Origin of the sequence: Kosakonia sacchari SP1, from assembly GCF_000300455.3 — a bacterium.
Taxonomy (GTDB): Bacteria; Pseudomonadota; Gammaproteobacteria; order Enterobacterales; family Enterobacteriaceae; genus Kosakonia; species Kosakonia sacchari.
The window spans coordinates 2,703,508-2,818,850 of record NZ_CP007215.2 but is presented as its reverse complement, the minus strand read 5'-3'; the positions used below and the strand labels follow the sequence as shown (position 1 = coordinate 2,818,850).

The following is a 115,343-nucleotide window of genomic DNA, read 5'->3' as shown; positions in this document are numbered from 1 at the left end:
AAAGTGAATGTTTAATCGCGTCCGGTGCCAGATTGGTGACGCAGAACGCCGCGATACGCAGCACGCCGCCGCCCGCTTTCATTAGCGGTAATACCACCGCTTCACGAATGCCGGACATCGCCAGCAGGCGGTTTTCAATCTCGTTAATTTCGATGCGGTAACCGTTGAGCTTAATCTGGCTGTCGTTGCGGCCCTGGCAGTAAATAAGCCCATCTTCGTAGCCCAGATCACCGGTTTTGTAGCCGCGCCAGGCTTCGCCTTCGCGGTGCAACAGTTTTGCCGCGTTCTCTTGCGGCAGGCCGAGGTATCCGCGCATTACGTTTTTGCCCCAAATAATCAGTTCACCGTCGGCGGCAATCTCCATTCTGCTCTCTGGCATCATGGTGCCAACCGGCAGCAGATCGTTTTCGCTGGCGAGGATTTCGTCGGTGATTTCGACAACGGTGGTGGCGATAGTCGCTTCGGTCGGGCCATAGGAGTTGAGGATTTTGGCCTGCGGGAAGCGGCGACGCAGCTGTTTGACCAGCGCTTTGTTGAGCACTTCGCCGATAAATACAAACACGCTAAGCGCGGGTAAATAATCACTGTTGAATTGCGGTGAGAGCAACTTCTGGTAAGCGAAAGAGGGGGTGGAAACCCACACTGAGACCGCGTTACTTTTCAGACGGTCAAGCCAGTTTTCCGCGGCGATATCCTCTTTGGCGTTCAGCACGATATGGCCGCCGGTCGCCAGGTTTGCCAGCAAGGGAATCAGGGAAAGGTCAAAGCTGAACACCGCGTGGTTCATCAGCACCGGGACTTCCGGCAAGGCAAAATCCTGACGCACCCACTGCATAAAGTGCCACACGCTTTCACGGCCGATCTGTACGCCTTTCGGTTTACCCGTGCTGCCAGAGGTAAACATGATATAGGCCAGATCCGGCTCTGCCAGCGGCTGGCCGATTTCACCGGTCGGCATAAACTGCCGTGTCGCGACGTCGTAGTAATACGGTGCGCTGGCGAGATGGCAAATCTCTTTCAGTCGTTCCTGCGGATAGATGCAATCTACCGGAATGTAGGGGATGTTATGCAGCAGGCAGCTGTAGATGGCGACGGCGAATTCCGCTTGCTGGTGGCCGTACAACACCACTGGCGTCGCCAGCGAAGGCTGACAGCGCTGATAGCGTTCGGCCCAGTCTGTCACCGCGCCAGAGAGCTGTTGCCAGTTAAGTGCTTCATCGCTGCCGCTTATCGCTAACTGATGCGGGCGGGCGGGATCGAGTAATGCCGCACGCAGGAAATCCTGCAGCGCCTGGAGGTCAGAGTGTAGGTTCATAGAGGTGACATTCCGCTAAAAATGTAAAGAGATGCCGCAGCGCTTGCCAGCGTTAACAGGCGTCCCAAAAAGAGGATCGTGGGATATTGCAGCCAGCGATTCAGCGCCGGGCTACGTTTGGCTGACCACAGCAGCATGTTGTGCGCCACAGAAATGGCGCCAAACAGCGCGCCGCTAATCACATAGTGACGTTCGAGCCCGTTCCATGCCCCCATACAAAACAGCGTGCAGAAAATACCGATATTCTGCGCCAGCGTTTTGTTCTGACGGAAAAAGTCGAGCTTCATTAAATTCATATAAATCGGCATGAACACCACATCGCGCAGCCACTCTGAAAGGCTGATGTGGAAACGACGCCAGAAATCCTGCGGGTTTTTCGCCAGAATCGGCATATTAAAGTTTGCCGGAACATTAAGGCCAAACAGGCGAGCGGCACCGATAGCCATATTGCTGTAACCGGCGAAATCAAAATAGAGATAGGCGCTGTAGGCGAGCGACATCACCACGCCAACACTGAATGTAAACGGACGGTGGCTCCACTCCTGGATCACCAGGTTATCGATCAGCATGGCGAATAAAAACTTCTGGACGATACCGGTGAAAATTTGCTCTGCGGCGATGAGAAATTGCTCACGCGTGAGCGTAAACAGCGGTTTATTTATATCCGTTATCCATGTCCGCCAGCGGTACATCGGGCCGGCCAGAATAATAAACGGCATAAACAGGTAACAGAAATAGTGCAAAACATTGTTGCCATCTTTTTTATTGCGATAGAGCAATACATCGATAGCGCGGAAGGTCATAAAAGATAAGCCGATCATGCCCCAATGGTTATTCAGATGTAATTTCACTGCAAACAGAGGCACTAACGTTAAACTTACCGCCTGCCAGGTTTTTAACCAGCCTTTCTCTTTTAAGGTGACGAGAATATAAAAGCTGATAAAAACCGCAACCGGGACGATATAGTCGCCCTGAAATATATATCCCCAGCCAAATGCCGCCAGCACGGAAAAAGCGGATAAGTAAGTTAACCGATAGCGCAGCACGCGGTTAACCAGCGCAAACAATAACGCCGAAGAAAAGAGAAAAAAGAAAAAGGTTCCGGAGCTGTACATCATTCATTCCTCAGAACTTTTGATATTCAAAGTGCACTTTTAAATTCATGCTTTCATCAACAGAGGACCACGCGATAACGGTGACCGCCAGTAAGAGATAAAGGAAAAACAGGCGAATTGCGTATTTCATCGTTTAAAACTCTCAAGAATAAAGCGGTCCATCGGTACCCATGCCAGATCGGTGGGATGCAGACGATCCCAGTTCCAGCCGTCCTGATAGGGCATGGAGTACATATCAAAATAGGGGATCTGGTTTTCTTTCAGAATGGCGGTGGTTTGCGTTACCGCAGGTTGCACCAGTTCAGGGTTCTGCACCGCACGGCGGTTTATCGCATCGATAATCACCACCACCTGAACGTGGCGCTCTTTGAGCAACGTGATCATGGCGCGAAACGCTTTCAACTGTTCCGGCTCAACGGGCGAATCGTCCCAGACTTCTGGCTTTTCGCCGGGTTGATAAACCGTTTTGTCCATCCACAAGGTGTCAGCGCTTTCCTGCCGTGCCTCGTTCAGCTCGCGGGCGTGGGCCAGTTCGTGTTCCCAGTTCGGCGTGATGTCGACGGCGGGTTGCACAGGCCAGGGGCGTGCTGGCGACGCTTCAACATCCAGCATCGCCAGCCAGTCGTTTTTAATCAGTGTGCAGAAATTAGCAAATTCGTAACTGACTTCTTGCCAGATATTGTCCAGGTCCCAGCCAGAAATTTTCATTTGTTCAAAGGTTAAATGGCTGGTCTCTTTTTTATTGATATGGCGTAAGTAGTTGACGAGGAATGGGCGTGTTTGTTCATCCTGCATTAACGGATTAAAAATAGGCGCCGGAAAATTATTCGCAAAAATAGCAGGAGGCACGCCGGTTGAATAAAAACTATCGGGTGCCAGCAGCAAAACGACTTTACTGTTTGCGTTAAGGTCATTCTTAAAGCGAGACAGCAGAAGAAAATGGGTGACGCTGTCATCAAAACTGTCGCCAAATGCGACTACATTACGATGTAAATCATTATTAAGGTAATTATATACAGCGTAAGGTTCATCTTCTGAGGTGGCGACTTCCGATGCGCCAATGAAAAAAATCGCATTACCCTGCAGGGCATGAGAAATAGTGGCTATTTTTTCCGCCTGCTCTTTCGCCGTGCCGTCGATTGCTTTAATCAGCGGCTGGAATTTAAGCGGCGGATCAAAGCGGGTCACCAGCGGATGAACGCAAAGGAACAGGACGGCGAGAATCGCCATCAAAAAATGTAGGCAGAAAGTATTTTTGATTTTCATTATAAAATTAAAACTACTTGATATTCATTTGTTTAAAATATGTTGTTTTTTGACGTAACAGACAAATTTGATCTCTGTTTCCGCGACACTATATACCAGCCTTATGACGGATGATGAGCACTGCCGTGTAACGGTATGTACAGCGTGTCATTTATTACCAGAAAGGGTTGAAGAGGCTTGATGAACGGGGCGCGAAAGCATTTTTCCGCACTCGTTGCGGCAGGGCAATCGGCATACATAATTTGCGATTTTTTGTAATGTTTAGGTAAAAAAATTTGGGTAGGCTGGCGCGGGCGGTTAAACTTCTTGCGCCAATTATTTGACTACAGGAAAGAAAGGACTGTGACCAAAATCAAACTCGTGGCACTGGGCGTGCTGACCGCGTCCTGCGCTTTTGCAGCAAATGCAGAAAATACCTTTTCACTGGGCGCTGGCGTGGGCGTCGTTGAATCCCCGTATAAACAGTATGATAAACGTGTCCTGCCGGTTCCTGTTATCACCTATGAGAGTGATAATTTCTGGTTTCGCGGCTTAGGCGGCGGTTATTACCTGTGGAATGACCAGGCGGATAAACTCTCCATCACCGCGTTTTACTTCCCATGGGAGTTCAAACCAAAAGACAGTGATAATAACCAGTTGCGTCAGTTGGATCGCCGTAAAGCGACGATGATGGCGGGGCTTTCCTACATCCACAATACCGAGTACGGTTTCCTGCGCACCACGCTGGCGGGCGATGTGCTGGATAACAGCAACGGCGTTCTGTGGGACATCGGCTGGTTGTACAACTACAACAACGGTGCGCTGAGCGTCACGCCGGGCATTGGTGTTGAGTGGGCCAGCGATAACCTGAACCAATACTACTACGGTGTGTCGCGCGATGAAGCGCGTCGCAGCGGGCTGAAAAGCTACGATCCGGATAATGGCTGGAGCCCGTACCTTGAGCTCACGGTCAGCTACCGTCTGACGGACAGCTGGACCGTGTACGGCTCGGGCCGTTACACCCATCTGTCGGATGAGATCAAAGACAGCCCGATGGTGGACAAATCCTGGGGCGGGCTGTTGTCCACCGGGGTGACGTACCGCTTCTGATTGTGCAGTTGAATAGCGCGATCTGTGCAATAAAGCAGGGCCATTGGCCCTGTTTTGCTTTACGGTGAAACGTTTAGCAGGAGGAGAAGATGGCAGACAAAAAAGTGGTTTTTGCAGGCCAGGTTTCGCAGCCCGCCATTGGCCAGGGCACCTGGTACATGGGGGAAAACGCGCGGCTGCGCCAGAAAGAAGTGGATGCTCTGCGTGCGGGTATCGAACTGGGATTAACGTTGATTGATACGGCGGAAATGTATGCCGACGGCGGAGCGGAAGAGGTGGTCGGCGAAGCCTTACAGGGCGGTTTACGTGACAAGGTGTTCCTGGTTTCCAAAGTTTATCCGTGGAATGCCGGCGGCAAGAAGGCAATCGCTGCTTGCGAAGCCAGCCTGCGTCGCCTGAAAACAGAGGTTCTCGATCTCTATCTGCTGCACTGGCGCGGGAACTACTCCCTCGCTGAAACCGTCGAGGTAATGGAGACGCTGATCGCACAGGGCAAAATACGCCGCTGGGGTGTTTCAAACCTGGATTACAGCGATATGCAGGAGCTGATGCGCGTGCGCGGCGGAGACGCCTGTGCGACAAATCAGGTGCTGTATCATCTTGGTTCTCGCGGCATTGAATATGATCTGCTGCCGTGGTGCCAGCAACAGGCAATGCCGGTGATGGCCTATTGTCCGCTGGCTCAGGCTGGCCGCCTGCGCGATGGTTTGCTGCAAAACAGCACGGTGCACGAGATTGCCGCAGCACATGGTGTCAGCGCTGCGCAAATTTTACTGGCTTGGGTGATTAGCCATCAGGGCGTGATCGCCATTCCCAAAGCGTCCAGCGTGGCGCATGTGCAGGAAAATGCGGCGGCATTGAATATCACGTTAAGCAGCGACGAATTAGCGCGGCTGGACAACGCTTTCCCGGCTCCGGGTCGTAAAACGCCACTCGACGTGGTGTAACAGAAATAATAACCCTCTCCTGTCAGGAGAGGGTCGGCAGGATCAGCGTTTAACGACGCGGATGGTCTGCGCCAGGCGGGACGGTTTCTCTTCAGTGGTTTTCTGCGGCACGGTCGCGTTAACCGATTCCACACAGACAAACGTTTTGTAACCGTCATCCGGCATGTCAGCCATGCTGACGGAGAGCGCCGGGCCGGGGTTCCACGCCACGACATTTGCGTTATGGCTGTGGATGACTTCAATGGTACGGTTAAGGGCGCTATCGTGGATCAGGCTGCAGGCTTCGGCATTCAGATAGACGCGGTCGGTGCGATCCGGGAACGTCTGCACACCATCAGTCAGCACATCTTCTTTCGCATCGTTCACTTTGTCGATAAAGCGATCGCCGAGACCACTCACTTTTACGGCTGCAATATCACCGACGTTGAAATAGGTGTGCAGCGCCGAGGTGGTTTCAAACTCACCGTGGGCTTCGAGCTCCATTTCGCAGGTCGCGCCCAGTTTGTAACGGGCATACACCGTAAAGTCGTGTGGCCAGAATTTGCGCGATGCATCGCTGCTCTGTAGTTCAAATGTCAGCACGACGCCGCTGGCGTCTTCGTTATGTGCTTTCAGCACCCACGGCAGATTGCGCGCAAAACCATGCGCTGGCAGGCCTTGTTGTTTTGCCGGGCCGAACCACGGCCAGCAAACCGGCACGCCGCCGCGCAGCGCGACGCCATCTTTAAACGGTGTGTTGCCGCTTAGCCACAGAACGTCTTCTTCACCCTGCGGTTTCCAGGAAAGCAGATGTGCGCCCTGTAAGGCGAATGAACCTTTAACCTGCGGATGGTCGACGACGATAACGTCCAGCTCGTCCATTTTGCGCAGGGAGAGAGTAGGGGTAATTTGTTCGACTACCGGAAGTGCAAAAATTTTATTAATCATTAACGCAATCCTCTGTCTTCAAAACAAAAAAAGAGCGACCGAAGTCGCTCTTTCAGATCATGTTCTCATCTCAAATTATTTGGAAATGTGAGCGATCAGGTCCAGAACTTTGTTGGAGTAACCCGTTTCGTTGTCGTACCAGGAAACCAGTTTCACGAAGTTGTCGTTCAGTGCGATACCCGCTTTAGCATCGAACACGGAAGTGCAAACTTCGCCGTTGAAATCGGTAGAAACCACGTCGTCTTCGGTGTAACCCAGAACGCCTTTCATCGGGCCTTCAGAAGCGGCTTTGATGGCTTTCTTGATTTCTTCGTAGGACGCTGCTTTTTCCAGACGAACGGTCAGGTCAACAACAGATACGTTCGGAGTCGGAACGCGGAACGCCATACCAGTCAGTTTGCCGTTCAGTTCCGGCAGTACTTTACCTACAGCTTTAGCAGCACCGGTAGAGGACGGGATGATGTTCTGGGATGCGCCGCGGCCGCCGCGCCAGTCTTTGTGAGACGGGCCATCAACGGTTTTCTGAGTTGCGGTGGTCGCGTGCACAGTGGTCATCAGACCTTCGATGATGCCGAAGTTGTCGTTGATAACTTTTGCCAGCGGAGCTAGGCAGTTAGTGGTGCAGGAAGCGTTGGAAACGATGTCCTGGCCAGCATATTTGTCGAAGTTAGCGCCACGTACGAACATCGGGGTGTTGTCTTTGGACGGGCCAGTCAGAACAACTTTTTTCGCGCCAGCGGTGATGTGTTTACGAGCGGTTTCGTCGGTCAGGAAGATACCGGTAGCTTCAGCAACGACGTCAACGCCGATTTCGTTCCATTTCAGGTTAGCCGGGTCTTTCTCAGCAGTAACACGGATGGTTTTGCCGTTAACAACCAGGTGGCCGTCTTTCACTTCTACGGTACCGTTGAAACGACCGTGAGTGGAGTCATACTTCAGCATGTACGCCATGTATTCAGCGTCCAACAGATCGTTGATACCAACGATTTCGATGTCAGAACGTTCCTGAGCAGCACGGAAAACAATGCGACCGATACGGCCAAAACCGTTGATACCTACTTTGATAGTCATATATTCCACCAGCTATTTGTTAGTGAATAAAAGGTTGGCTGTAAAATTACAAAAACCTTACGCAGCGTCAAGCGGAATCGTGTCAATCATTGCGACAAATCAATCCTCCGCATAACCTTTGTTCGACTGACTCGCCTCACTCTTCCTTTGAGCATGCTCCCCATATAGGGGCGCCGCCTGGAATTTTAAAGGTCAGATAGGATAAAAATGTGAGATTAATCACAATTCACCGGCTGCTTTACCGCAACAAATAAGTTTAGAACAAAAGTTAACGCCGCAGTGTTAATGTTTTGTTAGAATCAGGCTGAAAAGTTGTCGAGTTTTTACCGTGAGGCGTGAGCAAATGGCGCATAATTCTTCTGAAGACGACCTGAAAAAAACACTGACTGAAATGCAGTTTTACGTGACGCAGAACCACGGCACTGAGCCGCCGTTCACCGGGCGTTTTCTGCATAACAAACGCGACGGGATTTATCACTGTCTGGTGTGTGACGCCGCGCTATTCAATTCGCAAACCAAGTATGATTCTGGCTGCGGCTGGCCAAGTTTCTTTGAGCCGGTGAGCGAAGACGCTATTCGCTATATCAACGATTATTCGCATGGCATGCAGCGTGTGGAAATCCGCTGTGGAAAATGTGATGCGCACTTGGGGCACGTCTTCCCGGATGGCCCGCAACCGACTGGAGAAAGGTATTGCGTCAACTCTGCTTCCCTGAGCTTTACCGACGACGAAAATGGCGATCGTTCTCAGGGTTGAAAAAACGATTCAGCAATTATTCCACGGAGTTTTCAAGATGAATCTTGATCAAATCGTTAACAGCATGACGCCAGAGATCTACCAGCGGCTGGCTACTGCCGTTGAGTTAGGTAAATGGCCGGATGGCGTTGCGCTGACACCAGAGCAAAAAGAGAACAGCCTGCAACTAGTGATGCTGTGGCAGGCGCGTAATAACACGCAGGCGCAGCACATGACCATTGATACCAACGGCCAGATGGTGATGAAAAGTAAGCAGCAATTAAAAGAGGATTTTGGCATTTCGCCAAAGCCGATCGCGACGTTTAAATCGTAAGTCGCCATGCCGGAGGCGCAACGCCATCCGGCAGGGGCATCATCAGGCGTGCGTTTCCTGCCAGTCCGCGAGCGTATAGAGCGTCGCGCCAGCCGCTGACATCTCCATAAACGCCTGCGTGCTGTCCTGCGGATTCAGGTTCACGCCACGGCAACCGTCGGTAATGACATTCACCTCATATCCAAGTTGTAGCGCGTCCAGCACGGTAAATTTCACGCAATAATCGGTGGCTAAACCGAGTATTACCAGTTCGCGGATGCCGTGCTGCAGCAACCAGTTGTGCAGGGCGGTTTCCTGACGGTGGCCGTTATCGAAAAATGCGCTGTAACTATCAATCAGCGGGTTTTCGCCTTTGTAAAACACCGCGTCAATGGCTTTCTGGTTTAGCAACGGATGTAGCGCCGCGCCCTCGCTGTTTTGTACACAGTGATCGGGCCAAAACGTTTGGGCTAATCCCGCCAGTTCGCCAGTCGTGAACGGCGCGACGTGGTGCTGACTGGCGAAACTGCCATGTCCGGCCGGGTGCCAGTCTTGGCTTGCCACGATGGCATTGCTGCGTGTTTTACACCACGTAATCATGGCGTTAGCAACATCAACTGTGCTGTCACCTTCCGTCACAGCCAGCGCGCCGCCAGCGCAGAAATCATTCTGAATATCGACCAGCAGCAGTGCGCGTTGCGTCATTCGAGCCTCCTCATTCATCCGGCGTCAGTTCACCGCGCAGGTTTTGTGTCATGGCTGTGCGAATGGCATCAGCGTCCAGATCCTGGCTTAACAGATAGTGAAGTTTTGTCAGCGTCGCTTCCACTGTCATGTCTGCGCCGCCAATCACACCTGCATGGGCGAGGGCGTTGCCGGTGGCGTAGCCGCCCATGTTGACCTTGCCGGACATACATTGTGTCAGGTTGACCACGACAATGCCGCGGGCGCTGGCTTCCTGTAACTCTTTCAGAAACTCACCGTTTTGCGGCGCATTACCTACGCCGTAAGAACGCAGTATCAGCGCTTTTACCGGCTGGCGCAGGAAGTTGCGCACCACATCGGCGGAAATGCCGGGATAAATCGTCACTACGCCAATCGGCTGCGGAGTAATCGGGTGGACAACCAGCTCTCCCGTGGTATGCGGCGCGGGCGGCGTGCCCAGACGGCGAATATGGATACCCGCTTCGAGTAGTGGCGCAAGGTTAGGCGAAGCGAACGCGTCGAAACCATCAGCGTGCGCTTTGGTGGTGCGGTTGCCGCGATACAGACGGTTATTGAAGAACAGCGTCACTTCGTTAATCGGGAAATTGGCCGCCACATATAACGCATTAAGCAGGTTGATTTGGCCATCAGAACGCAGTTCGGCGAGCGGGATTTGTGACCCTGTCACAATGACCGGTTTGCCTAAGTTTTCCAGCATAAACGACAGTGCCGACGCGGTGTAGGCCATCGTGTCTGTACCATGCAGAATGACAAAACCATCGTAATCGTCATAGTGCGCTTTCACATCGTCTGCAATATGTTGCCAGTCTTCCGGTGTCATATCGGACGAATCCATCAGCGGCTCATATTCATGGATGGTGAAATCAGGCATCTCCGGGCGATGGAATTCAGGCATCAGCGCCAGTTGACGTTGCAGGTGACCGGAAACCGGCACATAGCCGTGTTCTGAGCGTTGCATACCGATAGTACCGCCCGTGTAGGCAACGTAAATGGATTTTTTTTGCATAGTTATATTCTGGCTTCATCAAAAAAATCCCCTCCGGTGGAGGGGACGTGGTCAGGTGATTTTAGCGGATATTGGCGCAATTCAGACAGAGCGCATAACGATTTTGTGGATCGTTAAACACCGCCAGTTTGTCAGTTTCAGCTTTCATTTCCAGCGCCGCGCTCGCCAGCGGCGCGGGCAGGTATGCCTGCAATGCTTTTGGCAGCATGGCGCTGACCGAACCGGACATGCTATCCATTACACGATCAAAGAATGTCGGCTCTTCCTCGTAGTAATCGATATGCCACTGTTTCAGTTTCGCAAGCTCAGCCGCTTTCGCCAGCGCGTCGTCGAAATCGCCCAACGCATCGACCAGCCCGTTATTTTTCGCATCCTGGCCGGTCCAGACGTGACCCTGGGCGATTTTATCAACCTGCTCAGGCGTGCTGTTGCGCGACTGCGCCACCAGCGTGATAAAGCGTTTGTAGCCATTCTCGATACTCAACTGCATCATTTGCGAAACTTCGTCCGGCAGCGCTTTGGTCATGCTGACATCTGCCAGCGGCGAGGTTGCTACGCCATCAGTATGTACGCCGATACTGTCGAGGCTGTTTTCCAGCGTGTTGATAACACCGAAGATACCAATCGAGCCGGTCAGCGTGCTGGCACTGGCAACAATGTAATTCGCCGGTGTTGAGATCCAGTAACCGCCTGAGGCCGCCATGCCGCCCATCGAAACCACTACCGGTTTACCTGCCGCGCGGGCTGCCGCCAGCTCGGAGCGGATAACTTCCGATGCGCTAACGCTGCCGCCAGGGCTGTTGACACGTAGTACAATGGCTTTCACTTTCGGATCCAGACGTGCATCGCGGATCTGCGCGGCAGTGGTATCGCCGCCTACATTCCCCGGCGTCTCCTCGCCATCCATGATCGCGCCGTTAGCGAAAATTACCGCCACGGTATCGCCAACATCGCTCGGTTTTTTCGCCTGGTAATCATACATGCTGACCGCGCGGAAGTTCTTATCCTCCGTGCTCCAGCCAAACTGTTTAACCATGGCTTTTTCCGCATCGGTGGCGGAACCCAGTTCATCCACCAGTTTGTTGTCAAGCGCGTATTTCGCCGTGTCGCCATCCACTTTACGCAGGCCATCCAGCATCGCTTGTGCGCCAGGGAAAACTTGCTGCACGGTGATTTGGCGGTTAGCGGCAACGGTGTTGAGGTAGTTCTGCCACAGCTCATTAATCCAGCGGCTATCTGCATCGCGGGCTGCCGGGGACATATCATCGCGAATAAACGGCTCAACGGCGGATTTATAGGTGCCGACGCGGAATACGTGGGTGGTGACTTTTAGCTTATCAAGCAGCGATTTGTAGTAAAGGCCGTTGGTGGCAAAGCCGTGCAGATCAACCACGCCCTGCGGCGACAGCCAGATCTTGTTGGCGAAGCTGGCAAGGTAATACTGGCCCTGACTGTAGTTATCGCCCACGGCATAAACCGGCTTACCGCTGTCGCGGAACTCGCGCAGCGCTTTGCCGATATATTGCATCGACGGTTGATCGGCACCGGCAAAATTTTTCAGATCCATCACAATCCCGGTGATATTCCGGTCATGCTGCGCCTGGCGAATGGTGTCGACGATGTCAAACAATGAGTTTTCCTGCAGGCGATCGGAACTGGCACCAAACAACTGGCGACCCAGTGCGCCAAGTCGGCTACTGGCGGAGGTTTTGTCCACCACCACGCCGGAAATATCCAGCAGCAATGCGCCTCGACTGTTGCTGCTGGTTTTACTGTCGCTCATTTGCATCCACACGCCAGCGACAACCAGCACCAACAAAATAAAGAAAAGATTCAGCACCAGCTTGCGGATAAAGTTCAGCAATCGCCAGCTCCACTTGAAAAAACCGGCAATAATACGCCAAAGGGTTCGCATGTATTCTCCCTGGTAGTTAACGACCACCGCTGCCCGAGCGGCAAAGTGTGGTTATCCTAATTACCCCGCCGCCACTTGTCAGCAGGAATCGCCTTCGGCGCTGTAACAATTTCTATGCCCGTGTTAATTTTGTGAACAAATTTCAATACAGGAGTTTAACTAATGGACGCACTTGAGCTGCTCGTCAATCGTCGTAGCGCATCCCGGCTGGCAGAACCGGCCCCGGCAGGTGAACAACTGGATAATATTTTGCGTGCGGGCATGCGCGCGCCGGATCACGGTACGCTGCAGCCGTGGCATTTTTTTGTCATCGAAGGGGAAGGGCGCGAACGTTTCAGTCAGACGCTGGAGCAGGCAGCGGTTGCCGCAGGCCAGGATGAAAAAGGTATCGAAAAAGCACGTACATCGCCTTTTCGCGCGCCGTTGATCATTGCGGTGGTGGCGAAATGCGACGTTCACCATAAAGTCCCGCAGTGGGAGCAAGTGCTCTCTGCTGGCTGCGCGGTAATGGCAATGCAGATGGCGGCGCTGGCGCAGGGGTTTAACGGGATCTGGCGCACAGGCCCGCTGACCGACAGCCCGGTGGTTCGCCAGGCGTTTGACTGCCGCGAACAGGATAAAATTGTCGGCTTTTTGTATCTGGGTACACCGCAATTGAAAGCCTCAACCACTGTCACCGTACCGGATACCACGCCGTTCGTGACACGTTTCTAAGCTTCGCCTTATCTCTGACGGCTGCGACAATTCTGCCGCAGCCGTTTTCTTTTAACGTCTAGTCTGCTTTCGCCGATAACAACGCGAAAGGATCACAGCGAAAGCTTGCCCATCCGGGCGCGCTATTTATTTACGCTGGGCGGCAAACTCATCTTTGGCTTTCTGCAACTGTTGCTGGAACGCCGGGTTGGTATGCAAAGTGGCAACGACAGCAGAACCGACAATGCGCGCCGCGTCCACATCACTTTGCCAGTGGTAGCCACAGATCACCCGGCTTTGACCCAGATCGTAGCCGCGTTTGAGGATCTGATCCTGACGCTGTGGATTAATCTCTGCCAGTACCAGTGCAGTCGCCCAACCGATCGAGGTATGACCGGACGGATAAGAGCCGTTTTTCGCCAGTGAATCCTGCTCCTTGGTGTTGCAGGTCGGTACGCCGTAGAAGGCAAACGGGCGGATACGCATATATTTTTGCTTCGCGCCGCGCGTTGCCAGATCGCCTGCATCTTCGATCATATTGGTCAACAGTTTATGCAACTGCGGGGAGTCTTTCTCGGTGATGGGTGAGCCAAATGCGCCGGAGAAGGCGTTTGCCACGCCGCCGCTGCTCAGGTTAGCGTCTTCCGCTGCCTGTTTGCCGCGTTCGGTGTTACGCAGCAAGCGGCCCTGTTCGTACATTGCCTGATCGTTTAAAAACGCGATGCTACCGACTTCCGGCGGCGGTGGTAACAACGCCAGGCTATCAATCGCCTGCGCATTTTTCAGGTAGTAAAGATCAGGTTTGGTGGTGGCGTCATTCCCGGATGGAACCAGAGCAAAAGCGCTGGTAGAGAGCAAACTAGCAAGACAAAACGCGATGATATTTTTTTTCATGAGCGGTTCCTTTGTGTAAAAAATCGTCCGTAGCCCTCAGTGGCTGCTGTCATATTTCTGTCATGAAATGCCAAAAAGAACATTGCGGTAACTCGCAAAATGGCCGATGTAGTTATTGAGATGATGTTTGCGAGCAAAAAATCATCGCAGGTTATGTCTGTTTCGTTTGCTTAATGAGCAATAACGCGCGAATTCAGATTGCCAGACTTACCAGCTCAGCATTTGGGCGCTACCATAGCGCGATTGCAATGACAGGAGATGTCCATGAGCGAGCAAGCCATTCGTTTAACGCAATACAGCCACGGAGCCGGTTGCGGTTGTAAAATTTCCCCCAAAGTGCTGGATACCATTCTGCATAGCGAGCAGGCGAAGTTTCTCGACCCGAACCTGCTTGTCGGCAACGAAACGCGTGATGACGCCGCCGTTTACGATTTGGGTAACGGTACCTGCATTATCAGCACCACCGACTTCTTTATGCCGATTGTCGATAACCCCTTCGACTTTGGCCGCATTGCTGCGACCAACGCCATTAGCGATGTTTTCGCGATGGGCGGCAAACCGATTATGGCGATTGCTATTCTGGGCTGGCCACTCGACAAACTGGCGCCGGAAATTGCGCGTGAGGTGATCGATGGTGGGCGTTTTGCCTGCCAGCAGGCGGGGATTGCCCTGGCGGGTGGTCACTCAATTGACGCGCCGGAGCCGATTTTTGGCCTTGCCGTGACCGGTGTGGTGCCAACCGAACGCGTGAAGAAAAACAGCACCGCCCAGGCTGGCTGCAAACTGTTCCTCACCAAGCCGCTGGGCATTGGCGTATTAACCACGGCGGAAAAAAAATCGCTGCTTAAACCGGAACACGTTGGTCTGGCAACAGAAGTGATGTGCCGCATGAACCTTGCCGGTGCCGCTTTTGCCGGGATCGACGGCGTAAAAGCGATGACCGATGTCACCGGCTTTGGCCTGCTCGGCCACCTGAGTGAAATGTGTCAGGGCGCGGGCGTGCAGGCACAAGTCTGGTATCAGGATGTGCCGAAATTACCGGGCGTAGAAGAGTACATTGCGCAGGGCGCAGTGCCGGGCGGTACGCAGCGTAACTTCGCCAGCTATGGTCACCTGATGGGCGAAATGCCGATGGCGGTGCGCGATTTGCTGTGCGATCCGCAAACGTCCGGCGGCTTGCTGCTGGCGGTGGCACCGGGTTCGGAAGAGGAAGTCAAAGCCACGGCGGCGGAATACGGAATTCAACTGAGCGCGATTGGTGAGCTGGTTAGCGCGCGCGGCGGTCGCCCGATGATTGAGATCCGTTAATCCTATGCGGTTATTTATTGCCGAAAAGCCCAGTCTGGCGCGTGCCATTGCCGATGTGCTGCCGAAGCCGCATCGCAAAGGCGACGGCTATATTGAGTGCGGTAATGGTCAGGTGGTGACCTGGTGCATTGGTCACCTGCTTGAGCAGGCACAGCCGGATGCCTATGACAGCCGCTATGCGCGCTGGAATCTGGCCGATCTTCCGATAGTGCCGGAAAAATGGCAGTTGCAGCCGCGCCCGTCGGTGCTCAAGCAAATCAATGTTATCAAACGCCTGCTCGCCGATGCCGAACAGGTGGTGCATGCCGGTGACCCGGATCGTGAAGGGCAGTTGCTGGTTGATGAAGTAATTGATTATCTGCAACTGCCCGCCGAAAAACGCCAGCAGGTGCAACGCTGCCTGATTAACGATCTCAATCCGCAGGCGGTGGAGCGGGCAATTGAACGCCTGCGAGCGAATAGCGAATTTATTCCGTTGTGCGTGTCGGCGCTGGCGCGCGCCCGTGCCGACTGGCTCTACGGCATTAATATGACCCGCGCGTATACGCTGCTGGGGCGCAACGCCGGTTATCAGGGCGTACTCTCTGTGGGGCGCGTGCAGACGCCGGTGCTGGGGCTGGTGGTGCGTCGCGACGAAGAGATTGAGAACTTCGTGGCGAAAGATTTCTTTGAGGTGAAAGCGCATATCGTCACGCCTGCCGGGGAGCGCTTTACCGCCCTGTGGCAGCCGAGCGAGGCGTGTGAGCCTTATCAGGACGATGAAGGGCGCCTGTTGCATCGCCCGCTGGCGGAGCATGTGGTGAACCGCATTAGCGGCCAACCCGCGCTGGTGACGGCCTATAACGATAAACGGGAATCAGAACTCGCGCCGCTGCCGTTTTCGCTTTCCGCACTGCAAATTGAAGCGGCAAAACGTTATGGTCTTAGTGCGCAGAATGTGCTCGATATTTGCCAGAAACTCTACGAAACCCACAAGTTGATCACCTATCCGCGTTCTGATTGCCGCTATTTACCAGAAGAGCACTTCGCCGGGCGACATGCGGTGATGAATGCGATTGGCGCGCATGCCCCGGATCTGTTGCCGCAGCCGGTGGTGAACCCGGACACGCGCAACCGCTGCTGGGACGATAAAAAAGTTGATGCGCACCATGCGATTATCCCAACGGCCCGTGCCTCGAAGGTCAATCTCAGCGATAACGAAGCCAATGTTTATAACCTGATCGCTCGCCAGTATTTAATGCAATTTTGTCCGGATGCGGTGTTTCGCAAATGCCAGATCGATCTTGATATCGCCAACGGCAAGTTTATCGCCAAAGCGCGTTTTCTGGCGGAGGCCGGATGGCGCACGCTGCTTGGTTCGAAAGAGCGTGATGAAGAAAACGATGGCACACCATTGCCGGTGGTGGCAAAAGGCGACGAATTGCTGTGCGAAAAAGGCGAAGTGGTCGCGCGCCAGACTCAACCGCCACGCCACTTTACCGATGCCACCTTGCTGTCGGCGATGACCGGGATTGCGCGGTTCGTGCAGGACAAAGAACTGAAAAAAATTCTGCGTGCTACCGATGGTCTGGGCACCGAGGCAACGCGCGCCGGTATTATCGAACTGCTGTTTAAGCGCAGTTTTCTGGTGAAGAAAGGGCGCTACATCCACTCGACCGAACCGGGCCGGGCGTTGATTCACTCACTGCCGGAGATGGCGGCGCGCCCCGATATGACCGCGCACTGGGAGTCGGTGCTGACGCAAATCAGTGAGAAAGAGTGCCGTTATCAGGACTTTATGCAGCCGCTGGTCGGTACGCTGCACGAGCTGATTCACCAGGCGCGTAACACGCCGGTGCGTCAGTTCCGTGGGCTGGTGGCACCGGGCGGTGAGAAGAAAAAACCGTTTGCCAAAGGCCGGGGGAAAAAACGCCCGCCAGCAGCAGAGGCTGGCGGTGACGCGGCGTCTCCGGCCGGATAACGCCTTTTCGCTGTTACCCGGCCTGCTTATCAAATCACGCCTTGTGCCAGCATCGCGTCGGCGACTTTCACGAAGCCCGCGATGTTGGCACCGCGCACATAGTGCGTCTGTTTGCCTTCGCCGCCGTACTCAACGCAAGCCTGGTGAATATCCAGCATGATGTGGTGCAGGCGCGCATCCACTTTTTCCGCTTTCCAGCCCATACGCGCGGCATTCTGCGCCATCTCCAGACCGGAGGTAGCAACACCGCCTGCATTCGCGGCTTTCCCCGGTGCGAACAGCACCCCCGCCTCGAGGAACAGTTCAGTGGCATCAATGGTGGTGGGCATATTTGCGCCTTCTGCCACCGCTTTTACACCGTTGGCAATCAACGCGTGTGCGGCGTCTATATCCAGCTCGTTTTGCGTGGCACACGGCAGCGCGATGTCGACTGGCACTGACCACGGCTGCTTGCCTTCGAGGTAAGTCAGATCAAATTCACGCGCGTAATCCGCGATGCGGCCATCACGGCTGGCTTTGATCTCGCACAGGCGGGCGAGTTTTTCACGGTCAAACCCGGCTTCATCCACCACGGTACCGGCAGAATCCGACGCAGTGATCACCCGTGCACCGAAGGCCATCGCTTTTTCAATCGCGTATTGCGCCACGTTGCCAGAGCCGGAAACCGCCACGCGCATCCCTTCAAAGCTAAGACCGTGACGCTTGAGCATCGCTTCGGTGAAATAGACCAGGCCGTAACCGGTCGCTTCCGGGCGGATCAGACTGCCGCCAAACGACAGCCCCTTCCCGGTAAACACGCAGGCGGTATTGTTAGAGAGCTTTTTCATCATCCCGGCCATAAAACCGACTTCGCGCGCGCCGACGCCAATATCCCCGGCGGGCACATCAGTATCCGCGCCAAGATGGCGATACAGTTCGCTTATCAGCGCCTGGCAGAAGCGCATCACTTCGCCATCGCTTTTGCCTTTTGGATCGAAATCACTGCCGCCTTTGCCACCGCCCATCGGCAGGGTAGTGAGCGCATTTTTGAACGTTTGTTCGAAGCCGAGGAATTTGAGGATCGATAAATTCACCGACGGGTGAAAACGCATGCCACCTTTGTAGGGTCCAATGGCCGAACTGAACTGTACGCGCCAGGCGCGGTTAACCTGCACCTGATTGCGGTCATCAACCCAGGCGACGCGAAACTGAATCACGCGCTCCGGTTCAACGAGGCGTTCGAGTAACGACATCTGGCGGTAACGCGGGTGAGCTTCAAGGAAGGGCCAGAGGGTGGTCATCACTTCACGAACGGCCTGAGAGTACTCCGGCTGGTGCGGGTCGCGCTGTTCGACATACTGGAGAAATGATGCAAGAGAGTGCGTCTGATCCATAGATATAAGTATCTCTTATTGTTGTGGTGAATTTGTTGTGATGGTGGTGCGCAAAAAGCAGGCACTTTTGGACTATAACATTTGCAAGGTTGCATGCTGCAAGGGAAAAAGCCGCACACCAGGCAAATTAATAATTGGCAACATGTCATAACTAAAAACGATGATCGGCGAAATTAAAGTCCTGACGCAGAGATCCGTTATAGTAATGAGTGGCGTCAATCAAAAAGGACAAGTTATGGCCCGAATTAAGTGGATAGCAGCAGCGTTACTGGTTGCTGCGTCAACCAGCGTGCTGGCTGAACGTTTACCGTCGCCGGGAATCGAGGTGAATGTGCCGCCGGGAGTGTTCAGCTCCGGTGGGCAGACGCAGACCACGCAGCCCTGCATGCAATGCTGCGTATACGGTAATCAAAACTACAGCGAAGGGGCGGTTATCAAAACCGAGGGCGTGTTATTACAATGCCAGCGCGATGAGAAAACCATTTCCACTAACCCGCTGGTGTGGCGGCGCGTGAAGCCATAAACGCTTCCAGCAGCGGAATATCCGCCGGAGCCAGCGGCAGTGTCAGCGCTTCGGCGGGTAAGCACCACAACAACTCCCGGTGATAGTGGCGTACTGGTTCACCGCTAAAATTCTCCACATGCCAGGCGTGCAAATGAATCAGCCGCCCGGAAACCTCCCGCTGATGGCTGGCAACATAGCGCGCAGGTACAGCATCAATACCCAACTCTTCGCGCAACTCGCGCGTTAGCGCCTGTGGTTGTGTTTCCCCGGCTTCAACCTTGCCACCGGCAAATTCCCACAGACCGGCCTGATCGGCATGGTCGGGGCGCTGTGCCAGTAAAATTTTGCCGTCGCGCTCAATGATAGCGGCCACGACATCCAGGGTTTTTAGAAGAGTCATTACTGCGTTCCGTTTGTATGCTGGCTCCATTCGAACCAGCCGCCATCATACACGGCGATATCCGCCCAGCCGAGCGCACGGGCAATAAAAAAGGCAAACGAGGCGCGCCAGCCGGTACCGCAATAAAAAATTACCGGATTATCGCCAGTGATGCGCTGTTGTTGCCAGAGCGCGGCGATCTCTGATGGGTTGCGCACCGTGCCGTCTGCATTGTGAAAATTGGTAATCAACTGGCTGTCGCCTGCTGCCTGCCCCCAGCGGGCGCCGGGTATATCACCGGCTGCGGCGATATAGTCGTAGCCGCTTGTCTGACCGCTAAACTCAGGCCAACTGCGGATACTGACCAGCAACGTACCGGGCTGCGCTAAACGCTTTTGGGTTTGCGCCATAGTGAGCAGTAGCTGAGGTTGTGCCGGGACACTCACGCCGAAATCCGATGACGGGGTTATGCCCGCCGCTGCACCGGTTTGCCAGGCTAAACCGGCGCGCAGCCAGCTCTGCCAGCCGCCATCCAGTAAGCGAACATCCCTGATCCCGGCATATAACAAAATATGTGCCATCCGTTCCGCCGCATAATTGCCGCGGCCGTAAAGGATGACGGTACTATCAGCTCGCAGGCCATGATTTAGCAGAACCGGGCGTAATTGTGCTGGCTTGAGCACATTCCACAGCGGCAGGCTTTCTACTTCGCGGGTGTCGATATAATCCGCGCCGGGAATATGCCCGGCGCGATAGATATGTTCAGCGTCACATCCCACCTCCAGCAGCCGCCATTCGCCCTCCGGGGTAGCCTTGACCGGGCGGTGTTGCAGCATATCCGCCAGCCAGGTTGCACAACCCCACGGAGAAGGCGCGGGCGTCATCCGTCAGACCTTAAATTTGGCCCACACCGGTGCGTGGTCGGACGGTTTTTCCATGCCGCGAATGTCGTAATCAATACCGGTTTCAATGCAGCGCTCTGCCAGCGGTTGGCTTGCCAGCAGCAGGTCGATACGCAGTCCGCGGTTATCATCGAAACCTTTTGAGCGGTAATCAAACCACGAGAAGCGATCCTGCGTTTCCGGATTAGCTTCGCGGAAGGTATCCACCAGCCCCCAGCCTTTCAGGCGCTCCATCCATTCGCGCTCTTCCGGCAGGAAAGAGCATTTGCCGGTGCGCAGCCAGCGTTTGCGGTTCTCTTCACCAATACCGATATCAAGATCTGTCGGGCTGATGTTCATATCACCCATGATCAACACCGGTTTTGTTTTATCGAGTTCTGTATCGAGATAGGTTTGCAAATCCTGGTAGAACTTCTCTTTCGCCGGGAATTTCAGCGGGTGGTCGCGGCTCTCGCCCTGCGGGAAATAGCCGTTAATCACCGTGATATCGCCGATAGGCGAGGGGATCTCCGCCATGATAATGCGGCGCTGCGCTTCTTCGCCGTCGTTCGGCCAGCCGCGGCGCACGGAAATCGGCGTCTCTTTGGTCAGCAACGCCACGCCGTAGTGGCCTTTCTGTCCGTGATAAAAAACGTTGTAACCCAGCCGTGCGACATCTTCGAGCGGAAACATATCGTCGTGGACTTTGGTCTCCTGCAGGCCGATGACGTCCGGCTGATGTTGCTCAACCAGCGCTTCAAGCTGGTGAGGGCGGGCGCGCAGGCCATTGATATTAAAAGAGACGAATTTCATAGTCGCAGCCATTTAGCAGAGTGAAAGATGCAGAGATGTTAGCAGAATTTACATTTAACCACCGCCACTTATTGATATTGCCGCCGCCGATGCGCATTGGCGCAATACACGCCCTTATTTAGGGCGAAACGCACTAAAACAGGGCGCAGGATGTAAATTAATTTCGCTGATGATCACAGTTCTATAATTAAAATTTCTAATTGCATAAACAGGCGACTTTACTCGCTCTCCACCGCAATTGGATCTCTATTTATTCACTTTTTATGCAAATAAAGTGAATGGCGACAGGTTTTAAGTTGTTGAAATTTCGTTGTAGTAAGTCGTTTATGCATTTTTATCGCTGGCTGGCACGAACCGTGCAATCTACATTTACAGCGAAAACGTTCATATTCGTTAACATTTTATCAACTATTTATTTACCGGATGAGGTCGCTATGTCTCTGTCAATTACGCGTGAAAATTTTGATCAATGGATGTTGCCTGTCTACGCGCCTGCGCCTTTTATTCCGGTACGCGGTGAAGGTTCCCGCCTGTGGGATCAACAGGGTAACGAGTATGTCGACTTTGCCGGTGGGATTGCGGTGAATGCGCTGGGGCATGCGCATCCCGCGCTGTGTAAAGCGCTCAGCGAACAGGCGGCGAAGTTCTGGCATACCGGTAACGGTTACACCAACGAGCCGGTGCTGAAACTGGCGAAACACCTGCTGGACGCGACCTTTGCCGATCGCGCCTTCTTTTGTAACTCCGGTGCCGAGGCAAATGAAGCGGCGCTGAAGCTGGCGCGCAAATATGCCCACGATACATTCGGCCCGCAAAAAAGCGGCATTGTTGCCTTCAAGAATGCGTTCCATGGACGCACCTTATTTACCGTCAGCGCGGGCGGGCAACCGGCTTATTCGCAAGATTTTGCGCCGTTGCCGCCGCAAATCCAGCATGCGCAGTTCAACGATCTTGCCTCTGCCAGCGCATTAATTAATGACGACACCTGCGCTGTCATTGTCGAGCCGATGCAGGGTGAAGGCGGCGTGGTGCCTGCCAGCCAGGCGTTTTTGCAAGGGTTGCGTGAGCTGTGCACGCGCCATAACGCGCTGCTGATTTTTGATGAAGTGCAAACCGGCGTTGGCCGCACCGGCGAACTGTATGCCTATATGCATTACGGCGTGACGCCGGATGCGCTAACCACGGCAAAAGCGTTGGGCGGCGGTTTCCCGATTGGCGCGATGCTGACCACCGAACAGTTTGGCAAAGTGATGAATGTCGGCACCCACGGTACGACTTACGGCGGTAACCCGCTGGCCGGCGCGGTGGCCGGTGCGTTGCTCGATATCGTCAACACACGCGAAACTCTGACTGGCGTGAAACAGCGCCATCAAAGGTTTACGGAGCAGCTTTCGGCAATCAATGACCGTTATCACCTGTTCAGTGAAATCCGTGGCTTAGGGTTGCTGATCGGTTGTCAACTGGCTCCTGAGTATGCAGGAAAAGCAAAACAACTTTCACAACTGGCGGCGGCAGAAGGCGCAATGGTGCTGATTGCCGGTGGCAATGTGCTGCGTTTTGCTCCGGCGTTGAATATCAGCGAAGACGAGATCCGCGACGGACTTGCGCGCGTTGCCCGCGCTTGTGAAAAATTCATTGCGGAGAGCGCATCATGATGGTGATCCGTCCTGTCGCCGAAGGCGATTTACCGGCGCTGATGCGGCTGGCCGGGAAAACCGGTGGCGGCCTGACGTCGTTGCCTGTTGATGAAGCAACGCTTGCTGCGCGTATTGAGCGTTCACGCCTTACCTGGCAAGGCGAGTTGCCGAAGGGTGAGCAGGGGTATGTTTTTGTGCTGGAAGAGACGCAAAGCGGCGAGGTGGCGGGGATTTGCGCCATTGAGGTCGCGGTGGGTTTGAACGATCCCTGGTATAACTACCGGGTCGGGACACAGGTGCATGCCTCGAAAGAGTTGAATGTCTATAACGCGCTGCCAACGCTGTTTCTCAGTAACGATCACACCGGCAGCAGCGAACTCTGCACACTGTTTCTCGATCCCGCCTGGCGCAAAGAGGGCAACGGTTATCTGTTGTCGAAATCCCGCTTTCTGTTTATGGCGGCATTCCGCGAGCGCTTCAATGAGAAAGTAGTGGCCGAGATGCGCGGCGTGATTGACGAGCACGGTTATTCGCCGTTCTGGGAGAGTCTGGGCAAGCGTTTCTTTTCGATGGAGTTCAGCCGGGCGGATTACCTGTGCGGCACCGGGCAAAAAGCTTTTATCGCGGAGCTGATGCCCAAGCACCCTATTTATACCCACTTCCTTTCACAAGAGGCGCAAGAGGTGATCGGTGAGGTGCATCCACAAACGGCACCGGCCCGTGCGGTGCTGGAAAAAGAGGGCTTTCGCTACCGTAACTACGTTGACATTTTTGATGGCGGGCCGACGCTCGAATGCGATGTCGACAGGGTGCGGGCGATTCGCAAAAGTCGCCTGGTTACGGCGGGCGAAGGCCAGCGCGCCCCGGGTGAATGGCCCGCGTGTATGGTTTCCAATGAGCAGTACCAGCAATTTCGCGCCATGCTTATTTACGCGGATCCAAACACCGAGCGTTTGTTATTAACGGCAGCCGAACTGGATGCGCTGAAGTGCCAGCCGGGGGATACCGTGCGGCTGGTGCGCCTGTGTGCCGAAGAGAAAAGTGGCGAGGAGAAAGCAAAATGAGTTTATGGATTAAAGGTGACTGGGTAACAGGCCAGGGAGAACGCCGTGTCAAAACCAACCCGGTAAGCCACGAAGCGCTGTGGCACGGCTTTGATGCTGATAGCGAGCAAGTGGCGCTGGCGTATCAGGCCGCGCGCGACGCTTTCCCGCAGTGGGCGCAGCAGACTTTTACGGAGCGCCAGGCCATTGTTGAAAAATTCGCGGCGCTGCTGGAGAGCAACAAAGCGGCGCTGGCAGAAATTATCGCCCGTGAAACCGGTAAACCGCGCTGGGAAGCGGCGACCGAAGTGACGGCGATGATCAACAAAGCCGCTATATCGGTAAAGGCGTACCACACGCGCACCGGCGAACAACACACAGAGATGGCTGATGGTGCCGCGACATTGCGCCATCGCCCGCACGGGGTGCTGGCTGTTTTCGGACCGTACAACTTCCCCGGCCATCTGCCGAATGGGCATATTATCCCGGCGCTACTCGCGGGTAATACCGTGATATTTAAACCAAGCGAACTCACGCCGTGGACCGGCGAAGCGGTAGTCAAACTCTGGGAGCAGGCCGGTTTGCCCGCAGGCGTGCTCAATCTGGTGCAGGGCGGGCGAGAGACCGGCCAGGCGCTGAGCGCATTACCGGGGCTGGATGGGTTGCTCTTTACCGGCAGCGCCAATACGGGATATCAGCTACACCGCCAGCTTGCCGGGCAGCCCGAAAAGATCCTCGCACTAGAGATGGGCGGCAACAACCCATTAATTGTTGAAGATCCCGATGATACCGATGCCGCTGTCCATCTGGCGATCCAGTCAGCATTTATTACCGCCGGGCAGCGCTGCACCTGCGCGCGTCGCTTACTGGTTAAACGTTCTAAAGCGGGCGATGACTTTCTGACGCGGCTGGTGGAAGTGAGCGCGCGGCTGCAACCGCAGGCCTGGGATGCGGAACCTGCACCCTTTTTCGGTGGTTTGATTTCACCTCAGGCGGCGCAACAAGTTTACCAGGCCTGGCAGGCGCACGAAGCGCGCGGCGGTAAAACCTTGCTGGCACCACGGCTGTTGGCGGAAGGAACCTCGCTGCTGACGCCGGGGATTATCGAGATGACCGACGTTGCGGAAGTGCCAGATGAAGAAGTGTTTGGCCCGCTGCTGTGTGTCTGGCGCTATGACGATTTTGATCAGGCAATCCGTATGGCGAACGACACGCGCTACGGGCTGGCCTGCGGGTTGATTTCCCCGGATAGGCAAAAATTTGATCAACTTCTGCTGGAAGCGCGCGCCGGGATAGTCAACTGGAACAAACCGTTGACCGGCGCGGCCAGTACCGCGCCGTTTGGTGGTGTCGGTGCGTCGGGTAACCATCGCGCCAGCGCATGGTACGCCGCAGATTACTGCGCCTGGCCGATGGCGAGTCTTGAATCTCCCGCGTTAACGTTGCCACAGACGCTCAGCCCGGGGCTTGATTTCTCGCGCGAGGCGCAGCCATGAAAGCACGTGAGGTTAACTTCGATGGCCTGGTAGGGCTAACGCACCATTACGCCGGATTATCTTTTGGTAATGAAGCCTCGACCAAACACCGCTTTCAGGTTTCTAACCCGAAACTGGCGGCAAAGCAGGGGCTACTGAAAATGAAAGCGCTCGCCGACGCGGGTTTCCCGCAGGCGGTGATCCCACCGCAGGAGCGCCCCAATATCGCGGTCTTGCGCCAGCTTGGTTTCAGCGGTAGCGATGAGCAGGTGGTGGAAAAAGCTGCCGCGCAAGCGCCGCAGATCCTCTCCGCCGCCAGTTCGGCATCGGCGATGTGGGTCGCAAACGCGGCTACCGTCTGCCCGTCGGCGGATGCGCTGGATGGCAAAGTGCATTTCACGGTTGCCAATCTGAATAATAAATTCCACCGCGCGATGGAAGCCCCAACCACAGAAGCGCTGCTGCGCGCCATCTTCCGCGATGAAACGGTGTTTGCTGTCCACCCGGCGCTGCCGCAGGTTGCGATGTTTGGCGATGAAGGTGCGGCGAACCATAACCGCTTTGGCGGTGATTACGGCGAAGCGGGTGTGCAACTCTTCGTTTATGGCCGGGAGTACGCAAGCCACGATGCCCCGGCGCGCTATCCGGCGCGGCAGACGCGTGAAGCCAGCGAGGCGGTGGCGCGTATTAACCAGGTGCGCGCGGAGCAGGTGGTTTTCGCCCGACAAAACCCGGACGTTATCGATCTGGGCGTGTTTCATAACGATGTGATTGCCGTTTCGAACCGACAAGTCCTTTTTTGTCACGAACTGGCTTTTGCCGACCAGGCTAGTGTGCTGGCCGAGCTACACTCTAAAGTACCGGGGTTTATGGCGATTGAAGTTCCGCAGCAGGCCGTTTCTGTTACCGATGCGGTGGCAACGTATCTGTTTAATAGCCAACTGCTGAGTCGGGATGATGGCAGCATGATGCTGGTGCTGCCGCAGGAGTCGCAGGAACATGCTGGTGTGTGGCGCTATTTGAACACGCTGCTGGCGCAGGATAACCCAATCAGTGAGCTTAAAGTATTTGACCTGCGTGAAAGCATGGCGAACGGTGGTGGTCCGGCGTGCCTGCGCTTGCGTGTCGTGCTGACCGAGGCGGAGTTGCGGGCCGTTAACCCGGCGGTGATGATGAATGACAGTTTGTTTGCCACCCTCAATGACTGGGTGGATCGGTACTATCGCGATCGGCTGACGCAAGCGGATTTAGCCGATCCGCAGCTTTTGCGAGAGGGGCGGGAAGCGCTGGACCGATTAACGCAGTTGTTGAATCTGGGATCGGTGTATCCCTTCCAGCGTTAACCGGAGGCCGTATGGATAACTTTCTTGCTGCAACGCTTGCGGGCGATATCCCGCGAAAAATGTCAGGGGAGTCGGGCGGTATTCACTGGTTGTGGCACGAACAAGGGATTCTTGAACTGATCCCGAAACAATCCGTTGGGCGATCGTTGGTCATCTCGTGTGCTATCCACGGTAATGAAACCGCGCCAGTAGAGATGCTGGATTTGTTGCTTAAAAATGTCTTTTCGGGCGAACAACCGCTCACCTGGCGGCTGCTGGTGATCCTTGGAAACCCGCAGGCGCTGGCGCAAAACAAGCGATTTGTGCATAACGATCTCAACCGGATGTTTGGTGGGCGCTGGCAGCAACTGCCGCCCAACGATGAAACGGTGCGCGCCGCCCAGCTTGAACGGGCGGTAACGCATTTCTTCGCGGCGGGCGATGAAGTGCGCTGGCATCTGGACTTACACACTGCGATCCGCGGTTCGCACCATGTGCGCTTTGGTGTGTTGCCGCTGCGGGCAGAACCATGGGATGAACTGTTTCTGGAGTGGTTGGGTGCTGCCGGGCTGGAAGCGCTGGTATTTCATCAGGCGCCAGGCGGTACGTTTACGCATTACAGTTGCGAGCATTTTAACGCACTGGCTTGCACTCTGGAGCTTGGCAAAGCGCTGCCGTTTGGTGAAAACGATTTAAGCCAGTTCCAGCGTACGGCGTGGGCGCTGGCGGCGTTACTGGCGGGGGAGCCTGCGCCAGACACGGAAAATAGGCCGCTGCGCTATCGGGTGGTACAGCAACTGACCCGCCACAGTGAAGAATTTAAACTCTTCATGAGTGCGGATACGCTCAATTTTACGCCCTTCAGCGCGGGCACATTACTGGCAGAGGATCGCGGCGAGCGGTATGTGGTGCAACATGAGCAAGAGTATGTTTTGTTTCCCAATCCGAATGTGGCCATTGGTTTACGCGCCGGGCTAATACTTGAAAAAATTAATTAACCATCCAGCCCTGTTAACGCAGGGCTTATTTTTTATGGTTTTCTTAAATAAATTACAGAATTATCCTGTTGAAGCGCTTTATTAATAAATCACGTTGATTTAAGATTCTCCATAATCCCTTTCTAATCAGCCTATTGAATATTTAATTTTCCACTCTTCATGGTTTGTCCTTATTTCCTTCATATTTGGCGTAAAAATGATATTTACACTTTCATTGTTTTACCGTCGCTCTGATTAATTGACGATAAAGCCAGTAAAGTGAATAGCGTCAACACGGCAACCGCCGTAAGTAAAACCGAAGTAAGGAATAAAATTATGCTTAAATTGACTGCTCTGTTTGTTGCCTCTACCCTGGCTTTTGGCGCTGCAGGTCTGGCTCATGCTGCGGATACCGCCGCCGCACCAGCTGACGCGCAACCTATGATGCACCACAAAGGTAAAGGCCCGCACGACATGATGTTCAAAGGTCTGAATCTGACCGATGCGCAGAAACAGCAAGTCCGCGACATCATGAAAAGCCAGCGCGAAGAGATGAAACGCCCGCCGGTGGAAGAGATGCGCGCAATGCATGACATCATTACCAGCGACAGCTTTGACCGCGCGAAAGCCGAAGCGCAAATCACCAAAATGGAACAGCAGCATAAAGAAAGCATGCTGAAACGTATGGAGACGCAGAATAAGATTTACAACATTCTGACCCCGGAACAGAAAAAGCAGTTCAATGCGAATTTTGAGAAGCGTCTGACAGAACATCCGGCACCAGAAGGTAAAATGCCTCCTGCACCTGCTGAATAATTCAGCGACCCTCCTTAAGACCGCCGGTTTTGCTCATCGCTTGTTTTACGTGATGGGCAGAACCGGCGGTTTTTTCTTGTTTCCCTCTTGCCAGCCGCCACTGGCGCGGTATTCTCGTTAAGCCTCGTTTTTATGGTGATGTTACTTATCTTAAATTGATGATTTTTTACATGTCTGATTGCGTAGTAGCCTAAGGCAAATCGTGTCGGCTGCCGATAACTCACACATGGCAAAGTAAACAATAACAATGATGCAGGCTGCCCGAAGAGGCAGCGGCGCTGGTGAAGCCCGCGCCATTCAGGAGTGATGATGGAATTCTTTGATATCCGTAAAATGCCGGTCAATCTCTGGCGTAATGGGGCGGGTGAAACCCGAGAAATTTGCTGTTTTCCGCCCGCAACGCGTGATTTTAACTGGCGAGCCAGTATCGCTTCGCTTGCCAGCAACGGTGATTTTCCGCAATTTCCCGGCGTGGATCGGGTAATAACCCTGCTTGAAGGTGGCGAAGTGACGCTGAATGGGGGCGGTGCTTTTAGCCACACGCTTAAACATCACCAGCCTTTTACTTTTGCCGGCGAGCAGCCGGTCAGAGCCGAGCTTTCCGACGGACGCATGTCGCTGGATTTTAACGTGATGACGCGCCGCGATCGCTGCCAGGCGAAAGTCCGTATTGCCGATCGCACTTTTACCACTATTGGTACACGCGGCGGCGTTATTTTCGTCCTGAGCGGCGCGTGGCAATTGGGCGATAAATTGTTAACTGCCGATCAGGGCGCCTACTGGCAGGAAGGGCGGCAAACTCTGCGGTTGCTAAAGTCTGAAGGGCAATTACTGTTCAGTGAAATCACCTGGCTGCCTGGCCATTAATCCAGTTCGATGATTTCGTAACCCCCCGAAAGCAACGGCTTGCAGAGGATTTTGTAGCCGTCATGATCGAAACCCGCCGGCAAACGCAGCAGTTGCGCGGCAGCGGCGGGCTCATCAACTGAACCCAACCATAGCCAGTTATGAATGATGTGGTACTGCGTCATTCCTGCTGCGCTCTCTTTCAGACCAATTGGACCGCGCCAGGGCCAGCAAACCAGTTGCAAACGCGCCATCGCGGCAGCGAAGCGTGCATCATGTGCTTCACGCGTCTCTCTACCACAGCATGCTCCGGCACAGCGTTGTAACGCGGATCGAAAACAAGCCCGGCCGCGGCTTAGTGATTCCAGGCCCAGCAGCCCATAGCACAGCTTTTCGTCATCAGCGATAGACTGCAGCGCTTGCAATGCGGCGCGGCGATTGGCAAACAGACCATAGAGATCGGGGGAGGAGGAGAAATCCACCTCTTTGGCATACACCACCTGTGGCTTTTCACCGCTAAGGCGCAGCGAGCAGAGCTGGCGATTACGACGCAGGCGCTTATTAAATAGCGGCTGCTGTTCTTTAATTAGTCGCGCTTCGAGCAGCAGCGCGCCAATCTCACCGGCGGTACAAATCCAGGTAATGCGTCGCGCCTGACGTAGCATCGCCGCTTCATCGGGCGTGCGCAGGTGCGACAGCACACGGCTGCGAATATTGACGCTTTTACCGATATAGAGCGGCATCGCCTTGCTTTCACCGTGAAAAATATAGACGCCGGGCTGTTTGGGCATGGCTTCCAGCCACGGACGAAGATGTTCCGGATATTCATAGATTGCCGCCGCTTCAAATTCAAGACGCGGGGCCGATTGACGCCTGACCACAAAAGACTCCTGATACTGTTTACCCATCCAGTATAGCAGTCTATAAGTGGCTAAAAAAGAGGCGGCTTGCGCCGCCTGAGGGTTATTTCTTTTTCCAGAAATCGTCGAATACGGTAATCGGCGGGCGGCGCTTGTGCTCTGTTTTCACATACCAGCCTTCAATGATTTTCGCGATACTGGCATCCAGCGTTTTCCCTTCCAGATAATCATCGATATTTTCGTAAGTTACGCCCAGTGCGGCTTCATCTGGCAGCGAAGGACGATCGTCTTCCAGATCGGCCGTTGGCGCTTTTTTATAAAGATGTTCCGGGCAGCCCAGGTAAGCCAGCAACTGTTTACCCTGGCGTTTGTTCAGACGGAAAAGCGGATTGATGTCGGTGCCACCATCGCCATATTTGGTGAAGAAACCGGTCACTGCTTCGGCGGCATGGTCGGTGCCAACCACCACGCCTTTCGTCATGCCCGCAATGCTGTATTGCGCTTTCATACGTTCGCGCGCTTTTTCATTGCCGCGCACGAAATCGCTCAGTTCGATGCCTGTTTCACGCAGCGCTTGCTCGCTTGCCAGCACCGAGGCTTTGATATTGACGGTAAGAACACGATCCGGCTGAATAAACGCGATGGCATCCTGGCAATCCTGTTCATCCGCTTGCTTACCGTAAGGCAGACGGACGGCGATAAATTGATAGGCTTGATTGCCCGTTTCCTGGCGCAATTCGCTGATTGCCATCTGGCTGATTTTTCCGGCCAGCGTGGAATCCTGACCGCCGCTAATGCCCAGCACCAGCGTTTGCAAAAAAGGATAGGTTTTCAGATAGGTTTTCAGGAAATCCACGCTGCGGCGAACTTCTTCTTCGGCATTGACCGCGGGCTTCACGCCTAGCGCCTGAATAATCTCTTGTTGCAGAGTCATTTACCCCTCCGTTGTGTTGTCCTGCTTTGCAGGGTGCAAATAGATAATAGGGCCAAATTAACCCTTTGGCGGTAAAACGACAAGGATCACAGATTTGAGTGCCGCAATTTACGGCGTTTTAGCAGCTTATTTCACTTTTATTAGATTTCTCCGAAAGTTATGCCAATGCAGTCTGTTAGTTGAAAAATGCAATTTTATATTCCAGGCTTAGATAACACGCTGATACACAAGCGGATACAAAAGAGGATGGAATATGAATAAGAACATCGCAGGAATTCTGGGCGCAGCTGCAGTGCTGACTATGCTGGCGGGTTGTACGGCTTACGATCGTGCAAAAGATCAGGTTTCTCAGCCGGTGGTGAAAGATGTGAAAAAAGGTATGAGCCGCCAGCAGGTTATGCAGGTTGCTGGCCGTCCTTCTTCTGAAGTTACGATGATCCATGCGCGCGGCACTTGCCAGACCTATATTCTGGGTCAACGTGACGGCAAAACCGAAACCTATTTCGTTGCGCTGGATGAAACCGGCCATGTCATGAACTCCGGCTACCAGACTTGCGCCGAGTATGATACTGACCCGCAAGCTAAGCAGTAATTTTGGTTTGTAGCCTGAGCAAATAAAAAACCGGCCAGTTGGCCGGTTTTTTATGGCTGCAATAACGCTTACGCCGGAATGCTATCGATTTTGCTGATGCGCGACCAGACGCGGTGCGCCGCAAGATGCGTCAGAAAATCATCAATAAAATTCGCCGTGGCGCTATCCGCCTCGACAATACCGTCCTCTCCCTGCTTATCCACATCCAGTAAGCGCTTAAACTGCCGCGCATCACCCGCAAGCGCGATAGTTTTCAGGTGCTTATAGGCTTCCAGCAAATAATATTTCGCATCGCCATTTTGCAGGATATCGCTGATATCGCCGCCGGGAACAATCACACCATCTACCGTCAGCGACGGCGATCCGGCGAAGGTGGCGGCAATCGGTAATTCTGAACCGTCATCCGCTGTCACGTTGCCCATTCGCGCATAAAGCAGTTTGCTATGAACGCCTTTGGCTTTCAGCCCCTGCAATACGTTGAGTACATCCGTTGCGCTGACCTTATCATGCAGTAAAACTGCCACCACCCGGCCTTTCACGTTGCCATCCGGCACGGCATACAGACTCAGTGAAGGATCTTTTTTCAATCCATTCACTTCCGGCGGCGGGGCGATAGTCAACTGATCGTCGCTCAAGGTGATACCGAGATTTTCCGCCACACCTTGCGCCAGATGAATATCGATGTGCGCCAGGTGATCCACCACGCGTTCACGAATATACGTGCGCACTACTTTGCTCAACTCGAAGCTGAAAGCGTCAATAATATGGCGCTGTTCAAATGGTGTCTGGCTTAACCAGAACAGGCGGGGATGGGCGTAATATTCGCCAAATGAGGGGCTGCGTTCACGGATTTTTTCCCCTTCGACGCGCTCCTGGTAAGTCTCAAAACCACCGCGTTTCGGGCCGGGCGGTGTTTCCCGCGGCCAGTTATCATTGATGGAGTTCGGCTCATAGTTAGCGGGATTGGTGTCAATCTCCATGCGGTGCATGCCGTCACGCTGCAAGTTATGGTACGGGCAAGTTGGACGGTTGATGGGGATTTCATGGAAGTTCGGCCCGCCAAGCCGGCTGATTTGCGTATCGGTATAGGAGAACAGACGCCCCTGCAGCAGCGGATCATTGGTAAAATCCAGACCGGGCACAATATGCCCTGGATGGAACGCAGCCTGCTCGTTTTCGGCAAAAAAGTTATCCGGGTTACGGTTTAACACCATTTTACCGACGCGCTGCACCGGAACCAGCTCTTCGGGAATAAGCTTGGTCGGGTCCAGCAGGTCGAAATCAAATTTGAATTCGTCCTCTTCCGGGATCAGCTGTAAACCCAGTTCATATTCCGGGTAATCGCCAGCCTCAATGGCTTCCCACAACTCGCGACGGTGGAAGTCCGGATCGCGCCCGGTCAGTTTTTGGGATTCGTCCCACACCAGCGATGCTTTTCCTGCCAGTGGTTTCCAGTGGAAGCGAACAAACGTGGCTTTGCCTTCGGCGTTGATCAGGCGAAATGTGTGGATGCCAAAACCTTCCATAGTGCGATAGCTGCGCGGAATGCCGCGATCGGACATCGCCCACATTACGTTGTGTAAGGTTTCGGGTTGCAACGAAACATAGTCCCAGAAGGTGTCATGTGCGCTTTGACCTTGCGGGATCGCCCAGTGAGGCTCCGGTTTTACCGCATGGACAAAATCGGGGAATTTGTGCGCATCCTGGATGAAAAAGACCGGTGTATTGTTGCCAACCAGGTCAAAAATTCCTTCTTCGGTGTAGAACTTGGTGGCAAATCCACGGATGTCACGCACGGTGTCCGCTGAGCCCGCGCCGCCCTGTACTGTGGAAAAACGGACAAATACTGGGGTGATTTTCTCCGCATCGGAGAGAAAATCCGCTTTGGTAATATCACTTAGACTGCGATAGGGCTGAAAGTAACCATGCGCCGCCGACCCGCGCGCATGCACGATACGTTCTGGGATGCGTTCATGGTCGAAGTGGGTGATTTTCTCTCGCAGGATAAAGTCTTCCAGCAGCGTTGGGCCACGTTTTCCCGCGCGCAGGGAGTTTTGGTCATCGGCGATGCGCACGCCCTGGTTAGTGGTAAGGGGATAATTCTCGCCGCCCTTACGGTAAGGCTCCAGTGCGTTCAGTTTGTCATTCGACGTGTCCGGCGCTTTCATGCTTCCCGGTGCGGTCGGTTGCTCGCCAGGTGCTGTGGGGCGCGGGGAAGGGCGGTGAGAATTGTCTTCAGGTGCCAGTGAGTCCAGCCCAGGGCGGGATTCGTTAGCGTCATGAACCGGGGCGTGATGGTGAGGGTCTTTCTCATTGTGCGACATTGAACTCGTCTCCTGTTTTCATTGCTGAAAAATGGTCGATGTTTCCTTAAAACCCTTCTAACTATAGAACAACATGCTGCGTTAACCTGGTTAATCAGCAGGCATAAAGGGGGTGAAAAATCAGAGAAAGTGGTTCAAGGCGCGACGCATAAGCCCACAATCGGCTATGATAGGTCTTTAATGTTTGTAGAATTTGTCTGTAGAACGCATCGCTTATGAAATCTTATCGTCAACAAAACCGAGCCATTATCAGCTATGTCCCGCGCGTCGAACCGGCTCCCCCCGATCACGCCTCAAAAGTGGATGGCTATCGTGATGTCTGGTTGCTGCGTGGCAAGTATGTGGCGTTTGTGTTGATGGGGGAAAAGTTTCGCCGCTCGCCGATCTTTAGCGTTCCGGAAGCAGCGCAGCGCTGGGCGCTGCAAATGCGTCAGGAAGGCGAGATAGAGGAAGAGTAAAAGTAAGAAAACCGCCTGCAGTTACAGGCGGTTTTCTTGTCAAACGGTGCCCCTCAAAAGAGAGGCATCGGGTATTTCATGCCGGGTGATTAACGGTGCGCCAGCTCGGCATCCTCTTCACTGTCCAGCACAGCTTTATCGGTCTGTTTCAGCCACTGGCTGGTCAATGTACCGGCGGTCATGGAACCGCTGACGTTCAGGGCGGTACGGCCCATATCGATAAGTGGTTCAACAGAGATAAGCAGCGCCACAAGCGTGACCGGCAGACCCAGCGCAGGCAGCACGATAAGTGCGGCAAACGTCGCGCCGCCACCAACGCCCGCTACACCTGCGGAACTCACGGTGACAATCCCTACCAGGGTGGCAATCCACAGCGGATCCAGCGGGTTAATGCCCACTGTCGGGGCTACCATCACTGCCAGCATTGCCGGGTAAAGACCCGCACAGCCGTTCTGCCCAATGGTTGCCCCAAAAGAGGCGGAGAAACTGGCGATGGATTCTGGTACGCCCAGACGACGCGTTTGCGCTTCCACGTTCAGCGGAATGGATGCCGCGCTGGAGCGGCTGGTGAAGGCAAATGTCAGTACCGGCCATACTTTACGGAAGAATTTCAGCGGGCTCACGCCGTTCACGCCAAGCAGCAGACCGTGCACTACAAACATAATGCCCAGACCAAGGTAAGAGGCGATAACGAAGCTGCCCAGCTTAATGATGTCCTGAATGTTAGAACCGGCGACAACTTTGGTCATCAGCGCCAGCACGCCATACGGTGTCAATTGCATCACAAGGCGTACCAGTTTCATCACCCAGCTTTGCAGTGTATCGATAGCGGTCAGTACACGCTGGCCTTTCGGCGCATCATCCTTCAGCAATTTCAGTGCCGCAACGCCAAGGAAAGCAGCGAAGATAACGATGCTGATAATTGACGTTGGGTTTGCGCCGGTCAGGTCGGCAAACGGGTTTTTTGGTACGAAAGAGAGCAGCAATTGCGGCACGGTGAGATCGGCCACTTTGCCAACATAGTTACTCTGAATGGCGTTCAAACGCGCGGTTTCTGCCGTACCCTGCACCAGACCTTCTGCCGTCAAACCGAACAGATTAGTCACCAGCACGCCGACCAGCGCAGCGATGAGCGTGGTGAACAGCAATGTGCCGATGGTCAGAAAACTGATTTTGCCCAGTTGTGACGCATTATGCAGACGCGCAACGGCGCTCAAAATTGAGGCGAAAACCAGCGGCATGACAATCATTTGCAGCAACTGGACATAGCCATTGCCGACGACGTTGAACCACTGGATGGAATCTTTCAGTACCGGGTTATCAGCACCATAGATAGCCTGCAGCGCGAGGCCGAAGATCACGCCGAGGCCTAAACCGACCAGCACTTTTTTTGCCAGGCTCCACTGTTTGTGACGCGCCTGCGCCAGCAAAAACAGCAGTGCCACGAACACTACTACGTTCGCGATGAGTGGAAAATTCATCCCCGTTCTCCTGATATCATTATTCGGTCGGCCTTCTCGGCCGCTCCTGTTGCGCAAGGTTAGCAGAAGTGCTGAAACGGGCTTATATCCAAATGGAATGGGTTATATCGAAATAGGAAGAAGTGACGATTTAATGCTCAGATTGCTGATGAATAAAGCGATTAAATTGATTTTGCAGCGATGTAATCATTTGTGATGACCAGTGGACTGCACCGTTTTCGGGCAATGTTTGCGGCATCCATACTGCATAAGTAAATAGCGCCATGCATAATACGCGCTCCAGTTGGTTACCTTTTTGCGGCACCAGCAGCGGCAGGCGAAAGCGCCAGCGACAGGGCCAGAGCAGCGGTACGCCAGCCGGAGTAATCATATCTGCCAGAATATGGCTGAGGTAACCCACCACCATTCCCTGTAGCGCATCGGCGGGCACTATCCAGCTTTCTGGCACTTTTAAATAAAAGAGCGTCAGCGCCAGAAAAACCGCCAACAGGCTATGCGTAAATCCGCGATGCCCGAAAGCGCGGGCGACAGGTTTTGATATCCATTTCAGGCGTTGCCCGAGAAAAGATTTAGGATGGTCGATATCAGGCAGCAGGCAGGTAAGAATAGCGGACGGGACAATATGCCACCAGTCACCCTGGGCGAGGACAGGCGTTAACTCAGCGTTTTTGGAAAACACCGCGCAAGCAATGGAAAAAAGCAGGTGTCCTTCCGCCGTCATGGTCAAACTCACTCAACTGTCGATGTATACAGTATAGGATGTTTGTACAGTAGGCGGAAGAGGTGACGGTGTAACTCTTTGTCACAATCCTGAACGTTTAACGCGCCAGCCAGCCACCATCGACGGCAAGGGTGTAACCATTAATATAATCCGCCGCTTTTGAGGCCAGAAACACCGCCGCGCCTTTCAGATCTTCTGGTTCACCCCAGCGCCCTGCCGGGATACGGTCAAGGATCTCCTGGCTGCGCTCCGCATCTTCTCGCAGTTGCTGCGTGTTATTGGTCGCCATATAGCCGGGTGCGATCGCATTAACATTAATCTGATGTGGCGCCCATTCATTTGCCAGTAAACGCGTTAATCCCATGACGCCGCTCTTGGACGCCGTATATGAAGGCACGCGGATGCCGCCCTGGTACGAGAGCATCGAAGCGATGTTAATGATTTTCCCGCCATTGCCCTGAGCGATAAATTGCCGCGCTACCGCCTGAGAGAGAAAAAAGACCGTTTTCAGGTTCAGGTTCATCACGTCATCCCAGTCTTGCTCACTGAAATCAAGGGCATCGCAGCGGCGAATCGTCCCCGCGTTATTCACCAGAATGTTGATGTGCCCAAATGTCGCAACGGCTTGCTTAACCACCTCATCAAGGCCGTGCTGGTGGCGAAGGTCGGCCTGAATAGCATGGAAACGTCGTCCTAACGCCTGCACGCGGGAGGCGGTTTCCTGCGGCACTTTGCGGCCAACACCGACAATATCGCAGCCCGCTTCCGCAAGCCCCAATGCCATTCCCTGACCCAGCCCGGTGTCGCACCCGGTGACGATAGCCACTTTACCCGCAAGCTTAAAGGCTTCCAGTATCATATTTACTCCGGCGTTATAAATAGTTGTCATGGGCATCTGCGCCTGAAGATCAGGATAGAAGGCGGATAAAGAAAATACAAATAAAAATGAAATAGCGTTTCAAAAAATGAGAAGTAATGGGGTGATTTGTATCACCCCGCAGGAGAATTAACCGAGCAGATGTGCGAGCGTGAGCTGTTCGAGGCTTTCTAGTTTTACGTTAGCAAGCACATAGCGCGGGTCCGCGCGATGTTCGGCATCCGGCACAACGATGGAACGCATCCGCGCCGCTTTGCTGGCAATCATGCCGTTAACTGAATCTTCCAGCGCCACACACGTGAGCGGGTCGACACCCAGCTTTGCCGCGCAGTCCAGATAAACCTGCGGGTGCGGCTTGCTGTAGGGTAACTTTTCCGCTGAGGCGAGTGCATCGAAACTGTCGCGCAGATCGAACATGGTCAGCACTTTTTCCAGCATATGCAGCGGCGATGCGGATGCCAGCCCAACCGCCAGTCCACTGTTCTTACACAGCGCGATGGCTTCATGGACGCCCGGCAGCAACGGGCGCTTTTCTTCAACCAGTGAGATAGCGCGCTGAATGATTCTGTCGGTGACTTCCTGACGGCTCGGACCATTCCACGGCTGCTGGGCATACCACAGTTCAACCACCATATCGATGCGCAGGCCAAGCGTATCCGGCAACTCATTGCGCCTTGAAATGTCGACTCCAAGGCTTGCCACAACGTCGAGTTCGGCGCGATCCCAGAGCGGTTCAGAGTCGATCAGTAATCCATCCATATCAAAAATGGCAGCAAGAATTTGTCGCGGGGCAGACATAACACCTCTCTATTCACGGATTTTGCAGGGATAAAAGCGAAATTATGGTTAAGCATTCATCATACTGCCTTTAAAGATCAGGCGAAAATGGTTATCAGCAGGTAGACTAAGGCGCAAACAGTGCGTCACTTACAAGGGGAATCCATGACGTATCAACAAGCTGGACGCATCGCCGTGCTGAAACGCGTTCTGGGTTGGGTGATTTTTATTCCAGCCGTCATTTCGACAATTATTTCGGTACTGAAGTTTATGTACGATCACAGCGAAAAACAGCCGGGCATTAATGCCGTGATGCTGGATTTCGCCCATGTGATCATTGAGATGATGCGTTTTAACACGCCATTCCTGAATCTTTTTTGGTACAACTCGCCAACGCCTGATTTCCACCAAAGCTTGAACATCATGTTCTGGATTATTTATGTGCTGATTTTTGTCGGACTGGCGCTGCAGGCGTCCGGTGCGCGCATGAGTCGTCAGGCGCGTTTTCTGCGTGAAGGCGTGGAAAACCAGATGATCCTCGAGAAAGCCAAAGGGCCTGAAGGGTTAACGCGTGAGCAGATTGAAGCACGCATTGTGGTGCCGCATCACACTATCTTTCTGCAAATTTTCCCGCTCTATGTATTGCCGGTGATAATTATTGTTGCAGGCTATTTCTTTTTTACGCTGCTTGGTTTCCTGTAATACCCCAAACCCGAGGCGTCGCGCCCCGGGTCTGAGAACAACACTCACGCCGCCAGCACACGATCCAGCGCCTTTTGCGCATTCACCAGATGTTCGCCACCGAACAAGATTGCCCGATTAAACAAAGTGTAAAGCTGATAAAGAGGTTGGCGTTCGAGGAAATCAGAGGGAAGCGGGGAGATGGACTGGTAACCGTCATAGATTTGCGGCGGCTGGTCCGGATGGAGCGGCAGCATCGCCAGGTCACACTCACGGTCGCCCCAGTAGCAAGCAGGGTCGTAAATGTAAGGACCGTCAGGCCCAAGTGCACAGTTGGCCGACCAAAGATCGCCGTGCAATAGTGAGGCTTGCGGTTGGTGAGAACTCAGTCGTTGCTGAACGTGTTCGACAATCGCATCGATGTTGCCAAACTCCAGCCCTCTTTCCGCCGCCAGCTCTAACTGCCAGCCAATGCGTTGCTCCGCGAAAAACGTTGACCAGCGGCGCTGCCATGCGTTGGGCTGCGGCGTGGTGGAAAGATCGTTATCGAAATCGAGGCCAAACTGCGGCTGATCGCTCCACTGGTGAAGACGCGCTAGCTGCTGACCGAGCATAAACGCGTTATGCGCATCAAGCGGACGAGCTGGAAGATACTCCATGACCAGAAAGCTGTAGTCGCGGTCGCTTCCCACCGCCCAAACCGCAGGAACACGCACGGTATTGCTGCGTGCCAGCAGGGCGAGTTGGTCGGCTTCGGCCGTAAAAATGGGGAGCAGTTCACGATCATCGCATTTTACGAAGAGATCGCGCCCAGCGTAGCGTATGTGCCACGCGGCATGGATTTCGCCACCGGGCAGTTCATCGCGTTGTTCAATTTCGCCTTCACCCAGTTGTTCGCTTAACAGACCACTTATCGCTTGCCACATGATGTCTCTCCCATGTAATCAGCCAGATCATAAGGTTAGCGCACTACAGCTGTTGAAAAATCCGACTTAACGCACGCCCGGCATACGCAACGGTGGAAAGGCACTTAATGTTCCTGCTTCTGGAACGCTTCCCAGGTGGTGACAGTGATTTCCGTCTCTTCGTCCACTGCGCTTTCAGCAAGCCCGCTTGCCAGTGCATGAACATCCTTTTCACTTAGCGCACTGATGAAACCGAACGTATTGGTGCCAAGATCGTGTACGTTGCCATTATCATCCGCCATCGTGAGGAGAAAGCCGGCGCGTGTAAAGTGGTTATTAATCTCGTTGATGTCTGTCAGCGTTTGGTCATGAAATTTGACCTCGACTACGTAGCGGGTGATGCCATCGCTGCCCATCTTTCACCTCATTGTTATCTTGATGTTTTTTTAGCATAGACGGCGAGTGACATTTGTCGACCACCGCAGGGATATTTGATATTTCCCCTTCCTGCCGGAAGGGGAGGTATGTCAGGCATGGCGCAAATAGTCGTAAATTTTTTGCGTGTCTTGCTGCGCGCACAAGCGAGTCCCCTGGTTGATGGTGGCTGCACTCCCGGCGGCGACGCCGAAACGTACCATGTCATCAAAAGACGCATCTTGTGCAAGTTTGAGCGTCATTGCGCCAACCATGCTGTCGCCAGCCCCCACCGTACTTTGGCTTTTCATCGGCGGCGGTACGACCTGAACACAATTATTGGCATCCACGCCCAATGCGCCCTGCGGGCCAAGAGAGACGACCACGCGCAAGGCTTTGCCCGTTTGAACGATCTCCTGCGCGGCTTTGCGCACATCATCAGGCTGGGTAAGCTCTCTGCCGACCAGCGCGCTCAACTCCTTCTGGTTGGGTTTTACCAGCTCGATATTACCAATTGCGAGCGCTGCGTTTAGCGCCTCGCCCGAGCTATCGACAATGCAGCGAATTCCTTGTTTTTGCGCGGCTTTAATTAGCTGTGTCAGCTTTTCGATCTGAACGCCAGGGGGCAGGCTGCCGCTTATCACCAAAATCGCGCCACGTTCAATAGTCAGGACTTTCTCTTCTATCTGGCGAAACTCGTCTTCGTTCAATGTAGCGCCGGGCATGACAAACCGGTATTGCTCACCGCTGGACTCGACATGAACGTGCAGGTTCTGCCGCGTCCAGTCTTGTGTGGCTACGGTTACGGTTGGTACGTTCTCATCTGCAAGCAATGCGGTGAGATGCTCGCCCGTTGCGCCACCAGTGGGAAATATTGCCGTTGCTTTACCGCCCAGATGTGCAATTGCGCGGGCAACATTAATACCGCCACCGCCAGGCTCAAAAACGGGCGCCGTACAACGCAGTTTACCTTCGGGATAAATTTGTGGCGTCAGTGTCGCACTATCAAGCGAAGGCGCCAGCGTAAGGGTATATATAGCTGCCATGATGACCTCCTTTTTCTCAGACTGATGTAAGCCTGGCACTGTTCAAGCAGAAGGGAAAGGAATTAAAGGCATGATTTCAAAATGATATTGATTTAATGCGCAGCGGTGATTAATAACCGTTTGTGCTGTTTTAAGATCCCTCTTATTCAAAAAATCAAATAAGATTTCATTGATATGTTTAAGCGGCCTTTTTATAATTTGTTACCTTTCTTTGGACCGCTGGTCATTGATCCTAATGAAAGTTTCCGGGACCGTGTTGGTCTCTTTTTTTGCTGTTCGGACTCTAAATAAATGAAGCTTTTGAAGACAGTACCCGTGCTTGTGATGGCGGCGGGTGTGTTTGTATCAATGCACGCGTTTGCAGATGATACCGTTTTTACTGTCATGGATGATCCCTCTACCGCTAAAGCGCCGTTTGAAGGCGGTGTAAACGGTGGTTATCTGGCTCAGTCCGGCAATACAAAGAGCTCCTCTTTGACTGCTGATTCCACCTTGACCTGGTATGGCGAGACTACCGCCTGGTCTTTGTGGGGCAACGCCAGCAATACATCGTCAAATGATGTGCGTTCGTCTGAAAAATACGCAGTAGGTGGCCGTAGCCGTTATAACATGACGGATTACGATTACCTGTTTGGCCAGGCGAGCTGGTTAACTGACCGCTATAACGGCTATCGCGATCGCGATGTGCTGACCGCTGGTTATGGTCGTCAGTTCCTGAATGGTCCGGTTCACAGCCTGCGCTTTGAATTCGGTCCTGGTGTTCGTTATGACAAGTACACCGACGGCAACACGAAAACGACCGGGCTCGGTTATGCTTCCGGCACCTACGCCTGGCAGATGACCGATACCACGAAATTCACGCAGGGTGTTTCCGTATTTGGTGCGGACGATACTACCGTGAACTCAGAAACAGCGCTGAACGTAGCGATTAACGCGCACTTTGCTCTGAAAGTCGCGTATAACCTGACCTGGAACTCCCAGCCACCGTCAACGGCGCCGGATCATACCGATCGCAGAACGACGGTAACGTTAGGCTATAAAATGTAATTCGTTGGGCCGAAAATATCGGCCCATCTTTTATTTGTTAATTTTTTATTTGTTAATTTGTGCTCTTTTCATTCCACCATTCTATTTTCAATTTCGTTTAAGTATTCTTTTCTCTTCATAATTTCCTCACAATTAATATTTGGGTTACATATTCAGTTTATTTGACACGAATGGATAAATAAATTGACTGTGCAAAAGTGTGATCCAGATCTACACTAACAACACGGGCTAAAAAGCGCCCAGCCAGTAATGTAATTATTCAAGAATGAGAATTTAATTATGAAAAAAATCAAAACCGCTGCGGTCGCCGTCGTGCTTTCTGCACTCTCTTTTGGCGTTTTCGCGGCTCAGCCTGCAGCAACTGCCAGTCAGACTAACACTAACATCACCAATATTGAAGCGGGTTCCAATATGGTTCCGGTGTCTCAATCAACTCAGGGCTCAAATGACAATGCGTTTAATGCGCATACCCTGGTCGCGGGTGAGTGGAACTAAATACATTCTGAGTTAATTCATTAACTTTGAAAAAACCGGATTAAGTCGCACCGGTTTTTTTATTTTTGCCGTAACGCGGATTCTGTGAAATAAGGTTATTTCGTCGCGGGGGGCAAATGGTTTTGTTATTGATTGCTGTTATTAAATGTTGTGAAAATACGATGTTAGCTGCGAAGAAGCGCCAGAATATTCTCTACCGACTGGTTAGCGACTTTTAGCACCATATCCTGGCTCTGCTGTAATATCTGCGCTTTGGCCATCTTACTGACTTCCAGCGCGTAATCCGCATCTTCAATCCGGCTCTTTGCCGCTTGTGTTGCAACATTTTGTTGTGCCAGTACCGATTTATTCGATTCGAAACGATTGATATACGCGCCATATTGCGCGCGCCAGGCGCTTACTTTATCCAGTGCTTTGTCAAGCGCACCCATTGCAACACCTGCCGAGGCCGCCGTTTGTAAGGATGTCGCGTTTAAACCCAGTGATTTCACGTCAGCCGGCGTGGCTGGCATGGTTACGGATTGGATATCATCACCAACGTTCGCGCTGGTTACGACCTCCCACGGACGACTCTGCTTTGGCGGTTCCGCAGGTGTTATCGTTGGTTTTGGCAGGGTGCCCCAGGTTAAATTGCTGGTAAAAGAACCACTGCCCACGATCATCACCACCAAATCTTCCGTAACGTTATCGATTTTTACCCGCTCGAGTCGGTTTGAACCGTTGCTACCGTCATTGTAGGCATTGCCGGGTTCGTAACGGTCACCATCGCCGCTGTAAGCGATAGTCATACCGTTGTAGTTCAGCGTCTCGCTACCGTTTAGCGCCCACGATGCGCCTCCTTCAATTAGTAAAGAATCGTCGTAGGTTGCACCATGTGCAAAACCATTGGCTTCGGTGAGTACACGGCTGGTCGCTTTCGCTGAATCCGTTATACCGCGGCTTTTCCATGTATAGTCCGGCGCTGTGCCATTAATCGGTGTACCGGCCAGATGCTTGCCGTCGCGCGTGAATAACTGAATGTCATCATCCAGGCCCAGTGAATCAATAGTAATAGCAATATTGGTCGAACCGGCAGGTATATAGGCCAGCGAGATAATGCCTGAACTGAACGAATAATTGGTTCCCTGAACCGGAAACTTTACGTTTAGCGGCGGCACATCACCAATCAACTCTGGCGGCAGTTCTGGTGAATCAGTCGCCAGCGGGTAGCGTCCAAAAATCTCTGTACCCTCCGAGATTGACTGAATATTGTTAAGAATATTTTGATATTCGTTCTGAATGCTTTGCCGGTCATTCTCTGAGAGCGTGCTGTTTCCGGATTGTATGGCCAGGCTTTTCGCCCGGATCAAAAGCTCGCTAACCGTGCTCAGGCTGCCATCCGCAGTCTGCGCCATACTGATAGCATCATCAAGTCCGCGCGACACCACGCTGTCCGCACTGGCGTTAGATCGCATGCGGTTAGCGATAGACTGCCCGGCAGCATCGTCTTTCGCGCCATTAATGCGTAACCCCGAAGACAGACGTTCAATGCTTTCTTGTAGCGTGGAGGTCGTTTTTTTTCGGGCGGAGAGGTTCAGCCCGATAAACTCATTATGATTGATTGCCTGCATTACCGTCAGTGATTCATTCAGACCGCTAATGAATTAATCATCGGCAAGGGGCTGATTAACTTTAAGGTAAATTCGCAGGCAAATTTAACTTTGTGCAAGTGTCTGAAAATAGATGACGCACAGAAAAAAGCCGCTTGCGTAGCCTCTTCATGCTGTCAGGTGGACAGCCACAGTGTACAGATGTTGGTAACAATATGCTTTACTGACTCTTTTTACAGATGCAGGTCGCTTTCTTCGTAAGGCAGCCTGCTTATCAAAACCATCGCTACCGGAGGTGAAATGGGGACGTCAAAAGACGAAGCGTTATATGAAGAAATGTGCCGTGTAGTGGGGAAAATCGTGCTGGAAATGCGCGATCTCGGACAAGAACCTAAACATATTGTGATTGCCGGGGTGGTCAGAACCATGCTGGCCAATACGAAAATTAAGCGATCCGAGCTAACGCAAGAAGCGATGGAAACCGTGATCCGCGCTTTAGGTTACAACGCCTGAAAAAGCAGGGTGGATATGATAAAGAAAGGCACGAGCCATGCGTGCCTTTCTGAAACGTCCTGACTTGTCAAAGAAAACGGTGTTATCCACGCCGTTTCTTGTAACGGCCCGGAAGGGTGCGGGACGACTTCATGCTGTGGTGCTTATAAAACGAAAAAATAATGATCGCGAGAAGTGCGAAAATAACAATGGAGTAAAGGATTGCCATGCTTTATCAGTAGGTTAGGCGTTAACGGGTAGCCAAATAAACGGCTTGAGATACCACCATGTCAAGATTTTGCTAAAAAATCAGATAATCCTCAGGGGGTGTGGCTGTTTTTGAAACGTTTTTCCATGCGAAACCGTGAATCTGCAATAAAGCACCACTATTGAGCCGCGTCACACTAATCCTTTCAACCCCCTTCGCAAATGTGTACTATTGCCGGGTACTTAACAGCGGCAGGTAAGGGTATCAGGTAGTGGTTGATCTCTACGCTGTACAAATTCCGCAGAGTGAAGCGAGAAAACTTATCGTCGCGGCTGTTATATCTTTGATCTCTCATTTTGTATGTGCTCTTTCGTGCGGGGCACCACTGCAAATTAAGGAAATGAAATGCCTGTAATTACTCTTCCTGATGGCAGTCAACGCCATTATGACCACGCTGTAAGCCCAATGGATGTTGCGCTGGATATCGGTCCGGGGCTGGCGAAAGCCTGTATCGCTGGTCGCGTCAACGGTGAACTGGTAGATGCATGTGATGTGATTGACAGCGATGCCAAACTCGCCATCATCACCGCAAAAGATGAGGACGGTCTGGAAATCATCCGTCACTCCTGTGCGCATCTGTTAGGTCATGCGATTAAGCAACTTTGGCCCAACACCAAAATGGCTATTGGTCCGGTTATTGATAACGGTTTCTACTATGACGTTGATCTTGACCATACGCTGACCCAGGAAGATATCGACGCGCTCGAAAAGCGTATGCATGAGCTCGCCGAAACGAACTACGATGTCATCAAGCAGAAAGTAAGCTGGAAAGAGGCGCGCGAGACGTTTGTTAAACGCGGCGAAAGCTATAAAGTTTCGATCCTTGATGAAAATATTGCCCATGATGACAAGCCTGGCTTGTATCATCATCAGGAATATGTCGACATGTGCCGTGGTCCGCACGTGCCGAACATGCGTTTTTGCCATCACTTCAAATTGATGAAAACAGCGGGTGCCTACTGGCGCGGCGACAGCAATAATAAAATGCTGCAGCGTATTTATGGCACCGCGTGGGCAGATAAAAAAGCGCTGAACGCGTATCTGCAGCGTCTGGAAGAAGCGGCAAAACGCGATCACCGTAAAATCGGTAAGCAGCTCGATCTGTATCATATGCAGGAAGAAGCGCCGGGTATGGTGTTCTGGCATAACGATGGCTGGACTATCTTCCGTGAACTGGAAACTTTCGTACGTTCTAAACTGAAAGAGTACCAGTATCAGGAAGTGAAAGGCCCGTTCATGATGGACCGTGTGCTGTGGGAAAAAACCGGCCACTGGGACAATTACAAAGATGCCATGTTTACGACTTCTTCTGAGAACCGTGAATATTGCATCAAGCCGATGAACTGCCCGGGTCACGTACAGATCTTTAACCAGGGCTTAAAATCTTACCGCGACTTGCCGTTACGTATGGCAGAGTTCGGTAGTTGCCATCGTAACGAGCCGTCAGGTGCTCTGCATGGCTTAATGCGTGTACGCGGCTTCACTCAGGATGACGCCCACATCTTCTGTACAGAAGAGCAGGTGCGTGATGAAGTGAACGCTTGTATTCGTTTGGTCTACGATATGTACAGCACCTTTGGCTTCGAGAAGATCGTCGTCAAACTCTCCACTCGTCCGGAAAAACGTATCGGTAGCGACGAGATGTGGGATCGTGCTGAGGCGGACCTGGCTGTGGCGCTGGAAGAGAATAATATCCCGTTTGAGTATCAACTGGGTGAAGGCGCATTCTACGGTCCGAAAATTGAATTTACCCTGTATGACTGCCTCGATCGTGCATGGCAGTGCGGTACTGTCCAGCTGGACTTCTCCTTGCCGTCTCGTCTGAACGCCTCTTATGTTGGCGAAAGCAACGAGCGACAAGTTCCAGTGATGATTCACCGTGCAATTCTTGGTTCTCTGGAGCGCTTTATCGGCATCCTGACTGAAGAATTTGCAGGTTTCTTCCCAACCTGGCTTGCACCCGTGCAGGTAGTTGTGATGAACATCACTGATTCGCAGGCTGAATACGTTAACGAATTGACCCGTAAACTGCAAAATGCGGGCATTCGTGTAAAAGCAGACTTGAGAAACGAGAAGATTGGCTTTAAAATCCGCGAGCACACTTTACGTCGTGTCCCTTATATGCTGGTTTGTGGTGACAAAGAGGTCGAAGCCGGCAAAGTTGCTGTGCGTACCCGTCGCGGTAAAGACCTGGGTAGCCTGGACGTAAATGATGTTATCGAGAAGCTGCAACAAGAGATTCGCAGCCGCAGTCTTCAACAACTGGAGGAATAAGGTATTAAAGGCGGAAAACGAGTTCAAACGGCGCGTCCCAATCGTATTAATGGCGAGATTCGCGCCACGGAAGTTCGCTTAACAGGTCTGGAAGGCGAGCAGCTTGGTATTGTGAGTCTCAGAGAAGCTCTGGAAAAAGCTGAAGAAGCCGGGGTCGATTTAGTCGAAATTAGCCCTAACGCCGAGCCGCCCGTATGCCGTATAATGGACTACGGCAAGTTCCTCTATGAAAAGAGCAAATCTTCTAAGGAACAGAAGAAGAAGCAAAAAGTTATTCAGGTTAAGGAAATCAAATTCCGACCTGGTACAGATGAAGGCGACTATCAGGTAAAACTCCGCAGCCTGATTCGCTTTCTCGAAGAGGGCGATAAGGCCAAAATCACGTTGCGTTTCCGCGGTCGTGAGATGGCCCACCAACAGATCGGTATGGAAGTGCTTAATCGCGTGAAAGAAGATCTGGTTGAACTGGCAGTGGTCGAATCTTTCCCAACGAAGATCGAAGGCCGCCAGATGATTATGGTGCTTGCTCCGAAGAAGAAACAGTAAGGCCATCAAGTAATTAAACCTGTGGGCCATAAGTTCACGGGTTTAATTCGCCTTTGTTTCGTTTATTAACAATGCGAAGTGGAAGTTAAAAAATGCCAAAAATTAAGACCGTACGCGGTGCTGCTAAGCGCTTCAAAAAAACCGGTAAAGGTGGTTTTAAGCACAAGCACGCTAACCTGCGTCATATTCTGACCAAAAAAGCTACCAAGCGTAAACGTCACCTGCGTCCGAAAGCCATGGTTTCTAAAGGCGATCTGGGTCTGGTAATCGCGTGCCTGCCGTACGCATAAGTCGTTAACCTTTTAACTTTTTTAAGAATATAGATACAGGAGAGAGCATATGGCTCGCGTAAAACGTGGTGTGATTGCACGTGCACGTCATAAGAAAATTTTGAAACAAGCTAAAGGTTACTACGGCGCGCGTTCACGCGTTTACCGTGTTGCCTTCCAGGCTGTTATCAAAGCTGGTCAGTACGCTTATCGTGACCGTCGTCAGAAAAAGCGTCAGTTCCGTCAACTGTGGATTGCACGTATCAACGCAGCAGCACGTCAGAACGGTATTTCTTACAGCAAATTCATCAACGGCCTGAAAAAAGCCTCTGTTGAAATCGACCGTAAGATCCTGGCTGACATCGCAGTATTCGACAAAGTGGCATTTACTGCCCTGGTTGAAAAAGCGAAAGCAGCTCTGGCGTAAGCCAGTTTACGAGAGGGAGCTTAGCTCCCTCTTTTGCTTTAACATTATCAATGCATTGACATTTTGCCGTGATGCGTTTTCAATAAGCCATCGCCGCCACTTACCCTGTTAAGGTAACGCAAGCATGAATGCTGCTATTTTCCGCTTCTTTTTTTACTTTAGCACCTGAACCCGGGAGGCTAGCGCGTGAAAGAAGAAACGGAAAACAGCGCCAGAAAGCCTCCCTTGTGGAGGCTTTTTTTGTATCTGCCGCTTGTAAATATCGTCATATAACGAGGAAAACCATGTCACATCTCGCAGAGCTGGTTGCCAGTGCGAAGGCAGCCATTAACGATGCTTCAGATGTCGCCGCGCTGGACAACGTACGCGTCGAATACCTGGGCAAGAAAGGGCACCTGACCCTTCAGATGACCACCCTGCGTGAGCTGCCGCCAGAAGAGCGCCCGGCTGCGGGTGCGGTGATCAACGAAGCGAAAGAGCAAGTGCAGCAAGCACTGAATGCGCGTAAATCGGATCTTGAAAATGCTGCATTAAATGCACGCCTCGCCGCCGAAACTATTGATGTGTCGCTGCCGGGGCGTCGAATAGAGAATGGCGGTTTGCATCCGGTGACCCGTACAATCGACCGCATCGAAAGCTTCTTCGGTGAGCTTGGCTTTACTGTCGCCACCGGTCCGGAAATCGAAGATGATTATCATAACTTCGATGCGTTAAACATCCCGGGCCACCACCCGGCGCGCGCTGATCACGACACCTTCTGGTTTGACGCAACCCGTCTGCTGCGCACCCAGACTTCAGGCGTGCAGATCCGCACGATGGAAAATCAGCAACCACCTATCCGCATTATTGCGCCGGGCCGCGTGTATCGTAACGACTACGACCAGACGCACACCCCGATGTTCCATCAGATGGAAGGGTTGATTGTTGATAAAAATATCAGCTTCACCAATCTGAAAGGCACGCTGCACGACTTCCTGCGTAACTTCTTTGAAGAAGATTTGCAGATCCGTTTCCGCCCGTCCTATTTCCCGTTTACTGAGCCCTCTGCGGAAGTGGATGTCATGGGTAAAAACGGCAAATGGCTTGAGGTTCTCGGCTGCGGGATGGTGCATCCAAATGTACTGCGTAACGTCGGTATTGATCCGGAAGTTTACTCAGGTTTTGCATTCGGTATGGGGATGGAGCGCCTGACGATGCTCCGTTACGGTGTCACTGACTTGCGCGCGTTCTTCGAAAACGATTTGCGTTTCCTCAAACAGTTTAAATAAAGGCAGGCAAAACAATGAAATTCAGTGAACTGTGGTTACGCGAATGGGTTAATCCAGCCATTGATAGCGAAGCGCTGTCCGGGCAAATCACCATGGCAGGCCTTGAGGTCGACGGTGTTGAGCCGGTTGCCGGTGCGTTTCATGGCGTCGTCGTTGGCGAAGTGATGGAGTGCGCTCAGCACCCGAACGCCGACAAACTGCGCGTAACGAAAGTAAACGTGGGCGGTGAGCGTCTTCTGGACATCGTTTGTGGCGCGCCAAACTGCCGTCTCGGGCTCAAAGTCGCTGTCGCCACTGTCGGTGCAGTACTGCCGGGTGATTTCAAAATCAAAGCGGCAAAACTGCGTGGCGAGCCGTCGGAAGGCATGCTCTGCTCTTTCTCCGAACTGGGGATTTCTGACGATCATAACGGCATTATTGAACTGCCCGCGGATGCGCCGATCGGTACCGATATCCGTGAATATTTAAAACTTGATGACAACACCATCGAAATCAGCGTGACGCCGAACCGTGCAGATTGCCTCGGTATCATCGGTGTGGCGCGTGATGTTGCGGTGCTCAATAAATCTCCGCTGACCGCGCCGGAAATCGCACCTGTTGCCGCGACTATCGCCGATACGCTGCCGATTACAGTGGAAGCGGCAGAGGCCTGTCCGCGCTACCTTGGCCGTGTAGTAAAAGGTATCAACGTCAAAGCACCAACCCCGCTGTGGATGAAAGAGAAGCTGCGCCGTTGCGGCATTCGCTCGATTGACGCCGTTGTGGACGTGACCAACTACGTTCTGCTGGAGCTGGGGCAGCCAATGCATGCGTTTGACCGCGACCGTCTGGAAGGCGGCATTGTGGTGCGTATGGCAAAAGAGGGCGAAACCCTGGTGCTGCTGGACGGTAATGAAGCCAAACTGAACACAGACACGCTGGTGATAGCTGACCATAGCAAAGCATTGGCAATGGGCGGTATTTTCGGTGGTGAACACTCCGGCGTGAACAGTGAAACGCAGAACGTGCTGCTGGAATGTGCTTTCTTCAATCCGCTGTCAATTACTGGTCGCGCGCGTCGTCACGGTTTGCATACTGATGCTTCTCACCGTTATGAACGTGGTGTCGATCCGCAACTGCAATACAAAGCGATGGAACGCGCCACGCGTCTGCTGCTCGATATCTGCGGCGGTGAAGCTGGTCCGGTGATTGATGTCACGAATGAAGCCACTCTGCCGAAACGAGCGACTATCCGTCTGCGCCGTAGCAAACTGGATCGTCTGATTGGTCATCATATTGCCGACGAACAGGTCAGCGATATTCTGAAGCGTCTGGGCTGCGAAGTGACTGAAGGCCAGGACGAGTGGCTGGCGGTTGCCCCGAGCTGGCGTTTCGACATGGAAATCGAAGAAGATCTGGTCGAAGAAGTTGCCCGCGTTTACGGCTACAACAATATTCCTGATGAGCCGGTGCAGGCTGGCCTGATTATGGGCGAGCACCGCGAAGCGAACCTGTCGATGAAGCGTGTGAAAACCATGCTCAACGATAAAGGCTACCAGGAAGTCATCACTTACAGCTTTGTCGATCCGAAACTGCAGCAACTGATTCATCCGGGCGAGGAAGCTCTCATCCTGCCAAGCCCAATCTCCAGCGAGATGTCGGCAATGCGCCTCTCTCTCTGGACCGGTTTGCTCGGCACTATCGTCTATAACCAGAATCGTCAGCAGAGCCGTGTACGTATTTTCGAAACCGGCCTACGCTTTGTGCCTGATACACAAGCCAATCTTGGCATCCGTCAGGATGTGATGCTGGCAGGCGCGATTTGCGGTAACCGTTATGATGAGCACTGGGATCTGGTGAAAGGAAGCGTTGATTTCTTCGATTTAAAAGGTGATCTTGAGTCCGTGCTGGAACTTACAGGTAAACTTTCCGCCATTGAGTTCCGCGCGGAAACGAATCCTGCACTGCACCCAGGCCAATCTGCAGCGATTTATCTGAAAGATAAGCGCATTGGTTTTATTGGTGTTGTTCACCCGGAACTGGAACGTAAGCTTGATCTGAACGGCCGCACACTGGTATTTGAACTGGAGTGGAATGCGCTTGCAGACCGCGTGGTGCCTCAGGCTCAGGAGATTTCGCGCTTCCCGGCGAACCGCCGTGATATCGCTGTTGTGGTCGCAGAAAATGTGCCTGCAGCAGATGTTTTGGGCGAATGTAAGAAAGTTGGCGTAAATCAGGTAGTTGGCGTAAACTTATTTGACGTGTACCGCGGTAAGGGTGTAGCGGAAGGGTATAAGAGCCTTGCCATTAGCCTGATCCTTCAGGATACCAGCCGTACACTCGAAGAAGAGGAGATTGCCGCTACCGTTGCCAGATGTGTAGAGGCATTAAAAGAGCGATTCCAGGCATCATTGAGGGATTGAACCTATGGCGCTTACAAAAGCTGAAATGTCAGAATATCTGTTTGATAAGCTTGGGCTTAGCAAACGGGACGCAAAAGAGCTGGTAGAGCTGTTTTTCGAAGAGATCCGTCGTGCTCTGGAAAACGGTGAGCAGGTAAAACTCTCCGGCTTTGGCAATTTCGATTTGCGCGACAAAAATCAACGTCCGGGTCGTAATCCAAAAACGGGCGAAGATATTCCCATTACAGCCCGGCGCGTGGTGACCTTCAGACCCGGCCAGAAGTTAAAGAGCCGTGTCGAAAACGCTTCGCCCAAAGCTGAATGATATGAACTAATTAAAAAGGCCGCATCGCGGCCTTTTTTCTTTTCAGCATCCGGCATCATCTTTAAAATCAGTGGCCTTGCTGACCAATAAAACGGAAAACATGCTGGCATACGCTCATCTTCAACAGCAACGCAACCGCCGCTGGCTGGGTGGCTTGCTGCTACTTTTACTCTTCGCGCTGCTGTTCAGTCTCTGTGCGGGCGATCAATGGATTTCTCCCGGTGCCTGGTTTACACCGGATGGGCAACTGTTTGTCTGGCAGATTCGTCTGCCACGTACGCTGGCCGTGTTGTTGGTTGGCGCTGCACTGGCGTTGTGCGGTGCGGTGATGCAAGCGCTATTCGAAAACCCGCTTGCGGAACCTGGATTGCTGGGCGTCTCCAGCGGTGCGGGCGTTGGCCTAATTGCTGCTGTATTGCTGGGTGGCGGATTGCTCCCAGGCTGGGCGCTGGGCGTTTGTGCGATCGCCGGGGCGCTCATTGTGACGCTGATCCTGCTGCGTTTCGCGCGTCGCCATATCTCAACCAGCCGTTTGCTGCTGGCTGGCGTCGCGTTGGGTATTATCTGTACTGCATTAATGACCTGGGCCGTCTATTTCTCTTCTTCCTTCGACTTGCGCCAGCTAATGTACTGGATGATGGGAGGTTTTGGCGGGGTAGACTGGCAACAAAGCTGGCTGATGGCGGCACTGGTGCCTGTCATCATTTGGGTCTCTTTCCAGTCTCAGCCACTGAATATGCTGGCTCTGGGAGATATTTCCGCGCGCCAGTTAGGATTACCGATGTGGCTATGGCGAAACGTGTTGGTGGTAGCCACGGGCTGGTTGGTCGGCGTAAGCGTCGCGCTGGCGGGCTCAATTGGTTTTATCGGTCTGGTCATTCCCCATATCTTACGTCTGTGCGGTTTGACCGATCATCGGGCATTGCTGCCAGGCTGCGCGCTGGCAGGAGCGGTGGCACTGTTATTTGCCGATGTGATAGCACGTCTGGCGCTCAATGCGGCCGAGTTGCCAATAGGCGTTGTGACGTCGACGCTGGGCGCGCCGGTATTTATCTGGCTATTATTGAGAGCCGGGCGTTGAGCCCGCAAACCATAACATTCATTAAGGTGACGCTATGCAACAGGATATTCTCAATACTGAAGTTAAGACTATCGATGGTGAACAGACAACGCTTGCAGGTTACCTCGGCAAGGTGCTGCTGCTGGTCAACGTTGCCTCTAAATGTGGGCTGACGCCACAGTACGAACAACTGGAACAGATGCAAAAAGAATTTGAAAGTGAAGGGTTTACCGTACTCGGTTTTCCCTGCAATCAGTTTCTCGGCCAGGAACCGGGTTCAGAAGAGGAGATTAAAACCTTCTGTAGCACCACGTATGGCATAACATTTCCGCTGTTCAGCAAAATCGATGTGAATGGTGAAGCACGTCACCCGCTGTATAAAAAGCTCATTGCCGCAGCGCCGAAGGCCGTTGCACCTGAGGGAAGTGGTTTCTACGAACGTATGGAGAGCAAGGGGCGAGCGCCGAAAGAGCCGGGCGATATACTGTGGAATTTTGAAAAATTCCTGATTGGTCGTGATGGCAAGGTGATTCAACGCTTCTCACCGGATATGACACCGGAAGATCCGATTCTCGTTGATGCGGTGAAACAGGCGCTGGCGAAGTAATGTCAATGCTGTTGCAGCTTCAGTATGTGGCTGAACCCGGAAGGCTTGGGCCGATAACAGCATCGATCGGCCGGGGAGAAGTCCTGCATCTTGTCGGACCGAATGGTGCAGGGAAAAGCACCCTGCTGGCGCGCATTGCTGGGTTATCAGGCGGGCAGGGAAGCGTGCTGTTTAATGCCCGTTCTTTGACACAGTGGCCAGCATCGCAGCTGGCGCAACACCGCGCTTACCTGGCCCAGCAGCAGACACCGCCGTTCGCGATGCCAGTCTGGCAGTACTTGTCCTTGCATCAGCGCGATAACGCACATACCGCGCTGCTTGCACAGATCGCGGGCAAGCTTGGCCTCAGCGATAAGCTGGGGCGGGCGGTGAATCACCTGTCAGGCGGGGAGTGGCAGCGGGTACGCTTAGCGGCAGTGATTTTACAAATTCACCCCGCCGGTAACCCCACCGGGGAGCTTTTGTTGCTGGATGAGCCGATGAATAGCCTCGATGTTGCCCAGCAGGCAGCACTCGATAAGCTTTTAAACGAGCTGGTTGCCGCAGGAATTACCGTGGTGATGAGTAGCCACGATCTTAACCATACGTTGCGACATGCGCGTCAGGCCTGGCTACTCAGCGGCGGCAAACTGTTAATGAGCGGGCGGCAGGACGAGGTGCTGACACCATCTCATCTGGCGACGGCGTATGGTTTGGCTTTTCGCCAACTCGATGTGGAAGGTCACCGCGTGCTGATCCCCGCAACGTGACGAAAAGGTGACTTGCCACATATCTGATTCACACGGTAGATTATTCCGAGAAAAAGAAATAAAGAGGCGTGATCCAGAATGCGTATCTGGTTATTGCTGGCAGCGGCGTTATTCCTTGCAGGATGTAGTTCTCATCGCGCGCCGCCGCCAAATCCAAGATTGTCAGATTCGATAACCGTTATTGCTGGCCTGAATGATCAGCTGAGCCAGTGGCATGGTACGCCGTATCGCTACGGTGGCATGAGCCGTTCCGGCGTTGATTGTTCCGGCTTCGTTATGATGACGTTTCGCGATAAGTTTTCTTTACAATTGCCGCGCGAGACGCGCCAACAGGCGGAAATCGGCACGAAAATCGATAAAGATGATTTGCTGCCAGGCGACCTGGTTTTCTTTAAAACCGGTTCCGGAGAGAGCGGATTGCACGTTGGTATTTACGATACGGATAATGAGTTCATTCATGCCTCAACCAGCCGGGGAGTGATGCGCTCTTCTCTGGATAATGTCTACTGGCGTAAAAATTTCTGGCAAGCACGCCGCATCTAAAATGAGAAAGCCCGCAAGGGCTTTTTTTAAACCAGGAAATTTCCACTAAATAATCACGTTTATCTTAATTAATATCTGTGTACATTGGGATCCGGACATCCGTCAATTCGTTATCAGGCTAATAAAGGTTAAGGAGCAGCCAAAAAATAAAACGGGAAAAAAATGAAGTTAATCTCATTTAAAACAATACATTTGAAATATCTTCACCTGTGTTTGACAATGCCGGATATCACCCTTAATGCGAATGCGGGGCTGGCGCAATGATAGTATCGCTGGATGACACATATCGCTCTGAGCTTCTATTACTGCCTGCGAGGAAAAGTAACGGAATGCTACAGGGACTGGAAATTATCATTAACTTTGTGGGGCCCGACAGCAATGTTCGCACGCCTACAGAGCTGGTCCTCCCGCGCCTTACGCCTGAAGAAATACTCACCTTATTCAATGAACAACTGGCGCTGCTTGAAGCCTGCCAACTCTTTTTTATCCAACATCAATTAACGGCCTGGATTAATATTGCGCCCTCTTTGATTGATGTCCTGTTAACAGATGAAACGCTTGCGACAAACATTAGGAAATTTCCTTTTCTTGAATTTACCATTAATGAGAATTTTCCCGATCTAAATAGGGGAAAAGATAATCATCTATTGTTTCTATTGGCGAAACAATATTCACTGGTGCTGGCTAATTTTGGTGCCGGAACCGCGTCGACCAAAGCCATTTTTGATGGCTTATTTAAGCGGGTGGTATTGGATAAAAATTTTGTTCATCAGCGGCTGGCTTCACCTTCATTCGAACCTTTTATGCGAGTGATTGTTTCGCAGCTCGAGCCCTATTGTGATGCATTGATGATTGCAGGCATTGATGATGAACACGCCCTCAACCGCGCTTCGGCCTTTCCCTTTAGCGCCATGCTTGGCGCAATGTGGGCGCCCGTCGCCGTCGAACAGTTAACCTCTCTGGTTCAACCATAGCCCTGCTTTTGCCCGGTGTTTAAACACCATAGTTAGCACTACACTAAAGGCAGGAGGAACCATGACCCTGTCTTTTACTACCCACTGGCGAGATGAATTGCCAGATTTTTATACCGCATTATCCCCAACGCCGCTGCACAACGCCCGGTTGCTCTGGCGCAATGAGCCGTTGGCACATGCGCTGGATGTACCGGATGCGCTGTTTCATCCCGCCTCGGGAGCAGGAGTGTGGGGCGGTGAAGCGCTGTTGCCTGGCATGTCTCCACTGGCGCAGGTCTACAGTGGACATCAGTTTGGTGTCTGGGCCGGACAATTAGGTGATGGACGCGGGATTTTGCTCGGTGAGCAGCAACTCCCGGACGGCACAACCCGGGACTGGCACTTGAAAGGCGCCGGGCTGACGCCGTATTCGCGCATGGGGGATGGCCGTGCGGTGTTGCGTTCGACCATTCGCGAAAGCCTGGCTTCAGAAGCAATGCATTATCTGGGGATCCCGACCACGCGCGCATTGAGCATTGTGACCAGCGATACGCCGGTGATGCGCGAAACGCAGGAGCAGGGCGCGATGCTGATGCGTATTGCCGAAAGCCATGTGCGGTTTGGTCATTTCGAACATTTTTACTACCGACGCGATCCGCAAAAAGTCCGTCAACTGGCAGATTTTGTTATCCGTCATCACTGGCCGGAATTGCAAAACGAAAGCGATAAATATGTCGCATGGTTCCGGGATGTCGTGCGGCGTACCGCGCAGTTGATTGCGCGCTGGCAAGCGGTAGGGTTCGCGCACGGTGTAATGAATACCGATAACATGTCGATTCTTGGTTTAACGATCGACTATGGCCCGTTCGGTTTTCTTGATGATTACCAGCCCGGTTTTATCTGCAACCACTCTGATTACCAGGGAAGGTACAGTTTTGAAAACCAGCCGGCGGTGGCGCTCTGGAATCTCCAGCGCCTGGCGCAGTCACTATCGCCATTCATTGCTGCGGAGAGCCTAAACGCCGCGCTGGATGATTACCAGCACCAGTTACTCACTGAATATGGCCTGTTGATGCGCAGCAAATTGGGCTTCTTCACCCGCCAGCAAGAGGATAACGATCTTCTGAATTCGCTGTTTGCCCTGATGGCGCGTGAAGGCAGCGATTATACGCGTACGTTCCGCATGCTCAGTCTGACCGGGCAGCAAAGTGCTGCGTCGCCGTTACGCGATGAGTTTATCGATCGCGGCGCATTTGATGACTGGTTTGCACGATATCGGGCGCGCTTACAGCAGGAGAATATCGATGACGCACAGCGACAGGCGCATATGCAGCAGGTTAATCCGGCGATGGTGTTGCGAAACTGGCTGGCGCAGCGCGCCATTGATGCCGCAGAGAAAGGTGATAGCAGCGAACTGGAGCGACTTCATGAGGCATTACGACAGCCATTTATTGATCGCAGTGATGATTATGTCAGCCGCCCGCCTGACTGGGGCAAACGGCTGGAAGTCAGCTGTTCGAGTTAAAAACGGCCTACTTTGTCAGGATCAATTTTCCGGCGTGCGTCTGGCGCAGCAGATATTGCTGCCCGTTGTGGTCAATAACGACGCGTCCTTCATCCCCCAGCAGTGAATGGCTGTGAACACGACGATCGGTTGGGGTGATGTGCGTGGGTTTTTCCTGAGGCGTGACGGGTGGTGATGCAGGTGTGCTATCCATTTGCGACATATCCGTTTTAAGACAAACTAACAATGATAATGATTATCAATAGTCTGGTGATATGAAGCAAGGGCGATTGTTTACATAGCCGCTGTTCCCCCAGGAAAAAGTAGGGGGAACGCGTAGTTCTGCGGGAGTCAGCAGGAAAAGGTTAAAAGCGGGTGGCAACCGCGGTTGCGAGTTTTTCCAGCAGCAGTTCGCTGTCTTCCCAGTTCAGACATGGGTCGGTAATAGACTGCCCGTATACCAGCGGCTGGCCACTGACAATTTTTTGCGTGCCTTCTTGCAGGAAACTTTCCGCCATCACACCAGCGATCGCGAGCGAGCCATTACGGATTTGCGTACAAATGTCGTCACAGACATCCAACTGGCGGCGGTGCTCTTTCTGGCAGTTGCCGTGGCTGAAATCCACCACCAGATGCTCCGGCAAACCAAATTCACGCAGCGTATCGCACGCATTGGCGATATCTTCGGCATGGTAATTTGGTTTTTTACCGCCACGCATAATGATGTGGCCGTAGGGGTTGCCGCTGGTCTGATAAATGGTCATTTGCCCGCTTTTATCCGGCGAGAGGAACATATGGCTGGCGCGTGAAGCACGGATCGCATCAACGGCGATACGTGTATTGCCATCGGTACCATTTTTAAAACCGACCGGGCAAGAAAGCGCCGAGGCCATTTCCCGGTGGATCTGGCTTTCCGTGGTGCGCGCGCCAATAGCACCCCAGCTAATTAAATCGGCAATAAACTGGCCGGTCACCATATCGAGGAATTCGGTGGCGGTGGGCACGCCTAGCTCATTGACCTGCAACAGCAGCTTACGCGCCAGCTCAAGACCGTGATTTACGCGGTAACTGCCGTTCAGATCCGGATCGGAAATCAACCCTTTCCAGCCCACTACGGTGCGCGGTTTTTCGAAGTAGGTGCGCATGACTATTTCCAGATGCGCGTGGTGTTTTTCACGTAATACTTGTAAACGGCTCGCGTAATCAACGGCGGCGTCAAGATCGTGAATTGAGCAGGGACCAATAATCACCAACAGGCGGCGATCTTCACCATTCAGTATTTTTTCTATCCGCCGACGGGATGCGGTCACATGCTCAGCTACCTCTGAGGTAACAGGGTAGCGCTGCGCAAGTTCAGCTGGTGTCACCAGGCTGCTGATAGGCGCAGTGCGAAGTTCATCAGTTTTGTTCATCAAGAATCTCAAAAATTAGATGCTTCAGCGGCAGGAATGCCGGAAGTGATGCGCAACACCTTAAACCAATCCCGGCTTATTTCAAGAGGGGTTGCAAAGGACATCACGTTTCCGGGCAGTATCATAGCGCATTATGCACCCATGTACTAGCATGTTAGTACATGCGGCGATTTAACCCCATAATATCGAGCATCTTGGTGGCAATTTCTTCTACCGAGTAGTTGGTACTATTAAGGCAGGGGATTTGATTCTTGCGGTAAAGCGCTTCCACTTCTGCGACTTCCATTCGGCACTGGCGCAACGACGCGTAGCGGCTATTTTCCCGGCGCTCTTCGCGAATGGCGGCAAGACGTTCCGGATTAATGGTCAGACCAAATAATTTATGCTGCAGTGGCTTTAACGCAGCGGGGAGAACGAGGTTATCCATATCATCGGCAATAAAAGGATAATTTGCCGCGCGAATACCAAATTGCATCGCCAGATACAGACTGGTCGGTGTTTTTCCACAGCGCGAAACGCCCAGTAAAATCACCTGTGCCTGATCAAGATTACGCAAAGAAATACCGTCATCGTGCGCGAGAGTGTAATCAATTGCCGCGATACGCGCATCGTATTTGGTTAAATTACCTGGATTAAGCCCATGTGTGCGATGCGCAATGGGGGTAGGATCGAGTTTTAATTCCTCCTGCAGCGGCGCAACCAGCGCCTGAACGATATCCTGACAAAATCCTTCGCTTTGCAAAATAATGGCGCGAATTTCCGGTATCACAATGGAGTAGAACACCAGTGGACGATTGCCGGTTTGCTGATAAATGGCGTCTATTTGTTCTTTGACGGCACGGGCACGGCTCTCGTTTTCCACAAACGGCAGCGTAATACTGCTTACGGCAACCGGGAATTGCGACATGACCGCATGGCCTAATACTTCAGCGGTGATAGCGGTTCCATCAGAAATATAAAAGACGTGGCGATCAACTGAACTGTCCATTTAACCCATCCTGAATGACATGCGTAATTCTCTGAAAGCATAAATTAAAACCTTCAACATGCGTATCTTCTTTTTCTCATTTTTAAAATGAAATGGTGTTTTTATTTTTAATGAACTCTATGGTTCATTTTTTTATTTTCCCTATAAAAAATAAGGAGATACAGAAATGAGAAATTACTCAAGGTGATTTATTGATGGGAATCTATCCGAAAAACCAGAAATCGTAATTGCTTACACGATTCACCGTTTTTTCAACGGAATTAATTATGCCAGGATAAAAAAGTAGTTCGACGTTTTTACCCATTCATATATCACAAAAGGATTGTTTCGATGTCCAACAATGGCTCGTCTCCGCTGGTGCTTTGGTATGACCAACTCGGCATGAATGATGTAGACAGAGTTGGGGGCAAAAATGCCTCCCTTGGTGAAATGATTACTAATCTGTCCGGTATGGGGGTTTCCGTACCGAATGGGTTTGCGACCACGGCCGATGCGTTTAACCAGTTTCTGGAACAAAGCGGGCTAAATCAGCGCATTTACGAATTACTGGATAAAACCGACATCGATGATGTTTCCGAACTGGCAAAAGCCGGTGCGCAGATCCGCCAGTGGATTGTCGACACGCCATTTCCGCCTGAGCTGGAAAAAGCCGTCCACGAAGCCTACGCCAAACTTTCCGAAGACGACGCCGAAGCCTCTTTCGCGGTGCGCTCTTCTGCGACAGCGGAAGATATGCCGGATGCCTCGTTTGCCGGTCAGCAGGAAACCTTCCTCAACGTGCAAGGGTATGACGCCGTGTTGGTGGCGGTGAAGCATGTGTTTGCCTCGTTATTTAACGATCGTGCCATCTCCTATCGCGTACATCAGGGCTACGATCATCGCGGCGTCGCGCTTTCTGCCGGGGTGCAGCGCATGGTGCGTTCGGATATCGGATCTTCTGGCGTGATGTTCACCATTGATACGGAATCCGGTTTTGATCAGGTGGTGTTTATCACCTCTGCCTGGGGGCTGGGCGAAATGGTGGTACAGGGCGCTGTTAACCCTGATGAGTTTTACGTGCATAAGCCAACGCTTGCGGCCAATCGTCCAGCCATTGTGCGTCGCACCATGGGGTCGAAGAAAATCCGCATGATCTATGCGCCGACGCAAGAGCATGGCAAGCAGGTGCAGATTGAAGATGTTCCGCAGGCCGAGCGTGACCGTTTCTCTCTGACCGACGACGAAGTGCAGGCGCTGGCGAAGCAGGCGGTGCAAATCGAGAAACACTATGGCCGTCCAATGGATATTGAATGGGCGAAAGACGGCCATACCGGCAAATTGTTTATTGTGCAGGCGCGTCCGGAAACCGTGCGTTCGCGTGGCCAGGTGATGGAGCGTTACACGCTGCATGCCCAGGGGCGCATTATCTCTGAAGGTCGTGCTATTGGGCATCGCATTGGCGCAGGCACAGTAAAAGTGATCCACGATATCAGCGAGATGAACCTGATCGAGCCAGGTGATGTGCTGGTAACCGACATGACCGATCCGGACTGGGAACCGATCATGAAAAAAGCGGCGGCGATTGTTACCAACCGCGGCGGTCGTACCTGCCACGCGGCGATCATTGCGCGTGAGCTAGGTATTCCGGCGGTGGTGGGCTGCGGCGATGCGACGGAACGCATTAAAACCGGCGAGAAAGTCACCGTCTCCTGCGCCGAAGGCGATACCGGATATGTGTATGCCGATCTGCTGGATTTCAGCGTGAAAAGTTCAAGCGTGGACACCATGCCGGATCTGCCGCTGAAGATCATGATGAACGTCGGCAACCCGGATCGCGCGTTCGATTTTGCTTGCCTGCCAAACGAAGGCGTAGGCCTTGCGCGTCTGGAATTCATCATCAACCGCATGATAGGCGTGCATCCGCGTGCGCTGCTGGAGTTTGATGAGCAGGACGCGAAATTACAAAACGAAATCCGCGAAATGATGAAAGGCTTCGATTCGCCGGTTGAGTTTTATGTCGGTCGTCTGACGGAAGGCATTTCGACACTGGGCGCGGCATTCTGGCCAAAACGCGTGATTGTGCGTCTGTCCGATTTTAAATCGAACGAATACGCCAATCTGGTTGGCGGTGAACGTTATGAGCCGGAAGAAGAGAACCCGATGCTCGGCTTCCGTGGCGCTGGCCGTTATGTGGCCGACAGCTTCCGCGATTGCTTTGCGCTTGAATGCGAAGCGGTAAAACGCGTGCGTAACGATATGGGGCTGACCAACGTTGAAATCATGGTCCCGTTTGTGCGTACCGTTGAACAGGCAAAAGCGGTGGTTGATGAGCTGGCGCGTCAGGGGCTGAAACGCGGTGAGAACGGGCTGAAAATCATCATGATGTGCGAAATCCCGTCCAACGCGTTGCTGGCGGAGCAGTTCCTCGAATATTTCGATGGTTTCTCTATCGGCTCCAACGACATGACTCAACTGGCGTTGGGCCTCGATCGCGACTCCGGCGTGGTTTCCGAGCTGTTCGACGAACGTAACGACGCGGTGAAAGCGCTGCTTTCGATGGCGATCCGTGCGGCGAAAAAGCAGGGCAAATATGTCGGTATCTGCGGACAGGGACCTTCGGATCACGAAGATTTTGCCGCCTGGTTGATGGATGAGGGGATTGATAGTCTCTCGCTCAATCCGGACACCGTTGTGCAGACCTGGCTCAGCCTCGCCGAACTGAAAAAATAAAGGCGAAAGTAAAATCCCCGGCATAATGTCGGGGATTTTTTTATTTCAGCCGCGAACTCGGCGGCGATCACAATTACTAAAAAACGTAAAAAGCCTGGCAATTATTGCAATTGTCCCCTCGTAGCCTTCTTCCAATACTTGAGCCTGTAGTGAGCAGCGTGACGTTAATCTGTCGCGCCATGTTGAAATATTTTTTGACCTCACAAGGCTAATAAAAATGACAATCTCCTCTGTCCTGAGTACAAAAGACAAAATAGGTTACGGTCTGGGTGATATGGCAAGCGCCCTGGTCTGGCAAACCGCAACGCTGTTTCTCGCTTATTTCTATACGGATGTGTTTGGGTTGCCTGCCGCAATAATGGGAACCATGTTTTTGGTCGTGCGCGCGGTGGATGCTTTTGTCGATCCTTGCATCGGTGCACTGGTGGATCGCACGCAAACGCGACACGGGCGCTTTCGCCCCTGGCTGCTGTGGTTTGCAATACCGTTCGGTGTGAGCTGCATTATTACCTTTTATGTCCCGGACGCCGGGGCAACGGCAAAAATCCTCTATGCCTGCATCACTTATGCCATCCTTAGCTTTATCTACTCTGCGATTAACGTACCTTACTGCGCAATGCCCGGCGCGCTGACGATGGACCCGCACGAGCGCCATTCGCTGCAGTCCTGGCGTTTTGGTTTATCGTTTATCGGCGGCCTGATCGTGACCGTTATTGCTCTGCCGCTGGTGGCGCATCTGGGGGCCGGTAACGATCAAAAAGGGTATTTCTATGCCATGAGCATGATGGGCATATTGGGTATTTTTCTGTTCTTTGGCTGCTTCTTTATGACGCGCGAACGTTTTACGCCGCGCAATGACAGCTCCGGTTCGCTGTTAAGCGATCTCAAACTGCTGGCGGGAAATACGCAATGGCGCATTGTCTTTGTGTTTAATATTTTGCTGTTAACCGCGGTTGTAACGCGTGGTTCCGCCACGATGTATTACGTCAAATACGTATTACAGCGCCCGGATATGGTGTTTACCTTTATTGTTTCCGGCATGATCGCCGCCCTAAGCGGAGCGCTATTATCGGCACGTTTGTTAGGGAAATTTGACCGGGTGCGCGCCTACCAGTGGACAATTATTACGTTCGTCGTTTTCGCTGCGCTGATCTTTATTATCCCACCGACGCAAGTGTGGCTTATTTTTGGCCTCAATATCGTTTTCAGCTTTATTCAGAACCTGACCACGCCACTGCAATGGACCATGTTCTCTGACGTGGTGGATTACGAAGAGCACCGCAGCGGGCGTCGCCTCGACGGACTGGTGTTCTCTACCGCGTTATTCGCCATTAAATTTGGCCTGGCGCTTGGCGGCGCTGTCGTGGGGTGGGTGCTTGGCGCAGTGGACTATGCGCCGAACCAGGCAGCCCAGAGTGCGACGGTGCTGACGACCATTAACGCGCTGTTTACGCTGATCCCCTGCCTGCTGTTTATCTGCATGGTGCTGCTGCTGACCCGCTACAAACTGAATAGCCAGGTTGCCGACAGTATCGCGCAAGATCTGATACGTAAACGCGGTGACAGTGAAAGCGACACGGCAGTGCAAACCGCCCCGGATTTCAACAACACAGGAGTGACCCGATGACTGCTATCTACAAGGACGCACACCGCCCCGTGGCCGAACGCGTTGCGGATTTACTGGCACGGATGACGCCGGAAGAGAAATTCGCGCAAATGCATGCTTTATGGCTGGTGCTTTCAGAAGAGGGTGAGCACCGCGAGCGCACCGATCTCAGCGATGAGTTTGCCGGTGTCAGCGCGCAGGCGGCGCTGGCGCAGCGGCTTAAGCTGGGCGTCGGGCAAATAACCCGTCCGCTGGGCACGCATATTGTGGAGGCAAAAAGCGGCGTGCGCGCGGCGAATCGGCTGCAAAAAACGTTAGTGGAAGAGACGCGGTTAGGCATTCCGGCGCTGTTCCATGAAGAGTGCCTGGTTGGTTTATTGTGCAAAGACGCAACGTTATTTCCCTCCTCGCTGAACTACGGTTCAACCTGGGATCCGCAACTCGTGCAACGTGCCGCCCATCATATTGGGCTGGAAGCGCGATCAACCGGCTGCAAGCAGGGGCTGGCTCCTGTGCTGGATGTCTCGCGCGATGTGCGCTGGGGGCGCACAGAAGAGACATTTGGCGAAGATCCGTGGCTGGTGGGGGTGATGGCGTGCGCCTACGTGAACGGTTTGCAGGGTGAAAAGAGCGACATGCTGGCGACGCTCAAACACTATGTTGGCCACTCGTTTAGTGAAGGCGCACGTAACCATGCTCCGGTACATCTGGGTTTTTGCGAACTGAACGACACCTTTTTGCTACCGTTCGAGATGGCGGTGAAGCTGGCGAAAGCAGGATCGGTGATGCCGGCCTATCACGACATTGATAATCAGCCAGGCCACAGTGATCATTTCTTGCTCACCACCTTGCTGCGTGAACAGTGGGGCTTCGAGGGCATTATTGTGGCCGATTACGGCGGCGTCAGCCTGTTGCATCAGCATCACGGCGTGACTCACGATGCCGCAGAATCCGCTGCGCTCTCGTTTAATGCCGGGCTGGATGTTGAGTTGCCAAAAGATGACTGTGCACGACATCTGGCTGAAGCCGTTGAGCGCGGCCTTATTTCCATGGCAAAAGTGGATGAAATTGTCGCCCGCGTGCTGACAGTGAAGTTTCGTCTCGGTTTGTTCGAACAACCCTATACCGATGAACAGGGTATCGACCTGCAGTCTGCTGAGACGCGGCAGGTAGCGCGCGAGGTCGCCACGCGCTCAATGACACTGCTGGAAAATAACGGCATTCTGCCATTGAGCGGCTCGCCGAAGGTGGCGGTAATTGGCCCGACCGCTGACGATCCGCTGGCTTTGCTCAGCGGCTACAGTTTCCCTGTGCATTTGATTATTAGCGATATGCTGGAGGAGACCACGCAGGTCACCACGCCGCTTGCGGCACTGCGCCAGACGCTGGGCGAGGGGAACGTCCGCTATGCCAAAGGCTGCAATATTATTGAAAAACGTATGGCTGGTGCCCCCGTTTTCCCCGGGGATGCATCGGGTAAACCGATGCAGCAGTCACCGGTTTGCATGGATGTGAGCCTGATCCCGCACGCGGTGAGCGTGGCGCAAGAAAGCGAGGTGATCATTGCTTGTGTGGGCGATCTTGCCGGGCTGTTCCAGAGCGGGACGGTGGGGGAAGGTTCTGACACGGACAGCCTGACGCTGCCGGGTGTGCAACAACAGTTGCTGGAAGCGTTAGTGGCAACCGGGAAACCGGTCGTGGTGGTCATGACCGGCGGACGTCCGTATAACCTGCAAGGGCTGGAGTCGCGCGTTGCCGCATGGTTGATGGCGTGGGCGCCGGGGCAGGAAGGGGGCCGGGCGATTGCTGATGTGTTGACCGGGCGAGCAGAGCCGCAGGGGCGTCTGGTGGTCAGCGTGCCGAAAAGCGCGGGTGCGATGCCCTATTATTACAACCACAAGCTGAAAAGCGGTGGTACACCGTTTGCCTTCCATTTTGGCGCACTTTACCCCTTTGGCTACGGCAAGAGCTGGACGCAGTTCGAGTATATCAACCCGGTGCTGCTCACGCCTGAGGTGGCGATCGATGGCGATATTCGCGTACAGGTGCAGGTGAAAAATACCGGAGAGCGCAGCGGCAGTGAGGTGGTGCAACTGTATGTCCGGGATAAGGTAGCATCGATGGTACGCCCGATACAGGAGCTAAAAGCGTTCCAGCGCGTGACATTGTCGCCGGGTGAAACGGCGACGCTGACGTTCACCGTACCGGTGGATATGCTCAACTTTACGCGCCGTGACGGGCAGCGCATTGTTGAACCAGGTGAGTTTGAGCTGCAAATCGGTGCCTCATCGGCAGATATTCGCGCAGTGCTCACGGTGAACGTTTACGGCGAGACTCGCGTGCTTCCCACCGCCTGGAAAATGATGAGTTGGTGCGACGTCAGCCAGGGATAAAATTGTAGCCCATCGAATGGTGGGCTATTTTTTGTCTACAGAAAGCCCCCAGCCAGGCTGGGGGTTCCGGAAAGCTTTCAGCCCGTTATTTGAACAAACAGACAACAAACATCTGCTGAAATAACAACCACGCTGTATGCCCTACAATTACGTAAGGTATTTGTATGATCGTAAGCTATTCGTGCCTGACCCTGGTATATGTTTATTGTATTGATAATAAGCTTCTGCTGCGATTTATCTCTCAGTGGTTTTCTATTTTTTCCGTGTTTTAAGTGATAATTTTATTGAGGTTTTACCTGATGGGAGAAACAGCTGATTGCCATGATGTGCATTTTATTTGTCATGACGTGACGGGGTTTATCGACGTTGAACCCAGCGAGTGAACTACGCGTGGTTCACGCAGGATTGATAGGGCGCTACAGGGTCGGTTACGTAACGTCGTTGATCATGTGCTATCTCAGCATAATCTTATTCGCAGCGGGTGCAGGTAAATACATAAGCTGATTTTTCTTGAGCGCGTTGTCGTGGTTTCAATTTATTCAATATTACCGTTTTTATTTCGCAGATGTGGAAGGTAAATAGCTATTGCCAGTAATAGTGCTGAGGTTATTTAAATGAAACGTTGTCTAATAATGTTTCTCATGCTGGCGTGTGCGACAGCTTAATGGCTGTGCGCCTTATAACGGTCATATTCGTGCTTGTGACGGGCACGATGCATTATCTACCGATTGGTGGGCTATTGATAATGGTGCCTGCGCAGTGAGCGGCAAAGGTAGCGTGTCTGCATCCGGTAAATAAGTGTTTGCGCGCAAAGCGGCGAAAAAAAAGCCCATCGTGGGAGATGGGCAAAGACTACACACAGCAATTCGTTGTTTCACTCAGGGGATTTCCATGCTTATAAATCAAGGTGTTGATTTATAACCGTGAGCTAATAGTAGGCATGTCGATTTTTTGCGTCGATCAGATTCGTCTCATTAGTTAAACGGAGGTGAAGAATATATGGGTTAAACCGCGCATTATTTCGCTTTCAGAAGGGTCTGGATGGAGTTTTGCGTTTGAAATGATAAGTAGTGCTTAATAATAATTAAGGCGGGCTACCCCGCCTTAATTATTTTCAGGAGGGGGTATCTAAATCGTCGGCTTCGCTTAGCGCATTATCTGCCGTCGCCGGTTCAGGCGCTTCATTCACCCACGCGGAGAATAGCCGCCAGGAGACTGCCAGTAATACCGGGCCAATAAACAGACCAATCATGCCGAAAGCGACCAGGCCGCCAATGACTCCCGAAAGAATAAGGATCAACGGTAAATCAGCGCCCATGCGGATCAGTACCGGGCGGATAAAGTTATCCAGCGTGGCGACAACGCAGCTCCAGACCAGCAGCACGGTGCCCCAGGTGGAATCTCCACTCCAGTAAAGCCAGATAATGGCCGGAACCAGCACCAGTAACGGCCCGAGCTGCACCAGACAGGTCATCAGCATGACCACGGTAAACAGCGTGGCGTAGGGCACGCCGGAAATGGCCAGGCCAACGCCGCCAAGCACGGCCTGTACCAGCGCGGTGACCACCACGCCCAGCGCTACGGCACGGATAGCCTGGCCTGCCAGCAGCACGGCGGCATCGCCACGTTTTCCGGCAAGACGAATGGCGAAATGGCGGATCCCTCTGGCAACTTGCTCACCGCGCCAGTAGAGCAGGGCGCTGAACAGCAACATCAGGGCGCAGTGCAGCATAAAGCGCCCGATATGCGCGGCCTGGCCGACAAACCAGGTGGTTGTCGCGCCTACATACGGGCGCAGCTTGGCCATAATGGCGCTGCCGCCCATATCCAGCAGGCTGTGCCAGCCCGCGTAGAGCTTCTCACCGACGAAAGGAACGCTGTTAAGCCAGGCTAAATCCGGCGGTGACATGGCACCGGTGCTGATAGCGTGGATCACCGGGCCGCTGGAGTCCACCAGGCTATTAACCAGTAGTGCGACCGGAATAATAAACAGCAGGATTAACAGCAGCATCATCACTAACACCGCCAGCGAGCGGCGGCCAAACAGTATACGTTGCAGGCGCACCAGCAGTGGCCAGGTGGCGATCACCACCGTTCCTGCCCAGGCAAAACCGAGGATGAAGGGCTGGACGACCCACAGGCAGGCGATAATCATGATTGCTAAAAACAGTACCGACAGCATGATTTGCGGTACATCCCTGGACTGACGTAGATCAACCATACGATTTACTCACCTTATTGAGTGGCTGAAAATTCGGTGTTTCTGGAAATCACCAGTGATAATGATTAATGATTTCAGCGGTTTTGGACAGTCTGATTCTGCCTGTAATTCTCATGGGCGCATAAGAAAAAAATGTGATACAACGATGAATGCTTAAAGCAAACGATTAACTATTCACAACACTAACAGTCAGGCAGGGTCAAGCATAATGATCCCACAGATTTCTCAGGCGCCGGGTGTCGTTCAACTGGTGCTGAATTTTTTGCAGGCTTTGGAGCAACAAGGTTTTACCGGTGATACCGCCACCAGCTACGCCGACAGGCTAACGATGGCGACAGACAACAGTATTTACCAGCTATTACCCGATGCCGTCGTTTTCCCTCGTTCAACGTCCGACGTTGCCTTGATCACACGCCTCGCTGCCGAGCCGCGTTTTCGCTCGCTGGTCTTTACCCCGCGCGGCGGCGGTACCGGCACCAATGGTCAGGCGCTGAACCAGGGCATCATCGTTGATATGTCCCGCTATATGAACCGCATTATGGAAATTAACCCCGAAGAGGGGTGGGTGCGCGTTGAGGCGGGCGTTATTAAAGATCAGCTCAACCAGTATTTGAAACCTTATGGCTTCTTCTTCGCGCCAGAGCTGTCGACCAGCAACCGTGCGACCCTGGGGGGAATGATCAACACCGACGCCTCCGGGCAGGGTTCCCTGGTGTACGGGAAAACCTCCGACCATGTGCTGGGTGTTCGCGCTGTGTTGCTGGGCGGCGATATCCTCGATACGCAAGCGATGCCGGTGGCGCTTGCAGAAACGCTGGGTAACGCCAGTACCGCTATCGGGCGAATTTATAAAACCGTGCTGGAGCGCTGTCGTGATAATCGCCAGTTGATTCTGGATAACTTTCCCAAACTGAACCGTTTTCTCACCGGTTACGATTTGCGTCATGTGTTCAATGACGAGATGACCGAATTTGATTTAACCCGCATTCTGACCGGCTCAGAAGGGACGCTGGCGTTTATTACCGAAGCGCGCCTTGATATCACACCGCTGCCAAAAGTTCGCCGTCTGGTGAATGTTAAATATGATTCTTTTGATTCTGCGCTGCGCAATGCGCCGTTTATGGTGGAAGCGCGGGCGCTCTCCGTCGAAACCGTGGATTCGAAAGTGCTTAACCTGGCGCGGGAAGATATTGTCTGGCATTCGGTGAAAGAGCTGATTACCGATGTGCCGGACAAAAACCTGCTTGGCCTGAATATTGTTGAGTTTGCCGGTGACGATCAGCCGCTGATTGATGCGCAAGTGCAGTCGCTGTGCCAGCGCCTCGATACGTTAATGGCCAATGGTGAAGGTGGCGTGATTGGCTGGCAATTGTGCGAGGATCTGACAGGCATTGAGCGCATTTATGCCATGCGTAAAAAAGCCGTGGGGTTATTAGGGAACGCGAAAGGCGCGGCCAAGCCGATTCCCTTCGCGGAAGATACCTGCGTGCCGCCGGAACATCTGGCGGACTACATCGTTGAATTCCGAGCGCTACTTGATGGACACGGCCTGAGCTACGGCATGTTTGGTCACGTTGACGCAGGGGTACTGCACGTGCGGCCTGCGCTGGATATGTGCGACCCGCAGCAAGAAGTGCTGATGAAATCCATTTCCGATGATGTGGTGGCGTTGACGGCGAAATATGGCGGTTTGCTATGGGGCGAGCACGGGAAAGGTTTCCGCGCCGAATATAGCCCGGCCTTTTTTGGCGAACAGCTATATGGTGAGTTACGCAAAATCAAAGCGGCTTTTGATCCGGAAAACCGTCTGAACCCCGGTAAAATCTGCCCGCCTGAAGGCCTTGATGCGCCGATGAAGAAGGTGGATGACGTTAAACGCGGTACGCTTGACCGGCAAATTCCTATCGCCGTGCGTTCATCATGGCGCGGCGCGATGGAGTGTAACGGTAATGGCTTGTGCTTTAACTTCGATGTGAAAAGCCCGATGTGCCCGTCGATGAAAATCTCGGCGAACCGTATTCATTCGCCAAAAGGACGGGCAACGCTGGTGCGTGAATGGCTACGATTGCTGGCAGATCGTGGCATCGATCCGGTGAAGCTGGAAAAAGAGTTGCCGGAAAAGCGTGCCAGTTTACGCACATTAATCGAGCGTACGCGCAATAGCTGGCATGCACGTCGCGGGGAGTATGATTTCTCGCATGAAGTCAAAGAGGCGATGTCCGGCTGCCTGGCCTGTAAAGCGTGCTCAACGCAGTGCCCGATCAAGATTGATGTGCCGGAGTTCCGGTCACGCTTTCTGCAGCTCTATCACAGCCGTTATCTGCGTCCGGTGCGCGACCATCTGGTCGCCACGGTTGAGAGCTATGCGCCATTAATGGCGCGCGCGCCGAAAACATTTAACTTTTTTATGAGCCAGCCGTGGGTGCGTTCCCTTTCCGCGAAGCATATCGGCATGGTGGATTTACCGTTGTTGTCTGTGCCGTCATTGCAGCGTCAGATGGTCGGGCATCGCACGGCGAACATGACGCTTGAGCACCTTGAACAACTCAATGCCGTGCAGAAAGCGAAAACTGTGCTGGTGGTGCAGGATCCGTTCACCAGCTATTACGATGCGCAAGTGGTGGCCGATTTTGTTCGCCTGGTCGAACGGCTTGGCTTCGAGCCGGTAGTGTTACCTTTCTCGCCAAACGGTAAGGCTCAACACATTAAAGGTTTCCTGAATCGCTTTGCCAAAACGGCGCAGAAAACCGCAGATTTCCTTAATCGTGTGGCACAATTGGGCATGCCGATGGTCGGTGTCGACCCGGCTTTGGTGCTCTGCTACCGCGACGAGTACAAGCTGGCGTTAGGCGATAAGCGTGGCGACTTTCATGTGCAACTGGTGCATGAATGGCTACCAGCGGCGCTGGATAATATCGGGGAACGAGCGCCCAGCGGCGAGCCATGGTATCTGTTTGGTCACTGTACAGAAGTGACTGCGTTGCCGGGTGCTACGGGGCAATGGACGTCGATTTTTGCGCGTTTCGGTGCGGTACTGGAAAATGTCAGCGTTGGTTGTTGCGGTATGGCCGGAACCTATGGTCATGAAGTGAAGAACCATGCCAGTTCGCTGGGGATTTATGAGCTTTCCTGGCATCAGGCGATGCAGCGTTTGCCGCGTAATCGCTGTCTGGCGACCGGCTACTCTTGTCGCAGCCAGGTGAAACGAATCGAAGGGAATGGCGTGCGCCATCCACTTCAGGCATTACTGGAGATTTTGGGATGATCTGGAAACGTGCGGTTACGCTGGAAGCCCTTAATGCAATGGGTGATGGCAATATGGTGGGGCTGCTGGATATTCGTTTTGAGTGCATCAGTGACGATGCGCTGGAGGCGAGCATGCCGGTAGACCAACGAACCCATCAGCCATTTGGCCTTCTACACGGTGGCGCGTCGGTGGTGCTGGCGGAAACGCTCGGTTCTGTTGCCGGCTATTTGTGTACGGAAGGGGAGCAGAAAGTGGTGGGGCTGGAGGTGAACGCCAACCATTTGCGCTCGGTGCGCAGCGGGCGTGTGCGCGGTGTTTGCCGGGCGCTGCATACAGGCGGGCGCCATCAGGTCTGGCAAATCGATATTTATGACGAACAATCCCGCCTGTGCTGTTCATCACGGCTGACCACGGCAGTGGTTTAATCATTTTCGGCGGTATAACCGCCGAAAAATCTTCATTTTTTATTCATTATTCTGAGCATTAGATTTTAGCTCTTCGTGCTATATTGTCCGGCACTGGATGTACCGCCCGGTTATCTGCAACCGGCGCGAGTGGCTGTAACGCGTAATGACCTGATGAAGTGATTCATTGTCTCTTTAAGCGCTACTGAATAGAGGCTTTTAGGTAACAATGATGACATCGTTCAAGCTTGCATTTTTACACCCACGCCATTGGGTGACATGGGCCGGATTAGGTTTGCTCTGGCTGCTCGTTCAACTTCCTTATCCTGTTCTTGCCCGCCTTGGTGCGGGGCTGGGTCGGCAATCGCGTCGTTTCCTGCAACGTCGCGAGCGTATCGCTCGCCGTAATCTCGAATTATGTTTCCCCCATATGAGTGATGAGCTGCGCGAGCGGCTGATTGCGAAAAACTTTATGTCGTTGGGCATGGGGTTGATTGAAACCGGCATGGCGTGGTTTTGGTCGGATAAGCGTGTACGCCGCTGGTTTGATGTCGAAGGCTATCAGCACTTGCAGGCCGCCCAGGCCAGCCAGCGTGGCGTGATGGTGGTCGGCGTGCATTTTATGTCGCTGGAGCTGGGGGGGCGTGTAATGGGACTTTGCCAGCCAATGATGGCCACCTATCGTCCGCACAATAATGTGTTGATGGAATGGGTGCAGACGCGCGGGCGTATGCGTTCCAATAAATCGATGATTGATCGCCGTAACCTGAAAGGTCTGGTCAATGCGCTGAAACAAGGTGAAGCCGTTTGGTTCGCGCCGGATCAGGATTACGGGCGCAAAGGCAGTATTTTCGCCCCGTTCTTCAGTGTTCAAAACGCGGCAACGACCAACGGAACATACGTTTTATCGCGCCTTTCAGGGGCAAAAATGTTGACGGTAACGATGGTGCGTAAAGAGGATTTCTCCGGTTATTCGCTGCATATCGGCCAGGCGCTGAATGACTATCCGGTTGAGGATGAGTTTGCCGCCGCTAGCTATATGAACAAAGTGATCGAGCACGAAATTCTGCGCGCACCGGAGCAGTATCTCTGGATCCACCGGCGTTTTAAAACCCGCCCGGTCGGCGAACCTTCGCTTTATAACTAACCTTTGTTAACGCGCCCCTTCTCAGGGGCGTTGTATTATTCTGTTGCCAACAAAATGTATACGGGATGGTTATGGTCAAGTTTATTGCGGGCGGCTGTTTAGCCTTATTATCGGCGTATTCGTCTGCTGCGGGTATCACGTTGCAGTGTGATGAATACCGCGCCAGCGTCGAACCGGATGGGCTCACTATCAATGGCCGACATTACACGAATCCGCAGGAGAAACCGTATGAGATCTCCGATCAATATTCCGGGCGCTCGCTGATTTATACCGACAGCCAGGATCAAAACAAGGATACCAACTGGGCGGCGATCCATATCATCACGCAGATCGAAACGGGCAAAAAAGCCTTTTTCTACGCGGACAGCAAGCACACTGAAGATAAAGCGATCATCTGCACCCGCGAAAACGCAGAGGAATAGTGCACGCACTGTGAGCTTGACGTTCACCCAATCACCCCGCCAGCGGCTTGTGGGCGAGTTTAAAACCCTTCCAGTAGCTGGAGTTGCTTAAAACTCAGCGGGCGGGAAAAGGTGTACCCCTGAATACCGCCAGAGTGATACCTGTTAAGCAGAGCGAGGTCGGCGGAGCTATCCACGCCTTCGCAAATCACGTTCGTACCGGCAGGTATCACGCTGCCAATGAAACGGTGCAGTGTTGATAGTTTTGCCGGGTAACGGGCAATGCCATCAACAAGGGAACGGTCGATTTTAATGGTATTGAATGCAAACAATTGCAGGCGTTCTGCATGCTCATTCCCATGACTAAACTTACCGAGTGAAACCATAAAGCCGTACTCTTTGGCTTTCTTTAACGCTGGTAACCTACTGATAAATTGTGGATAAGTGATTTTATCGTTAACTTCAATTTCGATACGTTGCGGGGCAATATTATGGTGCTGGCAGCGTTCAATGAGCTGGGTAAGATAATCCATATCATTAACCAACTGCGGCGATAAAATGAAGGAAAGCGTCATGGTTTCCTTCATTTTTAGTACATGACAAATAACCTCAAAAATAAAATCGGTGACTTTTCTGCTAACCGCCGTTTCTTCGAGCAACGTTGCTATTTGCTCTGCAGGAATAAGAAAATCCTCAGCGTTATAAAATTGCGCCACCGCTTGATAGCGGAGAATCTTTTTTCCTGAGAGCGTAATAATGGGGTGAAACTCTGCCGTCATCAGGAATTTTCTGCCTTTTATTTCCAGTGTGTTAATTTTCATTTTCCTGATTTAGCCCCTACTCAAAAGAACAGGACATTCTTAATGAACAATTTTCAATTCTACACAGGCCTGGATAACGATTGAAAATTGTTTTGAATGATCGATTATCTTATTTTGATAGTCTGCATCTATTACTATCATGAAAATGATCGCTTAAATCTATAAATTACCAAAGAAGATTATTCTTAATATTTATATTTTGTCGGTTTTGTTATTATTTTTTTTGCGTTTAGTTTGCGTTAGGTTGTTGTTTAGTAGTGGGAAAGTTGATTGACCGCGAATGTGCTCAACCAACTTCTGCATGAAGTTTGGCTTACGGCAATAAAGCACGAATTAATTAACAATATTAACATAAGTAAGATGTTTGCTGGTAATGTGCGCGTGTTTATAAGCCAGAACCTTTATTACTTTCTTTGGCATCATCGATGTGTAACAGACGTATAGAAGGTGTATTTAGGATGCGTTTAAAAATAAACTGCCGAACATAAAAATATAATGACAGTTTTATTACAGCTATAACCAGATCGGGAATAAAAGAACGAACGGGAAACGTATCATCTCATCCGGTTTCCCGTCGGATTAATTAAAGGGTTAGCAACAGGCTATCGCCAGGGTGCTAATTTCCTGGCTTTTGCAGTGTGATGAGGGATCAACAATGTTGCTTCAGAAAGCCGACAATCAATTGTGAAACACATTCAGGGTTCTCCCGGTTACTGATATGCGCCGCATTAGGAATCAACGTGAATTCACAACCTAATGCTTCTGCCATCTGTCGCCCTTCCACTGGCGGGCGCGGCAGATCCAGTTCGCCAGTTGCCACATGCGCCGGACAAGCCACAGCATCCAGAATGCTCATACGATCTGGTCGGCCGAAAATCAATTTACCGAGCGGCACAATACTGCTGCGAAGCTGCTCTGTAGAGAGCGAGGAAAGATAAGCGATGAGCTGCTGAACATCTTCAGGCGCGGCAAACTGCGAATAAAATTGACTGACAATATAATCGAGTAATGCCGGGGGAATAGTGCCGGTCGCCTCGATGGCGTTGAGCATTGCGAAGTAACGCTCACGCGCCAGATCCGTTTCATCGCCAATAAAGGTATCAAATAACATCACAGCCTTAACCCGCGACGGTGCGGCGGCCGCGAGTTCTGCTCCCCACATTCCACCGACCGACAAGCCGACCACGGCAAACTGATCGATATTGAGCGAATCCATTAAAGCCAGATGGTCGGCGGCAATATCGGCCAGAGAGGTGGGTGAGCCAGGCAATGCCGGGGATTCACCATGCCCCCACAAATCCGGTACGATCACACGAAAGTGCCGGCTAAGCGTTTCAATTTGTGGCGACCACATCGCTTTATCAAACAAATAGCTATGGCCTAACAGCACGGGAAAACCCGTTCCGCTATCTAAAAAAGACATCATTGGTTTTGCATTCATCAATACTCTCCTTGTTTGATGGCTCAGCGATGTGAGCACATTTTAAAAAAGCCGAATATAACTGACTTCATTTCAGAAATGAGGGGGTAATTTCTTCTTTTTCGAATGTTTTTTCTTATCCCATGCTATTTATGTAATAGCGACCAGAACACCATAACGTCACTCCGGTGTGGAGATAGTGGGGTAAAGCAACGTTTCCAGGAAGCTGGCTACTATCCACAGCGTTTCGCTGAAAATTGACCATAAACCCACCACCAGAACCACCACCGCGAGCAGCAGCAAAATCAACGCCGTTTTATCCATAACTTGCTCAAATGTGGTAAAAAATTCTTGTTTTCGGACACTCATTCCAGCATCCGGTTCAACTTTTTACTATGACTATTTTGCCGCTGGCGGGCGGACTGTTGATATCACTGGAGATTAATTTTAAAAACGTAAAGCGCTGAAGTTGGGGCTACGCGTTAAGACAGCGTTTTGCGAAAACATAATGTTTTGATAAGCGGGTCACTTTTAACATTGAAAAATTTCAAAATCCTATCTCAGTAATAGGTATTGGCTATGCATCTTTTCTTTTTCACCGTCTGGTCGCCGCTACACCCTCTAAACTCATTATTTATCAATTTATTAAACAAATTTTCACTTACCTGTAAAGCCTTTGCGCAGAGTCTATGCTTATAACATGTGCCGAAAAAAGGGGCTTGTGGCTAATAACCCTTCGGAAAAGAGGTTGAAGTGATAATCATTATCACTAACATAGCATTATGAGCCTTTGATCTGCTGATGTGAGGTAAACGATGGAATCATTTAATCCGCAAGATTTTACGTGGCGGGGGTTAACCATGACACCCGCTGCCGCAGAACATATTCGTGCGCTGGCCAGTAAGCAGGCCGGTGTGCTCGGTGTACGGCTTGGTATCAAGCAGACGGGTTGCGCAGGTTTTGGCTATGTACTCAATACCGTGACGGAGCCGAGCGAAGACGATTTGCTTTATGAATCTGACGGCGCGCGCCTTTACGTACCGCTGCAAGCGATGCCATTTATTGACGGCACCGAAGTGGATTACGTGCGTGAAGGTTTAAATCAGATCTTCAAATTTCATAACCCGAAAGCCCAGCACGAATGCGGCTGTGGCGAAAGTTTCGGGGTATAGGCGGTACTATGTCTCGTAATACTGAAGCAACTGACGATGTCAAAATCTGGACCGGCGGCAACCTCAATTATAAAGAGGGCTTTTTTACCCGGCTGAGCACCGACGAGCTGGCAAAAGGCATCAATGAAGAGGTCGTGCGGGCCATTTCAGCGAAACGCAACGAACCAGAATGGATGCTTGAGTTTCGCCTGAACGCTTTCCGGGCGTGGCTGGAGATGGAAGAGCCGCACTGGCTGAAAGCCCATTACGAAAAACTGGATTACCAGGATTACAGTTACTACTCCGCACCTTCCTGTGGCAACTGCGATGACACGTGCGCCTCGCAGCCCGGAGCGGTGCAACAGACCGGCGCAAATGCCTGGCTGACGGAAGAAGTTGAAGAGGCCTTTAACCAGCTAGGCGTCCCGGTGCGTGAAGGTAAAGAAGTGGCGGTTGACGCGATTTTTGACTCCGTCTCGGTGGCAACGACGTACCGGGAAAAATTGTCGGAGCAAGGGATCATCTTCTGCTCGTTCGGCGAGGCGATCCATGACCACCCGGAACTGGTTAAAAAATACCTCGGAACGGTGGTTCCTTCCAATGACAACTTTTTTGCCGCGCTTAACGCTGCCGTTGCCTCAGATGGCACTTTTATCTACATCCCGAAAGGCGTGCGTTGCCCAATGGAACTGTCGACCTATTTCCGCATTAATGCGGAAAAAACCGGCCAGTTTGAGCGCACTATTTTGGTGGCGGATGAAGGGAGTTACGTCAGCTATATCGAAGGGTGTTCCGCACCGGTGCGCGACAGCTATCAACTGCACGCAGCAGTAGTGGAAGTGATCATTCACAAAGACGCGGAAGTGAAATACTCCACGGTGCAAAACTGGTTCCCGGGGGATAACAACACCGGTGGGATCCTCAACTTCGTGACCAAGCGCGCGCTGTGCGAAGGCGAAAACAGCAAGATGTCGTGGACGCAATCTGAGACGGGCTCCGCCATCACCTGGAAATACCCCAGCTGTATTCTGCGCGGCGATAACTCCATCGGTGAATTCTTCTCTGTTGCGCTGACCAGCGGGCATCAGCAGGCGGATACCGGCACCAAGATGATCCATATCGGTAAGAACACTAAATCGACGATTATTTCGAAAGGGATCTCCGCCGGGCATAGCCAGAACAGCTATCGCGGGCTGGTGAAAATCATGCCGACGGCGACCAATGCCCGTAATTTCACCCAGTGCGACTCGATGCTGATTGGCCCGGATTGCGGGGCGCATACTTTCCCGTATGTCGAGTGCCGTAATAACAGCGCTCAGCTTGAACATGAAGCCACGACGTCACGTATCGGTGAAGATCAGCTCTTCTATTGCCTGCAACGCGGGATCAGTGAAGACGATGCCATTTCCATGATCGTCAACGGCTTCTGTAAAGACGTCTTTTCTGAACTGCCGCTGGAGTTTGCCGTTGAAGCGCAAAAACTGCTGGCCATCAGCCTTGAACACAGTGTCGGTTAAGGATTAAAGGATAAGAAATGTTAAGTATTAAAGACTTGCAGGTAAGCGTTGAAGATAAAGAGATCCTGCGAGGCCTGAGCCTGGAGGTGCGCCCCGGTGAAGTCCACGCGATTATGGGGCCGAACGGCTCCGGGAAAAGTACGCTTTCTGCGACACTGGCTGGCCGTGAAGATTATGAAGTAGTGGGTGGCAGCGTCGAGTTTAAAGGCAAAGATTTGCTGGAGCTGTCGCCGGAAGACCGTGCTGGTGAAGGCGTGTTTATGGCGTTCCAGTATCCGGTGGAGATCCCCGGCGTCAGTAATCAGTTTTTCCTGCAAACGGCGCTTAATGCGGTGCGTGAATATCGCGGCGAAGAGGCGCTGGATCGGTTTGACTTCCAGGATCTGATGGAAGACAAAATCAAGCTGCTGAAAATGCCCGAAGATCTGCTTACCCGTTCGGTCAATGTCGGTTTCTCTGGCGGCGAGAAAAAACGTAACGACATTCTACAAATGGCGGTGCTGGAACCTGAACTGTGCATCCTGGATGAAACGGACTCCGGTCTTGATATTGATGCGCTAAAAATTGTTGCTGAAGGGGTGAATGCGCTGCGTGATGAAAAACGCGCATTTATCATTGTCACGCACTATCAGCGGATCCTGGATTACATCAAGCCGGATTTCGTTCATGTGTTGTATCAGGGGCGCATCGTGAAATCCGGTGATTTCACGCTGGTTAAGCAACTGGAGGAGCAGGGCTATGGCTGGCTTACCGAACAGCAGTAACGCGCTGCAACAGTGGCATCATCTGTTTGAAACCCAGGGTGGGACGCGTTCTGAATCGGCGCAGCAGCATCTGCAGCAAATGCTGCGTTTAGGGTTGCCGACACGCAAACATGAAAACTGGAAATACACGCCGCTGGAAGGCTTACTGAACAGCCAGTTTGTTAGCACCTCCGGCACGATCGGTGCCGAGCAACGCGACGCGCTGGCATTGCCAGTGGATGCCGTGCGGCTGGTGTTTGTCGATGGTCAGTTTAACACGGCGCTGAGCGACGACACGGCGGGTTCCGGTTTTGATATCAGTTTTGCTGATGTGCGAGAGGCGCTGCCTGCGCCGGTGCAGCCGGAAGTATTCCTGCATCTGACCGAAAGCCTGGCGCAGAGCGTGACCAGGATTCAGGTGGCGCGTAATCAGCGGCCAGCTAAGCCATTGCTGCTTATGCATATTACTCAGGGGGTGGCGGGCGACGAGATGAATACCGCCCATTATCGCCACCATCTTGAACTGGCGCAGGGCGCGGAAGCAACAGTGTACGAACACTATGTCAGCCTGAACGACGCGCGCCACTTTACGGGGTCACGCCTGACGATGAATGTGGCGGCGAATGCGCATCTGCACCACGTCAAACTGGCGTTTGAAAACCCGCAAAGCTACCACTTTGCGCATAATGACATCTTGCTGGCGGCAGATGCGGCGGCAGATAGCCATAGTTTTCTGCTCGGCGGCACGGTGTTGCGCCATAACACCAGCACGCAACTTAATGGTGAAAACACGCAGTTGCGCATCAACAGCCTGGCGATGCCGGTGAAATCGGAAGTGTGCGACACCCGCACCTGGCTTGAGCATAATCAGGGCTACTGTAACAGCCGCCAGTTGCATAAAACCATCGTTAGCGATAAAGGCCGCGCGGTGTTTAATGGCCTGATCAAAGTTGCGCAACATGCCATCAAAACCGACGGGCAGATGACCAACAATAATCTGTTGCTCGGGCGTCTGGCGGAGGTGGATACCAAGCCGCAACTGGAAATTTATGCCGATGATGTGAAATGCAGCCACGGCGCGACGGTTGGCCGCATTGATGATGAACAGATGTTTTATTTGCGCTCGCGTGGGATCAATCAACAGGCGGCGCAACAGATGATAATCCATGCCTTCGCAGCTGAACTGACGGAAGCCATTAGCGACGAGGCATTGAAACGACAGGTTCTGGCGCGTATCAGCCAGCGCCTTGCAGGGGGCAGAGTATGAGTTTTCCCGTGAACGCCGTTCGCGCCGATTTTCCGGTGCTGCAGCGTGAAGTGAACGGACTACCGTTGGCCTATCTCGACAGCGCGGCCAGTGCGCAAAAGCCGAACCAGGTGATTGATGCCGAAGCTGAATTTTTCCGCCACGGGTACGCGGCGGTTCACCGCGGTATTCATACGCTGAGCGCGGAAGCCACCCAGCGGATGGAAAATGTGCGAGTGCAGGCGGCGGCGTTTCTTAACGCACGTTTGCCGGAAGAGCTGGTGTTTGTGCGCGGCACAACTGAGGGAATTAACCTGGTGGCGAACAGCTGGGGTAACAGCCAGGTGCGCGCGGGCGACAACATTATCATTAGCGCGATGGAACACCACGCCAATATCGTACCGTGGCAGATGCTGTGCGAGCGCGTGGGGGCTGAGTTGCGCGTGATCCCGCTTAATCAGGATGGCACGCTGCAGCTGGACGTGTTGCCGACGCTACTGGATGAACGCTCGCGGCTGCTGGCGATCACGCAGGTATCGAATGTGCTGGGCACCGAAAACCCGGTGGCGGAAATCATTGCGCTGGCGCATCAGCATGGCGCGAAAGTGTTGGTGGACGGCGCGCAGGCGGTAATGCACCATCCGGTGGATGTGCAGGCGCTGGACTGCGATTTCTATGTTTTCTCCGGTCATAAACTGTATGGGCCTACCGGCATCGGCGTGCTATATGCCAAAGAGGACATTTTGCAGGATATGCCACCGTGGGAAGGGGGCGGCTCGATGATCGCCACCGTGAGCCTGACTGAAGGCACAACCTATGCGAAAGCGCCGTGGCGTTTTGAAGCCGGTACGCCGAACACAGGCGGCATTATCGGACTTGGTGCGGCAATTGAGTATGTCCGCAAGTTGGGGCTGGACGCGATTGGTGAATACGAGCAGACGCTGATGCATTACGCACTTAACGCGCTGGCGGACGTGCCGGATCTGACGCTTTATGGCCCGGCGCAGCGCAAAGGTGTCATCGCGTTTAATCTCGGGAAACATCACGCCTATGATGTCGGCAGTTTCCTTGACAATTACGGCGTTGCGGTGCGCACCGGACACCATTGCGCGATGCCGCTGATGGCATTTTACAATGTGCCCGCCATGTGTCGCGCGTCATTGGTTATGTACAATACGGAAGAAGAGGTGGATCGTCTGGTGGCAGGCCTGAAACGCATTCATCAGTTGCTGGGATAATTTGAGAGGCAAAAATGGCCGCATTACCCGATAAAGAGAAACTGCTGCGCAATTTTAGCCGCTGTGCCAACTGGGAAGAGAAGTACCTCTATATTATTGAGCTGGGGCAGCGTCTACCGGAATTAAGTGCCGAAGCGCACAATCCTGAGAACATTATTCAGGGCTGTCAGAGCCAGGTCTGGATTGTCATGCATCGCAATGAAGCGGGCGTGATGGAACTGGCTGGCGACAGCGATGCCGCGATTGTCAAAGGGCTTATTGCCATCGTTTTTGTGCTTTACCAGCAGATGACCGCGCAAGATATTGTGGCGTTTGACGTGCGCCCGTGGTTTGAAAAGATGTCCCTCACGCAACATTTGACGCCTTCTCGCTCGCAGGGGCTTGAGGCAATGATTCGCGCGATTCGCAACAAAGCCGCCAACATTAGCTAAACTTAAAAGACCATATTTCATCCTGTTACGACGCGAGGCGTTAAGCGCCTCGCTGGATCTTCAGCTTTCTGACACCTTGTCAGTGGATACAGGAACTCCCGTATGAAACGCGCGTCTTTGCTCTCCTTATATCTTTTTAGCGCCTTAAGCTCACTCCAGGTGGCTCGTGCGGCAGAATATCCCCTGCCTGCCGACGGTAGCCGTGTTATTGGGCAAAACCAGACTTACACCGTGCAGGCGGGGGATAAAAACCTGCAGGCCATCGCCCGCCATTTCGACACAGCAGCAATGTTGATCCTTGAAGCCAATAACACGATTGCACCCGTGCCGAGGCCGGGAACGATCGTCACCATCCCTTCACAAATGATTTTGCCCGATACACCGCGCGAAGGGATCGTGGTTAATCTGGCTGAGCTGCGCCTGTATTATTTCCCGCCGGGAAAAAACAGTGTGCAGGTTTACCCGATTGGTATTGGGCAACAGGGGCTGGAAACGCCGGTTTCGGTGACTCGGGTCAGCCAGAAGATCCCGAACCCAACCTGGACACCGACAGCGGGCATTCGCGCGCGTTCACTAGCAAACGGCATTGAATTGCCGCCGGTGATACCCGCAGGGCCAAATAATCCGCTGGGGCGCTTTGCGCTGCGTCTGGGGATTGGCAATGGTGAATATCTTATTCACGGAACAAATGCACAGGACAGCGTTGGGTTGCGGGTTAGTTCAGGCTGTATTCGCATGAATGCACCGGATATCCAGGCACTGTTTGCTCAGGTTGCGGCTGGTACGCGCGTGACGATTATCAACGAACCGGTGAAATACGCCGTAGAGCCTGACGGGCGGCATTTTATTGAAGTACATCGTCCGTTAGCACAAAAGGTTGAAGAAAACACGCAGACGGTGCCGATTAATTTCTCTCCCGCGCTGGAGGCTGTTATTCACCATGCTGGCGGTGATAGTGGCATGATCACGCAAGCGTTGAATCGGCGGGCAGGTTACCCGATAGCGATTCCGGTTAAGACAGCGGCGGCAGCGTCGCCGGAAAGCGTGTTGTCCGTACAGAACAGCGCGGAAGAAACGACGGTGGATGCAGAAGCCCAACAGAAGGCGGTAACGCAGTAGACGAAAAGGAAGGGCAAATTACAGGTTACAGGCAAAAAAAATGGCGCACTGAGTGCGCCATTTCATTACAGGAACTCTTACTTACGGTAAGAGTGAGCCTGGTTGTCCAGACGCTGGTTAGCGCGAGCTGCGTCATCTTTAGCAGCCTGAACGTCGGAACGGATTGCGTTCACGTCGTTGCTCAACTGGTCAACTTTAGCGTTCAGAGTCTGAACGTCAGAAGACAGCTGATCGATTTTAGCATTGCTGGAGCAACCAGCCAGCAGAGTAGAACCCAGGATTACCGCGCCCAGTACCAGTTTAGTACGATTCATTATTAATACCCTCTAGATTGAGTTAATCTCCATGTAGCGTTACAAGTATTACACAAAGTTTTTTAGGTTGAGAATATTTTTTTGATGGGAATCCACTTAAATTTGATCGTTCGCTCAAAGAAGCACCGACTTTCAATAAAAGGTTAAAAAACGCGTGTTAAAACAGCGAGCTTCCATCGGATTCATCTTAGATAATGGCCAGTTTAAATAGTGAAATCCGATTGGATTTTTTATTTTAAATGGAGGCGGGAATATAAAAAAAGCGCCGCAAGGGCGCTTTTTTAATCAGTCCGAATTGTCCGGTTATTATTACAGGACGTGGACAGAAGCCGTGTTTGTCGTGCCGCTCGGAACCAGTGCACCGGAAACCATAACAACTACGTCACCTTTGCTTGCCAGGCCGCTGTCCAGCGCCACTTCTTTACCCAGACGGTAGAAATCATCTGTAGAAGAGATCTCTTTCACCAGCTGCGGGATAACGCCTTTGCTCAGCACCAACTGACGCGCGGTCACTTCGTTGGTGGTCAGCGCCAGAATAGTGGCATCCGGGAAGTATTTACGCACAGCGCGAGCAGATTTGCCGCCCTGAGTCGCAACAACAATCAGCGGAGCTTCCAGTTTTTCAGCAGTTTCAACAGCGCCACGGCAAACCGCTTCAGTGATGCGCAGTTTACGGCTGTCGTTGTTGAAATCCAGACGGCTGGTCATCACGCGATCGGTACGCTCGCAAATGGTGGCCATAATGGTCACCGCTTCCAGCGGGTATTTCCCTTTAGCGGATTCGCCAGACAGCATCACTGCGTCGGTGCCGTCGAGGATGGCGTTCGCCACGTCGCCAGCTTCGGCGCGGGTCGGACGCGGGTTTTTAATCATAGAATCGAGCATCTGGGTCGCAGTGATAACGACTTTGCGCGCGCGGATACATTTTTCAATCATCATCTTCTGCGCGAAGATCACTTCTTCAACCGGGATTTCAACGCCCAGGTCGCCACGCGCAACCATGATGCCGTCGGAGGCTTCGAGGATTTCGTCGAAGTTGTTCAGGCCTTCCTGGTTTTCAATTTTGGAGATGATCTGAATGTTCTCGCCGCCGTGCGCTTTCAGGTGCTCACGAATTTCAACCACGTCAGAACGTTTACGGATGAAGGAGGCTGCAACAAAGTCGACGCCTTGTTCGCAACCGAAAATCAGGTCTTGCTTATCTTTTTCAGCCAGCGCCGGCAGAGCGATGGAAACGCCAGGCAGGTTTACGCCTTTGTTTTCACCGAGGTCGCCGTTGTTCAGCACTTTACAGATAACTTTATTACCAACGATTTCGATCACTTCCATACCGATCAGACCATCGTCTACCAGTACGGTGTTACCAACGCTCAGATCGTTGGTGAAACCTTCGTACGTCACGGCAACAGTATCCGCGTTGCCGACAACAGATTTGTCTGTGGTGAAGGTGAATGTCTGACCTGCTTTCAGGGAGACGTCGTTGCCACCTTCCAGTTTGATGGTGCGGATTTCCGGACCTTTGGTGTCCAGCAGAATTGCCGCTTTTTTACCGGTTTTGCTCATCACGTTGCGCAGGTTTTTGATGCGCTGGCCGTGCTCAGCATAGTCACCGTGAGAGAAGTTTAAACGCATGACGTTCATGCCAGCGTCCAGCATTTTCGCCAGCATCTCTTCGGATTCGGTTTTCGGACCGATGGTGCAAACAATTTTGGTCTTTTTCATGACAGTTCTGGTCTTTAAGTTTGAGTTGAGAAGGATTGGGAATTTACGCTCCGGTTAGCGCACGGCTCCGGAGTCAAACCTGTGTTGCGAAAAGAGCGATGCCACAGTCTAAGGATAGGTGACATCAAAAAAGCGTGCAGAAGAATGTGTGCCTGAGATTCAGCCAGATCGGGGAAAAGTTGATGTGAGTAATTTGTTTTACAGTTCAATCAGCTGAATCCATTCAAATTAGGATGGCGGCATTATAGCGTCGACATCGACAGAAAGGAATTAAAAACGCTGTTTCAGAATACGAATTTATCGTCATTATCGATTTGTTGTGTAACCGTTATCACAAAATTGCGCAACCGTTGCGTAGCCGAGGCTGTCTGTGGCCTGGTCATGAAGTCGGCATCAGTATTACCCACCCGGTGACACCGTTATTTCGTTGCTACCGCTACGCTTATTCCCTCACTTACTTCTTGAATCGAGATAATAAACAATAAGATTGTTCTGTTTATTTTTCGCATAAAGGCTTGCGGATGTGAATTAAATAAAAACTGTGCGCCACTTTGTTTTTTAAATAACTGGCGAGGCGGCGTTTTTTACTTCTTTCTCTCATCTCCGTGAGGCGGATATATCATCAAGACACTCCTTTAAAAGCTGAAATATATTTTATATTTCTGAATTAACATCACGTTTTTGCATAAAATTTGTTTTAAGGATAATCTTAAATTGCTTGCTTTGGTTGCTCGTTAACTCTTTGTTTTTAATGGGGCGTAAAAATAAAACGCGAAAGTGGGTAAAAACTAAATAATTGATATTTATGGATCTTAACCTTTAGAAAGAATTTGCAATAAAACGCCTTGTTACTACTCTTAATCGACTCTTAATGAGACCCGTAAAATTTATAAAAAATTTCGTTCCGGATTATTACCTCCGGAGGTCGGCTGGTGCCTGATTATTATTTACTGCCAGCCCATATTTAATGCGTTTACTCATGATGAAGGTTGGGTGATGACAACTTCCACTGTTGTTGGGCAGGGCTATGCTTTTATTCCGCCACCAGAAATTCCTACCCAGCAGGGACCGATGGGTATCTTGTATGATTTTAATGACGGTGCCCGGTTATTGCTGCCGGCCGGTAACTGGCGGGTAGAAATAAGCGATGATGAAACGGGAAATATTCTGTTTGCCGACGATGTCGCGCAGGGCTGGGTGATCAGCACAAAAAAATATTATGTGCCGTTTCGTCTGCGGGTCTGGGACGACGCGCAGTCGGAGCCGGTGCTGGACCATATTCTGAATATGCGCGGCAAAACGGTACTGGTTTCATTTCCCGGCGGTACGCTGGGCGACCTCATTGGCTGGGTACCTTACGCCGAACGCTTTCGGCAGACGTACCAGTGCAACGTCTATTGCACCATGGCTCAGCCGATCGTCGAACTCTTCAAGCCTGTCTATCCGCAGCTTAATTGCGCTACCCCCGAGGAGTGGCAAACCGGACCGGGCGTGAGCGAGCCGCCCTACGCCAGCTGGCGCGTCGGGTTGTTTTTTCACGGCGACCTCGACAAGCAACCCTTTGATTTTCGCGCCGTGGGTCTGCACCGCACCGCCGGACATATTCTTGGCGTCGATCCCACGGAAATCGTTCCGGATCTGCGCCAGCGCAGCGCGCGTCGTATCGCTGAACCCTACGTCTGCATCGCAACTCAGTCCACCAGCCAGGCCAAGTTCTGGAACAACGGCAATGGCTGGCATGAAGTTATCGACTATCTGAAAGAGCAGGGCTATCGCGTGCTGTGTATCGACAAAGAGCGCGTGGTGGGCCGCGGGTACATCTGGAACAAAATCCCCCACGGCGCGGAAGATTTCACCGGCAACCTGCCCCTCGCTGAACGTGTGGCGCTGCTGGAGCATGCCGAATTTTTTATCGGCCTCGGCAGCGGTCTCTCCTGGCTTGCCTGGGGCTGCTGTATTCCGGTGGTGCTGATCAGTGGATTCAGCCTGCCGAACAGCGAATTTCATACCCCCTGGCGCGTCATCAACACCCATGTCTGCAACGGCTGTTGGGATGACGTGCGGTTCAATTTTGATCATCAGGACTATTTCTGGTGTCCGCGCCACAAAGGCACGGACCGGCAGTACGAATGCACACGTTTTATCACTGGCAAGCAGGTCATCGGTCATCTTCGTCGGCTGATTGCCCTGCGAAGCAATCCCTTTGGCATCAAAACAACAGCATTGGCAGACCCCGATCAACACGCCGCCTGACGGATGAGAGACGGGTTTCGAGGACATAGAAATGAAAAAAAGTCTTAACTGCAGTTACCGGCTGGTGTGGAATGACGTTCAGCGGGCGTTCGTGGTGGTTTCAGAACTGACCCGAGCGAAAGGCAAGCGCGCAGGCGGCGCGGTATTGATCTCAGCGGCGGTGGGCGGCCTGTTCGCAAGCAGCGGGGCGATGGCGTTCACCCCTGATGTCACTGGTTCGACGCAGGATGAGGTGGTGCAGGAAGGCGTACAGAACGTGCGTCCTGGCGGCTTAACCACCAACCATACCATCAGCACCCGTGGCACCCAGATAGTGGCGGGCGGTCAGACCGTGGATACCCGAGTTCAGGATGGCGGTTCGCAGATTGTGCGGCAGAACGGCCAGACGAGGGGTACCGTTGTCACTGACGGGACACAGATCGTTGAAGTGGACGGGACGGCAACAGGCACGCAGCTTAACAGCGGCGGCAAGCAGGCAGTCGCCGGTAAGGCTAATAGCACCATTGTCGGTGCTGGCGGTGTGCAGACTGTGCAGGAAAGCGGGGTGGCAAGCCAGACGATTATTAACACTGGCGGCGTGCAAGCCGTTAACGGCAGTTCCGTCCAGGGCGTCATTAACGCTGGCGGCATCCAGCTCATCAACAGCGCTGGTTTCTCTCAGGACGCGACGGTAAACAGCGGGGGTGTCCAGCACGTTAACGTCGGCGGTTCCGCGGCCGACACCGCCATCTTTGGCGGCGGCAATCAAGTCGTGGCCGGCACGGTATCCGGTGCGCACCTCAACGACGGTGGTGCGCAACTGGTTCAGCAAACCGGTAAAGCCACCGGCACCATCATTAACAATCGCGGTACGCAGACCGTAGACGGCACCGCTATCTCCGCAGTGGTCAACGGCGGCGGTACCCAACTGGTGCATAGCGGCGCGCTGGCGGCGGGCACCATCGTGAACAGCGGCGGGGTTCAGCATATTAATCAGGGCGGGGCAGCTTCCGACGGCGTGGTGTTTGGCGGCGGTACCCAGGTACTGGCGGGAACCGCATCCGGCACCAGCGTCAACGATGGCGGTGCGCAGCTGGTGCAGAAAACCGGCAAATCCACCGGAACCATCATCAACAATCGCGGCACGCAGACCGTAGACGGCCAGGCCATTTCTTCTGTCGTCAATGCTGGAGGGACGCAGCAGGTTAATCGTGGCGGGCTGGCGACGGGCGGTGTGGTGAACACCGGTGGTCTGCAACATATCAGCGAAGGGGGTGCAGCATCCGACGCCATTCTGCTCGGCGGCACCCAACTAGTGGAAGGCACCACCTCCGGCACCATCATTAATAACGGCGGTTTGCAGCAGATCCACGCCAGCGGCATGAGCAGTGATGCGGTGGTTAACGCCGGCGGTAAACAGGATGTAGACGGCGTCTCCTTCTCCGCTGAAGTGAACGACGGCGGCCTGCAGAAAGTCCGCAGCGGTGGCGCTGCCACCAGCGCGGTGATCAACAGTGGCGGGATTCAGAATGTACTCTCAGGTGGGTCAACCGCCTTCACCACGCTGTTGGGCGGTATTCAGCAACTGGCGGGCGTAGCGGCAGATACCATTATCGGTGCCGGCGGCGTACAGCACGTTCAGGTGGGTGGCAGCGCCAGCGGATCGCTGATTAATGAAGGCGGCCTGCAGCGCGTGGATGGCACAGCCAACTCATCGGTTATCTATGACGGCGGTATCCAGTTGGTGAACAGCGGTGGGCTGGCGGATAACGCGACCGTTAACGGTGGCGGCCTGCAACATATCAATGAAGGCGGCGCTGCATCCGACACCACGGTGTTTGGCGGTGGTCGGCAAGTTGTTGCCGGTACGGCCTCCGGCACCAGCATCAATGACGGCGCTTACCAGCTTGTACAGATAACCGGTAAAGCTATCGACACCATCATCAACAGCGGTGGCACTCAGGCGGTAGACGGCACGGCGATCTCCGCTGTGGTCAATGATAGCGGGGTGCAACTGATTCACTCCGGCGCGCTTGCCGCGGGCTCGCTGGTTAATGCCGGTGGTTTGCAGCATATCAACGAAGGCGGCGCTGCCTCGGATGCGCTGCTGTTTGGCGGTACCCAGATTGTCGAAGGCACGGCATCCGACACCCGCGTGGACTCTGGCGGTGTGCAGCAAGTTCACGTTACCGGCAAAACCATCGACAGCAAAATCTATGACGGCGGTTTCCAGGATGTTGACGGCACGGCTAATGGCACGATCGTCTACGCCGGCGGTAAACAGCTGATCCGCAGTGGCGGTCATGCGAACGACACCCGCGTCGATAAAGATGGTGTGCAGATTGTCCGTGCCGGCGGCGCTGCCTCAAAAACGACGCTGCTAGGAGGAACGCAGCAGGTCGCGGGTATGGCGGGCGACACGGTTATTGGCGACGGCGGCATTCAGCACGTCCAGGTGGGCGGCATTGCTGCGGGAGCGCTTATCAACAGTGGCGGTTTGCAGCGTGTTGACGGTTCGGCGACCTCCGCCGTGGTGAACAATGGCGGCGTGCAGTTGGTGAACAGCGGTGGGCTGGCCGCGGGTTCTATCGTCAACAGCGGTGGCCTGCAGCACATCAACCTTGGTGGCGCAGCGTCTGATGGCACCATTTTCGGCGGCGGTAAACAGGTGGTGGCAGGGACTGCGTCCGGGACCAGCGTCAGCGATGGCGGTCTGCAGATCGTGCAGGCCAGCGGCAAAACCACCGGCACCCAAATCAACAGCGGCGGCGTGCAGAGCGTTGACGGCAGCGCCACCTCATCCGTGGTACGCAATGGCGGTATCCAGTTGGTGAATAACGGCGGCCTGGCGGCAGGTACCGCCGTTCACAGTGGCGGTCTGCAGCACATCAACCTTGGTGGCGCAGCGTCTGATGGCACCATCTTCGGCGGCGGTAAACAGGTGGTGGCGGGCACGGCGTCCGGTACCAGCCTGAACGATGGCGCCTATCAGATCGTCATGACCACCGGGAAAGCAACCGGCACCCTGATCAACAGCGGCGGTGTGCAGAGTGTTGATGGTAACGCGACCTCGGCGGTGGTGCGCAACGGCGGCATCCAGTTGGTGAACAAAGGTGGTCTGGCGGCAGGCACCACGGTGAATAGCGGCGGTCTGCAGCACATCAATCTCGGCGGCGCGGCGTCTGACGGCACCATCTTCGGCGGCGGCAAGCAACTGGTGGAAGGTACTGCCTCCGGTGCCAGCGTGAACGATGGGGGTACGCAACTGGTAGCCGGGAGCGGTAAAACTACCGATACCCACATCAACAGCGGCGGTGTGCAGAGCGTAGACGGTACGGCCATCTCGTCCGTGATCAATGACGGCGGCCAGCAAATCGTCAACTACGGTGGCCTCGCTGCCGGTTCGATCGTGAATAACGGTGGGGTGCAACACGTCTCAGCCGGCGGCGCGGCGTCCGATGGCACGGTGTTCGGCGGCGGTACGCAACTGGTGGAAGGTTCGGCTTCCGGCACCAGCATCAGCGACGGCGGGGTACAATTGGTGACCAAGAGCGGTCAGGCTAGCGGCACGCTGATTAACAGCGGCGGCGTACAGCGCGTACATGGTCAGTCGTTCGACGCGGTGATTAATAACGGCGGGGCGCAGATCGTTGACCCGTATGGCTGGGCACGTCAGAGCGTGATTAACGCAGGCGGGACGCAGATCCTCAGCAACTCTGCTGTGGCGATCTCCACCCTGATGAATGGCGGTGAGCAGCACGTCAATAATGGCGCGAAATCCTTCGCTGCGCGCCTGCTGGGCGGTACGCAAAATATCGGCAGCGGCGGGCAGGCCTTCGAAACACGCGTCGAGAAGGGCGGCGTGCAGAATGTTAACTCGGGCGGTTACACCTATGGCGGCACTATCTCAACCGGCGGCAGACAAAATGTTGCCTCCGGCGGCGTCACCGACTTCACCTTTGTTGATGGCGGTCTGCAGGTGGTTGACGGTACCTCGATTGTCAGCATCGTGAAAAACGGCGGGCGTCAGGTTGTCAACAAAAATGCCAATGCCGAAGTCTCTGTGGTGATTGATGGCGGCATTCAGGAAGTCCTTGGCACCACCACCGGATCGGAAATCACCCGGGCGGAACAGCGCGTCTTTAGCGGAGGTACAGCCACCTCTACCGTGCTGAGCGACGGTGCGGTTCAGGGGATTTACTACGGCGCCGTGGTGACCGATACCCGTAACCGTAACAGCATCCAGAATGTGTACAGCGGTGGGCGTGCGCAAAACAACCTGATGGATGATTTTGCAGTGCAGAACATCGCAGCGGGTGCTGCGGCGGTGAACACTTCGATGATCAACTCCAGCCAGCAGAATGTGCGCGGCAGTGCCGTTGATACCGATCTTTCAGCGAACGCCGTGCAGAACGTCTATCGCGGCGGGGCTGCGACTCGCACGGCAATCTACGAGCGCGGTATTCAGAATATCTATAGCGGCGGTGAATCGATACTTGCCGTCATCCAGGCTGGCGGGATCCAGAACGTGCTGAACGGCGGTACCGCCACTCGCACCACCATTAACGGTGGCGGTACCCAGAACGTTAACAGCGGCGGGACGGTGATCTCCACCATTATCCGTGAGGGCGGGATCCAGAACGTGAATGACGGGGCGATCGTTATCGACAACCAGGTGGTTGGCGATCAGGTGGTCAATCAGGGCGGCACCGTCGCTTCGTCCACCGTCAGCGAAAACGGCACCCAGAGTGTCACTTTCGGCGGCACGGCAATTGCCACTACCGTCAGCAAAGGCGGTGCCCAGTTCGTTCGCGCCGGGGGCACGGCGGATCTGACGGCGATTGAGCGCGGCGGCATGCTGGCGCTGGAAGATGGCGCAACGGTCACCAATATCAATCTCAATAGCGGCGCCGCGTTGATGGCGGGCACCGACACCACGCTCAACGGCACCAACGCGCTTGGCAGCTTCTCCATTGCTAATAAAATTGCGGATAACGTGCTGCTGGAAAGCGGCGGTCTGCTGTCGGTTGCCGCTGACGGCAGCGCCAACAACACTGTGGTAAGCGAGAACGGTACGCTGAGCGTCGCCGAGGGCGGTATGCTGACCGGGGTCACCAAAGTCAACGATGGCGCAACGCTTGCTGGTAACGTCAACAACAGCGGCGAACTGCGCATCACCACCGACACCAGTGCCAGCACCGTAAACGCGGCCATCAACGGTAACGGTACGCTGTATAAAGAAGGTGATAACACGTTGACTCTGAGCGGCACACTTAATCAGGCGGGCGGCACTTACCTGCAGAGCGGTACGCTGGTGTTCAGCGGGCTGGATGCCGTGACCGACATCATCGCCCAGCGCGGCACCTCGCTGCAGCTGACCAACGGCACTACGCTTACCGGGATGATTGACCCGACCGACCTGACCGTTGATGCTGGTTCAAGCTGGCTGATGACCGCAGACTCCCTGCTCAATAACCTGACACTGGGCGGCTCGATCGATTACCAGGCACCGACCGGAACGTTTGTCCCGAAAACCCTGACCGTCACCAACCTGGTGGGCAATGGCGGGACCATTACCCTGAACACGCTGTTTAACGGTAATAACGTAGTGAGTGACAGCCTGGTGCTGGATGGCGGCACCGCGACCGGTAATACGCGGATCGCCATTCGCAGCCAGGGCGGTCTGGGTGCGCGTACCACCGGCAACGGTATTCAGGTGGTGAATGCCATCAACGGCGCGACCACCACCGATGATGCTTTCAGCCTCAACGGCAGCCTGCAGGCGGGGGCGTATAACTACACCCTGCAACAGGGCAGCGCCGACGAGAGCTGGTATCTGACCACCGCTGCAGCCGGCAGCAACGAGAACGGCCCGCAGAACTACCGTTCGGCGACGTATCTCTATAGCTCCGTCTATGCGCAGGCAATGGACTACGACAGTGCGCTGCTCGGCTCGCTGGATGCCCGTCGCTATGCGGCGCGTACCGCAGCCGAAAGCGGTAGCAACATGTGGGCCCGTTTCCAGGCCGGTCAGTTGAGCCACGATCACGGCAGCAACGATCTACGCAACGGCAACACGCCGGATAGTAAAGGCGGCTATACCTTCCTGCAGATCGGTAGCGATTTGTGGCAGGGCTCGGCCTCTGCCATGGAATGGACTGTTGGGGTGTACGGTGCGGCGGGTCTTTCTGCCGTCGATGTGCAGCGTAACGACAAGTCGAAAGCCGGTACGGTACGCGACGACGCCTACAGCGGCGGCCTCTATCTCAACGGTGTGCATGAGAGCGGCTGGTGGATGGACGTAGTGGCCCAGGGGACACGCCACAACTTCGACACCAATCCGCGCGATGGCGACGGTCTGAAAACCCACGGCTGGGGCTATGTCGGTTCTTTCGAAACCGGTCTGCCGTTTGAAATCGGCGGCGGCCTGGTGCTGGAACCGCAGGTGCAGTACCAGTATCGCGGTGTGAACCTGAAAGATGGCAATGATGACGTTGCAGACGTGCAGTTCGGCGACGGTCACAGCCAGCAGGTGCGTGCCGGTCTGCGTCTGGGCAACAACGCGACGCTGAAAGAGACAGGCAAACCGGTACCGGTAAGCTGGTGGGTGCGTCCGTCCTTCATCCAGACCTTCGACTCGAAGGGCTCAGTGAACGTCAGCGCGCCAGGCGTAGCAGGCAGCGAGGTCGCGTTCAATCCGGATCAGGACGGCACCGCTGCCTCGCTGGATGTCGGCATCGACGGCCAGATCCGCGATAACGTTACCCTCGGGGTGCGCGCGGGTTACACCCGGAGTATCGACGACGCAGGCACCGGCGGCTACGGCGGTCAAATCACGCTGAAAGTCGGCTTCTGATAGCCAGGTTGTAACACGAAAAGCCGTGCCGCAAGGTGCGGCTTTTTTATTTGCTAATGCAGCAACACTGCATACGAGGGAAGGTCGCTTTATCACTGTCGCTAACGCGCAGTCGGCGTGGTGGTAATGCGCATGCTGAGATGAAACTGAAAAATAGAACGGAGACTAACTAAGAATGGTGCGTCCGAATGGACTCGAACCATCGACCCCCACCATGTCAAGGTGGTGCTCTAACCAACTGAGCTACGGACGCACTGAAAAAGAATGGTGCGTTCAATTGGACTCGAACCAACGACCCCCACCATGTCAAGGTGGTGCTCTAACCAACTGAGCTATGAACGCAGTGTTGTGGTTGACAACGGGGACGAATATTAGCGGCAGGCCGGAGATGTGGCAAGTGGAAAATGGCAAATTTCTTACGTAATTCGCTCGATTGCGGAACTTTTACGCAAGATGTGGCTATTTTACTGATGTAAAAGAATAAATCTTAAGCATTCATCAAATTAACCGCCTTCGGCTGCGTGTCTCTCTCAATATCAACGGTACGACTTCTTGCGCTGAGCAGAGGATTTTGCGCATTTTTGCGCTGATTCCTGACGACAACATAGTTTGTTCTTCTCACCACTAACGTTTAACTTTCGCGAGGGATCTTTGTAGCTTTAAACGAACTGACACTGTGATTGCGCAATCAGTAGTGAATTGAAAAACTTGACTGAGCGTCCCGCTGGTTCAGATGAAATTTCTCTCTGCCGTGAGGCGCGAGAAAAACATCCTCAAGACATCGTGAACAAAATGAATACGTGGCTCGTGGTAAATGATAAGTCTGCGTTTACATCAACATCAGAAATAAAGGGCCTTTACGCGAAGGCCCAAATAATAGTGTGCATAGTGATAAAAATATGAACCTGTGATTATTTCATTGTCTTTCGATAACAGGTTAAATAAGTCTGCGTTTATTTATGAGATTTTTTGTAGAGAAATGCTGCCATCACTAACGGAATTTACCGGTGATACCGGGGAATAAACAATTTGGCTCGATGTGCCAAAAATTGAATTCTGATAAAGGTTGCCACTTTCAACCACAATCGCAATATTACTATCCGGAACACCGCTCCCGGATGTATTAATAACGACTTTCTTTAATGCCGCGCTGGATTCTTTCGGCATATTAATCCCTACCACCGTGATTGTGCTGTCTTCAAAAAACAGCCCAACCAAACCGGTGCTGGTTGAGTTGATATTTAAATCGTACCATGCCAGATCCGGTGTTGCGTAAGCGCGAGAATAGCCACTAAAAGAAACCGCATTACCATTGGTCGGAATTTGAATGTTATTAATTCCGCTCAATGGTAAGAACAGGCTAACGGCATACACGTCGACTGACGAATTCTGCTGCGCCTGATCGGGTACGGATACGGTAATTTCAAACGCTTTCGTTACGCTGGGGTCAATAAGATACGCGAGGCCCAGTGAAAACCCCTGACCCTGAACTGACTGCACGCTGTAATTCTGCGGTTTTTGGTTATTATAAGCGACATTAAATGGCGTGGTGTTGCCAGTATTATTATAAACAACAATCGCTACTGGCTGGTTAGGCAGATTAGTATACGTCACTGCTTGCCCTTTACCCAGTGTAGTTCTACTGCCATCGGAAATGGATGACTGAAAACCTGCGGACGCATTCATAGCATAAGCTGTCGTGAACATATTAAATATCCTCTACGAGTAGAAAGCTGAATGTTAATGGCAATATTGGCAGGTGAGTTTTTTGCCAACAAATTAAAAGTAGAATTATCCTGGTTTATTTTCAAATAAATATTTATGAAGATTTTTATACTGAATAAAATCAACGATCATGCTGGTGTGGTCGTTAATATATATCTGGCATGTAGGGTATATAAATAAGGCTGTATAGAATATATCTATTCTTGTTTATTACTTAATTAGCGAGCAAAGAAATAGCCGCCAAAAGGCGGCTATGTTTGTTAGCGCGCAGCACGCTGCAAAATGGTCGCAGAGGGCTGGCGTTGCAGGAAACACATCCGCAGCATCATCATTATCGCCGCCGACGTCAGGCCAATAATAAATCCCATCCAGAAGCCCGCAGGGCCCATTCTGTCGACCACTAAATCGGTTAACGCCAGCGTGTAACCCACCGGTAAACCCAGAACCCAATAGGCAATAAAGGTGATAAAAAAGATTGAGCGCGTATCTTTATAACCACGCAGGATACCGCTGCCAATCACCTGAATGGAGTCGGAGATTTGGTAAATGGCCGCCAGCAACATCAAGTGCGATGCCAGCGTCACGACATCTGGATTATCGTTATAGATCAGCGCTATATGTTCGCGCATTAACGCGGTAAAAATCGCCGTTAATGCCGCCATGGAGATGCCGACCAACAACCCCGTATGGGCTGAGGTTTTCGCATTCAGCGTTGAGCCCTGGCCGAGACGAAACCCGACGCGAATTGTCACCGCCGCTGACAGCGAGAGCGGTAAAACAAACATCAGCGAACTGAAATTAAGCGCGATCTGATGTCCGGCGACATCGACAATGCCCAACGGCGAAACGAGCAGTGCTACCACGGCAAACAGCGTCACTTCGAAAAAGAGCGCCAGTGCAATGGGCAGCCCAAGCTGTGTCAGGCGTTTTAACACCGCGAAGTCAGGTTTGGCAAAACGTTGCATCGCTTGAATATCACGCATCGCGCGGGCGCGTTTAACATACAGGCGCATGCAGATAAACATCACCCAATAGACGGATGCGGTCGCCACGCCGCAGCCCACGCCGCCAAGTTCGGGCATACCGAAATGACCGTAAATAAAGATGTAGTTCACCGGGATATTTACCAGCAGGCCGACAAACCCCATCAGCATACCCGGGATCGTGCGGGCGAGGCCTTCGCACTGATTACGCATCACCTGGAAAAAGAGATAGCCTGGCGCACCCCACATTAACGCACGCAAAAAACGCACGGCTTTATCCGCCAGTTGCGGATCGATGTTATGCATGGCGTAAATAATATGACCGGCATTCCACAGCACAATCATGATCAACACTGCGACCATGCCCGCCAGCCAGAAGCCCTGACCGACCTGATGGGCAATTCTGTCGCGACGTCCGGAACCATTTAACTGGGCAATCACTGGCGTCATCGCCAGCAGCAGACCGTGGCCAAACAGAATGGCGGGAAACCAGATTGAGGTCCCGATTGCCACCGCCGCCATATCCGTGGCGCTATAGCCACCGGCCATTACTGTATCGACGAAACCCATGGCTGTCTGGGCGACCTGCGCGAAAATAACCGGCACGGCGAGTGCCAGTAACTGACTCGCTTCTCTCATATACTTCTGCACGAGAACACCTTTATCTTGTTGTTATAAGAAAGAATGGAACGACTAATCAGGAAGGAGTTTTTCCTTGTGCTAAAAAGGATGCCGCACAGCGATGGGTGCGACATGTGTACAAATATTACCTGCTATAGCGTGCTTTTGCCATGCCAGTCATATAGCAAAATTATCTTTTAGCACGCGGCGCTACGCTTATCTTCTCACCAGCGTGGCGCGAAAAAGGGGGGCAGGGCGATTGAAACTGGCAAGGGTAAATTTCACCTGTTATTGTGCGTAAAGAACACGGTAATGACCGAATGAATGGAACAGGAGTGGTAAGCATGTTTACGGGTATTGTACAGGGCACGGCGAAACTGGTGGCCATTGATGATAAACCCAATTTCCGCACTCACGTTGTTGAGTTGCCTGAGACGATGCTGGATGGCATTGAGACCGGCGCTTCCATTGCCAATAATGGTTGCTGCCTGACAGTGACGGCGATTAACGGTAGCCATATCAGCTTCGATCTGATGAAAGAGACGCTGCGTATCACCAACCTCGGCGATCTGAATGTGGGCGACACGGTAAACGTAGAGCGCGCGGCAAAATTCAGTGATGAAATTGGCGGTCACTTAATGTCGGGTCATATTATGACCACTGCCGAAATTGTCAAAATTCTGACCTCGGAAAATAACCGCCAGATCTGGTTCAAAGTGCAGGATCCTGCACTGATGAAATACATTCTGTACAAAGGTTTTATCGGCATTGACGGGATTAGCCTGACGGTTGGTGAAGTTACCAGTAGCCGCTTCTGCGTGCATTTAATTCCGGAAACGCTGCAGCGTACGACGCTTGGCGCAAAAAAGCTGGGGCATCGCGTGAATATCGAAATCGACCCGCAAACGCAGGCGGTTGTTGACACCGTGGAGCGCGTGCTGGCCTCGAAAGAAGCGGCGATCGTTGCCGCAGCCAGCGAAGAGTAAAAATAAACCCCGGCATGCCGGGGTTTATTTTTTAACGCGCCACGCGCAACCCGTGTTCAATACCCCGGCTGAAAACCACCTGCCAGAGCTGAATATCGCGCGCGCGAAACGCCCCCGCGCAGGCATTGAGGTAATAGCTGAACATCCGTTTAAAGCGTTCCGAATAGTTGTCGGAGATTTCCGGCCAGGCACCAAGAAAACGCTCATACCACGCCATCAACGTACGGTCATAATCCGCGCCGAAATTGTGCCAGTCTTCCATCACGAAGTGTGATTCGCTGGCATCTGCAATCTGGCGCACAGAAGGCAGACAACCATTCGGGAAGATGTAGCGGTTGATCCACGGATCAACATTGTGATCGGTGCGTTTTGAGCCGATGGTGTGCAGTAAAAAAATGCCATCGGGCTTCAGGTTACGATCGACGACGCGGAAATAGGTCGCGTAGTTTTTTGGCCCGACATGTTCAAACATGCCAACGGAGACAATGCGGTCAAATTGCTCGTCGAGGTCGCGATAATCCTGCAAACGAATATCGACATCCAGCCCTTCACAACGCTTCTGCGCCAGCTTTTGCTGTTCTGCAGAAATCGTCACGCCAACCACACTGACGCCGTAATTTTGCGCCATAAACTGCGCCAGACCGCCCCATCCACAGCCAATATCCAGCACGCGCATGCCGGGTTTTAACTTGAGCTTTTCACCGATAAGCCGCAGTTTTGCCCGTTGTGCATCGTCCAGCGTTTCAGCGTCCTTCCAGTAGGCGCAAGAGTATTGCATCTGCGGATCCAGCATGCGGGTAAACAGATCATTACCGAGATCGTAATGTTCTTTGCCCACAATCCAGGCCCTTTTTTTACTTTGCAGATTAAATAATCTTGCTCCGGCAATGCGGAGTGTGTCTTTGAGATGGTGCGGAAGTTGGTTTTCCAGCCCGGCGCGCAGAACTTTGGTAAAGAATATGTCCAGGCGGGGGCAATCCCACCAGCCGTCCATATAACTTTCGCCGAGTCCGAGCGAGCCTTCCTGTAAAACGCGTTTGAAAAAATCAGGGTTTTTCACCTGAATATCTGACGCTGCGGGACCGTTGACGCGAATACCTGCGCGACCCAGCAGTTCGTTTGCTATACGGAACCAATTGTCATCCCGTACGCTAACTTCTTCTATACACGATGAACTCATAACTTCTCCATCACTCGCAGTGATCAGAACCTTCAAAGAGCGTAGACGCTTTTTCAGGCTTGTGAGAAATCTCACGGTTTTCACCGTGAGGCTGATATCCGACGTAGAACAGAGGAAGGGAGAGGACCCTTGCCGAAAGGCCTTCCATGGGTAAACGGGTACAATCCGGTACCCGTTAATGCATAATATTTATCGTATTTATCAAACAGCCGAAAATGAGTATAGGCGCCAAAATCCGGTGATTCAATAAAAAGCCATTAGCAAGCTAACCGCTGAGTTATTGATAGTCGCTTGCGCAACTATTAATGCTAATGCGACGAGTGAGCCACAACCTCTTTATCCGCCCGTTCATCCTGAGTGCGGCGCTGAAGCCGATAACCCAACGCGACCAGCAACACCATTGACACCATAACACTGGTCGTCGTCAGCAGTGGTGTGGCGATAAGCCACGAAACGACCAGACTTGCCAGGAAACATAACCCCAGTTGTAGCGTATTCTGCAAGGCGGCTGCGCGACCGGTGGCCTGCGGGAATGGGCGCAGCGCCTGCGCGACCACGATAGGGTAAATCGCGCCATTGGCCATTGCCATAAAGCAGAAGGGGATGAGTAGCGCGGTCAGCGACACGTCCGACATAAAACCGACGGCCCAGGTGGCGAGGACACTTAACGCGAAAGCCCCCAGCAGCCACGGCAGCAAGCGAAAACCCTGCCATTTCTGCAACGCGGCACGGCAACCGTAACCGCCCACCAAAAAGGCGATGGTTTGCGGCACATAACTGAGGCCAATAACCGATGGGCCATAACCCATTTCGTGAAGAATAAACGGCGAACCGGTCAGCCAGGCGAAGAAACTGGCCGAGCAGGCGGCATAGATAATCACATTCCCGCGATAGTCCCGGGCGCGCAGCAGATCCATAAAGGTCAGCGATTGTTCGTGGTGCTCAATCTTATTCGCCGGTGCTTTCAGTCGCCATGCCGGGATCATCAGAATCACTGTGATCGCCAGTAAGGTGGCGAAAATGGCCTGCCAGTTGAAATGCGCAAGGATCCAGGCTCCCAGCAGCGGTGCCAGAGCGGGTGTTAAACCAACGAGCGGCATAATGGTGGCGAAGATGCGATTGACGCGATGCGCGGGATAGTTATCCGTCACCAGCGCCTGCCAGCTTACTGTCGCGGCGCAGACGCCTACCGCTTGCACAAAGCGCAGCACCAGCAACAGGGTTGCATCGCGTACCCATAATGTTCCCAGACACCCCAGCGCGAAAATCGCCAGCCCGGCCAGCAACACCGGCTTGCGGCCATAGCGATCTGATAGTGGCCCCCATACCAGTTGCGCAATGGCAAAGCCCGCCAGAAACAGGCTTAAGGTTGCGCTAACCACCGCAGACGATGTGTGTAAATCTTGCTGTATCGCGCTGAAGGCGGGGAGGTACATATCAGTGGCTAAAAAGCCGAGCACGCTTAATCCCGCGAGCCAGACTAAAAATCCGTTGCCAGGTTGCATTAGTGTTTCTCTTTAATTGCAGGTAATCAGGGCTGTCGAGTGTAAGGAGTGCATTAGCGCTTGTGAAACGCTAATATTTGCGTAGTGGTTTCAAAATTTTTGCAGGCAGATTATGTGGTCAGAATATTCACTGGAAGTGGTTGATGCTGTCGCGCGCAATGGCAGTTTTAGCGTCGCGGCGCAGGAGTTACACCGTGTACCTTCTGCGGTGAGCTATACCGTGCGACAGCTTGAGGAGTGGCTGGCTGTTCCGCTGTTTGAACGCCGCCATCGTGATGTTGAGCTCACGCCTGCCGGGGTCTGGTTTTTGAAAGAAGGGCGAGCTGTTATCAAAAAAATGCAGATCACCCGTCAGCAGTGCCAGCAAATCGCCAACGGCTGGCGCGGGCAACTGGCAATTGCCGTCGACAACATCGTAAAACCTGAACGTACCCGGCAATTGATCGTCGATTTCTATCGCCATTTCAGTGATGTTGAGTTGCAGGTTTACCAGGAAGTCTTTAACGGTGTCTGGGATGCGCTTGCTGACGGGCGGGTTGAGCTGGCGATCGGCGCAACGCAGGCCATCCCCGTAGGTGGGCGTTATGCGTTTCGCGATATGGGAATGCTGAGCTGGAAATGCGTGGTTTCCAGTCGTCATCCGCTGGCGTCACTGGCAGGTCCGCTCAGCGACGATACCTTGCGCAACTGGCCTTCACTTATCCAGGAAGATACGTCCCGCTCGTTGCCGAAACGTATTACCTGGCTGCTGGATAATCAGAAACGCGTGATTGTCCCTGATTGGGCGTCGTCGGAGGCGTGCTTATCTGCAGGGCTGTGCGTGGGAATGGTGCCGGCACACTTTGCCCGCCCGCGGCTCGACAGCGGTGACTGGGTCGCGCTGAACCTGGAAAACCCCTTCCCGGACGCGGCGTGCTGCCTGACGTGGCAACAAAATGAGGCTTCCCCGGCGTTAAACTGGCTGCTGGAATATCTTGGGGACAGTGAAACGCTGAATGACGAATGGTTAAGGGAGCCGAATTAACGGCTCCGTAATAAGCGATTAGCGGCGATAATCGCGGAACGGGCCATCGGCCACTGAGCGACGCTCGACCAGGCGCGGATGCACTTCGATAGACTGCGACTCCTCGCGCTTGTTGACGATGCGATCAAGCAGCATGGTAAACGCCGTTTCTCCCAGCGAATCTTTCGGCTGGTGAATCGTGGTTAATGCCGGAGTGAAGAAGCGTGAGTTACGCACATTGTCATAACCAATCAGGGAAATATCCTGCGGTACGCGTAAACCCATCTCATCGGCAGCACACAGCGCGCCCATCGCCATAATGTCGCCACCGCAAAACACCGCAGTAGGGCGATGCGCCTGACCGAGGATTTGCTGCATCGCGCGATAGCCGGATTCCGGCTCGAAATCGCCCTGTACGATCCAGTTTTCCGGCACGGTGATAAGGGCTTCTTCCATCGCTTTCATAAAGCCAGCCAGACGGCCAGCGCCAGTGTTACGCTCCAGAGGGCCTGGGATCACACCAATATCGCGGTGTCCGCGATCAATAAGGTAGCGACCGGCCATATAACCGCCTTCGAAGGCGTTATCAATAACGGAGTCCGTAAAGTCGGCCTTCGCTTCGCCCCAGTCCATCACGACCATCGGAATATGGCGGTACTCTTCCAGCATGTTCAACAGCGATTCCGGGTATTCTGAACACATTACCAGCAAGCCATCGACACGCTTTTGCGCCATCATCGACAGGTAAGCACGCTGTTTTTCGAGGCTATTCCAGGCATTGCCAAGGATCAGGGTGTAACCCTTCTGGAAGCACTTTTTCTCTACGGCTTCAATAATTTCAGCAAAGTAGGCCGCTTCACTGCTGGTAGCCAGCAAACCGATCGATTTTGTGTGATTCACTTTCAGGCTGCGGGCGACAGCGCTGGGGGAATAGTGCAGCTCTTTAATCGCTGCCCACACGGCGTTGCGCGTCTCTTCGGCGACGAAACGGGTCTTGTTAATTACATGTGATACGGTTGTAGTGGAAACGTTTGCTCGTTTCGCTACGTCTTTAATCGTTGCCATCAGATATCACTCCAGACCATATCATAAGCTCCTGATAATACTTAAGGTAAACGTTTGCCTTTAATCACCCTGTACCCATCAAAGGGGGTGCGGTACGCCGGGAAAACGACACTGGACGTCAGGAGGGGAGTCAATGGCCGGTACGCTAATAAATTTAGCGTCGAATTTTGTCTGATCTTGAGCAAAAGGGGAAGTATTAAAACGTTTCTCCTGCGAATTCCCGCAAGATTTTTAAGATAATTTGTGCAAAAATGCGTTATCTCACTTTTTGTGGGGAAATTAAAAAGGGGAAAATTGATGAGCACCGATCTGAAGTATTCTTTAATCACTACCGTCATCGTTCTGAGCCTGATTGTTTTCGGCGGTCTGACTGCTGCACTGCATTGATCTATCGCGAGGGAGAGCCTCTTCTCCCTCGGTTTTCTGCCCCGCTATTGTTATCACCTCTGCAATAATCTTTTGTCATTCTGCTAACTTCTGTTTTTTGTGATAGCTGTCATACTTTTGACTTCAGCGACAGGGTCGCTAGTCGGCATGTCTTTTTTGGAGTCACAGATGAAAATTAATTTCCCTTTGCTTGCCCTGGCGATTGGCGCCTTCGGCATTGGTACTACCGAGTTTTCCCCGATGGGATTACTGCCGGTTATTGCCCGCGGCGTTGACGTTTCTATTCCGGCAGCGGGGATGCTGATTAGCGCCTACGCTATCGGTGTAATGGTTGGTGCGCCGTTAATGACGTTGTTGCTGTCTCATCGCGGCAGACGCAATGCCCTGATCTTTTTGATGGCAATTTTTACGCTTGGTAACGTGCTGTCGGCGATCGCGCCGGATTACACCACATTAATGCTGGCACGTATCGTCACTAGCCTGAACCATGGCGCTTTCTTTGGTCTTGGTTCGGTGGTGGCAGCAAGCGTGGTTGCCAAAGAGAAGCAGGCCAGCGCAGTCGCCACCATGTTTATGGGGCTGACCATTGCTAACATCGGCGGTGTACCTGCCGCGACCTGGCTGGGTGAAACCATTGGCTGGCGCATGTCGTTCATGGCCACTGCCGGGCTGGGTGTGATTGCTATGGCGAGCCTGTTCTTTTCGTTGCCGAAAGGTGGTGCTGGTGAGCGCCCGGACGTACGTAAAGAGCTGTCGGTACTGGTACGCCCACAAGTGTTGTCCGCATTGCTGACCACTGTGCTCGGCGCAGGTGCCATGTTCACGCTGTATACCTACATTGCGCCGGTACTGCACACCATTACCGATGCCACTCCCGTTTTTGTGACGGCGATGCTGGTGTTGATTGGCGTTGGTTTCTCCATTGGTAACTATCTCGGCGGCAAACTGGCGGATCGCTCGGTCACCGGCACGCTGAAAGGTTTTTTGATCCTGCTGATTGCCATCATGCTGGCGATCCCGTTCCTGGCGCGCAGTGAAGTGGGCGCAGCCATCAGCATGGTGGTGTGGGGCGCGGCGACGTTTGCGGTGGTTCCGCCGTTGCAGATGCGTGTCATGCGCGTTGCGCATGAAGCACCTGGCCTTTCATCTTCAGTCAATATCGGTGCCTTTAACCTCGGTAACGCGCTGGGCGCGGCAGCCGGTGGAGCAGTGATTTCCGCTGGGCTGGGTTATGATTTCGTCCCGGTTATGGGGGCGATTATTGCCGGGCTGGGTCTGCTGGTGGTGCTGTTCTCTGGCCGCTCTCAGCCAGAACGTGTCTGTGCCGCAGCAGAATAAATAGCACAAATGCAAAAAAGGAGGGGCTAGCCCCTCCTTTGTTTTATGCCGCGTTTATGCCGCTAAATTTTTGGCCACGAATGACCAGTTTACCAGCGCCCAGAAATGTTCGAGGTAGTTCGGACGCGCATTACGATAATCGATGTAATACGCATGTTCCCACACATCGACGGTTAACAGCGGGGTTGCGTCGCTTGTCAGCGGCGTACCCGCATTAGACGTTGAAACAATGGCTAATGCGCCATCCGCTTTTTTCACCAGCCACGTCCAGCCAGCACCGAAGTTTTTAACCGCAGCATCGGTGAATTGCGCTTTGAATTCGGCAAAGCTGCCGAAGGATTTGGCGATAGCCGCCGCCAGCTCACCAGCCGGTTCACCGCCAGCATTCGGAGCCAGGCAGTTCCAGTAGAAGGTATGGTTCCAGACCTGGGCGGCATTGTTGAACACGCCGCCTTCGCTGCTTTTCACAATCTCTTCCAGAGATTTACCTTCAAAAGCGCTGCCTTTGATCAGGTTGTTGAGGTTGGTGACATACGTCTGATGATGTTTACCATAGTGGTATTCCAGCGTTTCGGCTGAGATATGCGGCGCCAGGGCGTCTTTTGCATACGGTAATGCAGGTAATTCAAACGACATTGCTATTCTCCTTTCATTATTTTAATGACATCCAATAGCCCTACTGGATGTGCGGGTTAGGGTAGCAAATCGAAAGGTCACACAAAAGAGGGAGTTACCTGCCGCCGATGCGGCAGGTGAGGGGTTAGCGAATGGTTTTCGGCGTCACGACGCGACGCGCGCCGACATAATGACGCTGCCAGTAATCTTCACTCAGCGAGGTGACCTGAATATCCTGGCCGCTACGCGGAGACTGAATGAATTTACCATTACCGACGTACACGCCAACGTGATCGGCTGTACCACGGCCCTGGGTACGGAAGAACACCAGATCGCCGCTCTCCAGTTCCGCCACATTCACCGGCGATGCATCGCGCAGGTGATACATTTCATTGGCGGTACGTGGAATACGAAATTTCACCAGATCCTTATATGCGTAATAGACCAGACCACTGCAATCGAAACCGGTGCTCGGTGAGGTGCCGCCCCAGTGATAAGGCTTGCCAATCTGATTCATCAGTTTGGACATGGCGGTTTTTTGGGCTTTCTGAATGCGAACTTTATGCACATCGGCGATGGCGTTAGTGCTTTTGACCTTCACACAATGCGGCTTGTGTCCTTTGCGCGGCGTACATTTTTCAGTCCAGGTGACAGCGGTGGTTTTTAACGGGCTGGATGCATTACGACGCGAGGTGATTTTGCTGGCTTTTTTGCTGGTGGTAACTTTTTTGTTTGCCGGAGTTTTTTTGCTCTCCGTTGTTTTTTTGCTGGTGGTTTTTTCTGCCGGACTGCGACTGTTTTTCTTTGATGTCTTTTGTGATGTATTTTTTTTCTTACGTTCGGATGCTTTCGCCAGATGCGCTTTTTGCACGGCTGACGCTCGCGCCTGTTCAGAGGCACTCGCTAATGGCGTGAAAGAAAGCGTGGTGAACAACAAAGCACAGAGCGTGATTGAAGCTTTTGGTATCCGCGCCACTGAGCAATCCCCTGTTAGGGCAAGCATTTAATATGCCTGCAAATGGTTTTTTAAAACTCGTCGATTCTAATCCATAAAAACCCCAAAAGTTAATACTGTTTTTGCATCTATAGCTTCGTTTCGTTAACAAGCGCAAAAAAAAGCAGCAAAACGTTTCTATGTGCGCAAGAGTTAGGCAGCAAGCGGGACGGCGAGTTGAGTTAAGTCATATTCCTAAGGCAACTTTTGCCGACAGACGATAAAATCATGAACGGTGAACAAAATGTTATTTTCCGATGCCCCTCTGAACCGTTACAATGGCGAACATCTGCCGTAGAAGAAGTTGAAGGAAGCAAGACAATGAGCACAACACTTGAAAAAATCCAGCGCCAGATCGCTGAAAACCCAATTCTGCTGTATATGAAAGGCTCTCCGAAGCTGCCAAGCTGCGGTTTTTCCGCCCAGGCGGTGCAAGCGCTCTCTGCATGCGGTGAACGTTTTGCCTATGTAGACATTCTGCAAAACCCGGATATTCGTGCAGAACTGCCGAAATACGCTAACTGGCCAACCTTCCCGCAGCTGTGGGTTGAAGGTGAACTGGTTGGCGGCTGCGATATCGTGATTGAAATGTATCAGCGCGGTGAATTGCAGACGCTTATTAAAGAAGCGGCGGCAAAACATAAAGACGAGCCGGACGCAGAGTAATTTCTGCCAACAAAAAAGCGACCTGACGGTCGCTTTTTTTATGCCTCATTTTCATCCGCGATGGGCAACGGCCAGCCGCCGAGACGCTTCCAGCGGTTGACGATTTCGCAAAACAGCAGGGCGGTTTGCTCTGTATCGTACAGTGCGGAGTGCGCCTGCGAGGCGTCAAACGCGATGCCCGCCGCGCCACAGGCTTTTGACAGCACTGTCTGCCCTAGCGCCAGCCCGCTTAATGACGCGGTATCGAAGGTGACAAACGGGTGGAACGGGTTGCGTTTCAGCGAAGCGCGCTCCGCAGCGGCCATCATAAAACTGTGATCGAATGTCGCATTGTGCGCCACCATGATCGCGCGGTTACAACCCTGATCTTTAATGCCTTTGCGCACCATTTTAAAAATGGCGTGCAGCGCGTCATGCTCACTTATCGCACCACGCAGCGGGTTGTTCGGATCAATACCGTTAAAGGCCAGCGCTTCGGGTTGCAGATTCGCGCCTTCGAAAGGCTCAACGTGGAAATGCAGCGTGCTGTCGGGCATGAGCCAGCCTTGTTCATCCATTTTCAGCGTAATGGCGGCGACTTCCAGCAGCGCGTCAGTTTTGGCGTTAAACCCGGCGGTTTCAACATCTATTACCACAGGGTAAAAACCGCGAAAACGGTCGCACAGACCAGTCAGTTGAGCGTTATCGGACATCAGGATCTCTTGATACGGGAAAATGGCAGCGCATTATGGCAAATTTTACGAAGGGATGTAAAACAGCGGGCGCAAACCGCGCCCGAAGGGGATTAGTTACCCAGGCCTTTACCGGCGTCTTTCTCTTCGATCAGCTCGATTTTGTAACCGTCCGGATCTTCAACGAAGGCGATAACCGTGGTTCCACCTTTTACTGGACCCGCTTCACGCGTCACATTACCGCCGTTGTTGCGGATAGCTTCGCAAGCTTGCGCCGCGTTTTCCACGCTCAGCGCGATATGACCGTAAGCATTACCCAGATCGTAGTTTTCCACGCCCCAGTTGTAGGTCAGTTCAATCACCGCTTCTTCGCTTTCCGGGCCGTAGCCAACGAAAGCCAGCGAATATTTATATTCCGGGTTTTCACTGGTACGCAGCAGCTTCATGCCCAGCACGTTAGTATAAAATTCGATGGAGCGTTGCAGGTTGCCGACGCGCAGCATGGTGTGAAGTAAGCGCATAATGTCCTCTTGTATGAATGTGTTAACGTTCCGAATAGAAACACAATTTTAGTATAGCGGCGCAGACCCGCCGCTATCAATGAACAATCAGAGGATCACAGAGAAGGGTAGTCGGTATAGCCTTCCGCGCCGCCGCCATAGAAGCTTTCCGGGCGCTGCGGGTTCAGTTCCGCTTTCAGTTGCAGACGTTTCACCAGGTCCGGGTTGGCGATATAAGCGCGACCAAAAGCTACCGCGTCAATCAAACCTTTCTCGATCAACTCTTCTGCTTTTTCCGGGGTATAGGCACCTGCACCAATGATCGGGCCGTGGAAACGTGCGCGCACTTTTTCACGGAAAGCGTCGGTGTACGGTTCGCCGCCTGCCCAGTCCGGCTCTGACATATGCAGGTAAGCAATGCCGCGCTTGCCCAGTTCTTCGATCAGATACAACGCATCGGCTTCTTCGTTCGGGCCGTTATCCATGTTCTGGAAAGAACCGATTGGAGACACGCGAATACCAATGCGCTCTGCGTCCCACTCTTTGCTTACCGCGTCGACCACTTCCAGCACCAGGCGCGCGCGATTTTCCACGCTGCCGCCGTACTGGTCGGTACGCTGGTTCGCCGACGGTGAAAGGAACTGGTGCAACAGATAACCATGGGCCGAGTGCAGCTCAACCAGATCAAACCCGGCGTCGCGCGCATTGGCAACGGCCTGGCGGGAATCATTAACAATACCCGGGATCTCATCGGTTTCCAGCGCGCGCGGCGTGGAGGTGTCTTCACGCGTGGCGTTGCCGTTGGCATCACGCAGAGAGGTACGTGTTCCCGCGTTGATGGCTGACGGTGCGACCGGCGCGGCACCACCCGGTTGCAGGCTGCTGTGCGAGATACGACCGGTGTGCCACAGCTGTACGGCGATACGGCCGTTTTCGCTATGCACCGCATCGGTGATTTTCTGCCATGCCGCGATTTGTTCTGCGCTGTGCAGACCCGGTGCGCCGGCATAGCCTTTCGCCTGGGCGGAGATTTGCGTGGCTTCGCTGATAATCAGGCCGGAGCTGGCGCGCTGACGATAATATTCCGCCATCAATGGGGTAGGAATATCACCCGGCTCAATGCTGCGCAGTCGGGTCAATGGCGCCATAAAAACACGGTTTGGAACGGTAATCGCGCCCACTTTCAGCGGCGTAAATAATTTACTGGACATAACAACTCCTGAATAGACCGGTCGACTAGTAAAAAGTGAAATAAAAATGCCTGCTATCAGACAGGCGTTGCGATGATGTTGTTTGCGTGCGCCAGCGCGCTTTCCAGCGGCAGGGCGCTTCGCGAAATTTTGGCCTGCAAATTGGCACCTAACCACAGGGAGTACAACACTTGCGCCTGCGTTAGCGGTTCGCCCTGAAACGTTAAGCTGCGATCGTTACGCCCGTTTTCCAGCGTATCCGCGAGCAGGGCGATAACGCCGCGCGCCCCTTTGTCCATTGCTGAACGCATATCTTCCGACAGATCGCACACTTCAGCTGAGAGTTTCACCGTCAGGCAACCGCTAATAATCCCCTGTTGGCTAAACTGCCGGAGCGTCTCCTGATAATACGCCAGCAACCTGTCGCGGTAGTTTCCCGGACCGCTGGCGAAATGGGCCGCCAGCCGCTGGTGATAAGCGGCATAGTGACGCTCAAGTAACGCCACGCCGAACGCCTCTTTGGAGCGAAAATAGTGGTAAAAAGAGCCTTTTGGCACTTCCGCCGTTTTCAGTAGTTCGCTCAGGCCCATACCGGTAAACCCGCGATGCATGCAAAGCTGCTCGCCGGTCGCCAGTAAATGTTCGCGCGTGTCATGTTCAGTATTTCTGCTCATCGCGCTACTCTACTAGACCGATCGGTCTGTTGCAAGTGGCGAACAGTGCGCTTTTCACCTTGCACGTTATCGACAGGCAGTCTTCAATAAAGAGAACTGCCTGTATTAACGGAGACGACTGTGCCAGAACAACTGGAGTTTTTCCCCGTCCAGAGCCCGTGCCGCGGTATTTGCCAGTCGGATGAGCGCGGCTTTTGTCGTGGCTGCATGCGTAGTCGCGATGAGCGTTTTAACTGGCAAAAAATGACCGATATGCAAAAGCAAGAGGTGCTACGTTTGTGCCGCCAGCGCTTGCAGCGCAAAATGCGCGCAAGCAAAGCCTCTTCTGCGGAAGAACCTCAGCAACCTTCACTGTTTTGAACGCGAAAATGCGTATACTCGAAGGCAAATTACCTTCGAGGAAATCATTATGGTTCAACGTATTGCCCTCGCGCCGCAAGGCCCTGAGTTCTCCCGTTTTGTGATGGGCTACTGGCGTTTAATGGACTGGAACATGTCCCCGCAGCAGCTGGTTAGCTTTATTGAGTCTCATCTTGATCTCGGTATTACTACCGTTGATCACGCCGATATCTACGGTGGTTATCTGTGTGAAGCGGCGTTTGGCGAGGCGCTCAAGCTCGCTCCGCATCTGCGCGCCCGCATGGAGATTGTCAGCAAATGTGGGATCGCTACTACCGCGAAACCGGAACATGCGCTGGGTCATTACATTACTGAACGCGACCACATTATTCGCAGTGCCGAACAGTCATTGGTGAATCTTGCTACCGATCACCTCGATTTGTTATTGATCCACCGTCCCGATCCGTTGATGGATGCCGATGAAGTAGCGGAAGCTTTTCTGCATTTGCATCAGAGCGGAAAAGTGCGCCACTTCGGCGTTTCCAACTTCACACCGGCGCAGTTCTCACTGTTGCAGTCGCGTCTGCCGTTTACGCTGGCGACCAATCAGGTCGAGATCTCACCGGTTCACCAGCCGCTACTGCTGGATGGCACGCTGGATCAACTGCAACAGCTGCGTATTCGCCCGATGGCATGGTCATGTCTCGGCGGCGGGCGTCTGTTTAACGATGCGGCGTTCCAGCCGCTGCGTGATGAACTGGCGCGCGTTGCGCAGGAACTGAATGCTGAAACCATCGAACAGGTGGTCTATGCCTGGGTGATGCGTCTGCCGTCTGCGCCGTTGCCCATTATTGGCTCGGGTAAAATTGAGCGCGTGCGTTCGGCGCTGGGGGCACTGAATCTCCAGATGACGCGCCAGCAGTGGTTCCGCATTCGCAAAGCGGCGCTCGGTTACGACGTGCCATAACGCGGGAAAATGACCTCCCGGTGAAATCTGCCATCCTGGTTTAAACTTACAGGGTAAAACAGACCAAAGGAGGTCACATGAAGCGTTTTAGTCTGGCTGTGCTGGCGCTCGTTGTTTGCGCCGGGGCGCAAGCCGCCAGTGAAGAAGTGGACATGAACCTGGTCACTGCGCAGGGCGTGGGGCAGTCTATTGGTAGTGTAAAAATCAGCGAAACCGATAAAGGGCTGGAATTTGCGCCCGATCTGAAAGCCCTGCCGCCCGGCGAGCATGGTTTTCACGTCCATGCCAAAGGTAGTTGCCAGCCTGCTATTAAAGAAGGGAAAGCCTCTGCGGCTGAAGCTGCGGGAGGGCACCTCGATCCGCAACATACCGGCAAACATGAAGGGCCAGAGGGCGCCGGACATTTAGGCGACCTGCCGGTGTTGGTGGTCAACAACGACGGTAAAGCGACCGACCCGGTGGTGGCGCCGCGTCTGAAAAAACTCACGGATGTGAAAGGCAAAGCGCTGATGGTGCACGTTGGCGGCGATAATATGTCCGATCAACCGAAACCGCTCGGTGGTGGCGGCGCACGTTATGCCTGCGGTGTTATCAAGTAAGCGTCCCGGCTGCCGGGGCTTGCTCCAGCTGCGAAAGCGCGCAATATAAGCGCCAGATAACCGAGGCCAGTTCCCGCGCGGCAGGCTGGTGATGTTTGCCCAGCACCGCGCTAATCCGCTGTAGCTCGGCCAGCGTGGCAGAAAGCGTTCGTTGCTGGACGCCACGCTCACTCATCACATCCCGCAATAACACAATGCACAACTCGCGGACTTTGCTGAGCGGATCCGAGCGGATTTCCCAACCGCGTAGCTGCCAGACTACATGCGAGCAATTCAGCAACACAACGCCCCAGCGCAGCAGCCAGCGGCGGGCTTGCGCATCCTGGCTATGACTTAACTGGCTAATGTGGTGATAAACCACCGATTCAAACTCATGCTCACTCAGTTGTGGCAGGCGGCTAAGTTGATCGACAAAACTGCGGCGCAGCGCGCGAATATGACGCCGGCTTTTGCGGGCATCTGAGCCCGGACGTAACACGGCGAATGCAAGCCACGCCAGCGCGACGCCTGAAATCTTCGCGAGGTTGTCATTTAAAAAGTCCGCAAAGTCATAAACGGGTGGATTGGTCACTGCGATAAACGAACCCATAAAAACAATCAATTGCCCCCACAACCCGGCCAGTTTTGGCATTTGCAGTTTCAACAATTGCAGGGTGGTTAACAGCGGGAAAAGAAACAGCAGAAACACTTCCAGCTCGCTGACTTGCACCATCAGGCCGAATTTCACCATAAAGCTGAACAGCGTCAGCAAGACTAAGGTACGTAGCAGCAGCGTCAGGGAGTTAAACGGCGCGGGTGAGACGGAGTAAAGCACACAGCTGGTAGCCGCCAGCGTCAGCGCCGCCGAGCCCGATTCCCACTGCGTATTGATGCTCCATGCGCCGACCAGACTCAGCGCACAAAAAGTGCGAATGCCGCTCCACAGCGCTTCGGCATTATCTGTATCACGCATCAAACCGGGGCTTCGTGGTGGTGTGTAACTGCTGACCGGCGAAGCATTCTCCACGCGGGCCAGCCAGCGGCTACTGGTGAGGTATAAACGGCAAAAGTAGCGTAACCGCTGCCAGAATGCGTGGTGCCGGTAATCGCCGCTTATCCCGGGCGCGAGCGGGGCGATAATGCGTGCGACGGTAAGCGCATCCGCGCGTGGGTGAGCAAGCGCGGAGAGCAGTTGTTCGAGAACCAGGCGCAAATTTTCCGGTGCGTCGGGCCAGTTCAGTAGCATTCTGCGTAGACTGGAGATCACACTGGTCATGCGCAACTGTTGGTGCAGTAACCAGGTAAGCAAACTGTTTTGCCGCCGAAAACGGTAATGACTCCAGAACGCCTGAATTCGCAGTAAATTGGTGGTGAGGATCTGGCCGATAACGCTCTCATGGGCGGTGCGGATAGCGTCTGTGGTTTCTGGCTGCCACAGCAGGCTTGCATGTTCCAGCAACCGCGCATGCATTTTTTTCAATGCCGTCAGCAGGGTGGTTCCGTCCGCATTGCCGGGCAGGATCATCATCATCATGCCACCGCACAAAATCCCCAGAATCACTTCGCACACCCGTGCCTGAGCAATGTCCCACAATTCGGTAATATCGGTCACATCGACCATTGCGAAGGCGATAATCGCGGCGGTATAACCCGCCAGTTGAAAGGCATAGGCGACATTATTGGTGAACTGCGCACAGGCCCAGGTACAAAAGCCAATCCAGGTAGCCATAGCAAACAGAAACAGCCACGGATCATTAAGCGTCTGACCGGCAATGATCAGCGCTGCGCTGGCCCCAAGCAGGC

At 53.1% G+C, this 115,343-nt stretch carries 105 protein-coding genes, 2 tRNA genes, 1 other RNA gene and 1 other annotated feature (2 of these 109 only partly in view); of the genes, 59 read left to right on the top strand and 49 right to left on the bottom strand.

Annotated elements, in window-relative coordinates; all coding sequences use genetic code 11:
• From C813_RS36245 to C813_RS36235, 3 genes are all read right to left on the bottom strand, one after another.
• On the bottom strand, nucleotides 1-1,315 hold the 5' portion of the coding sequence (locus C813_RS36245; RefSeq protein WP_017456506.1) for an AMP-binding protein. It extends 119 nt beyond the left edge of the window; only the first 1,315 of its 1,434 coding nucleotides appear in the window; its start codon is at nucleotides 1,313-1,315; its stop codon lies beyond the left edge, outside the window.
• A complete protein-coding gene (locus C813_RS36240; RefSeq protein ID WP_017456507.1) occupies nucleotides 1,312-2,430 on the bottom strand; it encodes an MBOAT family O-acyltransferase in 1,119 nt (372 codons plus the stop codon). The genes C813_RS36245 and C813_RS36240 overlap by 4 nt, the downstream gene beginning before the upstream one ends.
• Before the next feature lie 126 nt (nucleotides 2,431-2,556).
• On the bottom strand, nucleotides 2,557-3,696 hold the full coding sequence (locus C813_RS36235; RefSeq protein WP_017456509.1) for a D-alanyl-lipoteichoic acid biosynthesis protein DltD: 1,140 nt from the start codon (nucleotides 3,694-3,696) through the stop codon (nucleotides 2,557-2,559).
• A gap of 342 nt (nucleotides 3,697-4,038) precedes the next feature.
• Between C813_RS36235 and C813_RS36230 the strand changes: the two genes are divergently transcribed.
• Both C813_RS36230 and C813_RS36225 read left to right on the top strand, forming a co-directional pair.
• Nucleotides 4,039-4,785, top strand: a complete 747-nt coding sequence (locus tag C813_RS36230; RefSeq protein ID WP_017456510.1) for a MipA/OmpV family protein — start codon at nucleotides 4,039-4,041, stop codon at nucleotides 4,783-4,785.
• An 89-nt stretch (nucleotides 4,786-4,874) separates the two neighbouring features.
• Nucleotides 4,875-5,732 carry an aldo/keto reductase gene (locus C813_RS36225; protein WP_017456511.1) on the top strand — a complete coding sequence of 286 codons (858 nt, stop codon included), beginning with the start codon at nucleotides 4,875-4,877 and terminating at the stop codon, nucleotides 5,730-5,732.
• Between the two features lie 42 nt (nucleotides 5,733-5,774).
• On the opposite strand, the gene C813_RS36220 is transcribed toward C813_RS36225, so the two are convergent.
• Entirely contained in the window at nucleotides 5,775-6,659 is an 885-nt protein-coding gene (locus C813_RS36220; RefSeq protein WP_017456512.1) for a D-hexose-6-phosphate mutarotase, read from the bottom strand.
• A gap of 75 nt (nucleotides 6,660-6,734) precedes the next feature.
• Nucleotides 6,735-7,730 carry a glyceraldehyde-3-phosphate dehydrogenase gene (gene gapA / locus C813_RS36215; protein WP_017456513.1) on the bottom strand — a complete coding sequence of 332 codons (996 nt, stop codon included), beginning with the start codon at nucleotides 7,728-7,730 and terminating at the stop codon, nucleotides 6,735-6,737.
• A 343-nt stretch (nucleotides 7,731-8,073) separates the two neighbouring features.
• Here gapA and msrB point away from each other — a divergent pair, with 343 nt between their 5' ends.
• Complete coding sequence (gene msrB, locus C813_RS36210; protein WP_017456514.1) at nucleotides 8,074-8,487, top strand: peptide-methionine (R)-S-oxide reductase MsrB; 414 nt, start codon at nucleotides 8,074-8,076, stop codon at nucleotides 8,485-8,487.
• 37 nt (nucleotides 8,488-8,524) lie between these two features.
• Nucleotides 8,525-8,800, top strand: a complete 276-nt coding sequence (locus C813_RS36205) for a YeaC family protein (protein WP_017456515.1) — start codon at nucleotides 8,525-8,527, stop codon at nucleotides 8,798-8,800.
• Between the two features lie 42 nt (nucleotides 8,801-8,842).
• Here the strand turns inward: C813_RS36205 and pncA are convergent, their stop codons facing one another.
• The 3 genes from pncA to sppA form a co-directional block, all read right to left on the bottom strand.
• On the bottom strand, nucleotides 8,843-9,484 hold the full coding sequence (gene pncA, locus C813_RS36200) for a bifunctional nicotinamidase/pyrazinamidase (RefSeq protein WP_017456516.1): 642 nt from the start codon (nucleotides 9,482-9,484) through the stop codon (nucleotides 8,843-8,845).
• A 10-nt stretch (nucleotides 9,485-9,494) separates the two neighbouring features.
• Complete coding sequence (ansA, locus tag C813_RS36195; protein WP_017456517.1) at nucleotides 9,495-10,511, bottom strand: asparaginase; 1,017 nt, start codon at nucleotides 10,509-10,511, stop codon at nucleotides 9,495-9,497.
• Between the two features lie 61 nt (nucleotides 10,512-10,572).
• Nucleotides 10,573-12,426 (bottom strand): signal peptide peptidase SppA, encoded by a 1,854-nt coding sequence (gene sppA, locus C813_RS36190; RefSeq protein WP_017456518.1) that lies wholly within the window; start codon nucleotides 12,424-12,426, stop codon nucleotides 10,573-10,575.
• Nucleotides 12,427-12,588: 162 nt separating this feature from the next.
• Here sppA and C813_RS36185 point away from each other — a divergent pair, with 162 nt between their 5' ends.
• Nucleotides 12,589-13,140, top strand: a complete 552-nt coding sequence (locus C813_RS36185) for an NAD(P)H nitroreductase (RefSeq protein WP_017456519.1) — start codon at nucleotides 12,589-12,591, stop codon at nucleotides 13,138-13,140.
• 126 nt (nucleotides 13,141-13,266) lie between these two features.
• Here C813_RS36185 and phoC read toward each other — a convergent pair whose 3' ends face one another.
• On the bottom strand, nucleotides 13,267-14,013 hold the full coding sequence (gene phoC / locus C813_RS36180; protein WP_017456520.1) for an acid phosphatase PhoC: 747 nt from the start codon (nucleotides 14,011-14,013) through the stop codon (nucleotides 13,267-13,269).
• Between the two features lie 264 nt (nucleotides 14,014-14,277).
• Here phoC and selD point away from each other — a divergent pair, with 264 nt between their 5' ends.
• Both selD and C813_RS36170 read left to right on the top strand, forming a co-directional pair.
• The gene (gene selD, locus C813_RS36175) at nucleotides 14,278-15,321 is read left to right on the top strand and encodes a selenide, water dikinase SelD (RefSeq protein ID WP_017456521.1); all 1,044 of its coding nucleotides are present in this window, start codon (nucleotides 14,278-14,280) and stop codon (nucleotides 15,319-15,321) included.
• Between the two features lie 4 nt (nucleotides 15,322-15,325).
• Entirely contained in the window at nucleotides 15,326-17,281 is a 1,956-nt protein-coding gene (locus tag C813_RS36170; RefSeq protein ID WP_017456522.1) for a DNA topoisomerase III, read from the top strand.
• 29 nt (nucleotides 17,282-17,310) lie between these two features.
• Here C813_RS36170 and gdhA read toward each other — a convergent pair whose 3' ends face one another.
• Nucleotides 17,311-18,654 (bottom strand): NADP-specific glutamate dehydrogenase, encoded by a 1,344-nt coding sequence (gene gdhA / locus C813_RS36165; protein ID WP_017456523.1) that lies wholly within the window; start codon nucleotides 18,652-18,654, stop codon nucleotides 17,311-17,313.
• 235 nt (nucleotides 18,655-18,889) lie between these two features.
• Here gdhA and C813_RS36160 point away from each other — a divergent pair, with 235 nt between their 5' ends.
• A complete protein-coding gene (locus tag C813_RS36160; protein ID WP_017456524.1) occupies nucleotides 18,890-19,177 on the top strand; it encodes a YnjH family protein in 288 nt (95 codons plus the stop codon).
• Here the strand turns inward: C813_RS36160 and C813_RS36155 are convergent.
• From C813_RS36155 to xthA, 3 genes are read right to left on the bottom strand one after another with little or no spacing between them, the layout of a single operon-like run.
• On the bottom strand, nucleotides 19,143-19,559 hold the full coding sequence (locus C813_RS36155; RefSeq protein WP_017456525.1) for a pyrimidine (deoxy)nucleoside triphosphate diphosphatase: 417 nt from the start codon (nucleotides 19,557-19,559) through the stop codon (nucleotides 19,143-19,145). The two genes, C813_RS36160 and C813_RS36155, sit on opposite strands and share 35 nt — an antisense overlap.
• Entirely contained in the window at nucleotides 19,559-20,422 is an 864-nt protein-coding gene (locus C813_RS36150; RefSeq protein WP_017456526.1) for a sulfurtransferase, read from the bottom strand. The genes C813_RS36155 and C813_RS36150 overlap by 1 nt, the downstream gene beginning before the upstream one ends.
• 3 nt (nucleotides 20,423-20,425) lie before the next feature.
• On the bottom strand, nucleotides 20,426-21,232 hold the full coding sequence (gene xthA, locus C813_RS36145; protein ID WP_017456527.1) for an exodeoxyribonuclease III: 807 nt from the start codon (nucleotides 21,230-21,232) through the stop codon (nucleotides 20,426-20,428).
• A 434-nt stretch (nucleotides 21,233-21,666) separates the two neighbouring features.
• Here xthA and C813_RS36140 point away from each other — a divergent pair, with 434 nt between their 5' ends.
• The 7 genes from C813_RS36140 to ves all read left to right on the top strand — a co-directional run bounded on the left by C813_RS36140 (nucleotide 21,667) and on the right by ves (nucleotide 29,369).
• Nucleotides 21,667-22,887 (top strand): aspartate aminotransferase family protein, encoded by a 1,221-nt coding sequence (locus C813_RS36140; RefSeq protein WP_017456528.1) that lies wholly within the window; start codon nucleotides 21,667-21,669, stop codon nucleotides 22,885-22,887.
• A complete protein-coding gene (gene astA / locus C813_RS36135) occupies nucleotides 22,884-23,933 on the top strand; it encodes an arginine N-succinyltransferase (RefSeq protein WP_017456529.1) in 1,050 nt (349 codons plus the stop codon). The genes C813_RS36140 and astA overlap by 4 nt, the downstream gene beginning before the upstream one ends.
• Nucleotides 23,930-25,408, top strand: coding sequence for a succinylglutamate-semialdehyde dehydrogenase (gene astD / locus C813_RS36130; protein ID WP_017456530.1), 1,479 nt, complete (start codon nucleotides 23,930-23,932; stop codon nucleotides 25,406-25,408). The genes astA and astD overlap by 4 nt, the downstream gene beginning before the upstream one ends.
• Entirely contained in the window at nucleotides 25,405-26,730 is a 1,326-nt protein-coding gene (astB, locus tag C813_RS36125) for an N-succinylarginine dihydrolase (protein ID WP_017456531.1), read from the top strand. The genes astD and astB overlap by 4 nt, the downstream gene beginning before the upstream one ends.
• Nucleotides 26,731-26,741: 11 nt before the next feature.
• Entirely contained in the window at nucleotides 26,742-27,707 is a 966-nt protein-coding gene (gene astE, locus C813_RS36120) for a succinylglutamate desuccinylase (protein WP_017456532.1), read from the top strand.
• Between the two features lie 315 nt (nucleotides 27,708-28,022).
• Nucleotides 28,023-28,502, top strand: coding sequence for an ATP-independent periplasmic protein-refolding chaperone Spy (spy, locus tag C813_RS36115; protein WP_017456533.1), 480 nt, complete (start codon nucleotides 28,023-28,025; stop codon nucleotides 28,500-28,502).
• Between the two features lie 309 nt (nucleotides 28,503-28,811).
• Nucleotides 28,812-29,369: an environmental stress-induced protein Ves gene (gene ves, locus C813_RS36110; protein WP_017456534.1), complete on the top strand. Its 558-nt coding sequence runs from the start codon at nucleotides 28,812-28,814 to the stop codon at nucleotides 29,367-29,369.
• Here ves and cho read toward each other — a convergent pair.
• Both cho and nadE read right to left on the bottom strand, forming a co-directional pair.
• On the bottom strand, nucleotides 29,366-30,229 hold the full coding sequence (gene cho / locus C813_RS36105; RefSeq protein WP_017456535.1) for an excinuclease Cho: 864 nt from the start codon (nucleotides 30,227-30,229) through the stop codon (nucleotides 29,366-29,368). The two genes, ves and cho, sit on opposite strands and share 4 nt — an antisense overlap.
• Nucleotides 30,230-30,311: 82 nt before the next feature.
• The gene (nadE, locus tag C813_RS36100) at nucleotides 30,312-31,142 is read right to left on the bottom strand and encodes an ammonia-dependent NAD(+) synthetase (protein WP_017456536.1); all 831 of its coding nucleotides are present in this window, start codon (nucleotides 31,140-31,142) and stop codon (nucleotides 30,312-30,314) included.
• 253 nt (nucleotides 31,143-31,395) lie between these two features.
• Here nadE and osmE point away from each other — a divergent pair, with 253 nt between their 5' ends.
• A complete protein-coding gene (gene osmE, locus C813_RS36095) occupies nucleotides 31,396-31,734 on the top strand; it encodes an osmotically-inducible lipoprotein OsmE (RefSeq protein WP_017456537.1) in 339 nt (112 codons plus the stop codon).
• A 68-nt stretch (nucleotides 31,735-31,802) separates the two neighbouring features.
• On the opposite strand, the gene katE is transcribed toward osmE, so the two are convergent.
• Nucleotides 31,803-34,058, bottom strand: a complete 2,256-nt coding sequence (gene katE / locus C813_RS36090; RefSeq protein WP_025263641.1) for a catalase HPII — start codon at nucleotides 34,056-34,058, stop codon at nucleotides 31,803-31,805.
• A gap of 215 nt (nucleotides 34,059-34,273) precedes the next feature.
• Here katE and cedA point away from each other — a divergent pair, with 215 nt between their 5' ends.
• Nucleotides 34,274-34,516 (top strand): cell division activator CedA, encoded by a 243-nt coding sequence (gene cedA, locus C813_RS36085; protein ID WP_017456539.1) that lies wholly within the window; start codon nucleotides 34,274-34,276, stop codon nucleotides 34,514-34,516.
• An 89-nt stretch (nucleotides 34,517-34,605) separates the two neighbouring features.
• Here the strand turns inward: cedA and C813_RS36080 are convergent, their stop codons facing one another.
• The 4 genes from C813_RS36080 to hxpB all read right to left on the bottom strand — a co-directional run bounded on the left by C813_RS36080 (nucleotide 34,606) and on the right by hxpB (nucleotide 38,393).
• On the bottom strand, nucleotides 34,606-35,997 hold the full coding sequence (locus tag C813_RS36080) for an L-cystine transporter (protein WP_017456540.1): 1,392 nt from the start codon (nucleotides 35,995-35,997) through the stop codon (nucleotides 34,606-34,608).
• 130 nt (nucleotides 35,998-36,127) lie between these two features.
• On the bottom strand, nucleotides 36,128-36,718 hold the full coding sequence (locus tag C813_RS36075; protein WP_017456541.1) for a metal-dependent hydrolase: 591 nt from the start codon (nucleotides 36,716-36,718) through the stop codon (nucleotides 36,128-36,130).
• 97 nt (nucleotides 36,719-36,815) lie between these two features.
• On the bottom strand, nucleotides 36,816-37,577 hold the full coding sequence (gene kduD, locus C813_RS36070) for a 2-dehydro-3-deoxy-D-gluconate 5-dehydrogenase KduD (RefSeq protein ID WP_017456542.1): 762 nt from the start codon (nucleotides 37,575-37,577) through the stop codon (nucleotides 36,816-36,818).
• A 147-nt stretch (nucleotides 37,578-37,724) separates the two neighbouring features.
• A complete protein-coding gene (gene hxpB, locus C813_RS36065; protein ID WP_017456543.1) occupies nucleotides 37,725-38,393 on the bottom strand; it encodes a hexitol phosphatase HxpB in 669 nt (222 codons plus the stop codon).
• A 144-nt stretch (nucleotides 38,394-38,537) separates the two neighbouring features.
• Between hxpB and C813_RS36060 the strand changes: the two genes are divergently transcribed.
• Nucleotides 38,538-39,074, top strand: coding sequence for a YniB family protein (locus C813_RS36060; RefSeq protein WP_017456544.1), 537 nt, complete (start codon nucleotides 38,538-38,540; stop codon nucleotides 39,072-39,074).
• 44 nt (nucleotides 39,075-39,118) lie between these two features.
• Here the strand turns inward: C813_RS36060 and C813_RS36055 are convergent, their stop codons facing one another.
• The 3 genes from C813_RS36055 to pfkB all read right to left on the bottom strand — a co-directional run bounded on the left by C813_RS36055 (nucleotide 39,119) and on the right by pfkB (nucleotide 41,418).
• On the bottom strand, nucleotides 39,119-39,979 hold the full coding sequence (locus C813_RS36055; protein WP_017456545.1) for a fructosamine kinase family protein: 861 nt from the start codon (nucleotides 39,977-39,979) through the stop codon (nucleotides 39,119-39,121).
• 104 nt (nucleotides 39,980-40,083) lie between these two features.
• A complete protein-coding gene (ghoS, locus tag C813_RS36050) occupies nucleotides 40,084-40,374 on the bottom strand; it encodes a type V toxin-antitoxin system endoribonuclease antitoxin GhoS (RefSeq protein ID WP_017456546.1) in 291 nt (96 codons plus the stop codon).
• Nucleotides 40,375-40,485: 111 nt separating this feature from the next.
• Nucleotides 40,486-41,418, bottom strand: a complete 933-nt coding sequence (pfkB, locus tag C813_RS36045; RefSeq protein ID WP_017456547.1) for a 6-phosphofructokinase II — start codon at nucleotides 41,416-41,418, stop codon at nucleotides 40,486-40,488.
• 291 nt (nucleotides 41,419-41,709) lie between these two features.
• Here pfkB and C813_RS36040 point away from each other — a divergent pair, with 291 nt between their 5' ends.
• Together C813_RS36040 and C813_RS36035 are read left to right on the top strand one after the other, a co-directional pair.
• Nucleotides 41,710-42,465, top strand: a complete 756-nt coding sequence (locus C813_RS36040) for a DUF481 domain-containing protein (protein ID WP_017456548.1) — start codon at nucleotides 41,710-41,712, stop codon at nucleotides 42,463-42,465.
• A gap of 279 nt (nucleotides 42,466-42,744) precedes the next feature.
• The gene (locus C813_RS36035) at nucleotides 42,745-42,960 is read left to right on the top strand and encodes a YdgH/BhsA/McbA family protein (protein ID WP_017456549.1); all 216 of its coding nucleotides are present in this window, start codon (nucleotides 42,745-42,747) and stop codon (nucleotides 42,958-42,960) included.
• A 164-nt stretch (nucleotides 42,961-43,124) separates the two neighbouring features.
• Here C813_RS36035 and C813_RS36030 read toward each other — a convergent pair whose 3' ends face one another.
• The gene (locus C813_RS36030) at nucleotides 43,125-44,570 is read right to left on the bottom strand and encodes a flagellin N-terminal helical domain-containing protein (protein WP_017456550.1); all 1,446 of its coding nucleotides are present in this window, start codon (nucleotides 44,568-44,570) and stop codon (nucleotides 43,125-43,127) included.
• A gap of 279 nt (nucleotides 44,571-44,849) precedes the next feature.
• Between C813_RS36030 and fumD the strand changes: the two genes are divergently transcribed.
• From fumD to selO, 15 genes are all read left to right on the top strand, one after another.
• Nucleotides 44,850-45,062, top strand: a complete 213-nt coding sequence (gene fumD, locus C813_RS36025; protein WP_017456551.1) for a fumarate hydratase FumD — start codon at nucleotides 44,850-44,852, stop codon at nucleotides 45,060-45,062.
• Nucleotides 45,063-45,654: 592 nt separating this feature from the next.
• Nucleotides 45,655-47,583 (top strand): threonine--tRNA ligase, encoded by a 1,929-nt coding sequence (gene thrS, locus C813_RS36020; protein WP_017456552.1) that lies wholly within the window; start codon nucleotides 45,655-45,657, stop codon nucleotides 47,581-47,583.
• 3 nt (nucleotides 47,584-47,586) lie between these two features.
• Nucleotides 47,587-48,129: a translation initiation factor IF-3 gene (gene infC / locus C813_RS36015; RefSeq protein WP_071908164.1), complete on the top strand. Its 543-nt coding sequence runs from the start codon at nucleotides 47,587-47,589 to the stop codon at nucleotides 48,127-48,129.
• A gap of 92 nt (nucleotides 48,130-48,221) precedes the next feature.
• The gene (gene rpmI, locus C813_RS36010) at nucleotides 48,222-48,419 is read left to right on the top strand and encodes a 50S ribosomal protein L35 (RefSeq protein WP_001124225.1); all 198 of its coding nucleotides are present in this window, start codon (nucleotides 48,222-48,224) and stop codon (nucleotides 48,417-48,419) included.
• Between the two features lie 49 nt (nucleotides 48,420-48,468).
• Nucleotides 48,469-48,825, top strand: coding sequence for a 50S ribosomal protein L20 (rplT, locus tag C813_RS36005; RefSeq protein WP_013366084.1), 357 nt, complete (start codon nucleotides 48,469-48,471; stop codon nucleotides 48,823-48,825).
• Nucleotides 48,826-48,944: 119 nt separating this feature from the next.
• Nucleotides 48,945-49,069 (top strand) — a sequence feature (Phe leader region).
• Complete coding sequence (gene pheM, locus C813_RS47315) at nucleotides 48,950-48,994, top strand: pheST operon leader peptide PheM (protein ID WP_001386830.1); 45 nt, start codon at nucleotides 48,950-48,952, stop codon at nucleotides 48,992-48,994. It overlaps the preceding feature by 45 nt.
• Nucleotides 49,070-49,109: 40 nt before the next feature.
• Nucleotides 49,110-50,093 (top strand): phenylalanine--tRNA ligase subunit alpha, encoded by a 984-nt coding sequence (gene pheS, locus C813_RS36000; protein ID WP_017456554.1) that lies wholly within the window; start codon nucleotides 49,110-49,112, stop codon nucleotides 50,091-50,093.
• 14 nt (nucleotides 50,094-50,107) lie between these two features.
• Nucleotides 50,108-52,495 carry a phenylalanine--tRNA ligase subunit beta gene (gene pheT / locus C813_RS35995; RefSeq protein WP_017456555.1) on the top strand — a complete coding sequence of 796 codons (2,388 nt, stop codon included), beginning with the start codon at nucleotides 50,108-50,110 and terminating at the stop codon, nucleotides 52,493-52,495.
• Between the two features lie 4 nt (nucleotides 52,496-52,499).
• Nucleotides 52,500-52,799, top strand: coding sequence for an integration host factor subunit alpha (ihfA, locus tag C813_RS35990; protein ID WP_006820203.1), 300 nt, complete (start codon nucleotides 52,500-52,502; stop codon nucleotides 52,797-52,799).
• Between the two features lie 100 nt (nucleotides 52,800-52,899).
• On the top strand, nucleotides 52,900-53,880 hold the full coding sequence (gene btuC, locus C813_RS35985; RefSeq protein WP_025263640.1) for a vitamin B12 ABC transporter permease BtuC: 981 nt from the start codon (nucleotides 52,900-52,902) through the stop codon (nucleotides 53,878-53,880).
• Between the two features lie 34 nt (nucleotides 53,881-53,914).
• Nucleotides 53,915-54,466 (top strand): glutathione peroxidase, encoded by a 552-nt coding sequence (locus C813_RS35980; RefSeq protein ID WP_017456557.1) that lies wholly within the window; start codon nucleotides 53,915-53,917, stop codon nucleotides 54,464-54,466.
• The gene (btuD, locus tag C813_RS35975) at nucleotides 54,466-55,215 is read left to right on the top strand and encodes a vitamin B12 ABC transporter ATP-binding protein BtuD (protein WP_017456558.1); all 750 of its coding nucleotides are present in this window, start codon (nucleotides 54,466-54,468) and stop codon (nucleotides 55,213-55,215) included. Before C813_RS35980 ends, btuD begins: the two co-directional genes overlap by 1 nt.
• A 78-nt stretch (nucleotides 55,216-55,293) precedes the next feature.
• Nucleotides 55,294-55,758: a C40 family peptidase gene (locus C813_RS35970; protein ID WP_017456559.1), complete on the top strand. Its 465-nt coding sequence runs from the start codon at nucleotides 55,294-55,296 to the stop codon at nucleotides 55,756-55,758.
• Between the two features lie 260 nt (nucleotides 55,759-56,018).
• Nucleotides 56,019-56,732 (top strand): EAL domain-containing protein, encoded by a 714-nt coding sequence (locus C813_RS35965; protein WP_017456560.1) that lies wholly within the window; start codon nucleotides 56,019-56,021, stop codon nucleotides 56,730-56,732.
• Nucleotides 56,733-56,793: 61 nt separating this feature from the next.
• Nucleotides 56,794-58,236, top strand: a complete 1,443-nt coding sequence (selO, locus tag C813_RS35960; protein WP_017456561.1) for a protein adenylyltransferase SelO — start codon at nucleotides 56,794-56,796, stop codon at nucleotides 58,234-58,236.
• 7 nt (nucleotides 58,237-58,243) lie between these two features.
• Here selO and hemP read toward each other — a convergent pair whose 3' ends face one another.
• The 3 genes from hemP to ppsR all read right to left on the bottom strand — a co-directional run bounded on the left by hemP (nucleotide 58,244) and on the right by ppsR (nucleotide 60,615).
• Entirely contained in the window at nucleotides 58,244-58,438 is a 195-nt protein-coding gene (hemP, locus tag C813_RS35955; protein ID WP_040016485.1) for a hemin uptake protein HemP, read from the bottom strand.
• Nucleotides 58,439-58,580: 142 nt separating this feature from the next.
• Entirely contained in the window at nucleotides 58,581-59,627 is a 1,047-nt protein-coding gene (aroH, locus tag C813_RS35950; RefSeq protein ID WP_017456563.1) for a 3-deoxy-7-phosphoheptulonate synthase AroH, read from the bottom strand.
• A gap of 154 nt (nucleotides 59,628-59,781) precedes the next feature.
• Entirely contained in the window at nucleotides 59,782-60,615 is an 834-nt protein-coding gene (gene ppsR, locus C813_RS35945; RefSeq protein ID WP_016496328.1) for a posphoenolpyruvate synthetase regulatory kinase/phosphorylase PpsR, read from the bottom strand.
• A 330-nt stretch (nucleotides 60,616-60,945) separates the two neighbouring features.
• Here ppsR and ppsA point away from each other — a divergent pair, with 330 nt between their 5' ends.
• The 3 genes from ppsA (at nucleotide 60,946) to C813_RS35930 (ending at nucleotide 67,323) form a co-directional block, all read left to right on the top strand.
• On the top strand, nucleotides 60,946-63,324 hold the full coding sequence (ppsA, locus tag C813_RS35940) for a phosphoenolpyruvate synthase (protein ID WP_017456564.1): 2,379 nt from the start codon (nucleotides 60,946-60,948) through the stop codon (nucleotides 63,322-63,324).
• 217 nt (nucleotides 63,325-63,541) lie between these two features.
• Complete coding sequence (locus C813_RS35935) at nucleotides 63,542-64,951, top strand: MFS transporter (RefSeq protein WP_017456565.1); 1,410 nt, start codon at nucleotides 63,542-63,544, stop codon at nucleotides 64,949-64,951.
• A complete protein-coding gene (locus C813_RS35930) occupies nucleotides 64,948-67,323 on the top strand; it encodes a glycoside hydrolase family 3 N-terminal domain-containing protein (RefSeq protein WP_017456566.1) in 2,376 nt (791 codons plus the stop codon). The genes C813_RS35935 and C813_RS35930 overlap by 4 nt, the downstream gene beginning before the upstream one ends.
• An 817-nt stretch (nucleotides 67,324-68,140) precedes the next feature.
• Here the strand turns inward: C813_RS35930 and rprA are convergent.
• Nucleotides 68,141-68,248, bottom strand: an RNA gene (gene rprA, locus C813_RS35925) — antisense sRNA RprA.
• Between the two features lie 189 nt (nucleotides 68,249-68,437).
• Nucleotides 68,438-69,544: an AI-2E family transporter YdiK gene (gene ydiK / locus C813_RS35920; protein ID WP_017456568.1), complete on the bottom strand. Its 1,107-nt coding sequence runs from the start codon at nucleotides 69,542-69,544 to the stop codon at nucleotides 68,438-68,440.
• A gap of 208 nt (nucleotides 69,545-69,752) precedes the next feature.
• Between ydiK and ydiJ the strand changes: the two genes are divergently transcribed.
• The 4 genes from ydiJ to C813_RS35900 all read left to right on the top strand — a co-directional run bounded on the left by ydiJ (nucleotide 69,753) and on the right by C813_RS35900 (nucleotide 74,764).
• Nucleotides 69,753-72,809: a D-2-hydroxyglutarate dehydrogenase YdiJ gene (gene ydiJ / locus C813_RS35915; RefSeq protein WP_017456569.1), complete on the top strand. Its 3,057-nt coding sequence runs from the start codon at nucleotides 69,753-69,755 to the stop codon at nucleotides 72,807-72,809.
• Nucleotides 72,806-73,216: a 1,4-dihydroxy-2-naphthoyl-CoA hydrolase gene (gene menI, locus C813_RS35910; RefSeq protein ID WP_017456570.1), complete on the top strand. Its 411-nt coding sequence runs from the start codon at nucleotides 72,806-72,808 to the stop codon at nucleotides 73,214-73,216. The genes ydiJ and menI overlap by 4 nt, the downstream gene beginning before the upstream one ends.
• 208 nt (nucleotides 73,217-73,424) lie before the next feature.
• A complete protein-coding gene (gene lpxP / locus C813_RS35905) occupies nucleotides 73,425-74,342 on the top strand; it encodes a kdo(2)-lipid IV(A) palmitoleoyltransferase (protein WP_017456571.1) in 918 nt (305 codons plus the stop codon).
• 71 nt (nucleotides 74,343-74,413) lie between these two features.
• Nucleotides 74,414-74,764 (top strand): hypothetical protein, encoded by a 351-nt coding sequence (locus tag C813_RS35900; protein WP_238593029.1) that lies wholly within the window; start codon nucleotides 74,414-74,416, stop codon nucleotides 74,762-74,764.
• A 59-nt stretch (nucleotides 74,765-74,823) separates the two neighbouring features.
• Here the strand turns inward: C813_RS35900 and C813_RS35895 are convergent, their stop codons facing one another.
• From C813_RS35895 to C813_RS35885, 3 genes are all read right to left on the bottom strand, one after another.
• Nucleotides 74,824-75,564 (bottom strand): EAL domain-containing protein, encoded by a 741-nt coding sequence (locus tag C813_RS35895; protein WP_017456573.1) that lies wholly within the window; start codon nucleotides 75,562-75,564, stop codon nucleotides 74,824-74,826.
• Nucleotides 75,565-76,213: 649 nt separating this feature from the next.
• On the bottom strand, nucleotides 76,214-77,005 hold the full coding sequence (locus C813_RS35890; protein WP_017456574.1) for an alpha/beta fold hydrolase: 792 nt from the start codon (nucleotides 77,003-77,005) through the stop codon (nucleotides 76,214-76,216).
• Between the two features lie 159 nt (nucleotides 77,006-77,164).
• Entirely contained in the window at nucleotides 77,165-77,353 is a 189-nt protein-coding gene (locus tag C813_RS35885; RefSeq protein WP_017456575.1) for an Ecr family regulatory small membrane protein, read from the bottom strand.
• Between the two features lie 446 nt (nucleotides 77,354-77,799).
• Here C813_RS35885 and sufA point away from each other — a divergent pair, with 446 nt between their 5' ends.
• The 7 genes from sufA (at nucleotide 77,800) to ldtE (ending at nucleotide 84,429) form a co-directional block, all read left to right on the top strand.
• Nucleotides 77,800-78,156, top strand: a complete 357-nt coding sequence (sufA, locus tag C813_RS35880) for a Fe-S cluster assembly scaffold SufA (protein WP_017456576.1) — start codon at nucleotides 77,800-77,802, stop codon at nucleotides 78,154-78,156.
• An 8-nt stretch (nucleotides 78,157-78,164) separates the two neighbouring features.
• A complete protein-coding gene (gene sufB, locus C813_RS35875; RefSeq protein ID WP_017456577.1) occupies nucleotides 78,165-79,652 on the top strand; it encodes a Fe-S cluster assembly protein SufB in 1,488 nt (495 codons plus the stop codon).
• Nucleotides 79,653-79,669: 17 nt separating this feature from the next.
• Entirely contained in the window at nucleotides 79,670-80,416 is a 747-nt protein-coding gene (gene sufC / locus C813_RS35870; protein WP_017456578.1) for a Fe-S cluster assembly ATPase SufC, read from the top strand.
• Nucleotides 80,391-81,662, top strand: a complete 1,272-nt coding sequence (gene sufD / locus C813_RS35865; RefSeq protein WP_017456579.1) for a Fe-S cluster assembly protein SufD — start codon at nucleotides 80,391-80,393, stop codon at nucleotides 81,660-81,662. Before sufC ends, sufD begins: the two co-directional genes overlap by 26 nt.
• Entirely contained in the window at nucleotides 81,659-82,879 is a 1,221-nt protein-coding gene (gene sufS / locus C813_RS35860) for a cysteine desulfurase SufS (protein ID WP_017456580.1), read from the top strand. The genes sufD and sufS overlap by 4 nt, the downstream gene beginning before the upstream one ends.
• Before the next feature lie 14 nt (nucleotides 82,880-82,893).
• The gene (gene sufE, locus C813_RS35855) at nucleotides 82,894-83,310 is read left to right on the top strand and encodes a cysteine desulfuration protein SufE (protein WP_017456581.1); all 417 of its coding nucleotides are present in this window, start codon (nucleotides 82,894-82,896) and stop codon (nucleotides 83,308-83,310) included.
• Nucleotides 83,311-83,412: 102 nt separating this feature from the next.
• Nucleotides 83,413-84,429, top strand: coding sequence for a L,D-transpeptidase LdtE (gene ldtE / locus C813_RS35850; RefSeq protein ID WP_017456582.1), 1,017 nt, complete (start codon nucleotides 83,413-83,415; stop codon nucleotides 84,427-84,429).
• Nucleotides 84,430-84,506: 77 nt separating this feature from the next.
• Here ldtE and C813_RS35845 read toward each other — a convergent pair whose 3' ends face one another.
• From C813_RS35845 to ynhH, 3 genes are all read right to left on the bottom strand, one after another.
• The gene (locus C813_RS35845; RefSeq protein ID WP_007374746.1) at nucleotides 84,507-84,743 is read right to left on the bottom strand and encodes a major outer membrane lipoprotein; all 237 of its coding nucleotides are present in this window, start codon (nucleotides 84,741-84,743) and stop codon (nucleotides 84,507-84,509) included.
• Between the two features lie 309 nt (nucleotides 84,744-85,052).
• The gene (pykF, locus tag C813_RS35840; RefSeq protein ID WP_017456583.1) at nucleotides 85,053-86,465 is read right to left on the bottom strand and encodes a pyruvate kinase PykF; all 1,413 of its coding nucleotides are present in this window, start codon (nucleotides 86,463-86,465) and stop codon (nucleotides 85,053-85,055) included.
• 14 nt (nucleotides 86,466-86,479) lie between these two features.
• Nucleotides 86,480-86,674, bottom strand: a complete 195-nt coding sequence (gene ynhH, locus C813_RS47745; protein WP_425284203.1) for a protein YnhH — start codon at nucleotides 86,672-86,674, stop codon at nucleotides 86,480-86,482.
• 787 nt (nucleotides 86,675-87,461) lie between these two features.
• On the opposite strand from ynhH, the gene C813_RS35835 reads away from it, so the two are divergent.
• Both C813_RS35835 and C813_RS35830 read left to right on the top strand, forming a co-directional pair.
• Nucleotides 87,462-88,718, top strand: a complete 1,257-nt coding sequence (locus C813_RS35835) for an autotransporter strand-loop-strand O-heptosyltransferase (protein ID WP_025263639.1) — start codon at nucleotides 87,462-87,464, stop codon at nucleotides 88,716-88,718.
• Nucleotides 88,719-88,749: 31 nt separating this feature from the next.
• Nucleotides 88,750-95,553 carry an AIDA repeat-containing protein gene (locus C813_RS35830; RefSeq protein WP_017456586.1) on the top strand — a complete coding sequence of 2,268 codons (6,804 nt, stop codon included), beginning with the start codon at nucleotides 88,750-88,752 and terminating at the stop codon, nucleotides 95,551-95,553.
• Nucleotides 95,554-95,729: 176 nt separating this feature from the next.
• Here C813_RS35830 and C813_RS35825 read toward each other — a convergent pair.
• The 4 genes from C813_RS35825 to mdtK form a co-directional block, all read right to left on the bottom strand.
• Nucleotides 95,730-95,806 (bottom strand) — tRNA-Val (locus tag C813_RS35825).
• Nucleotides 95,807-95,818: 12 nt separating this feature from the next.
• Nucleotides 95,819-95,895 (bottom strand) — tRNA-Val (locus tag C813_RS35820).
• Nucleotides 95,896-96,510: 615 nt separating this feature from the next.
• Nucleotides 96,511-97,260 carry a hypothetical protein gene (locus tag C813_RS35815; protein WP_017456587.1) on the bottom strand — a complete coding sequence of 250 codons (750 nt, stop codon included), beginning with the start codon at nucleotides 97,258-97,260 and terminating at the stop codon, nucleotides 96,511-96,513.
• A 278-nt stretch (nucleotides 97,261-97,538) separates the two neighbouring features.
• Nucleotides 97,539-98,912 carry an MdtK family multidrug efflux MATE transporter gene (mdtK, locus tag C813_RS35810; RefSeq protein WP_017456588.1) on the bottom strand — a complete coding sequence of 458 codons (1,374 nt, stop codon included), beginning with the start codon at nucleotides 98,910-98,912 and terminating at the stop codon, nucleotides 97,539-97,541.
• 314 nt (nucleotides 98,913-99,226) lie between these two features.
• Between mdtK and C813_RS35805 the strand changes: the two genes are divergently transcribed.
• Nucleotides 99,227-99,868, top strand: a complete 642-nt coding sequence (locus C813_RS35805; RefSeq protein ID WP_017456589.1) for a riboflavin synthase — start codon at nucleotides 99,227-99,229, stop codon at nucleotides 99,866-99,868.
• A 31-nt stretch (nucleotides 99,869-99,899) separates the two neighbouring features.
• On the opposite strand, the gene cfa is transcribed toward C813_RS35805, so the two are convergent.
• Complete coding sequence (cfa, locus tag C813_RS35800; RefSeq protein ID WP_017456590.1) at nucleotides 99,900-101,048, bottom strand: cyclopropane fatty acyl phospholipid synthase; 1,149 nt, start codon at nucleotides 101,046-101,048, stop codon at nucleotides 99,900-99,902.
• Between the two features lie 308 nt (nucleotides 101,049-101,356).
• On the bottom strand, nucleotides 101,357-102,553 hold the full coding sequence (gene punC, locus C813_RS35795) for a purine nucleoside transporter PunC (protein WP_017456591.1): 1,197 nt from the start codon (nucleotides 102,551-102,553) through the stop codon (nucleotides 101,357-101,359).
• Nucleotides 102,554-102,665: 112 nt separating this feature from the next.
• Here punC and punR point away from each other — a divergent pair, with 112 nt between their 5' ends.
• Nucleotides 102,666-103,577: a DNA-binding transcriptional activator PunR gene (punR, locus tag C813_RS35790; RefSeq protein ID WP_017456592.1), complete on the top strand. Its 912-nt coding sequence runs from the start codon at nucleotides 102,666-102,668 to the stop codon at nucleotides 103,575-103,577.
• Nucleotides 103,578-103,595: 18 nt separating this feature from the next.
• On the opposite strand, the gene purR is transcribed toward punR, so the two are convergent.
• Entirely contained in the window at nucleotides 103,596-104,621 is a 1,026-nt protein-coding gene (gene purR, locus C813_RS35785) for an HTH-type transcriptional repressor PurR (RefSeq protein WP_017456593.1), read from the bottom strand.
• Between the two features lie 297 nt (nucleotides 104,622-104,918).
• Here purR and cydH point away from each other — a divergent pair, with 297 nt between their 5' ends.
• Together cydH and C813_RS35780 are read left to right on the top strand one after the other, a co-directional pair.
• Nucleotides 104,919-105,008 carry a cytochrome bd-I oxidase subunit CydH gene (cydH, locus tag C813_RS46985; protein ID WP_016496299.1) on the top strand — a complete coding sequence of 30 codons (90 nt, stop codon included), beginning with the start codon at nucleotides 104,919-104,921 and terminating at the stop codon, nucleotides 105,006-105,008.
• Between the two features lie 168 nt (nucleotides 105,009-105,176).
• Nucleotides 105,177-106,346 carry an MFS transporter gene (locus C813_RS35780; RefSeq protein WP_025263638.1) on the top strand — a complete coding sequence of 390 codons (1,170 nt, stop codon included), beginning with the start codon at nucleotides 105,177-105,179 and terminating at the stop codon, nucleotides 106,344-106,346.
• 54 nt (nucleotides 106,347-106,400) lie between these two features.
• Here the strand turns inward: C813_RS35780 and sodB are convergent, their stop codons facing one another.
• Together sodB and C813_RS35770 are read right to left on the bottom strand one after the other, a co-directional pair.
• Nucleotides 106,401-106,982, bottom strand: coding sequence for a superoxide dismutase [Fe] (gene sodB / locus C813_RS35775; protein WP_017456595.1), 582 nt, complete (start codon nucleotides 106,980-106,982; stop codon nucleotides 106,401-106,403).
• Between the two features lie 124 nt (nucleotides 106,983-107,106).
• On the bottom strand, nucleotides 107,107-107,937 hold the full coding sequence (locus tag C813_RS35770; RefSeq protein ID WP_017456596.1) for a C40 family peptidase: 831 nt from the start codon (nucleotides 107,935-107,937) through the stop codon (nucleotides 107,107-107,109).
• A gap of 339 nt (nucleotides 107,938-108,276) precedes the next feature.
• Here C813_RS35770 and C813_RS35765 point away from each other — a divergent pair, with 339 nt between their 5' ends.
• Nucleotides 108,277-108,621: a Grx4 family monothiol glutaredoxin gene (locus C813_RS35765; protein ID WP_017456597.1), complete on the top strand. Its 345-nt coding sequence runs from the start codon at nucleotides 108,277-108,279 to the stop codon at nucleotides 108,619-108,621.
• 38 nt (nucleotides 108,622-108,659) lie between these two features.
• Here C813_RS35765 and rnt read toward each other — a convergent pair whose 3' ends face one another.
• From rnt to C813_RS35745, 4 genes are all read right to left on the bottom strand, one after another.
• On the bottom strand, nucleotides 108,660-109,313 hold the full coding sequence (rnt, locus tag C813_RS35760) for a ribonuclease T (protein WP_017456598.1): 654 nt from the start codon (nucleotides 109,311-109,313) through the stop codon (nucleotides 108,660-108,662).
• 92 nt (nucleotides 109,314-109,405) lie between these two features.
• Nucleotides 109,406-109,813: a lactoylglutathione lyase gene (gene gloA / locus C813_RS35755; RefSeq protein WP_017456599.1), complete on the bottom strand. Its 408-nt coding sequence runs from the start codon at nucleotides 109,811-109,813 to the stop codon at nucleotides 109,406-109,408.
• 95 nt (nucleotides 109,814-109,908) lie between these two features.
• A complete protein-coding gene (gene nemA, locus C813_RS35750) occupies nucleotides 109,909-111,003 on the bottom strand; it encodes an alkene reductase (RefSeq protein ID WP_017456600.1) in 1,095 nt (364 codons plus the stop codon).
• 56 nt (nucleotides 111,004-111,059) lie between these two features.
• Nucleotides 111,060-111,656 (bottom strand): TetR/AcrR family transcriptional regulator, encoded by a 597-nt coding sequence (locus C813_RS35745; RefSeq protein ID WP_017456601.1) that lies wholly within the window; start codon nucleotides 111,654-111,656, stop codon nucleotides 111,060-111,062.
• Between the two features lie 120 nt (nucleotides 111,657-111,776).
• On the opposite strand from C813_RS35745, the gene C813_RS35740 reads away from it, so the two are divergent.
• The 3 genes from C813_RS35740 (at nucleotide 111,777) to sodC (ending at nucleotide 113,561) form a co-directional block, all read left to right on the top strand.
• Nucleotides 111,777-112,016, top strand: coding sequence for a DUF1289 domain-containing protein (locus tag C813_RS35740; protein WP_017456602.1), 240 nt, complete (start codon nucleotides 111,777-111,779; stop codon nucleotides 112,014-112,016).
• A 49-nt stretch (nucleotides 112,017-112,065) separates the two neighbouring features.
• Nucleotides 112,066-112,962 (top strand): aldo/keto reductase, encoded by an 897-nt coding sequence (locus C813_RS35735; RefSeq protein WP_017456603.1) that lies wholly within the window; start codon nucleotides 112,066-112,068, stop codon nucleotides 112,960-112,962.
• 77 nt (nucleotides 112,963-113,039) lie between these two features.
• Nucleotides 113,040-113,561 carry a superoxide dismutase [Cu-Zn] SodC gene (sodC, locus tag C813_RS35730; RefSeq protein WP_017456604.1) on the top strand — a complete coding sequence of 174 codons (522 nt, stop codon included), beginning with the start codon at nucleotides 113,040-113,042 and terminating at the stop codon, nucleotides 113,559-113,561.
• On the opposite strand, the gene C813_RS35725 is transcribed toward sodC, so the two are convergent.
• Nucleotides 113,554-115,343, bottom strand: the 3' portion of a protein-coding gene (locus C813_RS35725) for an FUSC family protein (RefSeq protein WP_017456605.1). The gene runs 223 nt beyond the window's last position; the window shows 1,790 of its 2,013 coding nt (coding positions 224-2,013); its start codon lies beyond the right edge, outside the window; the stop codon is at nucleotides 113,554-113,556. The two genes, sodC and C813_RS35725, sit on opposite strands and share 8 nt — an antisense overlap.

Bases quoted from the DNA above. Each gene is read 5' to 3' on its own strand.
- cfa (WP_017456590.1), bottom strand. From the start codon at position 101,048: ATGAGTTCATCGTGTATAGAAGAAGTTAGCGTACGGGATGACAATTGG.
- astA (WP_017456529.1), top strand. From the start codon at position 22,884: ATGATGGTGATCCGTCCTGTCGCCGAAGGCGATTTACCGGCGCTGATG.
- C813_RS36155 (WP_017456525.1), bottom strand. From the start codon at position 19,559: ATGACTCTTCTAAAAACCCTGGATGTCGTGGCCGCTATCATTGAGCGC.
- sufC (WP_017456578.1), top strand. From the start codon at position 79,670: ATGTTAAGTATTAAAGACTTGCAGGTAAGCGTTGAAGATAAAGAGATC.
- C813_RS35935 (WP_017456565.1), top strand. From the start codon at position 63,542: ATGACAATCTCCTCTGTCCTGAGTACAAAAGACAAAATAGGTTACGGT.
- pykF (WP_017456583.1), bottom strand. From the start codon at position 86,465: ATGAAAAAGACCAAAATTGTTTGCACCATCGGTCCGAAAACCGAATCC.
- C813_RS36150 (WP_017456526.1), bottom strand. From the start codon at position 20,422: ATGACGCCCGCGCCTTCTCCGTGGGGTTGTGCAACCTGGCTGGCGGAT.
- nemA (WP_017456600.1), bottom strand. From the start codon at position 111,003: ATGTCCAGTAAATTATTTACGCCGCTGAAAGTGGGCGCGATTACCGTT.
- C813_RS35980 (WP_017456557.1), top strand. From the start codon at position 53,915: ATGCAACAGGATATTCTCAATACTGAAGTTAAGACTATCGATGGTGAA.
- sodB (WP_017456595.1), bottom strand. From the start codon at position 106,982: ATGTCGTTTGAATTACCTGCATTACCGTATGCAAAAGACGCCCTGGCG.
- menI (WP_017456570.1), top strand. From the start codon at position 72,806: ATGATCTGGAAACGTGCGGTTACGCTGGAAGCCCTTAATGCAATGGGT.
- C813_RS35830 (WP_017456586.1), top strand. From the start codon at position 88,750: ATGAAAAAAAGTCTTAACTGCAGTTACCGGCTGGTGTGGAATGACGTT.
- C813_RS36205 (WP_017456515.1), top strand. From the start codon at position 8,525: ATGAATCTTGATCAAATCGTTAACAGCATGACGCCAGAGATCTACCAG.
- hemP (WP_040016485.1), bottom strand. From the start codon at position 58,438: ATGTCGCAAATGGATAGCACACCTGCATCACCACCCGTCACGCCTCAG.
- purR (WP_017456593.1), bottom strand. From the start codon at position 104,621: ATGGCAACGATTAAAGACGTAGCGAAACGAGCAAACGTTTCCACTACA.
- sodC (WP_017456604.1), top strand. From the start codon at position 113,040: ATGAAGCGTTTTAGTCTGGCTGTGCTGGCGCTCGTTGTTTGCGCCGGG.
- gdhA (WP_017456523.1), bottom strand. From the start codon at position 18,654: ATGGATCAGACGCACTCTCTTGCATCATTTCTCCAGTATGTCGAACAG.
- cydH (WP_016496299.1), top strand. From the start codon at position 104,919: ATGAGCACCGATCTGAAGTATTCTTTAATCACTACCGTCATCGTTCTG.
- C813_RS36235 (WP_017456509.1), bottom strand. From the start codon at position 3,696: ATGAAAATCAAAAATACTTTCTGCCTACATTTTTTGATGGCGATTCTC.
- msrB (WP_017456514.1), top strand. From the start codon at position 8,074: ATGGCGCATAATTCTTCTGAAGACGACCTGAAAAAAACACTGACTGAA.
- pfkB (WP_017456547.1), bottom strand. From the start codon at position 41,418: ATGGCAGCTATATATACCCTTACGCTGGCGCCTTCGCTTGATAGTGCG.
- cedA (WP_017456539.1), top strand. From the start codon at position 34,274: ATGAAATCTTATCGTCAACAAAACCGAGCCATTATCAGCTATGTCCCG.
- punR (WP_017456592.1), top strand. From the start codon at position 102,666: ATGTGGTCAGAATATTCACTGGAAGTGGTTGATGCTGTCGCGCGCAAT.
- pheS (WP_017456554.1), top strand. From the start codon at position 49,110: ATGTCACATCTCGCAGAGCTGGTTGCCAGTGCGAAGGCAGCCATTAAC.
- C813_RS35970 (WP_017456559.1), top strand. From the start codon at position 55,294: ATGCGTATCTGGTTATTGCTGGCAGCGGCGTTATTCCTTGCAGGATGT.
- C813_RS35885 (WP_017456575.1), bottom strand. From the start codon at position 77,353: ATGAGTGTCCGAAAACAAGAATTTTTTACCACATTTGAGCAAGTTATG.
- fumD (WP_017456551.1), top strand. From the start codon at position 44,850: ATGGGGACGTCAAAAGACGAAGCGTTATATGAAGAAATGTGCCGTGTA.
- thrS (WP_017456552.1), top strand. From the start codon at position 45,655: ATGCCTGTAATTACTCTTCCTGATGGCAGTCAACGCCATTATGACCAC.
- kduD (WP_017456542.1), bottom strand. From the start codon at position 37,577: ATGATACTGGAAGCCTTTAAGCTTGCGGGTAAAGTGGCTATCGTCACC.
- btuD (WP_017456558.1), top strand. From the start codon at position 54,466: ATGTCAATGCTGTTGCAGCTTCAGTATGTGGCTGAACCCGGAAGGCTT.
- hxpB (WP_017456543.1), bottom strand. From the start codon at position 38,393: ATGTCTGCCCCGCGACAAATTCTTGCTGCCATTTTTGATATGGATGGA.
- sppA (WP_017456518.1), bottom strand. From the start codon at position 12,426: ATGCGAACCCTTTGGCGTATTATTGCCGGTTTTTTCAAGTGGAGCTGG.
- C813_RS35765 (WP_017456597.1), top strand. From the start codon at position 108,277: ATGAGCACAACACTTGAAAAAATCCAGCGCCAGATCGCTGAAAACCCA.
- C813_RS36030 (WP_017456550.1), bottom strand. From the start codon at position 44,570: ATGCAGGCAATCAATCATAATGAGTTTATCGGGCTGAACCTCTCCGCC.
- rpmI (WP_001124225.1), top strand. From the start codon at position 48,222: ATGCCAAAAATTAAGACCGTACGCGGTGCTGCTAAGCGCTTCAAAAAA.
- C813_RS35745 (WP_017456601.1), bottom strand. From the start codon at position 111,656: ATGAGCAGAAATACTGAACATGACACGCGCGAACATTTACTGGCGACC.
- C813_RS35890 (WP_017456574.1), bottom strand. From the start codon at position 77,005: ATGAATGCAAAACCAATGATGTCTTTTTTAGATAGCGGAACGGGTTTT.
- C813_RS36160 (WP_017456524.1), top strand. From the start codon at position 18,890: ATGGCCCGAATTAAGTGGATAGCAGCAGCGTTACTGGTTGCTGCGTCA.
- selO (WP_017456561.1), top strand. From the start codon at position 56,794: ATGACCCTGTCTTTTACTACCCACTGGCGAGATGAATTGCCAGATTTT.
- ansA (WP_017456517.1), bottom strand. From the start codon at position 10,511: ATGCAAAAAAAATCCATTTACGTTGCCTACACGGGCGGTACTATCGGT.
- ppsA (WP_017456564.1), top strand. From the start codon at position 60,946: ATGTCCAACAATGGCTCGTCTCCGCTGGTGCTTTGGTATGACCAACTC.
- sufA (WP_017456576.1), top strand. From the start codon at position 77,800: ATGGAATCATTTAATCCGCAAGATTTTACGTGGCGGGGGTTAACCATG.
- pncA (WP_017456516.1), bottom strand. From the start codon at position 9,484: ATGACGCAACGCGCACTGCTGCTGGTCGATATTCAGAATGATTTCTGC.
- ghoS (WP_017456546.1), bottom strand. From the start codon at position 40,374: ATGGGCAGCGATGGCATCACCCGCTACGTAGTCGAGGTCAAATTTCAT.
- C813_RS36185 (WP_017456519.1), top strand. From the start codon at position 12,589: ATGGACGCACTTGAGCTGCTCGTCAATCGTCGTAGCGCATCCCGGCTG.
- astB (WP_017456531.1), top strand. From the start codon at position 25,405: ATGAAAGCACGTGAGGTTAACTTCGATGGCCTGGTAGGGCTAACGCAC.
- ldtE (WP_017456582.1), top strand. From the start codon at position 83,413: ATGAAACGCGCGTCTTTGCTCTCCTTATATCTTTTTAGCGCCTTAAGC.
- nadE (WP_017456536.1), bottom strand. From the start codon at position 31,142: ATGACTCTGCAACAAGAGATTATTCAGGCGCTAGGCGTGAAGCCCGCG.
- ydiK (WP_017456568.1), bottom strand. From the start codon at position 69,544: ATGGTTGATCTACGTCAGTCCAGGGATGTACCGCAAATCATGCTGTCG.
- ppsR (WP_016496328.1), bottom strand. From the start codon at position 60,615: ATGGACAGTTCAGTTGATCGCCACGTCTTTTATATTTCTGATGGAACC.
- C813_RS35895 (WP_017456573.1), bottom strand. From the start codon at position 75,564: ATGAAAATTAACACACTGGAAATAAAAGGCAGAAAATTCCTGATGACG.
- C813_RS36240 (WP_017456507.1), bottom strand. From the start codon at position 2,430: ATGTACAGCTCCGGAACCTTTTTCTTTTTTCTCTTTTCTTCGGCGTTA.
- C813_RS36075 (WP_017456541.1), bottom strand. From the start codon at position 36,718: ATGACGGCGGAAGGACACCTGCTTTTTTCCATTGCTTGCGCGGTGTTT.
- C813_RS35815 (WP_017456587.1), bottom strand. From the start codon at position 97,260: ATGTTCACGACAGCTTATGCTATGAATGCGTCCGCAGGTTTTCAGTCA.
- gapA (WP_017456513.1), bottom strand. From the start codon at position 7,730: ATGACTATCAAAGTAGGTATCAACGGTTTTGGCCGTATCGGTCGCATT.
- C813_RS36035 (WP_017456549.1), top strand. From the start codon at position 42,745: ATGAAAAAAATCAAAACCGCTGCGGTCGCCGTCGTGCTTTCTGCACTC.
- punC (WP_017456591.1), bottom strand. From the start codon at position 102,553: ATGCAACCTGGCAACGGATTTTTAGTCTGGCTCGCGGGATTAAGCGTG.
- C813_RS35900 (WP_238593029.1), top strand. From the start codon at position 74,414: ATGGTCAAGTTTATTGCGGGCGGCTGTTTAGCCTTATTATCGGCGTAT.
- C813_RS35805 (WP_017456589.1), top strand. From the start codon at position 99,227: ATGTTTACGGGTATTGTACAGGGCACGGCGAAACTGGTGGCCATTGAT.
- C813_RS35835 (WP_025263639.1), top strand. From the start codon at position 87,462: ATGACAACTTCCACTGTTGTTGGGCAGGGCTATGCTTTTATTCCGCCA.
- C813_RS36040 (WP_017456548.1), top strand. From the start codon at position 41,710: ATGAAGCTTTTGAAGACAGTACCCGTGCTTGTGATGGCGGCGGGTGTG.
- selD (WP_017456521.1), top strand. From the start codon at position 14,278: ATGAGCGAGCAAGCCATTCGTTTAACGCAATACAGCCACGGAGCCGGT.
- spy (WP_017456533.1), top strand. From the start codon at position 28,023: ATGCTTAAATTGACTGCTCTGTTTGTTGCCTCTACCCTGGCTTTTGGC.
- xthA (WP_017456527.1), bottom strand. From the start codon at position 21,232: ATGAAATTCGTCTCTTTTAATATCAATGGCCTGCGCGCCCGCCCTCAC.
- aroH (WP_017456563.1), bottom strand. From the start codon at position 59,627: ATGAACAAAACTGATGAACTTCGCACTGCGCCTATCAGCAGCCTGGTG.
- C813_RS35845 (WP_007374746.1), bottom strand. From the start codon at position 84,743: ATGAATCGTACTAAACTGGTACTGGGCGCGGTAATCCTGGGTTCTACT.
- ves (WP_017456534.1), top strand. From the start codon at position 28,812: ATGGAATTCTTTGATATCCGTAAAATGCCGGTCAATCTCTGGCGTAAT.
- rnt (WP_017456598.1), bottom strand. From the start codon at position 109,313: ATGTCCGATAACGCTCAACTGACTGGTCTGTGCGACCGTTTTCGCGGT.
- sufS (WP_017456580.1), top strand. From the start codon at position 81,659: ATGAGTTTTCCCGTGAACGCCGTTCGCGCCGATTTTCCGGTGCTGCAG.
- katE (WP_025263641.1), bottom strand. From the start codon at position 34,058: ATGTCGCACAATGAGAAAGACCCTCACCATCACGCCCCGGTTCATGAC.
- C813_RS35965 (WP_017456560.1), top strand. From the start codon at position 56,019: ATGATAGTATCGCTGGATGACACATATCGCTCTGAGCTTCTATTACTG.
- C813_RS35780 (WP_025263638.1), top strand. From the start codon at position 105,177: ATGAAAATTAATTTCCCTTTGCTTGCCCTGGCGATTGGCGCCTTCGGC.
- C813_RS36055 (WP_017456545.1), bottom strand. From the start codon at position 39,979: ATGTGGCAAGCGATAAGTGGTCTGTTAAGCGAACAACTGGGTGAAGGC.
- rplT (WP_013366084.1), top strand. From the start codon at position 48,469: ATGGCTCGCGTAAAACGTGGTGTGATTGCACGTGCACGTCATAAGAAA.
- pheT (WP_017456555.1), top strand. From the start codon at position 50,108: ATGAAATTCAGTGAACTGTGGTTACGCGAATGGGTTAATCCAGCCATT.
- gloA (WP_017456599.1), bottom strand. From the start codon at position 109,813: ATGCGCTTACTTCACACCATGCTGCGCGTCGGCAACCTGCAACGCTCC.
- sufD (WP_017456579.1), top strand. From the start codon at position 80,391: ATGGCTGGCTTACCGAACAGCAGTAACGCGCTGCAACAGTGGCATCAT.
- astD (WP_017456530.1), top strand. From the start codon at position 23,930: ATGAGTTTATGGATTAAAGGTGACTGGGTAACAGGCCAGGGAGAACGC.
- C813_RS36140 (WP_017456528.1), top strand. From the start codon at position 21,667: ATGTCTCTGTCAATTACGCGTGAAAATTTTGATCAATGGATGTTGCCT.
- phoC (WP_017456520.1), bottom strand. From the start codon at position 14,013: ATGAAAAAAAATATCATCGCGTTTTGTCTTGCTAGTTTGCTCTCTACC.
- C813_RS36060 (WP_017456544.1), top strand. From the start codon at position 38,538: ATGACGTATCAACAAGCTGGACGCATCGCCGTGCTGAAACGCGTTCTG.
- C813_RS36225 (WP_017456511.1), top strand. From the start codon at position 4,875: ATGGCAGACAAAAAAGTGGTTTTTGCAGGCCAGGTTTCGCAGCCCGCC.
- sufE (WP_017456581.1), top strand. From the start codon at position 82,894: ATGGCCGCATTACCCGATAAAGAGAAACTGCTGCGCAATTTTAGCCGC.
- C813_RS36220 (WP_017456512.1), bottom strand. From the start codon at position 6,659: ATGATTAATAAAATTTTTGCACTTCCGGTAGTCGAACAAATTACCCCT.
- astE (WP_017456532.1), top strand. From the start codon at position 26,742: ATGGATAACTTTCTTGCTGCAACGCTTGCGGGCGATATCCCGCGAAAA.
- C813_RS36080 (WP_017456540.1), bottom strand. From the start codon at position 35,997: ATGAATTTTCCACTCATCGCGAACGTAGTAGTGTTCGTGGCACTGCTG.
- osmE (WP_017456537.1), top strand. From the start codon at position 31,396: ATGAATAAGAACATCGCAGGAATTCTGGGCGCAGCTGCAGTGCTGACT.
- sufB (WP_017456577.1), top strand. From the start codon at position 78,165: ATGTCTCGTAATACTGAAGCAACTGACGATGTCAAAATCTGGACCGGC.
- ydiJ (WP_017456569.1), top strand. From the start codon at position 69,753: ATGATCCCACAGATTTCTCAGGCGCCGGGTGTCGTTCAACTGGTGCTG.
- C813_RS35930 (WP_017456566.1), top strand. From the start codon at position 64,948: ATGACTGCTATCTACAAGGACGCACACCGCCCCGTGGCCGAACGCGTT.
- C813_RS36170 (WP_017456522.1), top strand. From the start codon at position 15,326: ATGCGGTTATTTATTGCCGAAAAGCCCAGTCTGGCGCGTGCCATTGCC.
- ihfA (WP_006820203.1), top strand. From the start codon at position 52,500: ATGGCGCTTACAAAAGCTGAAATGTCAGAATATCTGTTTGATAAGCTT.
- btuC (WP_025263640.1), top strand. From the start codon at position 52,900: ATGCTGGCATACGCTCATCTTCAACAGCAACGCAACCGCCGCTGGCTG.
- lpxP (WP_017456571.1), top strand. From the start codon at position 73,425: ATGATGACATCGTTCAAGCTTGCATTTTTACACCCACGCCATTGGGTG.
- C813_RS35735 (WP_017456603.1), top strand. From the start codon at position 112,066: ATGGTTCAACGTATTGCCCTCGCGCCGCAAGGCCCTGAGTTCTCCCGT.